94 protein-coding genes and 4 tRNA genes (1 of these 98 running past the window's edge) are annotated in these 115,343 nt (G+C 68.3%); 44 read left to right on the forward strand and 54 right to left on the reverse strand.

The window, feature by feature from the left end:
• The 5 genes from ACWEKR_RS20620 to ACWEKR_RS20640 all read right to left on the reverse strand — a co-directional run.
• On the reverse strand, positions 1-358 hold a 358-nt coding region (locus ACWEKR_RS20620; RefSeq protein WP_452355842.1), incomplete at its 3' end, for a deaminase.
• Positions 359-452: 94 nt separating this feature from the next.
• The gene (locus tag ACWEKR_RS20625) at positions 453-1,547 is read right to left on the reverse strand and encodes a hypothetical protein (RefSeq protein WP_452355843.1); all 1,095 of its coding nucleotides are present in this window, start codon (positions 1,545-1,547) and stop codon (positions 453-455) included.
• Between the two features lie 75 nt (positions 1,548-1,622).
• Positions 1,623-2,150, reverse strand: a complete 528-nt coding sequence (locus tag ACWEKR_RS20630; RefSeq protein ID WP_452355844.1) for a hypothetical protein — start codon at positions 2,148-2,150, stop codon at positions 1,623-1,625.
• A gap of 70 nt (positions 2,151-2,220) precedes the next feature.
• On the reverse strand, positions 2,221-2,430 hold the full coding sequence (locus ACWEKR_RS20635) for a hypothetical protein (protein WP_452355845.1): 210 nt from the start codon (positions 2,428-2,430) through the stop codon (positions 2,221-2,223).
• A 255-nt stretch (positions 2,431-2,685) separates the two neighbouring features.
• Entirely contained in the window at positions 2,686-3,087 is a 402-nt protein-coding gene (locus ACWEKR_RS20640) for a DNA-directed RNA polymerase subunit beta (protein ID WP_452355846.1), read from the reverse strand.
• A gap of 319 nt (positions 3,088-3,406) precedes the next feature.
• Here ACWEKR_RS20640 and ACWEKR_RS20645 point away from each other — a divergent pair, with 319 nt between their 5' ends.
• Complete coding sequence (locus ACWEKR_RS20645) at positions 3,407-4,681, forward strand: helix-turn-helix domain-containing protein (RefSeq protein WP_452355847.1); 1,275 nt, start codon at positions 3,407-3,409, stop codon at positions 4,679-4,681.
• Positions 4,682-4,693: 12 nt separating this feature from the next.
• A complete protein-coding gene (locus ACWEKR_RS20650) occupies positions 4,694-5,164 on the forward strand; it encodes an SAM-dependent methyltransferase (protein WP_452355848.1) in 471 nt (156 codons plus the stop codon).
• A 79-nt stretch (positions 5,165-5,243) separates the two neighbouring features.
• Here the strand turns inward: ACWEKR_RS20650 and ACWEKR_RS20655 are convergent, their stop codons facing one another.
• The 4 genes from ACWEKR_RS20655 to ACWEKR_RS20670 form a co-directional block, all read right to left on the reverse strand.
• Entirely contained in the window at positions 5,244-5,699 is a 456-nt protein-coding gene (locus ACWEKR_RS20655; protein ID WP_452355849.1) for a deaminase, read from the reverse strand.
• A gap of 88 nt (positions 5,700-5,787) precedes the next feature.
• Positions 5,788-5,875 (reverse strand) — tRNA-Ser (locus ACWEKR_RS20660).
• A gap of 56 nt (positions 5,876-5,931) precedes the next feature.
• The gene (locus ACWEKR_RS20665) at positions 5,932-6,366 is read right to left on the reverse strand and encodes a nucleoside deaminase (RefSeq protein WP_452355972.1); all 435 of its coding nucleotides are present in this window, start codon (positions 6,364-6,366) and stop codon (positions 5,932-5,934) included.
• Positions 6,367-6,409: 43 nt separating this feature from the next.
• A complete protein-coding gene (locus tag ACWEKR_RS20670) occupies positions 6,410-6,949 on the reverse strand; it encodes a tRNA adenosine deaminase-associated protein (RefSeq protein WP_159844604.1) in 540 nt (179 codons plus the stop codon).
• 58 nt (positions 6,950-7,007) lie between these two features.
• On the opposite strand from ACWEKR_RS20670, the gene ACWEKR_RS20675 reads away from it, so the two are divergent.
• A complete protein-coding gene (locus tag ACWEKR_RS20675; RefSeq protein ID WP_452355850.1) occupies positions 7,008-7,958 on the forward strand; it encodes a prephenate dehydrogenase in 951 nt (316 codons plus the stop codon).
• Positions 7,959-8,013: 55 nt separating this feature from the next.
• Here ACWEKR_RS20675 and ACWEKR_RS20680 read toward each other — a convergent pair whose 3' ends face one another.
• Genes ACWEKR_RS20680 through ACWEKR_RS20690 form a run of 3 tightly spaced genes read right to left on the reverse strand, consistent with a single transcriptional unit; the run spans position 8,014 to position 12,456 of the window.
• Positions 8,014-8,628: a putative glycolipid-binding domain-containing protein gene (locus tag ACWEKR_RS20680; RefSeq protein ID WP_195084967.1), complete on the reverse strand. Its 615-nt coding sequence runs from the start codon at positions 8,626-8,628 to the stop codon at positions 8,014-8,016.
• 52 nt (positions 8,629-8,680) lie between these two features.
• Positions 8,681-10,642: an ABC transporter ATP-binding protein gene (locus ACWEKR_RS20685; protein ID WP_452355851.1), complete on the reverse strand. Its 1,962-nt coding sequence runs from the start codon at positions 10,640-10,642 to the stop codon at positions 8,681-8,683.
• Positions 10,639-12,456, reverse strand: coding sequence for an ABC transporter ATP-binding protein (locus tag ACWEKR_RS20690; protein WP_452355852.1), 1,818 nt, complete (start codon positions 12,454-12,456; stop codon positions 10,639-10,641). The genes ACWEKR_RS20685 and ACWEKR_RS20690 overlap by 4 nt, the downstream gene beginning before the upstream one ends.
• Positions 12,457-12,682: 226 nt before the next feature.
• Here ACWEKR_RS20690 and ACWEKR_RS20695 point away from each other — a divergent pair, with 226 nt between their 5' ends.
• The gene (locus tag ACWEKR_RS20695; protein ID WP_195084968.1) at positions 12,683-12,961 is read left to right on the forward strand and encodes a putative quinol monooxygenase; all 279 of its coding nucleotides are present in this window, start codon (positions 12,683-12,685) and stop codon (positions 12,959-12,961) included.
• On the opposite strand, the gene fadD32 (ACWEKR_RS20700) is transcribed toward ACWEKR_RS20695, so the two are convergent.
• The gene (fadD32, locus tag ACWEKR_RS20700; RefSeq protein WP_452355853.1) at positions 12,958-14,886 is read right to left on the reverse strand and encodes a long-chain-fatty-acid--AMP ligase FadD32; all 1,929 of its coding nucleotides are present in this window, start codon (positions 14,884-14,886) and stop codon (positions 12,958-12,960) included. The genes ACWEKR_RS20695 and fadD32 (ACWEKR_RS20700) overlap by 4 nt on opposite strands.
• Before the next feature lie 108 nt (positions 14,887-14,994).
• A complete protein-coding gene (locus ACWEKR_RS20705) occupies positions 14,995-16,245 on the reverse strand; it encodes a KasA/KasB family beta-ketoacyl-ACP synthase (protein ID WP_452355854.1) in 1,251 nt (416 codons plus the stop codon).
• Positions 16,246-16,580: 335 nt separating this feature from the next.
• Between ACWEKR_RS20705 and ACWEKR_RS20710 the strand changes: the two genes are divergently transcribed.
• The 6 genes from ACWEKR_RS20710 (at position 16,581) to ACWEKR_RS20735 (ending at position 21,967) form a co-directional block, all read left to right on the forward strand.
• On the forward strand, positions 16,581-17,714 hold the full coding sequence (locus ACWEKR_RS20710) for a DNA cytosine methyltransferase (RefSeq protein ID WP_452355973.1): 1,134 nt from the start codon (positions 16,581-16,583) through the stop codon (positions 17,712-17,714).
• Complete coding sequence (locus tag ACWEKR_RS20715; protein ID WP_452355855.1) at positions 17,711-18,136, forward strand: very short patch repair endonuclease; 426 nt, start codon at positions 17,711-17,713, stop codon at positions 18,134-18,136. Before ACWEKR_RS20710 ends, ACWEKR_RS20715 begins: the two co-directional genes overlap by 4 nt.
• Before the next feature lie 218 nt (positions 18,137-18,354).
• Positions 18,355-19,077, forward strand: coding sequence for a DUF998 domain-containing protein (locus tag ACWEKR_RS20720; protein ID WP_452355856.1), 723 nt, complete (start codon positions 18,355-18,357; stop codon positions 19,075-19,077).
• On the forward strand, positions 19,070-19,462 hold the full coding sequence (locus tag ACWEKR_RS20725) for a RidA family protein (RefSeq protein WP_452355857.1): 393 nt from the start codon (positions 19,070-19,072) through the stop codon (positions 19,460-19,462). The genes ACWEKR_RS20720 and ACWEKR_RS20725 overlap by 8 nt, the downstream gene beginning before the upstream one ends.
• 64 nt (positions 19,463-19,526) lie before the next feature.
• Positions 19,527-20,243 carry a maleylpyruvate isomerase family mycothiol-dependent enzyme gene (locus ACWEKR_RS20730; RefSeq protein WP_452355858.1) on the forward strand — a complete coding sequence of 239 codons (717 nt, stop codon included), beginning with the start codon at positions 19,527-19,529 and terminating at the stop codon, positions 20,241-20,243.
• 263 nt (positions 20,244-20,506) lie between these two features.
• On the forward strand, positions 20,507-21,967 hold the full coding sequence (locus ACWEKR_RS20735) for an NAD-dependent succinate-semialdehyde dehydrogenase (protein ID WP_452355859.1): 1,461 nt from the start codon (positions 20,507-20,509) through the stop codon (positions 21,965-21,967).
• Positions 21,968-22,098: 131 nt separating this feature from the next.
• Here ACWEKR_RS20735 and ACWEKR_RS20740 read toward each other — a convergent pair.
• The 3 genes from ACWEKR_RS20740 to ACWEKR_RS20750 form a co-directional block, all read right to left on the reverse strand.
• Positions 22,099-22,171: transfer RNA gene (locus tag ACWEKR_RS20740), tRNA-Arg, on the reverse strand.
• 34 nt (positions 22,172-22,205) lie between these two features.
• Positions 22,206-22,295: transfer RNA gene (locus ACWEKR_RS20745), tRNA-Ser, on the reverse strand.
• 88 nt (positions 22,296-22,383) lie between these two features.
• The gene (locus tag ACWEKR_RS20750; protein ID WP_452355860.1) at positions 22,384-23,088 is read right to left on the reverse strand and encodes a dienelactone hydrolase family protein; all 705 of its coding nucleotides are present in this window, start codon (positions 23,086-23,088) and stop codon (positions 22,384-22,386) included.
• Between the two features lie 117 nt (positions 23,089-23,205).
• Between ACWEKR_RS20750 and hisC the strand changes: the two genes are divergently transcribed.
• The gene (gene hisC / locus ACWEKR_RS20755; protein WP_159844643.1) at positions 23,206-24,279 is read left to right on the forward strand and encodes a histidinol-phosphate transaminase; all 1,074 of its coding nucleotides are present in this window, start codon (positions 23,206-23,208) and stop codon (positions 24,277-24,279) included.
• Here the strand turns inward: hisC and ACWEKR_RS20760 are convergent.
• Complete coding sequence (locus ACWEKR_RS20760) at positions 24,276-25,349, reverse strand: alpha/beta hydrolase (protein ID WP_452355861.1); 1,074 nt, start codon at positions 25,347-25,349, stop codon at positions 24,276-24,278. The genes hisC and ACWEKR_RS20760 overlap by 4 nt on opposite strands.
• Before the next feature lie 70 nt (positions 25,350-25,419).
• Positions 25,420-26,451 (reverse strand): HoxN/HupN/NixA family nickel/cobalt transporter, encoded by a 1,032-nt coding sequence (locus ACWEKR_RS20765; protein ID WP_452355974.1) that lies wholly within the window; start codon positions 26,449-26,451, stop codon positions 25,420-25,422.
• Positions 26,452-26,965: 514 nt separating this feature from the next.
• Here ACWEKR_RS20765 and ACWEKR_RS20770 point away from each other — a divergent pair.
• Positions 26,966-28,039 carry a nitric oxide synthase oxygenase gene (locus ACWEKR_RS20770; protein WP_195085161.1) on the forward strand — a complete coding sequence of 358 codons (1,074 nt, stop codon included), beginning with the start codon at positions 26,966-26,968 and terminating at the stop codon, positions 28,037-28,039.
• Between the two features lie 290 nt (positions 28,040-28,329).
• On the opposite strand, the gene ACWEKR_RS20775 is transcribed toward ACWEKR_RS20770, so the two are convergent.
• From ACWEKR_RS20775 to ACWEKR_RS20785, 3 genes are all read right to left on the reverse strand, one after another.
• Positions 28,330-28,414: transfer RNA gene (locus ACWEKR_RS20775), tRNA-Ser, on the reverse strand.
• A gap of 24 nt (positions 28,415-28,438) precedes the next feature.
• Complete coding sequence (locus ACWEKR_RS20780; RefSeq protein ID WP_452355975.1) at positions 28,439-28,849, reverse strand: MarR family winged helix-turn-helix transcriptional regulator; 411 nt, start codon at positions 28,847-28,849, stop codon at positions 28,439-28,441.
• A 131-nt stretch (positions 28,850-28,980) separates the two neighbouring features.
• The gene (locus ACWEKR_RS20785; protein WP_452355862.1) at positions 28,981-30,159 is read right to left on the reverse strand and encodes a lactate 2-monooxygenase; all 1,179 of its coding nucleotides are present in this window, start codon (positions 30,157-30,159) and stop codon (positions 28,981-28,983) included.
• 146 nt (positions 30,160-30,305) lie between these two features.
• On the opposite strand from ACWEKR_RS20785, the gene ACWEKR_RS20790 reads away from it, so the two are divergent.
• Positions 30,306-31,310: an NAD(P)H-quinone oxidoreductase gene (locus tag ACWEKR_RS20790; protein WP_452355863.1), complete on the forward strand. Its 1,005-nt coding sequence runs from the start codon at positions 30,306-30,308 to the stop codon at positions 31,308-31,310.
• A gap of 7 nt (positions 31,311-31,317) precedes the next feature.
• Here ACWEKR_RS20790 and ACWEKR_RS20795 read toward each other — a convergent pair whose 3' ends face one another.
• Positions 31,318-32,520 (reverse strand): cysteine desulfurase-like protein, encoded by a 1,203-nt coding sequence (locus ACWEKR_RS20795; protein WP_195084981.1) that lies wholly within the window; start codon positions 32,518-32,520, stop codon positions 31,318-31,320.
• A 252-nt stretch (positions 32,521-32,772) separates the two neighbouring features.
• On the opposite strand from ACWEKR_RS20795, the gene ACWEKR_RS20800 reads away from it, so the two are divergent.
• The 7 genes from ACWEKR_RS20800 (at position 32,773) to ACWEKR_RS20830 (ending at position 39,386) form a co-directional block, all read left to right on the forward strand.
• Positions 32,773-33,375, forward strand: a complete 603-nt coding sequence (locus ACWEKR_RS20800; protein ID WP_452355864.1) for a bacterial proteasome activator family protein — start codon at positions 32,773-32,775, stop codon at positions 33,373-33,375.
• Between the two features lie 213 nt (positions 33,376-33,588).
• Positions 33,589-34,467 carry a galactan export ABC transporter permease subunit Wzm/RfbD gene (gene wzm, locus ACWEKR_RS20805; protein WP_452355865.1) on the forward strand — a complete coding sequence of 293 codons (879 nt, stop codon included), beginning with the start codon at positions 33,589-33,591 and terminating at the stop codon, positions 34,465-34,467.
• Positions 34,468-34,477: 10 nt separating this feature from the next.
• Entirely contained in the window at positions 34,478-35,314 is an 837-nt protein-coding gene (gene wzt, locus ACWEKR_RS20810; protein WP_063019080.1) for a galactan export ABC transporter ATP-binding subunit Wzt/RfbE, read from the forward strand.
• 70 nt (positions 35,315-35,384) lie between these two features.
• Complete coding sequence (glfT1, locus tag ACWEKR_RS20815; RefSeq protein ID WP_452355866.1) at positions 35,385-36,320, forward strand: galactofuranosyltransferase GlfT1; 936 nt, start codon at positions 35,385-35,387, stop codon at positions 36,318-36,320.
• Positions 36,321-36,583: 263 nt separating this feature from the next.
• Positions 36,584-37,630, forward strand: coding sequence for a ribosome small subunit-dependent GTPase A (gene rsgA / locus ACWEKR_RS20820; RefSeq protein ID WP_195084984.1), 1,047 nt, complete (start codon positions 36,584-36,586; stop codon positions 37,628-37,630).
• 57 nt (positions 37,631-37,687) lie between these two features.
• Positions 37,688-38,392: a hypothetical protein gene (locus ACWEKR_RS20825; protein ID WP_452355867.1), complete on the forward strand. Its 705-nt coding sequence runs from the start codon at positions 37,688-37,690 to the stop codon at positions 38,390-38,392.
• Positions 38,393-38,534: 142 nt separating this feature from the next.
• Complete coding sequence (locus ACWEKR_RS20830) at positions 38,535-39,386, forward strand: SDR family oxidoreductase (RefSeq protein ID WP_159844676.1); 852 nt, start codon at positions 38,535-38,537, stop codon at positions 39,384-39,386.
• Between the two features lie 112 nt (positions 39,387-39,498).
• Here the strand turns inward: ACWEKR_RS20830 and ACWEKR_RS20835 are convergent, their stop codons facing one another.
• On the reverse strand, positions 39,499-41,415 hold the full coding sequence (locus tag ACWEKR_RS20835; RefSeq protein WP_452355868.1) for a glycosyltransferase: 1,917 nt from the start codon (positions 41,413-41,415) through the stop codon (positions 39,499-39,501).
• Positions 41,416-41,549: 134 nt separating this feature from the next.
• Positions 41,550-42,086, reverse strand: a complete 537-nt coding sequence (locus tag ACWEKR_RS20840; protein ID WP_452355869.1) for a GtrA family protein — start codon at positions 42,084-42,086, stop codon at positions 41,550-41,552.
• Positions 42,087-42,230: 144 nt separating this feature from the next.
• On the opposite strand from ACWEKR_RS20840, the gene ACWEKR_RS20845 reads away from it, so the two are divergent.
• Both ACWEKR_RS20845 and ACWEKR_RS20850 read left to right on the forward strand, forming a co-directional pair.
• A complete protein-coding gene (locus ACWEKR_RS20845; RefSeq protein WP_159844685.1) occupies positions 42,231-43,205 on the forward strand; it encodes a glycosyltransferase in 975 nt (324 codons plus the stop codon).
• A complete protein-coding gene (locus ACWEKR_RS20850; protein WP_452355870.1) occupies positions 43,202-44,791 on the forward strand; it encodes a DUF2142 domain-containing protein in 1,590 nt (529 codons plus the stop codon). The genes ACWEKR_RS20845 and ACWEKR_RS20850 overlap by 4 nt, the downstream gene beginning before the upstream one ends.
• Positions 44,792-44,848: 57 nt before the next feature.
• On the opposite strand, the gene rfbB is transcribed toward ACWEKR_RS20850, so the two are convergent.
• Positions 44,849-45,865 carry a dTDP-glucose 4,6-dehydratase gene (rfbB, locus tag ACWEKR_RS20855; protein ID WP_452355871.1) on the reverse strand — a complete coding sequence of 339 codons (1,017 nt, stop codon included), beginning with the start codon at positions 45,863-45,865 and terminating at the stop codon, positions 44,849-44,851.
• A 305-nt stretch (positions 45,866-46,170) separates the two neighbouring features.
• Between rfbB and ACWEKR_RS20860 the strand changes: the two genes are divergently transcribed.
• Positions 46,171-46,881, forward strand: coding sequence for a hypothetical protein (locus tag ACWEKR_RS20860; RefSeq protein WP_452355872.1), 711 nt, complete (start codon positions 46,171-46,173; stop codon positions 46,879-46,881).
• 290 nt (positions 46,882-47,171) lie between these two features.
• Here the strand turns inward: ACWEKR_RS20860 and ACWEKR_RS20865 are convergent, their stop codons facing one another.
• Positions 47,172-48,161, reverse strand: a complete 990-nt coding sequence (locus ACWEKR_RS20865) for an alpha/beta hydrolase (protein WP_452355873.1) — start codon at positions 48,159-48,161, stop codon at positions 47,172-47,174.
• Positions 48,162-48,389: 228 nt separating this feature from the next.
• Here ACWEKR_RS20865 and rfbA point away from each other — a divergent pair, with 228 nt between their 5' ends.
• Together rfbA and ACWEKR_RS20875 are read left to right on the forward strand one after the other, a co-directional pair.
• On the forward strand, positions 48,390-49,262 hold the full coding sequence (gene rfbA / locus ACWEKR_RS20870) for a glucose-1-phosphate thymidylyltransferase RfbA (protein ID WP_159844696.1): 873 nt from the start codon (positions 48,390-48,392) through the stop codon (positions 49,260-49,262).
• Positions 49,263-49,264: 2 nt separating this feature from the next.
• Positions 49,265-49,813, forward strand: a complete 549-nt coding sequence (locus ACWEKR_RS20875; protein WP_159844862.1) for a dTDP-4-dehydrorhamnose 3,5-epimerase family protein — start codon at positions 49,265-49,267, stop codon at positions 49,811-49,813.
• Positions 49,814-50,199: 386 nt separating this feature from the next.
• Here ACWEKR_RS20875 and ACWEKR_RS20880 read toward each other — a convergent pair whose 3' ends face one another.
• Entirely contained in the window at positions 50,200-51,666 is a 1,467-nt protein-coding gene (locus ACWEKR_RS20880; protein ID WP_452355874.1) for an MFS transporter, read from the reverse strand.
• An 85-nt stretch (positions 51,667-51,751) separates the two neighbouring features.
• Between ACWEKR_RS20880 and ACWEKR_RS20885 the strand changes: the two genes are divergently transcribed.
• Positions 51,752-52,180: a MarR family winged helix-turn-helix transcriptional regulator gene (locus tag ACWEKR_RS20885; protein ID WP_159844702.1), complete on the forward strand. Its 429-nt coding sequence runs from the start codon at positions 51,752-51,754 to the stop codon at positions 52,178-52,180.
• A 23-nt stretch (positions 52,181-52,203) separates the two neighbouring features.
• Here the strand turns inward: ACWEKR_RS20885 and ACWEKR_RS20890 are convergent, their stop codons facing one another.
• Positions 52,204-53,046 carry a helix-turn-helix domain-containing protein gene (locus tag ACWEKR_RS20890; RefSeq protein ID WP_452355875.1) on the reverse strand — a complete coding sequence of 281 codons (843 nt, stop codon included), beginning with the start codon at positions 53,044-53,046 and terminating at the stop codon, positions 52,204-52,206.
• A gap of 237 nt (positions 53,047-53,283) precedes the next feature.
• Positions 53,284-53,862, reverse strand: a complete 579-nt coding sequence (locus ACWEKR_RS20895; protein ID WP_452355876.1) for a DUF4282 domain-containing protein — start codon at positions 53,860-53,862, stop codon at positions 53,284-53,286.
• Between the two features lie 507 nt (positions 53,863-54,369).
• On the opposite strand from ACWEKR_RS20895, the gene ACWEKR_RS20900 reads away from it, so the two are divergent.
• From ACWEKR_RS20900 to ACWEKR_RS20910, 3 genes are all read left to right on the forward strand, one after another.
• Positions 54,370-54,888, forward strand: coding sequence for a hypothetical protein (locus tag ACWEKR_RS20900; protein ID WP_236567061.1), 519 nt, complete (start codon positions 54,370-54,372; stop codon positions 54,886-54,888).
• 198 nt (positions 54,889-55,086) lie between these two features.
• A complete protein-coding gene (locus tag ACWEKR_RS20905) occupies positions 55,087-57,273 on the forward strand; it encodes a molybdopterin-dependent oxidoreductase (protein WP_452355877.1) in 2,187 nt (728 codons plus the stop codon).
• A 232-nt stretch (positions 57,274-57,505) separates the two neighbouring features.
• Positions 57,506-58,138 carry a pyridoxamine 5'-phosphate oxidase family protein gene (locus tag ACWEKR_RS20910; protein ID WP_452355976.1) on the forward strand — a complete coding sequence of 211 codons (633 nt, stop codon included), beginning with the start codon at positions 57,506-57,508 and terminating at the stop codon, positions 58,136-58,138.
• Here ACWEKR_RS20910 and ACWEKR_RS20915 read toward each other — a convergent pair.
• Complete coding sequence (locus ACWEKR_RS20915; RefSeq protein ID WP_452355878.1) at positions 58,125-58,646, reverse strand: SAM-dependent methyltransferase; 522 nt, start codon at positions 58,644-58,646, stop codon at positions 58,125-58,127. The genes ACWEKR_RS20910 and ACWEKR_RS20915 overlap by 14 nt on opposite strands.
• A gap of 261 nt (positions 58,647-58,907) precedes the next feature.
• On the opposite strand from ACWEKR_RS20915, the gene ACWEKR_RS20920 reads away from it, so the two are divergent.
• Positions 58,908-59,645, forward strand: a complete 738-nt coding sequence (locus ACWEKR_RS20920) for a hypothetical protein (RefSeq protein WP_452355879.1) — start codon at positions 58,908-58,910, stop codon at positions 59,643-59,645.
• A 159-nt stretch (positions 59,646-59,804) separates the two neighbouring features.
• Here ACWEKR_RS20920 and ACWEKR_RS20925 read toward each other — a convergent pair whose 3' ends face one another.
• Both ACWEKR_RS20925 and ACWEKR_RS20930 read right to left on the reverse strand, forming a co-directional pair.
• Complete coding sequence (locus tag ACWEKR_RS20925; protein WP_452355880.1) at positions 59,805-60,431, reverse strand: hypothetical protein; 627 nt, start codon at positions 60,429-60,431, stop codon at positions 59,805-59,807.
• 172 nt (positions 60,432-60,603) lie between these two features.
• Positions 60,604-61,059 (reverse strand): GtrA family protein, encoded by a 456-nt coding sequence (locus tag ACWEKR_RS20930; protein ID WP_236567062.1) that lies wholly within the window; start codon positions 61,057-61,059, stop codon positions 60,604-60,606.
• 118 nt (positions 61,060-61,177) lie between these two features.
• Between ACWEKR_RS20930 and ACWEKR_RS20935 the strand changes: the two genes are divergently transcribed.
• The 5 genes from ACWEKR_RS20935 (at position 61,178) to ACWEKR_RS20955 (ending at position 70,958) form a co-directional block, all read left to right on the forward strand.
• Positions 61,178-62,665 (forward strand): FAD-binding oxidoreductase, encoded by a 1,488-nt coding sequence (locus ACWEKR_RS20935; protein ID WP_236567063.1) that lies wholly within the window; start codon positions 61,178-61,180, stop codon positions 62,663-62,665.
• Complete coding sequence (locus ACWEKR_RS20940; RefSeq protein ID WP_159844725.1) at positions 62,662-63,423, forward strand: decaprenylphospho-beta-D-erythro-pentofuranosid-2-ulose 2-reductase; 762 nt, start codon at positions 62,662-62,664, stop codon at positions 63,421-63,423. Before ACWEKR_RS20935 ends, ACWEKR_RS20940 begins: the two co-directional genes overlap by 4 nt.
• Before the next feature lie 210 nt (positions 63,424-63,633).
• Positions 63,634-65,592, forward strand: coding sequence for a galactan 5-O-arabinofuranosyltransferase (locus ACWEKR_RS20945; protein WP_452355977.1), 1,959 nt, complete (start codon positions 63,634-63,636; stop codon positions 65,590-65,592).
• Between the two features lie 102 nt (positions 65,593-65,694).
• A complete protein-coding gene (locus ACWEKR_RS20950) occupies positions 65,695-67,599 on the forward strand; it encodes a glycosyl transferase (protein ID WP_452355881.1) in 1,905 nt (634 codons plus the stop codon).
• 11 nt (positions 67,600-67,610) lie between these two features.
• Entirely contained in the window at positions 67,611-70,958 is a 3,348-nt protein-coding gene (locus ACWEKR_RS20955) for an arabinosyltransferase domain-containing protein (RefSeq protein ID WP_452355882.1), read from the forward strand.
• Positions 70,959-71,152: 194 nt separating this feature from the next.
• On the opposite strand, the gene ACWEKR_RS20960 is transcribed toward ACWEKR_RS20955, so the two are convergent.
• Positions 71,153-72,085 carry an NADP-dependent oxidoreductase gene (locus ACWEKR_RS20960; RefSeq protein WP_452355883.1) on the reverse strand — a complete coding sequence of 311 codons (933 nt, stop codon included), beginning with the start codon at positions 72,083-72,085 and terminating at the stop codon, positions 71,153-71,155.
• A 97-nt stretch (positions 72,086-72,182) separates the two neighbouring features.
• Here ACWEKR_RS20960 and ACWEKR_RS20965 point away from each other — a divergent pair, with 97 nt between their 5' ends.
• Complete coding sequence (locus ACWEKR_RS20965) at positions 72,183-72,584, forward strand: winged helix-turn-helix transcriptional regulator (RefSeq protein ID WP_195085002.1); 402 nt, start codon at positions 72,183-72,185, stop codon at positions 72,582-72,584.
• An 85-nt stretch (positions 72,585-72,669) separates the two neighbouring features.
• Entirely contained in the window at positions 72,670-72,828 is a 159-nt protein-coding gene (locus ACWEKR_RS20970; protein WP_169334478.1) for a hypothetical protein, read from the forward strand.
• A 185-nt stretch (positions 72,829-73,013) separates the two neighbouring features.
• Here ACWEKR_RS20970 and ACWEKR_RS20975 read toward each other — a convergent pair whose 3' ends face one another.
• A complete protein-coding gene (locus ACWEKR_RS20975) occupies positions 73,014-76,379 on the reverse strand; it encodes an arabinosyltransferase domain-containing protein (RefSeq protein WP_452355884.1) in 3,366 nt (1,121 codons plus the stop codon).
• A gap of 225 nt (positions 76,380-76,604) precedes the next feature.
• On the opposite strand from ACWEKR_RS20975, the gene ACWEKR_RS20980 reads away from it, so the two are divergent.
• Entirely contained in the window at positions 76,605-77,102 is a 498-nt protein-coding gene (locus tag ACWEKR_RS20980) for a peptidylprolyl isomerase (protein WP_452355885.1), read from the forward strand.
• 69 nt (positions 77,103-77,171) lie between these two features.
• On the opposite strand, the gene ACWEKR_RS20985 is transcribed toward ACWEKR_RS20980, so the two are convergent.
• The 16 genes from ACWEKR_RS20985 to ACWEKR_RS21060 all read right to left on the reverse strand — a co-directional run bounded on the left by ACWEKR_RS20985 (position 77,172) and on the right by ACWEKR_RS21060 (position 103,259).
• On the reverse strand, positions 77,172-78,716 hold the full coding sequence (locus ACWEKR_RS20985; protein ID WP_452355886.1) for an acyl-CoA carboxylase subunit beta: 1,545 nt from the start codon (positions 78,714-78,716) through the stop codon (positions 77,172-77,174).
• Positions 78,713-83,968 carry a polyketide synthase Pks13 gene (gene pks13 / locus ACWEKR_RS20990; RefSeq protein ID WP_452355887.1) on the reverse strand — a complete coding sequence of 1,752 codons (5,256 nt, stop codon included), beginning with the start codon at positions 83,966-83,968 and terminating at the stop codon, positions 78,713-78,715. The genes ACWEKR_RS20985 and pks13 overlap by 4 nt, the downstream gene beginning before the upstream one ends.
• A gap of 111 nt (positions 83,969-84,079) precedes the next feature.
• On the reverse strand, positions 84,080-85,993 hold the full coding sequence (gene fadD32 / locus ACWEKR_RS20995) for a long-chain-fatty-acid--AMP ligase FadD32 (protein WP_452355888.1): 1,914 nt from the start codon (positions 85,991-85,993) through the stop codon (positions 84,080-84,082).
• A gap of 190 nt (positions 85,994-86,183) precedes the next feature.
• Positions 86,184-87,227: an LLM class F420-dependent oxidoreductase gene (locus ACWEKR_RS21000; protein ID WP_159844753.1), complete on the reverse strand. Its 1,044-nt coding sequence runs from the start codon at positions 87,225-87,227 to the stop codon at positions 86,184-86,186.
• A 170-nt stretch (positions 87,228-87,397) separates the two neighbouring features.
• On the reverse strand, positions 87,398-88,333 hold the full coding sequence (locus ACWEKR_RS21005; RefSeq protein ID WP_452355978.1) for a cutinase family protein: 936 nt from the start codon (positions 88,331-88,333) through the stop codon (positions 87,398-87,400).
• 47 nt (positions 88,334-88,380) lie between these two features.
• Complete coding sequence (locus ACWEKR_RS21010; RefSeq protein WP_236567065.1) at positions 88,381-88,875, reverse strand: DUF732 domain-containing protein; 495 nt, start codon at positions 88,873-88,875, stop codon at positions 88,381-88,383.
• Between the two features lie 147 nt (positions 88,876-89,022).
• The gene (locus tag ACWEKR_RS21015) at positions 89,023-90,819 is read right to left on the reverse strand and encodes an alpha/beta hydrolase-fold protein (RefSeq protein ID WP_452355889.1); all 1,797 of its coding nucleotides are present in this window, start codon (positions 90,817-90,819) and stop codon (positions 89,023-89,025) included.
• 222 nt (positions 90,820-91,041) lie between these two features.
• Positions 91,042-92,082: an alpha/beta hydrolase gene (locus tag ACWEKR_RS21020; RefSeq protein ID WP_452355890.1), complete on the reverse strand. Its 1,041-nt coding sequence runs from the start codon at positions 92,080-92,082 to the stop codon at positions 91,042-91,044.
• Positions 92,083-92,965: 883 nt separating this feature from the next.
• Positions 92,966-94,027, reverse strand: a complete 1,062-nt coding sequence (locus tag ACWEKR_RS21025) for an alpha/beta hydrolase (protein ID WP_452355891.1) — start codon at positions 94,025-94,027, stop codon at positions 92,966-92,968.
• 304 nt (positions 94,028-94,331) lie between these two features.
• On the reverse strand, positions 94,332-95,399 hold the full coding sequence (locus tag ACWEKR_RS21030) for an alpha/beta hydrolase (protein ID WP_452355892.1): 1,068 nt from the start codon (positions 95,397-95,399) through the stop codon (positions 94,332-94,334).
• 229 nt (positions 95,400-95,628) lie between these two features.
• Positions 95,629-97,560 carry a flagellar motor control protein ZomB gene (gene zomB / locus ACWEKR_RS21035; RefSeq protein ID WP_452355893.1) on the reverse strand — a complete coding sequence of 644 codons (1,932 nt, stop codon included), beginning with the start codon at positions 97,558-97,560 and terminating at the stop codon, positions 95,629-95,631.
• Positions 97,561-97,564: 4 nt separating this feature from the next.
• Positions 97,565-98,491, reverse strand: coding sequence for a decaprenyl-phosphate phosphoribosyltransferase (locus ACWEKR_RS21040; RefSeq protein WP_195085012.1), 927 nt, complete (start codon positions 98,489-98,491; stop codon positions 97,565-97,567).
• Between the two features lies 1 nt (position 98,492).
• Positions 98,493-99,041 (reverse strand): phosphatase PAP2 family protein, encoded by a 549-nt coding sequence (locus tag ACWEKR_RS21045; RefSeq protein WP_452355979.1) that lies wholly within the window; start codon positions 99,039-99,041, stop codon positions 98,493-98,495.
• A gap of 89 nt (positions 99,042-99,130) precedes the next feature.
• Positions 99,131-101,065, reverse strand: coding sequence for a glycosyltransferase (locus ACWEKR_RS21050; protein ID WP_452355894.1), 1,935 nt, complete (start codon positions 101,063-101,065; stop codon positions 99,131-99,133).
• Between the two features lie 7 nt (positions 101,066-101,072).
• Complete coding sequence (gene glf, locus ACWEKR_RS21055) at positions 101,073-102,299, reverse strand: UDP-galactopyranose mutase (protein WP_452355895.1); 1,227 nt, start codon at positions 102,297-102,299, stop codon at positions 101,073-101,075.
• A 237-nt stretch (positions 102,300-102,536) separates the two neighbouring features.
• A complete protein-coding gene (locus ACWEKR_RS21060) occupies positions 102,537-103,259 on the reverse strand; it encodes an SDR family NAD(P)-dependent oxidoreductase (protein WP_452355896.1) in 723 nt (240 codons plus the stop codon).
• Between the two features lie 108 nt (positions 103,260-103,367).
• On the opposite strand from ACWEKR_RS21060, the gene ACWEKR_RS21065 reads away from it, so the two are divergent.
• The gene (locus tag ACWEKR_RS21065) at positions 103,368-104,003 is read left to right on the forward strand and encodes a TetR/AcrR family transcriptional regulator (RefSeq protein WP_452355897.1); all 636 of its coding nucleotides are present in this window, start codon (positions 103,368-103,370) and stop codon (positions 104,001-104,003) included.
• Between the two features lie 286 nt (positions 104,004-104,289).
• Here the strand turns inward: ACWEKR_RS21065 and ACWEKR_RS21070 are convergent, their stop codons facing one another.
• Positions 104,290-105,048 (reverse strand): MerR family transcriptional regulator, encoded by a 759-nt coding sequence (locus ACWEKR_RS21070; protein ID WP_452355898.1) that lies wholly within the window; start codon positions 105,046-105,048, stop codon positions 104,290-104,292.
• 456 nt (positions 105,049-105,504) lie between these two features.
• On the reverse strand, positions 105,505-107,340 hold the full coding sequence (locus ACWEKR_RS21075; protein ID WP_452355899.1) for a SpoIID/LytB domain-containing protein: 1,836 nt from the start codon (positions 107,338-107,340) through the stop codon (positions 105,505-105,507).
• A gap of 253 nt (positions 107,341-107,593) precedes the next feature.
• Here ACWEKR_RS21075 and ACWEKR_RS21080 point away from each other — a divergent pair, with 253 nt between their 5' ends.
• Complete coding sequence (locus ACWEKR_RS21080; RefSeq protein ID WP_452355900.1) at positions 107,594-110,134, forward strand: N-acetylmuramoyl-L-alanine amidase; 2,541 nt, start codon at positions 107,594-107,596, stop codon at positions 110,132-110,134.
• 114 nt (positions 110,135-110,248) lie between these two features.
• Here ACWEKR_RS21080 and ACWEKR_RS21085 read toward each other — a convergent pair whose 3' ends face one another.
• Positions 110,249-111,088: an HAD family hydrolase gene (locus ACWEKR_RS21085; protein ID WP_195085174.1), complete on the reverse strand. Its 840-nt coding sequence runs from the start codon at positions 111,086-111,088 to the stop codon at positions 110,249-110,251.
• A 154-nt stretch (positions 111,089-111,242) separates the two neighbouring features.
• Between ACWEKR_RS21085 and ACWEKR_RS21090 the strand changes: the two genes are divergently transcribed.
• The 4 genes in view from ACWEKR_RS21090 to ACWEKR_RS21105 are tightly spaced (at most 13 nt apart) and all read left to right on the forward strand, a layout consistent with a single transcriptional unit that may run on beyond the window.
• A complete protein-coding gene (locus tag ACWEKR_RS21090) occupies positions 111,243-112,220 on the forward strand; it encodes an ABC transporter permease (RefSeq protein ID WP_452355901.1) in 978 nt (325 codons plus the stop codon).
• Entirely contained in the window at positions 112,217-113,137 is a 921-nt protein-coding gene (locus ACWEKR_RS21095; protein ID WP_452355902.1) for an ABC transporter permease, read from the forward strand. The genes ACWEKR_RS21090 and ACWEKR_RS21095 overlap by 4 nt, the downstream gene beginning before the upstream one ends.
• Positions 113,134-115,011, forward strand: a complete 1,878-nt coding sequence (locus tag ACWEKR_RS21100) for an ABC transporter ATP-binding protein (protein WP_452355903.1) — start codon at positions 113,134-113,136, stop codon at positions 115,009-115,011. The genes ACWEKR_RS21095 and ACWEKR_RS21100 overlap by 4 nt, the downstream gene beginning before the upstream one ends.
• Positions 115,012-115,024: 13 nt before the next feature.
• Positions 115,025-115,343, forward strand: the start of a protein-coding gene (locus tag ACWEKR_RS21105) for an ABC transporter family substrate-binding protein (protein ID WP_452355904.1). It continues 1,367 nt past the right edge of the window; the window shows 319 of its 1,686 coding nt (coding positions 1-319); its start codon is at positions 115,025-115,027; its stop codon lies off the right edge, out of view.

Consider the following 115,343-nt stretch of genomic DNA (forward strand, 5'->3'; position numbering starts at 1 on the left):
CCACACAGTTCACCACGAACGTCGACGGCTCGCGCCACGCGATGACCACCACCGGGATACCGGCCCGCAGGACCCGATCCGTGCACGGCAACCGGTCCTTCGCCCCACGTTCCGAGCAAGGTTCCAGCGTGCTGTACAGCGTGGCCCGCCCCAGCCGCGGATCCGCCGCGTCCAGCTTGCCCAGCGCGGCTTCCTCGGCATGTTCCTTCGGGTCCGATTCACGGGAGTAACCGGTCGCGATCGCCACACCGTCGGCGACGATCACCGCACCCACCGAGAACGCGCCCTCGGCCACCGGGCACAGACGCGCCAACTCGATCGCCCGGTTCATCCAGTAGCGATGGTCCGGCTCGGTCACCACACCGCCCTCCTTCGGCTGCAGACGCACTCGACACTGCCAGCAGCGTCCGCACACACTCTGACATCACGGCTGCGGATCTGGCGCAGACGATTCACCGGCCGCGCTCGATTCCCCGGCTGCGTTCTCGGCTGTGCCAGTAACCACGCTGCGCCTGCGGTGACGTGCTCGGAGGTTCCTTCACCGCCGCCGACGGCGGTTGCGCTTGGCCGAGTCCTAGAAGCTGTATTACCTCCGGCGGGATCCCTCGCCCCTGCAACCGCGCCAACTCTTCCGCGCGTTCCTTCTCCGCCGCTTGGCGTGCCTTGAACGCGGCCGCTCGATCGTTCTCGGCTGCCGCGCGCTCCACGCCGGCAGCCTCCGCTCCTTCTCGCGCCGACTGTTGCCCGGTGTCGACAGCTTCGCGTTCCTGGTACTGGTTGCGCACTGGGAATTCCTGCGCAACCCGTTCGGCAGCCGCCCGTTCAACCCGTGCACTCGGTGTTTCGCCTGCCCGCCTGGCTAGCTCGGCCTGTTCGTGCGCTTGTCGCTCGCGCTCGACTCGCTCGGGGGCTTCCGTACGGCCACGCGTAGCACCGTCGCGGAATCTCAGCATTTTCCGGAACTCCTCGGCTCGCTGACGCGCCCGCGCCAGCTCCGCAATTTTGTCCCGCCGCTTTCGTAGCTCCTGCGCTTTCTCCTCTCGCGCTTTCTCTGCTACACCTGGTAGCTCGAGCTGCTTACCTCGCTCCGGCAGTTCGAGCTGTTTACTTCGCTCCAAATCCACGCCCAATGCCCAAATTGTTCGGGCTTCGGCTCGCGAGATTTCCAGATGGGTGAATCTGTCGCGGAAGTCCTGCTTCAAACCGTTGATAAGTATCTGACAGTCTTTCGAGACCGTCTCGCCTTCCACTGACCGCAGCGTGTGTTCCTGCACAACACCAGTCTCTAGAAGGACCCGTATTACCTTGAGCTGCTTCTCATCCTTGGGTCCTTCGATTCTGCCGGATTTGTCCTCGATGGAGAAGGTTTTGCCTTGTTCCTCCCTGACATGGTCGAACTGAATCCGACCTTCCGGAGTCTTGTATACGCGGGAGCTGGGGAGGTATCCGTGCTCACGGTCCTTGAAATATACTTCGATACCGTTCTCGAATACTCTTCCGCGCTCGTGGGGCTTGTAGCGCTCTCGGTCTCTTTCGTATTCGTCCAACCGATCCCCCCCAGAAGCGTGGAGCGATACCGAGAAATTCTTGACCGTAGCCGTTACGAAGCATTCAAAGACAGTTCAGCGTCTGCGATAGCCCTCATGGAGCGATGCGTACTCTCGAATATCGGCAGCCATTTTGGAAAACATCCCTCCATGCTCCCCGAGGCTGTATTCGGTCATGCGCCCGATTAAACCCCATACGGTCTCGACGTCTTCCTCGTCGCCCGTATCCATCTCCAATGCGGGATTCACGTCGTCGTAAAACGAATATTCGCGACCGAACCATTCCTCATCGATAAATCTAGCCCCCGCGAATCTTTCGAAGCACTCGCCGATGAAACAAACGAACGCGTCAACCATGTCGGCGTCATCGGGTGACGCCGCAGCGGCAGCCCTGGTCGGGAACAGTTCGGCCACAATGGGGTCAAGCCGTTTGACCTCCGGCGAGCCTTCCGGCCACGGCTCCGAAGGGAGACCGCTTATGCCGGCATGGCTCATGAACTTCCGCGCTTGCGCCTTGCGCCGGTCGGGATCGACCCACTTCCCCCACGCTGTCTGCTCGACAGGCACCCCCAGATCCATGGTCAACTGCTCGTCATTCCCCATGCCTGGCTCCTTCTCGTCATGGTCCGAACAGGTCAGTGTCGCGCGTGAACCGTCACCGGGCAAGGGAACATCATCGCTCGACATACAGCCGTTCACACGGCAATCTGGGCCAACTCTCAGCACTATCAGCCAGCACATTCACCGCGTCGACGTAGTGCCGTTGCCGATGCTCTTGCACGAACAGCACAGCGGCGGTGCGGCAGGCCGCGAAGTCGAACCGTGCGCCGTGCAGGAACACCGACAGGTGCACGTCCGGTTCGCTCGGCAGCGGAGAAGTCATCGCAAGCCCCGCTCCCGGAACCACCGATAGTCCTCGCGAATCACGATCTCCGCCGCGACCCGAGTCGAACACTGCAACGGGTCACAACCCTCGTGCATGTTCAGAGCCTTATCCGCAGCGTTGCGGCTCATCAACGGCAGTGCCGGGTTGCTGTGCGAGGTCAGTCGCGCATTCAGCCTTTCTAACGCTGCCTTTACGTCGAATCTGCGCGACTTGCCGCCCTGGAATAGATGCAGGACAGGCCGTTTAGGCTCGTCATTGTCCGACATATGCCAGCACCCGCCGACGATGCGCCCGCTTCACAGCCGCGATATCGCGTATTGCCCGCACTATTAGCCACCCGGAAGGGCGTACATGGCTGTCGGGGCGCACAATCCACGCGCGAAACGCGGTCCCACGATCGGCTGGACTCGGCAACCCAATCGTTCCTCCGTCGCGGAGGATGGACACGTTGAACCGGAACATCTCAGCGAACAACGGCACCTCGTCCGGCAGGTCCGGTCGAATGATGAACGTCCACCGCTTCGACCGTGGATGCGACAGGATCGGCCCCAACTTGTAACCCTGGTTCTGCATCCACACCTTCACGTCGTGCCCCAATACGGCGGGCGTGGTGATCGCCCACACCGAGCCGCAACGGGCCACGATCCGGCCCACGTGGGGAGGGTCGACTCTCGCGGGTATATCGCACACGTTGCGGTAATAGTGGCATCGAGACATCGGTGTGTCCCCGAACGCTTCTCGGCGCATGACGCTCCCCTGCTCACACTCGTCGGAATAGGTGCGCCCGGCCCCGGCAACCCCTGATCGGTACCCGGGACGGAAACGGACTGCGGTAGAGGGCTCGCGGTTGCGCACTCCCTGTCGGACGCATACTCAGATGACCACGGAACATGCACCGAGGAACAAGGATCGGCGTCCACAGCACATCCACAACTAGCCGTATGCGGGGCCGTGACCAGCTAGATTCGGCGGTATGGACGGTCACGCCGCTATCGTCGGTGCGCAGCTGCGAGCGGCCCGCGAAGCCGCTGGAGTATCCCTGGCCGCCCTGTCTGCTCAGATCCACTACAGCAAGTCGGTGCTTGCCTACTACGAGACCGGAGAACGCACACCGACGCCCGATGTCATAGCGTGCTACGAGAAGCATTTCGGTCGCATCCAAGACCCCGTAGCGGCCTTGCTCACCCTCGGAAAGGCTGATGTGGAACGGCGCTCTTTCCTACGTGTCGGATACTCCACCGCACTCAGCGCATCCGTCCTGCTGCCCGGCTCGCTCGACCACGCGGCCATCCTTCCGCGTAAAGAATCCCGAGTGCGCTACGTGGGGGAAGCCGACGTAGCCGCAGTACGAGACGTGATGCTCGTGTTCTCCCAGATAGATCAGCGACTCGGCGGCGGGCATGGACGCACAGCCGTCGTCCAATATCTGACCAACGAGGTAACCGGCTATTTGAAGGGGTCCTTCGCCAGCGAGACCGCGCGTCGCCAAATGTTCTCCGCAGCGGCGGAAATGGCGTACCTCGTCGGTTGGATGGCGTTCGACAACGACGAGCACGCAGCCGCACAACGCTACTTCGCCACATCGACCCAGCTCGCCGCCGAGGCGGAAGACGCGCCGCTGACCGGGCACGTTATGCGCGCCATGGCCCACCAGGCTGTCGACCTGGGACACCCCGAACAGGCCCTACAGCTGGCCGAAGCATCCATCAGCGGCGCTCGCTACCGGTCGGCCTGCCCCCGCGAGCGCGCACTGCTGAAGGTCGTATACGCGAAAGCATTGAGCGCGGCAGGTCGACCAGCCGAGTCAGCGAAAGCGCTCCTCCAGGCCGAACAAGATCTCGCGGCAGTCTCCGACTCGGATCGCGAACCCACTCGGGTGTTCTTCTTCTCCGAAGCCAGCCTTGCCCACGAAACCGCGTGCGCGCTACGGGACGCGGGCAACCTCGCAGGAGCCGCTGACCAATTCCAGCTCAGCGTCCGTAAACGCAAGGCCACCGCGTTCACACGAACCCACGCGGTGACTCTTGGCTATCTCGGCACGGTGCAGGCCCGCACCGGCGAAATCGAGCAGGCCTGCGCGACATGGCGTTCAGCACTCGACGCGATGGGCGGGGTGCAGTCCGGGCGCACCCGGAACGTGGCCCGCGACATACGCTCGACGCTGGCACCGTACCGCGGCCAGCCCATTCCCGGTGTCCGCGAGACCGCCGACCAAGCAGCCGAGTATCTAGCAGCACACCAGAAGTAGGACAGAGGACATATGGCTGACGAAGTGTTCGAGGTAGTGCCGGTCGCCCACGTCGTAGGTGGCCGACGTGAACCAACCGATGATCACTGGGGCGGCACCGAGGCGATCATTCGCGTCGACGATCCCCGGTTCACCGACGAGTCGGTGCAGGGGTTGGAGGAGTTCAGCCACCTGGAGATCGTGTTCCGGTTCCACCTCACCGACCCGACGGACCTGCACTTCGGTGCGCGCAGCGCACGCGACAATCCGGAATGGCCGGAGGTCGGCATCTTTGGACACAGGAACATGCGGCGCATCAACTGGCTCGGCGTCTCGCGCTGTCGACTGCTCCGAGTGGACGGCCTGGATCTCCATGTCGCCGAACTCGACGCTGTCGACGGCACCCCCGTGCTGGACATCAAACCCTGGTTCGCGGAGTTCGGCCCTCGCGGAGAAGTCCGGCAAGCTGCGTGGTCCACGGAAATGCTCAAAAACTACTTCTAGGGCGTAGGCAAAGCGCTCGGAAGAACATGTGTTCGCGTCGGTGCGCTGGTTGCAGTACTGGGATTACGACTGAGCCCGCTCAGGACAGGTCGAGGTGGCGATTCATCGACATCGCCGCCTCGGCCAGTTCCGGAAGCTCCACCACCGTGACCCCGGCCTGCCGCAACCTCTCCACGCCCACACAGTTCACCACGAACGTCGACGGCTCGCGCCACGCGATGACCACCACCGGGATACCGGCCCGCAGGACCCGATCCGTGCACGGCAACCGGCCCTTCGTCCCACGTTCCGAGCAGGGTTCCAGCGTGCTGTACAGCGTGGCCCGCCCCAGCCGCGGATCCGCCGCGTCCAGCTTGCCCAGCGCGGCTTCCTCGGCATGGTCCTTCGGGTCCGATTCACGGGAGTAACCGGTCGCGATCGCCACACCGTCGGCGACGATCACCGCACCCACCGAGAACGCGCCCTCGGCCACCGGGCACAGACGCGCCAACTCGATGGCCCGGTTCATCCAATAGCGATGGTCGGGCTCGGTCACCGTATCGCCCTCCTTCGGCAGCTGACGCACTCGTCCTTCGACCGATCGAAAAAGCCCCTCACCTGCGCGAACAGATGAGGGGCTGAAGCGGTGGCGGAGGGATTTGAACCCTCGGAGGGGGGTTACCCCTCACACGCTTTCGAGGCGTGCTCCTTAGGCCGCTCGGACACGCCACCGCCGACAACCATACCGGACCGTCGCCGGATCACTAAATCGCCTGCTGACCTGCGGCTCAGCGCTGGGTGCGGAAGAAGTCGTCGAGCAGCGCCGCGCACTCGTCTGCGAGCACGCCGCCGCGCACCTGAGGCCGGTGATTGAGACGACGGTCGCGCACCACATCCCACAGCGACCCGACGGCGCCCGTCTTCGGCTCCCAGGCGCCGAAGACCAGGCGGCCGACCCGCGCGAGCACCAGCGCGCCCGCGCACATGGTGCACGGCTCCAGCGTGACGGCGAGGGTGGCGCCCTCCAGCCGCCAGCCGTCGCCGTGGACCGCGGCGGCCCGGCGCAGCGCCAGGATCTCCGCGTGCGCGGTCGGATCGCCGAGCGCCTCGCGGGCGTTCGCGGCCCGCGCGAGTTCCTTTCCGGCGGAGTCGAATACCACCGCGCCGACCGGCACGTCACCAGTTCCGGCGGCCGCGGCGGCTCCGATGGCGGCGCGCACCATGTCGGCGTCCGACGGGATCGGGTCGTCCGGGAGAACGCCCACGTCAGCGCGGCAGCTTGTCCAGTACCGCGGCGAATTCTCCGGCGAAGCCGAGGCGCTGGGCGATCATGCCGAGCTGCTCGTCCGGATAGAGGTCGGTCTCGGCGAGGATGACGCTCAGCACCGGTTCGGGCAGGCCCAGATCGGCGAGCACGCCCAGGTCACCCTCTTCCCATGGCTCCACGTCGTCCAGTTCGTCCGGATCGATATCGGGGATTTCCACGTTGAGGGCCTCCAGGACGTCCGCGGCGATGTCGTAATCGATCGCCGCCGTGGCGTCCGAGACGAGCATCCGGGTTCCGCTCGGCGCGGGCCGGAGCACGATGAAGAACTCGTCGTCGACGTCGAGCAACCCGAACACCGCTCCGGAGCTGCGCAAAGCTTTCAGCTCACTCTCCGCGGCGGACAAATCGGTGAGGGCGTCCCGGCTCAGCGGACTGCACCGCCATTTGCCTTCTTCGCGGACAACCGCCACTGCGAACCCTTCCACGTCGTCGTAATCGTCCGACGCCGCCCTGTTCGTGCCCGAGCGCTGTGCTGCCATGGCCGCAACGGTAGTCGGCTCGAGGGGAAATGTTGAAGTCGTATGCGAATCTGTTCCGGTGACTTCGGCGAAGAAAGCTCCGGTATGCGTCCTCGGGACCGGTTTGATCGGTGGGTCGCTATTACGCGCAGCCGTCGCCGCGGACTACGACGGCTGGGGCTACAACCGGTCGGCGGCGGGCGCGCGGGCCGCGCGCGCCGACGGTTTCGACGTCACCGAAGACCTGCCCGCCGCCTTGCGCCGCGCGGCCGCGACCGATGCGCTGATCGTCGTCGCGGTGCCGATGCCCGCGGTGGACCACATGCTCTCGGCGATCGCGGGCTACGCGCCGGAATGCGCCATCACGGATGTGGTGAGCGTGAAGGGGCCGGTCGCGGCGGCCGTGCGCGAGCACGGTCTCGCCCAGCGGTACGTCGGCGGCCATCCGATGGCCGGTACGTCCGAATCAGGCTGGGCGGCCACGGATCCGGATTTGTTCCGCGACGCGGTGTGGGCGGTCGGCGTCGACCAGGGCACGCGAGCCGACCCGTGGGCCCGCGTGGTGCGGCTGGCGCTGGACTGTGGCTCGGTGGTGGTACCGGTGGTGGCCGCGGAACACGATCGCGCCGTAGCCCGCGTCTCCCACCTGCCGCATGTGCTCGCCGAGGCACTGGCTCTGGTGGGCGCCGCCGGAGGCGATCTCGCGCTGGGGCTCGCGGCCGGGTCGTTCCGAGACGGCACCCGCGTCGCCGGTACCGCGCCCGATCTGGTTCGCGCGATCTGTGAACCGAATTCAGCGGCGCTACTGGAAGCTCTGGACGACGCACTCACCGTGCTCGGCGCGGCGCGCGACAACCTGCGCGACAAGCGATCCCTCGCGGATCTGGTCGAAGCCGGGCACGACGCGCGCCGGCGCTACGAGTCCGCGCGGCGCTGGGAGATCACCGGCATCCGGCCCGGCGACCACGACTGGCTGGCAGACCTGCGGGCGGCAGGCGAGCGCGGCGGGGTCATCACCCGGCTGGACTGACCGTGCGAGAACCGTCCACTCGCCCGACCCGCCGGAGCCGGCCCGGCCGCTGCTCTCAGATGCGTTCGGCCAGGCCCGGGTAGTCCAGCACGAATCCGTCGGCGTCCACCGTGACGGTCGCGCTGGACACCGGCGACAGCACGCTGATGCCGTCGGCGGCGCTGCTGTAGATCAGCGTGGCCTCTTGGACGAGGAGATCGGGCAGACGCACGTACACCACCGGGACCTGCCTGTCCTCGACCGCGTGCTGCAGGTCGTAGCGGCGGATCGGCAAGGTGTTGAAGAACGGGCTGAGCACCACGTCCACGTCCAGCGCCCCGGCGAAGGTGGAGCGCACATGGTTGCCGCCGGCGTCGACGAGCCAGTAGTCCTCCTCGTCGCGGGCGATCGAGGCATGCCGCTCACCGGCGGCCGTCGTGGTGCGCACCGACAACCGCTTCGTCACGCCGTTCTCGTCGGTGACCAGGTCGTACGACGCGCTGAACGCGGGGTGGTCGGCGCTCGCGCCGCCGATCATGCGCCCGGCGGCGCGGATGCGGTTGCCGTTGAGTTGCACCCGCACCGACTCCATGCGCGTCGCGTCGTGGGCGCGCCAGGTGAGGATCGCCGGCCACCGGGATTCCTGCGGGCTCGCGGCGGCGCTCTCGGGGTCGGAGGCTGGGGTCGTCACGTATCTACCGTAAGCGACACCCGGCCCCGGCCCGTACAACAACCGCCGCTCATCACACCAGCGACTCCCGCCATGCCGCGTGCAGGCCTGCGAACCTCCCGGTCCCCGCGATCAGGGCATCCGGTGTGCCGTCCTCGACGATCCGGCCGGACTCGAGCACCAGTACCCGGTGCGCGATGGCCACCGTCGACAGCCGGTGCGCGATGATCACCGCCGTACGCCCGCGCAGCACGGTCTCCAGCGCCCGCTGCACCAGCCGTTCGCTCGGTATGTCGAGGCTCGACGTGGCCTCGTCCAGCACGATCACGGCGGGATCGGCCAAGAACACCCGCGCGAACGCGACCAGCTGCCGCTGCCCCGCCGAGAGCCTCCCGCCGCGCTTGCGCACGTCGGTGGCGAAGCCCTCGGGCAGCGCCCGCACGAAGTCGTACAGACCGACGGCGCGCGCCGCCGCGAACACCTCGGCGTCGGTGGCCTCGGGCCTGCCCAAACGGATGTTGTCGGCCACCGACCCGGAGAACAGGTACGACTCCTGGGTGACCATCACCACATTGCGGCGCAGGTCGACGTCGGAGAGGTCGCGCAGGTCGATGCCGTCCAGGGTGACGGCGCCGCCGGACGGGTCGTAGAACCGCGTCAGCAGTTTGGCCAGCGTCGACTTGCCCGCGCCGGTCGCACCGACCAGCGCGATCACCTGCCCCGCCGGGATGTCCAGGGTGAACTCCGGCAGCACCGGTCGCGTCCGGCGATCGGGTTTGTCCGGTTCGGTGGACGCCCCTGCCGGGGCATCAGCTGCCGGCGTCGGCGCACGGTCGGCGTCCGCGGCGGGCGTGCTCGAGTAGCCGAACCACACCTTCTCCATCCGCACCGCGCCGGACGCCTTGGCCAGCGCCACCGGCCGCGCCGGCTCGGGCACCGACGGCTCCTCCTCCAGCACGCCGGAGATCTTCTCCAGCGCGGCCGCCGCGGATTGGTAGGCGTTGAACACTTGCGCCAGTTCGTCCAGCGGCCCGTAGAACTCGTTGAGGTACAGCAAGTAGGCAGCGAGCACGCCGACCGCGAGATCGCCCTCGATCACCCGCCAGGCGCCGACCACGATGATGATGACGGTGGTCAGGTTGCCGAGCAGTTTGGTCAAACCCGCGTAGTCACCCATGCCGCGCATGGCCGTGGTGGTCGCCCGGCGGTATTCCGCGTCCTCGATCGCCAGCACCGACTCGTTGCGCTGCTCCCGGCGGAACGCCTGCACCGCCCGCATGCCGCCCATCGACTCGACGAACTGCACGACCACCTTGGCGATCGCGGCGCGCGTACGCCGGTAGCCCGCACGCTGCCTGCGCTGCGCCCAGCGGGTGACCAGCACCAGCGGTACGAATCCGGTCAGCACGATCGCGGCGAGCGCCTGATCCAGGTAGATCAGCAGCGCGGCGATGGTGACCACCGACAAGATCGCGCTCAGCGCCTGGTTGAGCGCGCTCTCCAGCAGCTCCTGCAGCGTCTCGATGTCGCCGGTGAGCCGCGCCACCACCTTGCCCGAGGTGTACTTCTCGTGGAAGGCGACGCTGAGCCGCTGTGTGTGCGCGAACGCGCGGACGCGCAGGTCGAACAGCACGCTCTGGCTCAGTTTGCCGGACACCCGCAGGAAGGAGTACGTACTGATCACGCTGATCAGGACCGAGCCGAGGTAACCCGCCACGGTCCACGCCAGCGGCGCCCAGTTCCCCTCGACACCGCGCGCGATGCCCGTGTCCAGACCGTGCGCGACGAACAGCGGCGCCGACACCTTGGCGACGTTGTCCAGCACGATGAGCACCAGCGCGAGCGCGGTGAGCTTGCGGTAGGGCTTGACCAGGTCGAGCAGTAGCCGCCGGGAGCGTCCGGCCAGCACCAGATTCCCGGTCTCGGTGACCTCCTTGTCCTCGCCCGCGATGCCCCGCCAGTCGGCCGCCTGTTCCCCTGGCTCCGGAAGTGCCTCCGGCGCCTCGCCTTTCGTTTCGGTGGTCGTGATGCTCACAGCTGCTCACCTCCCATCAGTTCGCGGTAGCTTCTGCTGGTACGCAGCAATTGGTCGTGGGTTCCCTCCGCGACGATCCGGCCGTCGGCGAGCACCGCCACCCGGTCGGCCAGCGCCGCCGTGGACGGACGATGCGCGACCAGCAGCGTCGTCGCGTCGGCCAGCACGGTGCGCAGACGGGCCTGCACCCGCTCCTCGGTCTCCACGTCGAGCGCGGACAGCGGGTCGTCGAGCACCATGATCCGGCTGCCCTCGCCACCGCCCGCGCCGGTGAGCACCGCGCGGGCCAGCGCGAGTCGCTGCCGCTGGCCACCGGACAGGCTCAGGCCCTGTTCGCCGATCCTGGTGTCCAAGCCCCAAGGCAGATCGTCGACGAACTCGGTGGCCTGCGCGACCTCGAGAGCCCGGCGCACATCGGCGTCCGTGGCGGCCGGGTCGCCGAGCGCGACGTTCTCCCGCACGCTCGCGGAGAACAACACCGGGTCCTCGAACGCCACCGAGACCAGCGACCGCAGGTCGGCGACGCGCATCGTCGCGGTATCGATGCCATCGATGGTGATCGCGCCGCCGGACACGTCGTACAAGCGCGGAATCAAGTTCAGCAGTGCTGTCTTACCGCTTCCCGTCGCGCCGACCAGCGCCACGGTCTCGCCGGGACGAACCCGCAGCGACACCTCCCGCAGCACATCTTTTCCGGCGTCGGGGAAGGCGAATCGCACCGCGTCCAAACGCAGTTCGCCGCGGATGCGCTCGGGCAGGGCCACCGGATCGGCCGGGTCGGTGATGTCGACGGGGGTGTCGATGATCTCCCAGTACCGGTCGGCCGCGGTGCGCGCGTCGTTCAACTCGGCGAGCAAGAAGCCGGTCCAGATGATCGGCCACTGCAGGAAAGTCGCCAGCGTGATGCCCGCGATCAAGGTGCCGAGCGTCATCGTGCCGTGCGCCACCGCGTACCCGCCGTAGCCGAGCGCGAACGCGATGGCCAGCTGCGGCAGGCTCACCATGCTCGACCACAATGTCGCGTCGAGGCGCGCCTTCAGCAACTCGGTCTGCCGCAGCTCCTGCGCCTGGGCGGTGAACCGGCGTCCGAAGAAGGCGCCCCGTCCGAACGCCTTGAGCACCCGTACGCCCTGCGCGGACTCCTCGGCGGTGGTCGCCAGGTCACCGGACTGGTCCTGGGAACGTCGGGAGGCCACCGCGTACCGGCGCTCGAACCGGATGCAGCCGATGACCAGCGGAATCGAGATCACCGCGAAGATGGCGCCGATCTGCGGGCTCAGCGCGATCAGCACGAGCAGACCGACCGGAATGATCACACCGTGGATGAGCAGGAACGGCCCCGCGAACGAGACGAACCGGCGCATGGTGGCCAGGTCGTCGATCGCCCGCGAGAGCAGCTGACCCGACTCCCACGCGTCGTGCCTGCCGATCGACAGCGCCTGCAGCTTCCGGAAGATCTTGGCCCGCAACGTGATCTCGAATCGGGTCGCGGGCGCTGCGATCAGCCAGCGGCGTCCCCACACGCCACCGGCTTCCAGCAGGCCCAGCGCCAGCACCGCGGCCACCGGCCACAGCGCGCCCCCGAGATCGCGGTGGGCGACCGGGCCATCGATGATCCGGGCGATCATCAGCGGAATGACGACGGCCGTCAGGCCGGACAGCAGCGCGAGGCCGCTGGCGGCGAGCAGCATCCCGATGTGCGGACGCAGGTACGGCCAGAATCGGCGCAGCGAATGCAGGCGGCCCGTGGCGGCGGGCCGCTCTGCTCTGTCGGCCTCCGGTTCGGCCGGCGAAACGTCCAGTGCGACAGACAAGACTCCCCCTCGAGGTATGTGACTGGCGGCGGAGAACGGGACCCACGGTGATGTTCGCAGCGGGGTCCGACATTCCAGAGTCGCACCGGAACATGCTTCGACCAACCGATTTTCCGGCCGCCGCCGGACATCCGCGCTCGTCGCGACGACGGGTTCCACGCTCATTCGCCAAGTCGACAACCTCGAGCGAACTCGAGGTCAAGCGGTGCGGATCTAAGATCCCCCCATGCTGATCGTCGCCGGATATCTACGGGTCACCGATCGCGACCGCTACCTCGACAGCTGCCGGGAAGTCGTCGCGCTGGCCCGCGCCGCCGAAGGCTGCCTGGACTTCAGCCTCGGCGCGGACCTGATCGAACCCGATCGGGTGAACGTCTACGAGCGCTGGGCGACCCGTGCCGCGGTGGAACGCTTCCGCGGCACGGGCACCTCGGGCGACCTCGACGCCCAGATCATGGGCGCCGACGTCCGGGAATTCGAGTACGAGACCGAGACCCGGCTCTAGCCGACGACCGCGGTCTCGGACTCCCACTCCTGCGGCGCGTCCGGGAACGCCTGCTGCTGGTGGCCGCCGCGCAGCGTGCCTTCCAGGTAGGCCGCCCGACAGGCGCGGCGGGCGATCTTGCCGCTGGACGTGCGCGGAATCGAACCCGCGGGCACCAGCAGCACATCCCGGACCATGACGCCGTGCCGCTGCGCGATCGCGGCGCGCACCGTGTCGGCCACCGACTCCGACTCGACCTTGCCGCCACCGGTATTGCGCTCGGCGACGATGACCAACTGCTCCGAGGCGTCCTCGGCGTCGAGGGTCAGGCCGGAGCGGCTGCCCCGTTCGAAGACCAGTGCGGGTAGTTCGTTGGCCGGCACCGAGAACGCCGCGACGAATCCGGGACGCAGCGCCGTACTGGATTCCTGGGCCGAGAACTCCAGGTCCTGCGGATAGTGGTTGCGCCCGTCGATGATGACCAAGTCCTTGACCCGGCCGGTGATGTACAACTCGCCGTCGAGGTAGGCCCCGAAATCGCCGGTACGCATCCAGTTGGCGTCCGGCGGCGTGCCCTCCGCGTGACTGCCCTCGGGCAGCCGCTCGGCCAATTCGGCGCGAAAGGTGGCCTCGGTCTCCTCCGGGCGGCCCCAGTATCCGATGCCCATGTTCTCGCCGTGCAGCCAGATTTCCCCGACCTCGCCATCACTTCGCTCGGTGCCGTGTTCGGGATCGACGATCACCGCCCACTGCGACCGCGCGACGTATCCGCAGGACACCTGGGCGATGGCGTTGTCGGCATCCGCGGCGACCTCGACCATCCGCCCGGCGTTCAACTCGGTCCGGTCGACGTGGACGACCTTCGCCTTGTCCTGCGCCCGGGTAGCGGAAACGAACACTGTCGCCTCGGCCATTCCGTAGCAGGGCTTGATCGCCGTCTCCGGCAACCCGTACGGCACGAACGCCTCGTTGAACTTCTTCATCGACGACACCGACACCGGCTCGCTGCCGTTGATCAATCCGATCACATTGGACAGATCCAATTCCTCGCCCGGTTTCGGCTTGCCACGCGCCGCGGCGTGCTCGAACGCGAAATTGGGCGCGGCCGCGAAAGTCCCGGCGCCGTCGGAGGCGGCGGCCAGTTCCTTTATCCAGCGGTACGGGCGGCGTACGAAGGCGCTCGGCGACATGATGGTGATGAACCCGCCGCCGACGGTCGGCAGGATCACGGCCAGCAGACCCATGTCGTGGAACAGCGGGAGCCAGGTGACGCCCCGCGAATTCTCGGTGACGCCGATGGCGTCGATCATCTGCAGCAGGTTGGTGCCGACCGCGCGGTGGGTGATCTCCACACCCGCGGGCGTCCGGGTGGAGCCCGAGGTGTACTGCAGGTAGGCGACGCTGTCGATGTTGATGTCCGGACGCACCCACGAGGCGCCGACACCGTCCGGAATCGCCTCCACCGCGATGATGCGCGGACGCTGCGGCGGCGGCAGGTGCCGGAAGAATTTCCGCACGCCGCTCGCGGCGGAACCGACCGTGAGGATCGCGGCGGGCGTGCAGTCACCGAGCACCGCGTGCAAGCGGTCGGTGTGACCCTGTTCCTCCGGATCGAACAGCGGAACGGCGATATTGCCCGCGTACACGGCGGCGAACAGCGCGACCACGTAGTCGAGCCCTTGCGGGGCGAGGATCGCCACCCGGTCGCCCGGCTGCGTGACCTGTTGCAGCCGCGCCGCCACCGCGCGCAGACGCACACCGAATTGCCGCCAGGTGAGTTCCAGGTATTCGCCGTCCCTTTCCCGCGAGTAGTCGATGAAGCGGTAGGCGAGGTCGTCGCCGTTCTCCCTGCTGTGCTTGTCGACGAAGTCGATCAGGGTCTTGTCCCCCCGAATTCTGATATTGCCCTGATCGTCCAGGTAGTCGTCGAAGGTTTCGTCGATCATCGCCTTATCCTTTTCCAGCGCACAGACACTCGGGCCGTGCAATGACACCGAACACAGGTCGATAACGAAGCGTCGGGAAGGCTAGCAGGTGTCCCGGCCACCTGACGGTCAGTACCGGCCGAAAGCGAGCGCGACGTTGTGGCCGCCGAATCCGAACGAGTTGTTCAGGGCGTAATCGATCCGGCCGGGCCGGGGGCTGCCGTGCACCACGTCGAGATCGATTTCCGGGTCCTGATTGTCCAGATTCAACGTGGGCGGCACTATTTCGTCGCGCACGGTGAGCACGGTCAGCACGGATTCGAGCGCGCCGACCGCGCCGATGGAATGACCGAGGGCCGATTTGGGCGCGTAGACGGACGCGTGAGCGCCCACCGCCTGGCCGATCGCGCGCGCCTCCGCCGTGTCCCCGATCGGGGTGGCGGTCGCGTGTGCGTTGACGTGCGTGACGTCGGCCTTGGCCAGACCGGCCGTGCGCATCGCCCGCGTCATCGCGCGCGCCGCGCCGGTGCCCTCCGGGTCCGGCGCCACCAGGTGGAAGCCGTCCGAAGTGATGCCGGCCCCCATCAGCCGGGCATGGATGGTCGCGCCGCGCGCTTTCGCGTGCTCCTCGGTCTCCAGCACCAGCAGCGCGCCCGCCTCACCGAAGACGAAACCGTCGCGGTCGGCGTCGAACGGGCGCGAGGCGCTCTTCGGCGTGTCGTTGCGGGTGCTCATCGCGCGCATCATGGAGAACGCCGCGATCGCCAGCGCCTGGATGGAGCCCTCCACCCCGCCGGTGACCACCATGTCGGCATCGCCCATGACGATCGTCCGCCACGCGTTGGCGATCGCCTCCGCCCCGGAGGAGCAGGCCGACACCGGCGTCGTCACCCCGGCCTTGGCGCCGAGTTCCAAGGCGACGCAGGCCGCTGCGCCGTTCGGCATCACGGCCTGGACGGTGTACGGCGACACCTTGCGGTAGCCGCCGTTGTGCAGCTTGTCCCGAGCGTGGATCATCGCTTCCGCGCCTCCGAGCCCGGTGCCGATGGACACCGCCAGACGGTGCTTGTCCACCTCGGGGCTGCCCGCGTTGCGCCAGACCTCACGCCCGAGCACGACGGCCAACTGCTCGACATAGGCGAGCCTGCGGGACTCCGCCGCATCCAGATACGCCGTGGGCGGAACTTTCAGATGCCCGCCGATGCGGACCGGCAGCTCGAAATCGTCGATGAAATCGTCGTCCAGGACGTCGATACCGCTGTCGCCGTTGAGCAAGCCCTTCCACGTGGAATCCACGTCACCCGCGAGAGACGTGGTCGCCGCGAGGCTTGTGACCACCACGGAGGGAAATCGTCCGTTTTTCGTGGAAGGCATCTGCATGTTTCGCTCACTTTCCCTAGCGTCGCTCTGGAACTTCGTCGAGCAAAAGCAATGCGCGAGCGCGCCACCAGGATCGTGGGCGGCCCGCACTGATGGCACTGGAGCGCAGGCGGAACGGCCGGTCATCACGTCCGTGTGCGACCACCCTTGTGCATTATTGGAAAAGCGCACCGATCGCACGGCGTGACACGCGGACCGTACCAGGTGCCGGTGGCGATGGTCGCGTGTTGGGGGATCGCCCCGGACGACTCGAGTAACCTGCTCCCCGGGCACGGGGCGCGCGGGCGGCGTCCGGTGTGGACGCGAGAAAGGGAAGGTCGTTGACGGGCGCGCGGATGGTCGGGCTGTTCGCCGGGATCGGCGGGCTCGAACTCGGCCTCGGCAGGCACGGCTGGCATACCGAACTGCTGTGCGAGATCGAGCCCGGGGCACAAGGCGTGCTCGCCGCCCGTTTTCCGGACGTGCCGCTGCATTCCGACATCACCAGGCTGCGGGCCATCCCGGCGGGAACGGAACTGGTCGCGGCGGGATTTCCGTGTCAGGACCTCTCGCAGGCAGGCCGCACCGCCGGCATCACCGGCACGCGCTCCGGTCTGGTCGACGAAGTGTTCCGGCTGGTGCGTCGCAAGCGCGGCCCGCGCTGGCTGGTGATCGAGAACGTGCCGTTCATGCTGCAACTGGGGCGTGGCGCGGCCATGCGGCACATCACCGGCGCGCTCGACGAACTCGGCTACACCTGGGCCTACCGTGTGGTGGACGCCCGCGCCTTCGGGCTGCCGCAACGCAGGCAGCGGGTGGTGATGCTGGCCTCGCGTACCGAGGACCCGCGCGGGGTGTTGTTCGGCGAGGACGCCGGTCCCCGCACGGTCGGCGATCCCGGGATCGACCCGTGCGGCTTCTACTGGACCGAGGGGGTGCGCGGACTCGGCTGGGCGGTGAACGCGGTGCCGACGCTGAAGGGCGGCTCCGCGCTCGGCATCGCGAGCCCGCCCGCGGTGCGGCTGCCGTCCGGGGAGATCGTCACGCCCGGCATCGTCGACGCCGAACGTCTCCAGGGCTTCGACGCCGGCTGGACAGCGCCCGCGACCGAACTGCCGGGCATCAGGAAGGGCCACCGCTGGAAGCTGGTCGGTAACGCGGTGAGCGTGCGGATGGCGTCCTGGGTGGGCTCGCGGCTGGCCGCTCCGCTCGAGCCGGTCTCCGGTGGTCAGCCGCTGGCGCCGGGCACCCCGTGGCCGGTCGCCGCGTGGGGGCATGCCGGTGTGGCCTATCGCGTGCCGGTCTCGACCTGGCCGGTGCACGAACCGTACGAGGATCTGGCCGGCTTCCTCACCGACGCGCGGTTGCTCTCCGCGCGCGCGACGGCCGGCTTCCTCCGCCGCACCACCATGGGCAGCCTGCGTTTCCCGCCCGGCTTCCTGGCCGATGTGGAAAGTCATCTGGACCGGATGGGCGGCTGGGCGGCATGAACCGGCCGGCTACCGACGCGGCCACCAGCGCGCGGATGGCGCGCCAACGGCGCACCGGAACCGATCCCGAGCTCGCGCTGCGCCGGGAACTCCATCGCCGCGGGTTGCGCTACTTCGTCGACCGCGCACCCATCCGGGGTCAGCGCAGGCGCGCCGACCTGGTCTTCCCGCGCCGCCGCGTCGCGGTCTACGTCGACGGCTGCTTCTGGCACCGCTGCCCGCAGCACGCCACCGACCCGAAGAACAACGCCGAATGGTGGGCGGCCAAACTGGCGGGCAACGTGGCCCGCGACCGGGCCACCGACGCGGCGCTCACCGCGGCGGGGTGGCGCGTGGTCCGCGTCTGGGAGCACGAGGATCCCGTCAGCGCGGCCGACCGCGTCCAGGCGACGTTGTCAGCGGTGCCGGACCCGCACCAGTGAACGCGGAGCGTGTGCGGCCAGATAACCGGACATCACCATCACCGTGATGACCGCTAATCCGGCGGCGGCAGTCGCGAAACCGAGCATGGGAACCTCCTCGAGTTGCAGCTGTCGTCCAGCGTGCCGGGCGTAGCTGACAAGACCCTGTGTGCCGGATGGTAGTGACGTGTGCGGCCTGCCGCTGTCCGGCGCGCTCTAGAAATCAGCACAATGGGGACGTGACGGGTGGCTCGGAGAACGCCGTTCGGCGCGTACGACCGGTATCGGTGCTGGTCGCCGCGGCGATCGCATTCGCGGGGCTGTGCTATTCGTCCTGGGTGCTGCAGTTCCTGCTGCCCATCGACCTCGACCCGGTCGACACCTTCCTCAGCGAACTGGACGCCGAGGGAAAGCCGTACCGCGAAGTTTTCGCGACCGCGGACCTGATCGTCGGGGCCGTGCTCATGCCCGCGGCCATCACGGGCCTGCTGTCGTTCCCGCGGCGCCGACCGACCGACGTGGGCTGGATCGCGCTGTTCTGCTTCGGCGCGGCGACCATCGCCGACGTCGCCCTACCGCTGCGTGACTGCACGCCCGGCGAGAGCGGATGCGGCGGCCCGAGCCGACTGTTCCCGCAACTGCATCAGCCGCACGCGCTGACGAGCACGCTGGCGGTCACCGGCATCGCGGTCGCCGCCTTCGCCTTCAGCCTCGCCGCGTTCCGCTATCGACGCTGGCGGGTACTGCGCGAATTCGGGCTCGTCGTGCTGGTGACCGGTGCGCTGGCGACGGTGTGGATGCTGGTGGCCGACAACCTGCCGGGGAACTACGCCCTCGGCATCGCCCAGCGCATCCAGGTCGGATCCATGTCCCTGTGGTTGATCACCCTGGCCGTCGCGGTCATCGTGGAGGACCGGCAGCCGCCGCCCAGAGGGCCGTGCGATGCTTTCGCGCATGAGTGATCGCGTGAACATCTCCTCGGGTTCGGAATTCGAAGATATCGTCGGCTATTCGCGGGCGGTCCGGCTCGGCAACGTCATCGCGGTCAGCGGGACCACGGCCTCGGCCCCCGGCGGCACCGCCGTGGGCGGCGACGATATCGGCGAGCAGACCAGAGAGACCCTGCGGCGCATCGGCTCCGCCCTGGAAGAGGCGGGCGCGAATCTGGCCGACGTCGTGCGCACCCGCATCTTCGTCACCGACATCACCCGCTGGCCCGAAGTCGCCAAGGCGCACGCCGAGGTGTTCGGGGAGATCCGTCCCGCGACGGCGATGTACGAGATCAAAGGTTTGATCACCCCGGCCTTGCTGGTCGAGATCGAGGCCGATGCGATCGTCGGAGGGTAGGCAAGGTTTGGGACCCGGCCCGTCGTTCGCGGCGGACGGGCCGAGCCTCGCTAGGGTCGAAACCGTGACCACCGCCTCGCAGACCCCCGTGCAGCTCGACACCGTCGCCGAGGCGACCACTCGCCTGCTCGACACCATTCGCGGACTCGACGAGAGCGCCGTCAGCGAGCCCTCCTTGCTCCCCGGCTGGACCCGCGGCCACGTCCTCGCACATCTCGCTCGCAACGCCGACAGCCTGGTGAACCTCCTGCTGTGGGCGCACACCGGCGTGGAGATCCCGCAGTACGCCAGCGCTTTCTTGCGCGACGCCGACATCGAGGCGGGCGCGCCCCGCCCGCTCGCCGAGCACCTCGCCGACAACGAGGCCGCCGCCACCCGTTTCCTCGGGCTCGCCCGCTCCCTCACCGACGACGCGTGGCAAGCACAGGTCCGCACCCGCCAGGGCCGCCCCATCCCCGCGACCGAAGTCCTGTGGATGCGTCTGCAAGAGGTCGAAATTCACCACGTAGACCTCGCCGCGGCCTCCACCCCCGCCAACTGGCCCGCCCCTTTCGTCGCCCGCATCCTCCCCCAAGCGACCGCCGACCTCGCCCGCCTCACGGCCGACACCACACTCGCCTTCACCATCCAGGCCACCGACACCGACTACACCGCCACCATCGGCCCTTCCCCTGCCCACACCATCTCCGGCCCCGCCTCCTCCCTCGCCGCCTGGCTCCTCGGCCGCAGCCCCGGCACGGGCCTCACCGGCGACCTCCCGCCCCTCCCCGCCTGGAAGTGACCCGCGAGTGGCACCGGGGCCGGAGACCAGCGTTCCTGTGACAGCACCCGGCACCCACACCCTCCGCGTCCGTGCCACCGACACCACCGGAACCACCCAGCCCGCTCAGCGCCGCCCACCGATGCCGGTCGGCGCGACCGGCCGGCATTCCCGCACGGTCAGCGTGCGATGAGATGTTTCGTGCGCCGTGGGCGGGTAGCCACCCCTTGACACCCGACCGACACCGACCGAGTCGGATTCCGTCGTAGGAGGAGTGGTGACCGATGACATCGACCAACGTCCAGCCTAAGAGCGCCTCTGGTCCCGACGCCGAACCGTTCGAGACGGTCGACGCCTATACCGGCGAAACCCTGGCCGAACTGTCCTATCTGTCGACCGAGCAACTCGATGCCCTGCTCGAACGCGCGGACGACGCCTATCGGTCCTGGCGCGCGAAACCGGTCGAGCAGCGTGCGCGGGTGGTGTCCGCCGCGGCGGATCTGATGCGCGAACGCAAGGACGACCTCGCCCGGCTGATCACGCGCGAAATGGGCAAACGCATTTCCGAGAGCGAATTCGAAGTCGACCTCGCGGCGAGCATTCTGCAGTATTACGGCGAGAACGGACCGCGCATTCTGGAGCCCACCGCACTGCCGGTCGAGGAGGGCGAAGCCCAGCTCGTCAACCCACCGCTGGGGGTGCTGCTCGGCATCCAGCCGTGGAACTTCCCGCTCTATCAGGTGGTGCGGTTCGCGGCGCCGAATCTGGTGCTGGGCAACACGATTCTGCTCAAGCACGCCAAGATCTGCGCGCTCACCGCGCTCGAACTGCAGAAGATCTTCACCGACGCCGGCGCGCCCGAAGGGGTCTACACCAACGTCTTCCTGCGGATCTCGGACGTCGAGCACGTCATCGCCCAGCCCGCTGTCCAGGGCGTATCCCTCACCGGCAGCGACGCCGCCGGTGCGTCGGTGGCCGAGATCGCCGGGCGGCACGTGAAGAAATGCGTACTCGAACTCGGCGGCAGCGACCCCTTCATCGTGCTCGACGCCGACGATCTGGACGCCACGATCGATGCGGCGACCGCAGGGCGGCTGGCGAATACCGGTCAAAGTTGTGTCGCCGCAAAGCGTTTCATCGTACCTGACGAACTGTACGACCGCTTCGTGGCCGGTCTGGCCGAGCGGTTCGGCGCGTTGCGCCCGGGCGACCCGTCGGATCCGGAGACCACACTCGGACCGCTCTCCTCTCCGAAGGCCGCCAAGGACCTGCTGGAACAGGTTCAGGATGCCCGCGAGAAGGGCGCCACGGTGGTCACCGGCGGCGGCCGCCCCGACGTACCGGCGCCGGGACGCCGGGACGTGTTCGTCGACGCGACGGTGCTGACCGATGTCACCCCAGATATGCGCGCCTATTCCGAGGAGCTGTTCGGGCCGGTCGCGGTGGTGTACCGCGTCGGCGACGAACGCGAGGCGATCGAGTTGGCGAACACCTCGAAGTACGGGCTCGGCGCCACCGTGTACAGCAGTGACCCGGACCGCGCGCGAGCGGTGGCCGAGCAGATCGCCAGCGGCATGGTGTGGATCAACCATCCGACGTCCTTGGAGTCCGATCTGCCCTTCGGCGGGATCAAGAAGTCCGGTTTCGGTCGCGAACTGTCCGAACTCGGCATGTTCGAGTTCGCCAATCGCAAACTGATTCGCTCCCTGCCCCGCAAGACCGAATCCGCCGGTGTCGCGGGCTGACCGTCTGGCTCGGACCCGACCGAGCCGGCCCTCCGGATGGACGCACTGTTCGAGTGACATTGTCGTCGAATGGTGTCGTCAGAGATGCGAGAAGGCCCCTCCGCTGCTACCGGAGGGGCCTTCTACCTGCGTGCGCCCGAAGGGATTCGAACCCCTAACCTTCTGATCCGTAGTCAGATGCTCTATCCGTTGAGCTACGGGCGCATGTGTTCTTCAGTTGTACCCGGTTTCCCGGGTGTGGCGGAGGCGAGAGGATTTGAACCTCCGGTCCCCGTGAAGGGACAACTCATTAGCAGTGAGTCCCATTCGGCCGCTCTGGCACGCCTCCTGGAGCCTTCTCTTCGAGGGCACCGGTCCTTTCGAACCGCCGAGCAGAAAGGTTACAGGAGCTACCGTCCAGATCACAAAACGGCTGGTCAACGCAGGTTACTGTCGAACCAATCGAAGATTCTGGTCTGCGAATCGACCGTATCTCCGTCGTCGGCCTCGGAGGTGTCGGCACGGTGGTGCAGGCCGGGGTAGGTGACCACCAGGCTGGCGACCGCGGCGCGGGCGGTCGCGTCACGTAGCTCGTCGACCTGAGCGGGCGGGGTAGCCGGGTCGTCCGCGCCGAACAGACCGAGCCAGGGCGCCTGCAAGTGGGGAGCGGCGCGCACGAGGGCGTCGGCCTGGTCGGTGAGCGGCTCGGTGATGCCGTGCGCCGCGACGCTCACCGCGGCGCCGATCGGACGATTGGTCGCGACCAGGAAGGCGGCGGTGCCCGCGGAATCGAAGCCGAGCACGCCGATGGTGTCGGGGAACACCCCGCGCCGGGTGAGCCAGTCGAAGCAGGCGTCGAAGTCCTCGAACAGCTCGTCACCGAAGACCCCCGCGCCGAGGTCCTCGTCCTCCCGATGGAAGAGTTTGGGCGCGATCACGGTCCATCCCTCGCCGGCCAGCGCGTTCATCAGGTCGCGTAACGCGCCGGTGAACTCGCGCGACTCATGCAGCACCACGATCCCGCCGCGGGCGTTTCCTTCCGGCTCCACCACGGTGATGGGCACCTGCCCACCGCCGGTCGGCCGCTCGTCTTCCTGGTCGCTACCCCGCAGCGGGGCCATATCGTCGTAGGTGCCCGACATGAAACCAGCGTAGGGCGAGTTCCCGATCTGCGGTAGAAATTGCACGTGGGGGCCTATAACCCAGAGAATTTCCGGTACGCCGACCGGGTTGGAGACGGCGCGGATTAGGGTTGGAGTGTGACAGCGCAGATCCGGCCGGACCTCGAATCGATCCCGGCGTACACCCCCGGCCGCAGCAATCCAGGCGCGGTCAAATTGGCCAGCAACGAGACGACCGTCGGGCCGCTGCCCGCCGCCGCCAAGGCCATCGCCGAGGCGGCCGAGTTGGCCAACCGGTATCCGGACAATCAGGTCACCGAGCTGCGGACGGCGCTGGCCGAATTCCTCGGAGTCGGCTACGACAATGTCGCGGTCGGCTGCGGCAGCGTGGCGCTCTGCCAGGAACTGGTACAGATCACCTGCTCGTCCCCGTCCGACGAGGTGCTGTTCGCGTGGCGCTCGTTCGAGGCCTACCCGATCGTCACCAAGGTGGGCAACGCCACCGCCGTGCAGGTCCCGCTCACGCCGGGTCAGGTGCACGATTTGGACGCGCTGGCCGCCGCCGTCACGGAGCGGACCAAGTTGGTCTTCGTCTGCAACCCGAACAACCCGACCGGGACCGCCGTCGGGAAGACCGAGCTGGTCCGGTTCCTGGACGCGGTGCCGTCGCACGTGCTGGTGGTGCTGGACGAGGCGTACTACGAGTACGTGCGGCTGGCCGACCACCCCGACGGCGTCGAGATCGGCCGCACCAGGCCCAATGTGGTTGTGCTGCGCACCTTCTCCAAGGCATACGGCCTGGCCGGCCTGCGGGTGGGTTACGCGGTGGGCGCCCCGGCGGTGATCACGGCGCTGCTGAAGGTGCATATCCCGTTCAGCGTGAACCGGCTCGCGCAGGCGGCGGCGATAGCGTCGCTGGAGTCGCGCCACGAATTGCTGGATCGCACCGACCTTCTGGTCACCGAACGCGAACGGGTGCGCGACGCGCTGGTGGCGCTGGGGTACCCGGTGCCGCCGAGCGAGGCGAACTTCGTCTGGCTGCCGCTGGGGGCGCGCAGCGCCGAATTCGGCGAGGCCAGCGCGGCGGCCGGGGTGCTGGTGCGTCCGTACGGAACCGACGGGGTGCGCGTCACCATCGGCGACCCGCACGAGAACGATCTCTTCCTGAGCTTCGCCGGTGAGCCGGAGGTGCTCGCCCGGTTCCTGGGTTAGCGGACTCCGATCGCGGGCGCGATCGTCGGCCAGGACAGCGCGAGCTCGTCCTCCCAGTACGGCCAGGAGTGCGTGCCGGTGGCCCGGAAGTGGGCGGTGATCGGGATGCCGAGCGACCGCAGCCGATCGGTGAGCCGCCGGGTGCAGGCGTTGGTGGCGGCCTCCAGCGGCCCGCCGAACGTGATGGCGCTGGGCAGGTCGACGTTCGGCGTGCCGGGCACGTCGTGCACGCCGGGCAGGCCGCTGCCCACCGACAGGTAGATCGTCTTGCCGCGCAAGGCGTCCGCGTGCAGGGTGACGTCGTGCGCCAGCCAGTCCGGGTCGTCCTGTTTGCCGAACATGTTGTCCGGCTCGCCCATGTAGGTGGCCACCACGGCGCGCGCCTGCGCCTGGCCGATGTCGGTACCCATCGAGAAGCAGCCGCTGTGCGCCGCGATCGCGCGGTAGAGCGTCGGCTGCCGGAACGCCAGCATCATCGCCGCCTCCGCACCCATGGAGACGCCCATGACCGCGTTGGTGCCGTTGCCGTCGAACTTCGCGTCGATCAGCGGGGGCAGCTCCTTGGTCAGGAACGTCTCCCACTTGTTGGTCCCGAGCACCGGGTCGGGCTGCTGCCAGTCGGTGTAGAAGCTGGCCGGGCCGCCGACGGTGAGCACGACGTTGACGTCCTTGTCCGCGTAGAAGCGGTCGGCGTGCCCGAGTTCGGTCCAGTTGTTGCTGTCGGGGCTGGCGCTGCGGCCGTCGAGCATGTACACCGTGGGCCGAGGGCGCGACTGATCGCGCGGCAGCAGCACCTGCACCTCGACCACCCGGCTCATCGCGGGGGAGGCGACGTACACACGCAGCCATCGATCATTGATCGGTTCGATGCGCTCGATCCGAGGTGTGGACGGTTGCTTACTGGTGGGCTCGGCCGGGCCTGGGCCGTCGGCGGAACCGGTATTCACCGGCGGCGGTTTGCCGGGCGCCGCCGTGACCTGCGGGGCACCGAAGGACACCGCACCGGAGACGAGTGCGGCACTGATCAAGGCGCTGGAAAGCCAACGCCGCACCCCGCGGCGACACAGCATGCGAACCATCCTGCCAGAGACGTCGAGGGTGGGCCGAAGCCCGTTGTCCGGTCGAGGAGTACAACCGCGCTCACCGTGCGGCCAGACCGTCCTGCCAGCGCCGCTCCACACCGGCGAAACGCCACACCGCGAGGGCGACCGCCCAGGTGAGCACGAACAGCCCGACGATGATGAAGCCGAGATCGCCCAAATCCAGATTCCCGATCCAGGCGAGGACGCCCGATTCCACTTCGAGCCTCTCGGCGAAGATCGAGATGATCTCCTGCCCGCCGATCAGCAGTGCCACCGCGACCGACAGCCCCGTGATCACCAGGTTGTAGTAGATCTTGCGCACCGGCCTGGCGAAGGCCCAGTCGTAGGCGAAACTCATGAACGAGCCGTCCAGCGAGTCGAACAGCGCCATGCCCGCCGAGAACAGCACGGGCAGCACCAGGATGGAATACCAGGGCAGCCCGGTGGCCGCCGCACCGCCCGCGATCACCAGCAGCCCGACCTCGGTGACCGTGTCGAAGCCGAGGCCGAACAGCACGCCAACCGGATACATGTGCCCGGGCCTGCGGACGAGGCCGATCACCGGCCGCAGCACCCGGTTGAGCAGGCCCCGGCTGTCCAGCTGCCTTTCCAACTGCGCCTCGTCGTACTCGCCGCGGCGCATCTGCCGGAACACCCGCCAGATCCCCACCAAGGACGCCAGATTCAGCAGGCCGATCAGGATCAGGAACGCGCCGGAGACGCTGGTGCCCCACAGGCCGGTCCAGCGTTGCAGAGCCGAATCCTCGTCCTCCAAGCCGGCCGCCAGGGCTCGTACGCCGAACGCGAGCAACGCCACGAGCACGAACACCACCGTGGAGTGGCCCAGCGCGAACCAGAAGCCGACCGTCTGAGCCCTCTTCTTCCCGCTCTCCGCCACCAGTTTTCGCGTGGTGTTGTCGATCGCGGCGATATGGTCGGCGTCGAACGCGTGCCGCATACCGAGCGTGTACGCCGTCACTCCGAGGCCCACGCCGAACACCGAACCCTCGATCACATAGTGATTCGGCGCGACGAACAGCAGGAGCGTCCCCCAGCCGAGGACGTGCAGGGCGACGACGGTGACGGCCATACCGATGACACTGCGCACGAGCGAACCCCTCACCCCCGAAAAGCAGACCTGGTCAACGATACTGGACACCGCTTGTCCCGGTTCGCGTCTCCGGCTGATCCAGCAAATCCAGCAAATCTTGGCACACCATCAGCACACCGGTCGTACGCTGAGCGCCGGGCCTTTTCCGGGTATCGAACTAGGACGGGCATGACCGGGTATTCGCACCGTCGGCGTCGAGGTCACCGCGCCGCGCTTCGCCGCGCGATGCGGACCGGACGCCCGGTTCGCAGCCGCGACCGTCCTTCCGTCATCCCGGCGAGGCGTGCGCGGAGGCTATTTCGTGGCATCGACCCCGTGCGCCTTCGCGGACCCCCGCGACGCCGGCGGTACCGGCGCGAATTCTCTGCTCGATTCTTCTGTTCCACCGCAGGATCCATGCCCGACGGAGAAAACCGTGAATCCAGTGTCACCCGCCTACTCGCTCGAACACGAATCGAACACGACGCCTTGCCTTCCCGATCTGGAACGCCGAATGCGGGAGTGCGACGAGTTCTTCCGGCTGCCGGAACTGGCGCACCTGAGCGCGCGGCGCAGGCGCAGCGCGCTGGAACAGCTCGAAATGACCGGCACCTATCTCCAGACCGCCGAGGAGATCCTGATCGGAGCCAAACTCGCGTGGCGTAATCACGCCCGCTGCGTGGGCCGCAAACACTGGCGCTCGTTGAAATTGCTCGACGCCCGGCGGGTGCGCACGGCGCGCGATCTGGCCGAGGTCTGCTGGCAGCACCTGCACATGGCCACCAACGGCGGCGCCATCCAGTCGATGATCACCGTGGGGCCGCCGCGGCAGCCGGACGGACGCGAGTTCCGCATCGTCAGTCCGCAGATCATCCGCTACGCGGGCTATCGCAACGGGGACGGCACGGTGACCGGTGACGCCGCCAACGTCGAGCTCACCGAATTCGCCATGAAACTCGGGTGGCACGGCGCCGGAACCCCGTTCGACATTCTTCCGCTGCTGATCAGCACACCGGACGAGCCGATCCGCTGGTTCGACATCCCGCCCGAGCTCGCGCGCGAGGTGGAGCTCGAACACCCGGAGTTCGAGTGGTTCGCCGGTCTGGGCCTGCGCTGGCACGCGTTGCCCGCCGTGTCCGACATGAACCTCGAGGTCGGCGGCATGACCTATCCGTTCGCGCCGTTCAACGGCTGGTACCTGGGCGCGGAGATCGGCGCGCGCAATCTCAGCGACGCCAACCGCTACAACATGCTTCCGCTGATCGCCGAGATGATGTGCTTGGACACCAGGGCCGAACGCAACCTGTGGCGCGATCAGGCGCTGGTGGAACTCAACCGCGCGGTGCTCTACAGCTTCCGCAAATCGGGCGTGTACATCGTCGACCACCACACGGTCGCCAAACAGTTCTGCGATCACGTCCAACGCGAGGAAGCCGCCGGCCGCCCTTGCCCCACCGACTGGTCCTGGATCAACCCACCGATCTCCTCCGGGCTGACCCCCACTTTCCACCGCTACTACGACCCGCCCGACCTGGACATCCGCCCGAACTTCGTCCGCAGGGAGTTCGCTGCGGACCTGGGGTTGTAACCAGCGCGACAGCCGAATCGGACCGACGGGGTCGCGCCGAACCATGCTCAGCGCGACCATCAGCCCGAGGCCCAACCATCAGCCCGAAGCCCGACCGTCGGCAGAAGGCCCGGCCATCGGCGAGACCCGCCATCAACGGAAGCCGTGCCATCGGCAAGAGGCCCAACCACGAACGGGGGTCCGGGGGCGAAGCCCGCCGGGCGGGGTGCGGGGGTCGCACCCCCGCAGAATATTGCGGAACGAGCCCCGGCGAATGCTCTCCATGAGCATGCGTCGCCCAGCGAGTGGAGCGGAGACGGAGGGATTTGAACCCCCGGTCGCTCTCGCGACGCTCGCTTTCAAGGCGAGTGCATTCGGCCGCTCTGCCACGTCTCCAGGGACACGATCGTAGCGGACGAGTCAGCCGGGGTGCTTGCCGATTTCCTCGTCGACGCGTCCGAAGACGTCGCCGATCACGTCGAGCTGGGCCGGGGCGAGCAGATCGATGAAATGGCGGCGGACGGCTTCCACGTGGCCGGGGGCGGCGGCTTGCAGTCGGCGCAAGCCCTCGTCGGTGAGTTCGGCCAGCACGCCGCGGCCGTCCTCCAGGCAGGTGTTGCGGCGCACCATCTGCTGCGCCTCCAGCCGCCGGATCTGATGGGTCAGTTTGCTGCGCGAGGACAGCACGCCGTCGGCCAGCTCGCTCATCCGCAGCGAGCGGTCGGGCGCCTCGGAGAGCAGGACCAGGATGCGGTATTCGGCGACGGTCAGGTCGCTGTCCCGTTGCAATTGACGATTCAGCGCCGTCATCAAGCGCTGGTGGCCGTCCATGTAGGCGCGCCACGCGCGCTGCTGCGCCGGGGTGAGCCAGCGTGGCTCGGCCAGGACGCGACCGCTCGGTTCGGGATGCACGGTGGCCATTCTATGCGTGGCGAACTGCGGAAATGGGCATCTCTCGCAGGTCAGCGCACCGTGGACAGCAGTGCGCGGTTCACCTCGGCCGGACTGGTGCACCCGGAGAGGCCGAGCGCGGAGTCGAAATCGGCCAGCAGCGCCCGCAACGCGTGCCGAACGCCCGCGGCCCCCGCCAAGCCGAGACCGTAGGCCCACGGCCGCCCGTACAGCACCGCTTTCGCACCCAAGGCCAGCGCGACGAGCACGTCCGAACCGGTGCGCAGCCCGGAGTCGAACAGCACATCGGCGCGGTCGCCGACGGTGGCGACCACCGCCGGGAGCGCGTCCAGCGCCGCGATCGAGCCGTCCACTTGGCGGCCGCCGTGATTGCTCACCACCACGGCGTCCGCGCCGGCGTCCACCACCTGGCGCGCGTCGTCGGGATGCAGGATGCCTTTCACCGCGATCGGAAGGTCGGTCCACTCGCGCAGCCGGGCGAGATCGGCAGGCCGCAGCGTGTGATTGCCGAACAGCCCCACCCAGGTGAGGATGGCCGTCCGCATCGCTTCCTCGCTCTCCTCCGGCGCGGCGGGCAGCTTGGCCCGGAACACCGGATCGGACAGATAGTTGGCGATGCCCTTGCCGTGCAGGAACGGCAGGTGGGCCTGTTCCAGGTCGCGCGGCCGCCAGCCGAGGGTGGGAGTGTCCACGGTGACCACGATCGCCGAGGCTCCGGCTCGCTCGGCACGCCGGACGAAGGAACAGGCCAGTTCGTCGTCGGCGGGCCAGTACAGCTGGTACCACCACGCACCGGCCGCCGCGCCGACGTCTTCGATGGTCGAGGACGCCGCGGTGGACAGCACGGTCCCGATGCCGAGCTCCGCGGTCACTTCGGCCGCGATCACCTCGCCGCCCTCGTGCAGCAGTTCGAGGACGCCGATCGGCGCGGTGAGCACGGGCGCCGCCAGCTTCGTGCCGAGCGCCTCGACGGACAGATCGCGTGCGCCGGGGCCGGTGGAGCCACGCAGCATCCGCGGCAGGATGCGGTACCGATCGAAGGCGGATCGATTGGCCGCGGCGGTGCGTTCGGCGGACGCGCTGCCCGCGACATACGCGAAAGCGGCCGGATCCAGTCTCTGCTGTGCGAGCGACTCCAAACCCGCGGCGGTCATCGGCCACTCGGGTGTCGAACCACCCAGCCCAGCCAAGTAGATCTCGTTCTGGAAATCGATGAAGCCGCCACTCACCACCGGAACGGTAGTCCGTGACGCCGATCACCGCAGGCCGCTTGCCGGATTGCGTTTGCGCGAGTGTTTCCGTCCGTGTTCCGGTCGGGCGCTCCGACGCGGGGGGCAGCGCGCAGCCGTCGGTGCGCGCGGAGCACTATGGCACGGTGCGCGCGATTGATCTGAAAGGTTCCGGCGGCCCCGAGGTCATGTCCCTCGTCGAGGTGCACGACCCGAAGCCCGGGCATGGCGAAGTGCTGATCCAGGTGGCCGCGGCGGGCGTCAACCGGGCCGATCTGTTGCAGCGTCAGGGCTACTACCCGCCCCCTCCCGGAGCCAGCCCGCTGCTCGGCCTCGAATGCTCCGGTGTGATCGCCGAGATCGGTGACGGAGTGCGCGAGTGGGCGGTCGGCGATCGTGTCTGCGCCTTGCTGTCCGGCGGCGGTTACGCCGAACGGGTCGTGGTGCCCGCGACTCAGGTGCTGCCGGTCCCGGACGGCCTCGATCTGGGCGCGGCGGCGGGGCTGCCCGAAGCGGCGGCGACGGTGTGGTCGAACCTGGTGATGACCGCCCACCTGCGGTCCGGCCAGCTGCTGTTGATCCACGGTGGCGGCAGCGGGATCGGCACGCACGCCATCCAGGTTGCCAAGGCGCTCGGCGCGCGCGTCGCGGTGACCGCCGGGTCGGCGGAGAAGCTGGCGCGCTGCGCGGAGCTCGGTGCGGACGTGCTGATCAATTACAAGGAGGACGACTTCGTCGCCGCCGTGCGCGCCGAGCGATCGGGGGCGGGCAGCCCCGGCGCGGATGTCATCCTCGACAACATGGGTGCGGTCTACCTGGGACGCAACGTGGACGCGCTGGCCGACCACGGCCGCCTCGTGGTGATCGGCATGCAGGGTGGCGTGACCGCCGAACTGAATGTGGGTGTCCTCTTGCGCAAGTGGGGCACCGTCCACGCCACCAACGTGCGCGCGCGGCCCGCGACCGGCGTCGGCAGCAAGGCGGAAATCGTGGCGGAGGTGCGTCGGCAGCTGTGGCCGCTGATCGCCGACGGCACAGTCGCGCCCGTCATCGCGGCCGAATTGCCGATCGAGGAGGCCGCCGAAGCGCACCGGCTGCTGGACTCCGGCGAGGTGTTCGGCAAGGTGGTGCTGCGGGTGGCGGAGCTGTGAGCGCCGCTCACTCCAGCGCCAGCAGGGCCCTGCCCAGCTGCTCGATCTCGAACTTGGTGGTGTAGGGCGCGAGACCGATGGTCACCGCGCCGCCCTCGTCGTTGACGCCGAGCGCGTCCAGCAGCCTGCTGCCGCCGTGCACGCCGCTCACCGTGCCGATCCGGTTGTCGGCGAGCTTGGCCGCGACCTTCTCCGCCTGCATGCCCGCGAGCGTGAAGCTGACCGTGGGGATGCGGGTGGAGGCGCGGCCGATCACGGTGAGGCCGGGAATCGCGTCCAGCATGCTCATCAAGTGCTCGAACAGCTGGTCGTGGTAGTCCTGCAGCGAGGTGATCGACATCTCCAGTCGCTCGCGCCGGGTGCCGTGCGCCCGCTCGTCGAGTCCGGCCAGGAAGTCGATGGAGGTGGTCAGGCCCGCGAGCAGCGCGTATTGATGCCCACCGACCTCGAGCCGTTCGGCGCCCTTCGCGTAGGGGTTCAACGACATGGACGGGATCCGGTCCAGGAACGCCGGGTCACGGAAGACCAGCGCGCCGATCTGCGGACCACCCCATGCCGGCGCGCTCAGCGCGACGACGTCGGCGTTCAGTTCATCGATGTCGATCAGCGCGTAAGGCGCGGCGCCGAACGCGTCGGCCACCAGCAGGCCGCCCACCTCGTGCACCCGGTCCGCGGCCACCCGCACGGCGGGCGCCGAACCGACGATCGGCGAAGCCGCGGTCAACGCGACCAGTCGCGCGGTGGGGCCGATCAGCTCCTCGAACTGCCAGGACGGCATCTCGCAGGTCTCGATCTCCACCTCGGCCCAGCGCACGTGCGCGCCGTAGCGGTTGGCGATGCGCAGCCACGGCGCGACGTTCGCCTCGTCGTCCAGCCGGGAGAGCACGATGCCGGTGCCGAGGCCGAGCCGCGAGCTCAGCGATTCGGCGAGCCAGGCAAGCAGGACCGCGCGGTCGGGGCCGAGGACGACGCCCGCCGGGTCACCGCCGACGAGGTCGGCGACGGCCTCACGGGCCGCGTCCAGAATCGCCGCGCTGCGCACCGCCGCGCCGTTACGGCCGATATGTGAGAAGGAGGAAGTCCGAAAACCCGTCGAAACAGCGCGGGACACCGCGTCCGGAACCAGCATGCCCGATTGCGGGTCCAGATGGATCCAGCCGTCGCCCAGGGACGGTATCAGGCCCCGAACCCTCGCGACGTCGTAAGTCATGCTGGCCACTCTAAGGGCAGCGGACGAGCCTGTGTAACCGCGTTCCCCTCCACATCGTGGCGGGAGCACAGCGACCTGGGACTCAGCATGGCGACCGACTTTCGAGAAATCCGAACCACACGACCCGAACAGAATAGAACGCCAGGCCCGCGCGGCGGCGCGGACCGGCGGCGCGCGCCGGAGCGGGCCGCGACGCCCGGCCCCGGAGCACCGGCTTAGCGCGTTCGGGCCGGACACGACATGATAGGGACCATGACGCACTCGGACGAGGCACCGGACCACATCGTCGTTGTCGGACCCGACGGCAGGCCGTTGGCCATACCCGCGGCGGCCGGATCGGAGGCGCCCTTCACCGCACAGGTGGTGACCGACGATAACAAGGACGAGTCGGATGACCGGGACGACTCCGGCGAATCGCTCGCCGACATGGTCGAGCAGCCCGCGAAGGTCATGCGGATCGGCACCATGATCAAGCAGTTGCTCGAGGAGGTGCGCGCGGCTCCGCTGGACGAGGCCAGCCGCAATCGCCTCAAGGAGATCCACACGTCCTCGGTGCGGGAACTGGAGCAAGGGCTCGCCCCCGAACTGCGGGAGGAACTCGAACGGCTCACCCTGCCGTTCACCGACGAAGGGGTGCCGTCCGACGCCGAACTGCGGATCGCGCAGGCGCAGCTGGTCGGCTGGCTGGAGGGCCTGTTCCACGGCATCCAGACCGCGCTGTTCGCCCAGCAGATGGCGGCGCGCGCCCAGCTCGAACAGATGCGCCAGGGCGCGTTGCCGCCCGGCATCCACGCCGCCGACCCGCGCGGCGGCCAGGCGAGTCACGTCACCGGCGGTTCCGGCCAATACCTGTGAGCGTGTGCCACGCGGTGGCGCGAAGCCGCAAGGGTAGTCTCGTGCACCGTGCCCGCCGCTGCCGCTCGCTCCGACTCGGTCAACGACCCGAGTGCGGTGCGTCCTGAAGAGAGCTCAGTTGGTTCCGATGACCAAGCGCGTTCAGATGACAGCTCGCCGTCCGAATCGGCCGAGCACACGGCGCCGTCCGGCGACGACTCGCAGGAGCGTCCGGTGAGCGCGGCCACGCCCGAGGCGCAGACCCTGCACGCCGGGGCCACCGTCGCGAAGATCGCGCCGGACTCCCAGACGTTCCGCCGTGCGTTCCAGGACTTCGCCGGTGGCTTCGCGCAGCGTGAACTGTGGCTGTCGCTGGGCTGGCAGGACATCAAGCAGCGCTACCGCCGCTCGGTGCTCGGCCCGTTCTGGATCACCATCGCCACCGGCTTGCAGGCCGTGGCGATGGGCGTGCTGTACGCGGCGCTGCTCGGCCAGCCGCTGCGCGAGTATCTGCCCTACGTGACGGTGGGGCTGATCATCTGGAACGTGATCAGCGCGAGCATCCTGGAGGGCTCGGAGGTCTTCATCGCCAACGAGGGCCTGATCAAACAGCTTCCCTCGGCGCTGAGCGTGCACGTCTACCGGCTGGTGTGGCGGCAGCTGCTGTTCTTCGCCCACAACATGGTGATCTACCTGGTGATGCTCGCCGCGTTCGGCGTGTGGCGCCATCTCGGGGTGGCCAGCCTGATGGCGATCCCGGCCATCGCGCTGATCTTCCTCAACTCCATGTGGGTATCGATCGTGTTCGGCATCTTCAGCACGCGTTACCGCGATATCGCGCCGATTCTCGGCAGCACCACGCTGATGCTGTTCGTGCTGACGCCGGTCATGTGGACGACGAAGACCTTGCAATCGCAGATCACCGGCGACCGCGCGAAACTGGCCGAACTCGTGCCGACGTTCCACTATCTCGAAATCGTCCGGGCGCCACTGCTCGGCGAACCGCAAGAACTGCGGCACTGGCTGGTCGTCGGCGCGATCACCCTGGTGGGTTGGATCGTCGCGATCCTGGCCATGAAGCAGTACCGTTCGCGCGTACCGTACTGGGTATAGGAGCGCCCCGATGAGTCGTGTGAGTATCGAGACCCAGGAAGCCTGGGTCGAATTCCCGATCTTCGACGCCAAATCGCGGTCGCTGAAAAAGGCGTTCCTCGGCAAGGCGGGCGGCGCGATCGGACGCAATCAGTCCGACGTCGTCGTGGTCGAGGCCCTGCGGGACATCAACTTGTCGCTGAAAGAGGGCGACCGCGTCGGCCTGGTCGGGCACAACGGCGCGGGCAAATCGACGTTACTGCGCCTGCTTTCGGGCATCTACGAACCCTCGCGCGGCAGTGCCCGCATCCGTGGGCGGGTGGCGCCGGTGTTCGATCTCGGCGTCGGCATGGATCCGGAGATCTCCGGCTACGAGAACATCATCATTCGCGGCCTGTTCCTCGGGCAGACGCGCAAGCAGATGCTGTCGAAGATCGACGAGATCGCGGATTTCACCGAACTCGGCGAGTACCTGTCCATGCCGCTGCGCACCTATTCCACCGGTATGCGCGTGCGCCTGGCGATGGGCGTGGTCACCTCGATCGATCCCGAAATCCTGCTGCTCGACGAGGGCATCGGCGCCGTCGACGCGGAATTCATGAAGAAGGCCCGGCTGCGGTTGCAGTCCTTGGTCGCACGGTCCGGCATCCTGGTTTTCGCCAGCCATTCCAACGAATTCCTCGCGCAACTGTGCGATACCGCGCTGTGGATCGACCACGGCCAGATCCGGTTGCGGGGGGGCATCGAAGAGGTGGTGCGGGCCTACGAGGGGCCGGAGGCGGGGAATCACGTCGCGACCGTGCTGCGCGAGATGGAAGCCGAACGGGCCGGAACAGACCAGCGAGAATTGGAGCGGAATCAAGCATGAGCGGTCAGGCCCGGAGGCGGCGGCGAAGCGTGACCACGGAAGGTCCCGCTCGCGCGGGAAAGGCCGCAGCATGAGTGAGCCGACCGGGACCGAACTCGCTGGAACGGACGCCGGTGCGCGGCAGCGGATCGTGGCCGTCGTCGTCACGCACAAGCGCCGCGAACTGCTCGCGGAGTCGCTGAAGGTCGTCACGTCCCAGTCCCGGCCGGTGGATCACCTGATCGTGGTCGACAACGGCAACGAGCCGGAGGTCGCCGATCTGGTGCGCGATCAGCCGGTGGAGTCCACCTACCTGGGTTCGGCGCACAACCTCGGCGGCGCGGGCGGATTCGCGCTCGGCATGCTGCACGCGTTGAGCATGGGCGCGGACTGGGTGTGGCTCGCCGACGACGACGGCAGGCCCGAAGGCCCCGACGTGCTGTCCACGCTGCTGGACTGCGCGAACCGGCACGGCTTGGTCGAGGTCTCACCCGTGGTCTGCGACATCGATGAACCCGACCGCCTCGCCTTTCCGCTGCGCCGCGGCGTGGTCTGGCGCCGGCTGCGCTCGGAACTCGGCGACGACGATTTCCTGCCCGGCATCGCCTCGCTGTTCAACGGCGCGCTGATCTCCGCGCGGGCGGTCGACGTGATCGGGGTGCCGGACCTGCGCCTGTTCGTGCGCGGTGACGAGGTCGAGGTGCATCGCAGGCTGGTGCGCTCCGGGCTGCCGTTCGGCACCTGCCTGCAGACGGCGTACCTGCATCCCAACGGCGCGGCCGAGTTCAAGCCGATCCTCGGCGGCCGGATGCACACGCAGTACCCGGACGATCCGGTGAAGCGCTACTTCACCTACCGCAACCGGGGCTACCTGATGTCCCAGCCGGGCATGCGGAAACTGCTTCCGCAGGAATGGGTCCGCTTCTCCTGGTTCTTTCTCGTCACTCGCCGCGATCCGGCCGGCCTGCGCGAATGGTTCCACCTTCGCTCCCTCGGCCGCCACGAACAGTTCGGCAAACCCGACTGAGTCCGGCGGGCCCGCGCGTCGGGTCGGGGATCCGAGAGGCGCTTCCCGATCGGATCGGAAATTCGGTTGCGCCCAGCGGGGTCGGGTGCAAAAGTGAGCGGAGCCGCGAGAGAGGTAAGGAGGTGTGGACCGTGACGAGGAACGTTCGGGTTGTCGTGTCCTGGCGAGCTGACTTCCGTCGTGCCGCCACACGAAACTCCCCCTCATTCTCCGCTCGCTGAACCCTTCTCGGGTTCGGCGCCCGACGAAGGATTCCTTCCACCATGGTCGACCACGACCTTCTCGTCCCTTACGGCTGGACCGAAGCCGTTTCCACCAGCTACGCCGCGCTGATCGAGGAAGACTGCGTGCCGGCGCGGGTGATTCGCATGGATCGCAGTGAATGCGACGCGATCACGCCGAACGGGCTCGCCCGCGTCCGCTGCCCGCGCCCGGATTCCGAAGTCAGCGGGTTGTGCACCGGCGACTGGGTGACGGTCGACGCCACCTCGTCGGTGCGGCGGCTACTTCCGCGCCGGTCCGCGATCGTGCGCTCGTCGGTGTCCGGCCGGTCGCAGGGCCAGGTGCTCGCCGCCAACGTCGACACCGTGCTGATCTGCACCGCCGCCGACGGCGATGTGGACCTCGGCCGCATCGAACGCATGCTGGCGCTGGCCTGGGAGAGCAATGCCCAGCCGATCGTGCTGCTCACCAAGGCCGACGCGGCCGACGACATCCCGCTCGACGAGGTACGCGCCGTCGCACCGGGCGCTGCCGTGCTCGAGGTGAGCGCGAACACCGGTCTGGGGCTGGACGTGCTCACGGCGATGCTCGACGGCACCGTCGCGCTGCTCGGACCCTCCGGTGCTGGGAAGTCGACCCTCGCCAACGCGCTGCTCGGCGCGGAGGTCTTCGCCACCAACTCCGTGCGCGACACGGACAAGAAAGGCAGGCACACCACGGTGCACCGGGAACTGCGCCCGTTGCCGGGCGGCGGCACCCTGATCGATACGCCAGGGCTGCGCGGCGTCGGATTGTGGGATGCGGGCGAAGGAATCGAGAAGACCTTCAGCGACATCGAATCCCTTGCCGCGCAGTGTCGTTTCGGCGATTGCGCGCACCACGGCGAGCCGGGGTGCGCGGTGCGGGAGGCGATCGACAGCGGCGAGCTGACCCAGCGCAGGCTCGACAGCTACGACAAGCTGGCCCGGGAGAACGAATGGATGCGGGCGCGCACCGACAAGCGACTGCAGGCCGAGCGACAGCGGGCCTGGCGAGGCATCGTCAAACAACAGCGCCGGATGTACCAGGAGCGGAACTCGGGCCGCTGATCGAGCGAGGGGCACGGTAGGGTGCCCCTCGCATCGTTCGCTATCTGGGAGGGATAGATGAGTCAACCCGGCGGGTACCCGCCACCCGGTCAGCAGCCCGGCCCCTGGCCCGGGCAGCCGACGTTCGGTCAGCAGCCGCCAGTCGGCCAGTACCCGCCTCCGCAGGCGCCCGCGCAGTACGCGCCGCCCGCGGGGCAGCATCCGAGCCAACCGCACCTCGCCCAACCCCAGCCGCCGTATGGGCAGCCGGCGCCGCAATTCGCCCAGCCCGCACCGCAATACGGTCAGCCGCAGCCGTACGGCGGGCCACAGCAGTTCGGGCAGCCGCAACCGTATGGGCAACCGCAGCAGTTCGGTCAGCCAGGCTATGGTCAGCCTGCCGATCCGCCGGGCATCACCATCGACGCCTCGTACTCGCTGTGGACGTTCGTGCTCGCGCTCACCAAGCCGAAGATCCTGGTCAACGGCCAGCGGGTGCCCAACACCCGCTGGGGCGCGAACCACATCCCGGTCGGGCCCGGCCAGTACCACGTCCGGGTCACCACCCCGTGGTTGTTCGACATGGGTCAGGCGAACGTCACCGTGCCGATCGCCGAGGGACAGGCGACCCGGTTCTACTACAAGCCGCCGGTGGTGATCTTCCTCAACGGCGCGATCGGACCGGTTCCGCAGAAGGCTCCGGGCATGGTGTTCCTGTACATCGTCTGGGCCTTGGTCGCAGTGATGTTCCTGCTGAACATCGTTTTCATCGCCTCGATCTGATTCGAGAGGGCACCGGCGGCCGGTGCCCTCTCTTCGCATTACCTATGCAACTAGTTGCATAGCGAGCGGGTTTACGCTTAGTCTGCAAGCGCGCGTACAGCTGCGGGCTGCCGCCTGCGGCGGAAACGAAGGAGCAGGTCAGATGACGGAACCCGGATCCAAGCCGCTAGCGGGACGAACGATGATCATGTCCGGCGGCAGCCGCGGCATCGGGCTGGAAATCGCCAAGCGGGCCGCGGCCGACGGCGCCAACATCACGCTGATCGCGAAGACCGACCAGCCGCATCCCAAGCTGCCGGGCACCATCCACACCGCCGCCGCGGAGCTCGAGCAGGCGGGCGGGCAGGTGCTGCCGTTCGTGGGCGACGTCCGCATCGACGAGTCGGTGGCCGAGGCGGTGCGCCAGACGGTCGAGCGTTTCGGCGGCATCGACATCGTGGTGAACAACGCCTCCGCGATCGACCTGTCCCCCACGGACGCACTGCCGATGAAGAAGTACGACCTGATGCAGGACATCAACTGCCGGGGCAGCTTCTTGCTGTCCAAGCTGAGCATCCCGCACCTGCGCGAATCGGCGAAGGCCGGGCGCAACCCGCACATCCTCACCCTGTCCCCGCCGCTGAATCTGGACCCGAAGTGGGCTGGCATGGCGCTGGGCTACACCATCGCCAAGTACGGCATGTCGCTGACCACGCTCGGGCTGGCCGAGGAACTCAAAGGCGACGGCATCGGCGTCAACTCGCTGTGGCCGCGCACCACCATCGCCACGGCGGCGGTCAAGAACCTGCTCGGCGGCGAGGAGATGGTCTCCACCTCCCGCACCCCCGACATCTACGCCGACGCCGCCTACCTGGTGCTCACCTCGCCCGGTAAGGAGACCAGCGGCAACTTCTTCATCGATGACGAGGTCCTCGCCGCCCACGGCATCACCGACCTGGACAAGTACCGCGTCACCCCGGGCGACGGCGAACTGACCACCGACCTGTTTCTCTGACGCTCGCTTCTGCGCCGAGATGTCCTATGTGAGAGGGCATTTCGCAGAAGACACCAGCGCCCCCGAGACCGGTCGGACACCGACCCGGCTTCGGGGGCGCTTCGGCCACCGCTCAGGAGCGAGGAGCGGCGGACCTGTCGATCCCGTACAACCGCTCCCAGTTCTCCCGGCTGGTCAATTCCGGCATGGCGGCGCGGTACTGCGCCTGCACGGCGGGCAGTTCCCGGCGCAAGCGACGCAGCACGCGCACCATCCGGCGCAGCAGTTGCAGCGCGCGAGCCTTGTCGCGCCTGCGCACCCGGACGCCGGACTGCGAGGCATCGGTGACCACCACGTGGTCGAACAGCGAGACATGCCACCAGTAGGCGTCTTCCCTGGTGACGCCGATGATGCCGTGCTGGGTGCGGCCCAGCCACTGAGTGATCGCGCGCTTGATCAGCACCAGCTTCGCGCGGCTGGGTTCGCCACCGGCACGGCGCAAGGTGATGTCCGCGGAGCGGACCGGCGGCGTCGCGGCCGGGTGCTTGATCGTCTCGGGATAGTCGGCGCGGCTGGTGCGCGCGGCGGCCAATGCTTCGATACCGCCGTCGCGCAGCACCTTCGGGCCCTTCAAGAAGTCCTCGATGCCCTGCAGGGTGGTGTGCACCAGGCCGTACTGCATCGCGACCAACTGCTCGGACATCTCCCGGAACAGCCTGCCCGCGATCTCCTTACCGTTCAGTTCCGTGTGCAGCGAGCCGACGATCAGCGAGTTGCGGGTGCTGAAGTAGCGCGCCCAATCGTCGTAGTCCTTCCAGTAGAAGTCCGCGTGCCAGACCGCGGCGTTGGGCAGCGTGACGGTGACGAACCCGTGCTCGCGCGCCCGGATGCCGTATTCGACGTCGTCCCACTGGAAGAAGATCGGGATCGGCAGGCCGATCTTCGCGACCACCTCGGCCGGGATCAGGCAGGTCCACCAGGCGTTGTAGCCGGCGTCCACCCGGCGCTCCTGGTTCTTCTTCAGCATGCTGGTGTTGCGCAGCGCCTTCGCCACCTTCTGGCCGTGCCGCAGCCGGTTCAGATGCACTTCCTCGGCGCCGACGTTGAGGTAGTCGGGGTTGAGCAGGAACAGCATCTGCGCGCCGACCAAGGTCGGCTCGACCGTCAGGTTGGCGAACGCATTGAGCCGCAACACCGTCTCCGGCTCGCACAAGATGTCGTCGTCCATCAGGATGACGTCGGCGTGCTCGTTGACCGCGGACACCTCGTAGAGCCCCCGGGTGAAGCCGCCGGCGCCGCCGAGATTCGGCTGGCGCAGATAACGCAACTTCTCGCCGAAGACCGGCACGACCTCTTGGTAGCGCGGCCGGTTCTCCACCAGATCGGTGCCCTGGTCGACCACGTACACCGCGTCGATCGCGGCGAGCACGGTGGGATCGGAGGACAGTGCGGCGACCGTCTCGGCGCAGTCCTCGGCACGGTTGAAGGTGCAGATCGCGATGGCGACCGGACGAACACGTTCCGGTGCGACGGCGGTCCAGCTCAGTTCCGCGATCCCCAGCGCGCCGCCGATGGCGTCGAACTCCAGCCACAGCGCGCCGCCGTCGACGTACTGGTCGAGCGGTGCGCTCAGCGTGACCGAACCGCTCGCGTCGACCCGCGCCGTATCGATGATCCTGCGGTGACCCGCGATGTCCGAGGCCACCAGCCGGATCTTGGCCTTGGCGACCACCTCGAGCATCATGGTGACCCGTACCTCGGTGACCGTGGTCCAGCGCTGCCAGTAGCTGGCGGCGAACCGGCCGAAGTAGGTGTTGGTGTGCGCGGTCGCGCCTTTGTCCAAACGCAGGGTCTGGCGTTCCCGGTGCGCGCCACCTTTCACGACGGCGTATAACTCGTCGCTCACCTTCGCCGACGGACCGGTGAAGATGCCGCGCTGGAGCACTAACCGGTCCGGCGCCCGATGGTCGGCACGCAGCGCGGCAGGCGCCTCAGCGGCCGTCGAGCGATCGTTTGTTTCGGTAACGGCCTCGATAGCCGACTGATCCATGAAATCCTCGAAATTCTCATTGTGCCGGACGGGACAGACACGCCCCTCGATGCCTGAACGGCGGGGGTGAGGATATCAACCGCCGTGTGCGGTTGCCCGCCGTACAGCCACGCCGACGTGTGCTCGAACCATTGCTAAACGTTCGCCGATTCGTTGTCGGTGGCGCTGTCGTCGCCCGCTCGCGCTCCGGTGAAGACGAATTTGTCGTAAGCCCAGTACCGGAAAACCACGGCCACGATCTGCCCGATCACCGTACCGGAGAGGTTGTCGGAGAGGGGGCTCGACAGCTCGAGCACGTAGCGGGAAAAGCCGAGACAGCCCAGTTGCAGGCCGATCGCCACCACGTTGAACACGGCGTACAGGAGGTACTCGCGGCCGGGATTGTCGGTCCGCTTGTGCGCGAATGTCCACCATTTGTTGCCGAAATAGGTCACGACCGTCGCCACCGCGATCGCGATGATCTTGGCCGGTAATGGGTAGTGATACAGCACGCCCTCGCCACCCCAGAAGACCAGGAGGTTGTACGTGCCCGCGTCGACCAGGAAGCCGATCGCGCCGACCACCAGGAAAGCCCCGCCTCTGCGCAGCGCGGTGAACACCTTGCGAACGACCGTTCCGGTCTGCTGCGTCACTGGCTCGCCCGCGGGCGCGGTGGACTCACTGGATGGCACGGCCCGACGGTACCGCAGGCGCGCAGAACCGTCCGCGAGGGGAAATTCCGCTCCCGCACGCGGTGAGGTCGGCCACGCGCCGGCTGTGAGTTCCCTGTACCCTCCCCGTGTTCCCACATTCACCGATCGCGAGGATTGACCCGGGTGGACTCCACCGAGCTCCGTATTGCCGCCGTGGTTCCGTGTCACAACGAAGAGGCGTCGGTCGCCAAGGTCGTGGCCGACCTGCAGGCCGCCGTGCCGGGAATCGTCGTCTACGTCTACGACAATCTGAGCACGGACAAGACGGCCGAGCGGGCCCGCGAAGCCGGAGCGATCGTCCGGCACGAGCACACCAAGGGCAAGGGCAACGTGGTGCGCCGCGCCTTCGCCGACATCGAGGCCGACGTGTACCTGATGATCGACGGTGACGACACCTATGAGGCGTCGGCCGCGCCGCTGATGATCAAGACGCTGCTGGACGGCCCCTACGACCACGTGCTCGGCGTGCGCAAGCAGGACGAGGGCGCCTCGGCCTACCGCGCGGGACACGAGACCGGCAACAAGGTGCTCAACGGCGTGGTCGGGAAGGTGTTCGGCGAGAACGTCGAGGACATGCTCTCCGGTTTCCGGGTGTTCTCCCGTCGCTTCGTGAAAAGCTTCCCCGCGGTGTCGCGTGAGTTCGAGATCGAGACCGAGCTCACCGTGCATTCCCTGCACCTGCGGGTGCCGCAGACCGCGGTGCCGGTCGGCTTCCGCGACCGCCCGGCGGGCAGTGAGAGCAAGCTGCGCACCTACCACGACGGATTCAAGATCCTCGCCCTGATCGTCGGCCTGGCCCGGCACGAACGACCGGTCGCGTTCTACGGCCTGTTCGGCACGCTGGCCTGGCTGGTCTCGATCGTCCTGACCATTCCGATCGTCGTCGAGTTCTACAACACCCACGCGGTGCCGCGCTTCCCGACGCTGTTCCTCGGTTTCACGCTGCTGTTGCTCGGCAGCCTCGCGTGGACCGCGGGCTTGATCCTCGACGGCATCCGGCGCTCTCGGCACGAGGCCGCGCGCCTGGTCTACCTGCGGTACACCGCGGTGGGCGCGGACGACCCGCGGACCACCGGCGACGGCGGAGCCCGGCGTTGACGACCTCGGCGGATCCGACCGCCACGCCGGACAAGGATGTGGAAGACCGCGCGGACACCGCCCCCCTACCCGCGACCGACACCGCGCCGCTCCCTGCGGTGGACGCCGAGGCGGCCACCGGCGCGGACAGGTCCGCGAAAGGGGTCGCGGGCCGACTGGTGACCCGGCTGGGCGGGGCGACCATCGCCTTCACTCTGCTGGCCACGATCTTCGGCGCGCTGTTCACCGTCCTCACCCCGCCGTTCTGGGGACATGACGAGATCACCCAGTTCGGTCGCGCCTACCAGGTCGCACACGGGGGCTTTCTGCCGCAGCGGATCCACGACGATCGCGGCATCGCCTACGGCGGCGACGTCCCGTCCAGCATCACGAAGCTGATGGGCTACGCGCTGCAGGACTACACGACCAACCCCGACGAGCCCGACCCCATGGTGGCCGATCCGGGCCGCTACGACCAGCTGACGAGCGCCGCGGTCTCCGACGCCACCGAACCGGTCTGGTTCACCAACACCGCCGCGTACTCGCCGGTCCCCTACCTCCCGGCCGCGATCGGCATCCGGCTCGGTGAACTCTTCGGCCTCGACGTGGGCGGCCTGCTCCTGCTCACCCGGCTCGCCGGACTGGTGGCCTATCTCTCGGTGGTCGGGTTCGGTCTGTACGCCTTGCGCGCGCACCGGGTGCAGTGGCTGGCGTTCACCGTCGCCGTGCTGCCGATCGCGGTGTTCCAGGCGGGCACGGTCACCGCCGACACCATGACCAACGCACTGGCCATCCTGGTCTCCGCGCTGCTGGTGAAGGCTGTGTTCCTCGGCGAGCGCCTGGGCCGGGCGGAGATCGCGGCGCTGCTGGCCGCGACGATCCTGCTGCCGGTGAGCAAGCCCACCTACGTGCTGCTCGCACTTCTGGTGGCCCTGGTGCCCGCGGACCGGTTCGGGTTCAGCGGCTGGCGGCGCGCGATCCCGCCTGCCTTCGCAGCGGCCGGTGGACTCGCCTTCGCGGCGTGGATGAAGATCGCCGCGCCGACCGGCGACGGGATGGGCTTGATGCGGCCGCCGCACCAGTGGCACTCGGTGCGTCCCGGCGATCAGCTCAGCGGCATTCTGCGCGATCCGCCGGAGTTCGCGCAGGTGTTCGGCGAGAGCATCGCGCTACGCGACCAGCGCTGGTTCAGTCAGTTCTTCGGCGAACTCGGCTTCGCCTACGTCGATGTGCCCGCGCTGTCGATGCTGGCCTGTCTGCTGGCGTTCGCGGTGAGCCTCGGCGTCGCCGAACGGATGACCGCCCCGGCCTTCCGCCGCACCCTGATCTTCGCGCTCACCATGGCCGCCAGCGTCGCCATGATCTACGTGACGCTCTACATGTCCTTCACGCCGGTCGACTACTACATCATCGACGGCGTGCAGGGCCGCTACTTCGTGCCGCTGGCGATCGTGACGCTCGCGGTGCTGCTGCGCTGGATGCCGCTGCGGCTCACCGACTCCGCCGGGAGGACCCCGACGGTCGGCCCGGCCGTCACCGTGCTGGTGGCGGCGAGTGTGGCCTTGGTCGCGGCGGCGGCGAAGTACTACACCATCGTGTGGGGTTGAGCGGTCGAGGAGTTCGGTCACGGCGCCCCGGGGCTTTCCCCGGGGCGCCGTTGCGTTTCAGTCGCTTGCCGCGCTGAGCGTCCGCTCTCCGGCCGCGTGGTAGGCGCGCTCGGTGCTGTCTTTGTATGGACGCCACCAGGATTCGTTGTCCCGATACCACTGGATGGTGGCGGCCAGGCCGGCGCGGAAGTCCGCGTAGCGGGGCTGCCAGCCGAGTTCGGAACGCAGCAACGTCGCGTCGATCGCGTAACGCTGGTCATGACCGGGGCGGTCGGTCACGTGGTCGAAATCGTCGGGATCGCGGCCGAACTCCGCGAGGATCATCCGCACCACGGACTTGTTGTCGAGCTGGCCGTCGGCGCCGATCAGGTAGGTCTGCCCGATCCGGCCGCGGCGCAGGATCTCCCACACGGCGCGATTGTGATCGTCGACGTGAATCCAGTCGCGCACCTGGTGCCCCGCCCCGTAGAGCCGGGGACGCACGCCATCGATCAAGTTGGTGATCTGGCGCGGAATGAATTTCTCCACGTGCTGGTACGGACCGTAATTGTTACTGCAGTTGGAGATGGTGGCGCGCACGCCGAACGAGCGGGTCCAAGCCCGCACCAGCAGGTCGCTGGAGGCCTTCGTGGCCGAGTACGGGCTGGACGGGTTGTACGGGGTGGTCTCGGTGAACGCCGGGTCGTCCGGCGTCAGATCGCCGTAGACCTCGTCGGTCGACACATGGTGGTAGCGCACGTCGTGCCTGCGCACAGCCTGCAGCAACGAATAGGTGCCGACGATATTGGTCTGCACGAACGGCCACGGCTCGGCGAGGGAGTTGTCGTTGTGCGACTCCGCGGCGAAGTGCACCACCGCGTCCACGCCGCCGACCAGCCGGTCGACCAGGTCGAAGTCGGCGACGTCACCGTGCACGAAGTCGACGCGGTCGGACACCGGATCGAGCGAGGCCCGGTTCCCCGCGTAGGTCAGGGCATCGAGGACGACGACGGTCGTATCCGGATGGTCGGACACGGTCTGCAGGACGAAGTTCGCGCCGATGAACCCGGCGCCGCCGGTGACGAGCAATCGCACCCCCTGACTGTACGTGGCGCCGCGGCGCACCGGCGACGGACTCGAATCCGCTGCGACCGAGGCTCACTCCAGGTTTTTGATCTGTGACCTTCGTCTCATTGACTTCCCAATGAAAAGAACTCTGGGATTGGTTTCTCTCGGAAAAGCCCGGTCAGCGCCCACATTTCCGCGACCCCACCGAGCCGTGGGTCGCAGTGGTGAACAAAATTTGAATAAACAGTCACAACGGGTTCACCACGCGTTAGCTGGTCTAGATTTTGCTCGTCTAGTCCCCTCCGAACGTTCCAATCGAGGTTCGAAACAAAATGCTGATGAGGAAATTCGCCGCGACGTCGGCACTGCTGATCGCCGCTCTCGGCGTCACCGCCGGCACCGTGAACGCGGCTCCGGCCTCCGAGGCCGATGGCGCGGTGAACTTCACCGCCCACGCGACCGACACCCAGTCCATCATCACGACCGATGCCGGTTCCATGGTCGTCGAGGATGGCACCTTCAAGGTCAAGGCCGCCAACGGTGACGTGCTCACCGGCATGCCGCTGACCTTCCGGGTGGACGACTTCGAGTTCCCGATCGCTGCCGAGATCGCGGACCGTACCGCCACCCTGACCCCGCAGTTCGACATGGCGCACGCGACCTACAAGCCGGTCGCCCTCCCCTTCGAGGACAAGGCGCCGTGGAAGACCGAGTACGACCGTGAGCAGGCCGCCTTCAACCGCATGAAGGACACCATCTCGACCGGCGCCACCATCGGCACCCTGGTCGGCGGCCTCAGCGGCGCGGCGGTCGGTTGCGTGCTCGGCGGCATCGCCGGCGCGACCGTCGCCTCGGCGGCCATCATCGGCCTGTTCGGCGCGTTCATCCCGGCCGCGGCCATCGGCTGCCTCGGCGGCATCATCGCCGTCGGCGCGCTCGGCACCCTCGCGGGCCAGCTGCTGGTCACCGCTCCGGTCGCGATCGGTGCTGCGATCCAGTACTTCAGCACCATCAACCAGCCGTTCAACGCCCCCGCGAAGTAATCCAGCGGCCGAACGCGCAAATCGAACAACGCCGAAGCCCCGCCCGCGCGCAAGCGCGGGCGGGGCTTCGGTTATTCCGGGAGCGGACGGCAAGGTGAACGATTACCGAACAAAATGCAAAATGCGAAGATCACAAACTCGTGACCTGGCCTATCAAGGACAGATAACTTCGGTTCGGAAATAGTCCGGAGGCCGTGCGAAAACCCTGCGGCCGCGAGCTGCCCACACACAGACGCGAGCCCCGTCCCGTCTGGTACGGGGCGGGGCTCGCCTGGGCAGGGCCCGACCGGTTACGCCGTCCGAGCCCGCTGGTCCTCGGCTATACAGGCCCGCACGAACCGCGAGACCCGCGCCAGCGCCGCCCTGCTCTCCGGCAGGTTCGGCGCGATGCTCATGAAGGCGTGGACCTGGCCGCGCCACAGTTCCAGCGCGTTCGGCACGCCTGCCGCCGAGAGCCGCTGCGCCATCAGTTCGGAGTCGAAGCGCAGCACCTCGTCCTCGGCGGCGACCAACAGCACGGGCGGCAGCGCGGACAGCACCGCGTTGACCGGCGACAGCGCCGGATCGAGCACGCCGTCGACCTCCGCGCCGATGCGCACCACCGCTTCCAGCGCCGACAACGGGATATACGGATCCCGCGCGACGTTCACATAGTCCCGCTTCGCCCCGTAGTCCAGGTCCAGCAGCGGGCTCAAGCCGACCAACCCGGCAGGCACGGGCAAGCCGGACTCCACGGCCAGCAGCGCGGTCGCGAAAGTCAGGTAGCCACCCGCCGAGTCACCCGCGAAGATGATCCGCGCCGGATCGGCGCCATGGCGCAGCAGCCAGCGGTAGGCGGCCAGGCAGTCCTGGACCGAATCGGTGATCCGCGTGCCGGGCAGTTGGCGGTACTCGACATTGATCACGGGCAGGCCGGTGCGACGAGCCAGGCTCGCGGCGATCGGGCGGTGACTGCGGGTGCTGCAGATCGCGAAGCCGCCGCCGTGCATGTAGAGCACCGCGCCGTGGCGCAGCGCACGCGCCGCACCGGCCGGGCGGATGATCTCCAGGCGGAGACGATGCAGTGACACCTGCTCCCGATCGATGCCTTGCGGACGGGGACGCAACCGTGCCAGCCCGTCGACGGTGGCGGCGCCGACCGGAATGGTCGCCTTGGTCACGGGGAAGGTTCGCAGCACCGGCCGCACCACGCCCATACAGGTGGCAAGCAGCAGGCGCGATTGCGCGCTGGGGCCCTTCGGATTCATCACCACGCCGGGCTCGCCGTCTCTGGTCGCCATCGCGCACCTACCTCACAACTGGCGCGCCGAATCACGACCGGACCGAGGTCGCCCAGGCGAGCTGTCGGCGCTGACATCTCACGCAGTGTCTTTTCAGAACACCATGCGCATCGTGACCTACGCAACAGAATCGCTCCAACCCCGCCGCGGCGAAACAGCCGTGACCGAATCGAGGGCTACTCGGAACCTCATCGAATCCCGGAGCCGAGAAACTGGCAGACTCCAGGCATGCGCGGAATCATTCTGGCGGGCGGCACCGGCTCCCGGTTGCACCCGATCACGCGCGGGGTGAGCAAGCAGCTGGTCCCGGTCTACGACAAACCCATGGTCTACTACCCCCTTTCCACGCTGATGCTCGCGGGGATCAGGGACATCCTGGTGATCACGACGCCCGAGGACGCCGCGGCGTTCCGGCGGCTGCTCGGCGACGGCACGCAGTTCGGGCTGTCCCTCGACTACGTGGTCCAGCCCGAGCCGGACGGCCTGGCCAGGGCCTTCGTCCTGGGCGCCGATCACATCGGCGGCGATTGCGCCGCACTGGTGCTCGGCGACAACATCTTTCACGGCCCCGGTCTCGGCACCAGCCTCAATCGCTTCCACGGGATCGACGGCGGCGCGGTGTTCGCGTACTGGGTCTCCGACCCGACCGCCTACGGCGTGGTGGAGTTCACCGAAGGACGCGCGGTGTCCATCGAGGAGAAGCCCAAGGTTCCCCGCTCGAACTACGCCATTCCGGGGCTGTACTTCTACGACAACGACGTGGTGGAGATCGCCCGGTCGCTGCGGCCGTCCGCACGCGGCGAATACGAGATCACCGACATCAATCGCGCCTATCTGGAACAGGATCGGCTGAGCGTGGACGTGCTCGCCCGCGGCACCGCGTGGCTGGACACCGGTACCTTCGATTCCCTGCTCGACGCGGCCAATTACGTGCGCACCATCGAGGAGCGGCAGGGCCTCAAGATCGGCGTTCCCGAGGAGGTGGCTTGGCGGATGGGCTTCATCGACGACGAGCAGCTGCGCCGGCTCGCCGAACCGATGGTCCGCTCGGGGTACGGCCGCTATCTGCTCGATCTGCTCGACCGCGGACGGGACTGGTGAGCATGGAGTTCCGGGAGCTCGCGGTGCCGGGCGCGTGGGTGGTCACCCCGCGCCAGCACGGCGACGATCGCGGCATGTTCCTCGAGGGGTTCAAGGCCTCGGAGTTCGAGAAGGCGACCGGGCGACCGTTCGACCTGCGGCAGGTCAACTGCTCGGTGTCGGCCGCCGGGGTGCTGCGCGGCATCCACTACACCGAGGACCCACCGGGCCAGGCCAAATACGTGACCTGCGTGCGCGGCGCGTTCCTCGACGTGGTGGTCGACCTGCGTCCCGGCTCACCGACCTACGGGCGCTGGGACAGTGTGCTGCTCGACGACGTCGACCGGCGCTCGGTGTTCCTGTCCGAGGGTCTGGGCCACGCGATCCTCTCCCTGGAGGACGGATCGACGGTCACCTACCTGTGCTCTCTGGAGTACCAGCCGGAGTTCGACCACGACATCGACGCGTTCGATCCCACGCTGGGCATCGAGTGGCCGCGGCTGGGGCGCGACGGCAAGGAACTCACCTTCGTCCGTTCCGCGAAAGACACTGCGGCTCCGCCGTTCTCCTGATCGGAGCAGAGCCGCCGGGCAATACCCCCGGACCGGGTGACGAGGACACAGCGCGACGCGGTCCGCACGAGCCCGCGCCGGGCGAGCGACGGCGGCGCAGCCCGCGTGAGGGCGTCACCGCACCCAGGCCTTTCGACGATGACGAGCGAGGCGGCAGCACGAGGACGCACCTGGACATCCAGCCCGCGGCGGGCAGAGCGAAGGCGACGCAGCGGAAGAAGTCGATAGCCAGGGCGGACTTCGTGCCGGGCTGAGCGAAGGCAGGGCAGCCATACGAAGTGACCTGGGCCGGGCCGACTCCCGGCCGAGTAAGGATTGACCGGACCACGTACGGCCTCGCGCCGCCACCCGGTGCGGGTGACGGCGCGAGGCGGACGGTGCGGCGGTCAGCCGACGAGTTCCAATTCTTTCGGCGCTTCCGCCACCCGCTCCTGGCCGCGGAACCGCGGCACGAAAGCCAGCAAGGCGACCAGCGCGCCGACGATGGACACGCCCGCGGCGAATTCCAGACCAGGGCGGTAGGTGTCGAGCATTCCCGCGGCGGAGATGTCGGCGTGCGCGCCGGAGGAGATGATCGCCGTGGTCACCGCGAGCACGATGGCCGCGCCGACCTGCATGGACGTCTGCAGCACGCCTGCGGCGAGGCCCTGCTCGTCGTCATCGATACCGTTGGTGGCCTGAATGTTGATGGCCGGGAAGCCGACCCACCCGATGCCGATGAGCAGCACGGCGGGCAGCAGCATCGTCAGGTAGGAGGGGGCGGTATCCAGCCGCAGGAACAGCAGGTATCCGATGGCCATCACGACCATGGTCACCGCGATCACCGGCCCGGTGCCGAAGCGATCCACCAACTTGTCGGAGAAGAAGGCCGACAGCACCACCAGCAGACCGACCGGCAGCAGCGCCATGGCCAGCTGCAGCGGAGACCAGCCGAGAGTGTCCTGCATGTAGAGCGTGACGATGAACTGCCAGCTGAAGTAGGAACCCGCCACCGCGACGATCGCGAGACTGGCGCGGACCAGCGAGGTCTTGCGCAGGATGCCCAGACGCACCAACGGGTAGCGCACCCGCTTCTCCGTCGCGACGAACCCGGCGAACAGCGCGACGACCGCGAGGAACGAGCCGATGGTGCGCGCCGAGGCCCAGCCGGCTTCCGGCGCGGCCACCACGGTGTAGACCAGCAGCAGCATGGCGGCGGTGGACAGCAACGCTCCCAGCAGATCGTGTCCGCCTTCCTCGGCGGGCTTGTCCTTGGGCACCAGCACGAACGCGGCGGCCAGCGCGGCGAGCGCGATCGGCACCGGGAGCAGGAATGTCCAGCGCCAGCCCACACCGGTCATCAGGCCGCCGAACAACAGGCCCATGGAGTAGCCGCCCGCGCCGAACACCGTGTAGATGGACAGCGCCTTGTTCCTGGCCGGGCCCTCGGCGAAGTTGGTGGTGATGATGGACAGGCCGGTCGGCGCGGTGAACGCGGCAGCGAGGCCCTTGACGAAGCGGGTGAGGATCAACAGCGGACCCGAGCTGACCAGGCCACCGGCCAACGAGGCGACCGCGAAGACCGCGAGCGCGATCAGGAAGACCTTGCGCCGCCCGAGCAGGTCGGCGGTGCGGCCGCCGAGCAGCAGCAGACCGCCGTAGCCGAGCACGTAGCCGCTGACCAGCCATTGCAGGGTGGAGGTGGACAGATCGAGTTCCGCGCCGATGGACGGCAACGCGACACCGATCATCGACACGTCGAGACCGTCGAGGAACAACACGATGCAGAGCGTGATCAGCATGCCCCAAAGCCGGGCTGACCATCTGGTCGGATCGGTCGCCTGAGCGGCCGAGAGCGTTGCTGGTGAAGTCATGCGAGGGACATTACATGCGCGTGCATTAAATGCCAACACATTTAATGCGATTGCATAGATGTCCCGGGCCCACTAAGATGGGGCCATGTCGAAGCCGACCACCGTCAGCACATCCCGGCGCGCCCTCGCGCCGGCCGGGCTGGTCGGCGAGTGGCGCGAGCTGCTCGACCGGCACGCGGCGGTGAGTTGCGCGCTCGAGAAAGCGCTCCAGAACGGTCACGGGATCGGGCTCAGCGAATTCGAGACGCTGGACCGGCTGGTCGACGCGAACTGCGGCGACTACCGCATGAGCGATCTGGCCAACGACATCTACCTCAGCCAGAGCGCGCTCTCGCGAGCCGTGGCGCGGCTGGAGCGCGACGGCCTGGTGCAGCGCACCATGTGCGCGGAAGACCGCCGCGCCGTGTTCGTCTGCCTCACCGAGAAGGGCCGTTCGGTCTACGAGCAAGCCTTGCCCACTCACCGCGCGGTACTGAGCGACACCTGGGACCTGCCCGGGCCGCCGAGGTGCTGATCAGCGCCGGATAGGTGTCCCGGTCAGAGCGATTTCCGGACTTCCTCGATGCGCACGCGCGGATCGACCGCCGCCGCCTCGATGCTCGCGAATGCGGTTCGGAATCGCGCGATCTCGGGCTCCTTGTCCACGTAGACCGGTCCCGTGAACGCCTCCAGGTAGACCACCGGCGGTTCGGGCGGCTCACCGGAACGCACATCCGGGAACTCCAGCAGAACGAACCGACCCGAGGTCATGCCGTCGTGATAGCCGCAATCCCCGGGCACCAACCGGATCCGGACGTTGGGCAACTCGACCATCCGCAGCAGGTGATCGAGTTGCCCGGCGGCCACCTCCGGATCACCGATGCGTCGGCGCAGCACCGCCTCATCGATCAGCGCGTCCAGCTCCAGCGGCGCGTTCGGGCGGGTGACCAGCGCCTGCCTGGCTTGACGCAGGCGCACCCTGCGGTCGATTTCGTCGGCGGACAGCTCCGGGTGGGCCGCCGCGCACACCGCCCGGGTGTAGCCCTCGGTTTGCAGCAGCCCTGGGACCAGCTCGTTCTCGTAGGTGAGCAGCCGGCAGGCCGCTTCTTCCAGCCCGATGTAGACGTCGAAGCCCTCCTGGATCACGTCGCCGTAGGCGGTCCACCAGCCCTTGGCCTTCGTGTCGCGCGCCAAGGCGCGCAGCGGTTCGAGCAGGTCGGGCGGCGCGCCGTAGACCTTGCACATCGCCTCGACATCGAGACCACGCAGCGAGGTCTGACCGGTCTCGATCCGCCAGATCTTCGCCTCCGACCACTCCAGCTGCTGCGCGGCCACCCGAGTGGTCATCCCGGCCCGGTTGCGTAGGTCACGCAAGTGCCTGCCGAGCTGCCGTCGCGGCATGGTCGATCCAGTCGTTCCTTGCGGTAAAGCCATGCTTCCCCCCTGTTTCACCGTGCACCGCCCCGCGAATCGTGTCCGTCAGCGGTCCGGAGCGCCAATCCCGGACACCCGAGGTGGATGTGCCGGGTATCCGAACAGCATTGTTCACAGCGAAACTCGCAGCGGTCACGGCGCGTGTCTCAGCCAAGCCGATGGCTACTGCGAGTCAAACCACTTCCGCACGTTGCGTTTTCGCTTCTACCTGCGCGGGTTGCGCTTGCGAGAACGCCAGAACTGGACCGCGCGAACGTCTTCGGACAGCTGGTTGACCGGCTCGGCCACGTCCGACAACGCCTGGAACAGGTCGTCGGCCAGCTCACTGATGTGCTCCACCCTTGTCGCCAGCCGCGAGGCGTTGACCAGGAACTCGAGCATCAGACGTACGGCGGCCGCGATGGTCAGGCCGAGCGGGACGCCCAGCAACGCGGCGAGCACTCCGAGTACCGCGGACACCCGCCATGCCGAGACCGTCAGCGTGATGGGCACAGCGACGGCGAAGACCAACCCCAGGATGTAGGCCAGCGGCAAGAGCGTGCGGGTGGCCGGGCGATGGAACTGCACGTCGACCAAGGCACGCGCGGCCGCGGCGCTCCACTGCGCGAAGGCACGCGGACTGCGGAACGGCTCGGCGGGCTGTTCTTCGTCGGAGGCGGCCCCGGCGAAGCGCTCGGCCGCCGGTTCCTTCCAGGTGAGCCGGCGCGACTGGGCCTCGTACTCCCCCGGGTCCGCCACCGCGCGGTCCGGGTCCGCGCCGGTGCTGTGGGATTCGTCACTCATGCCGGGTCCTCCTCCGCATGCGCGGGCCCTCCGTGGTCACGCCGGCCGCCGCCGCGCCCGACGCTCATGCCGTGTGTCGGCATGAACGGAGACCCTGCGTGGTCACGCTGCGCTGCCGCCTGCGGGCCTGACCGCTCATGCTGTGTGCGTTGCGGCATGAGCGAGGACCCTGCGTGGTCACGCTGCGCTGCCGCCTCCGGGCCTGACCGCTCATGCCGAGGATCCTTCCTGCCCGAGGCGAGCGAATCCAGCCGGAAACGCGGGCCACCGGTATGTTCTCGCACCCGCGACCCCCTTAGGGGCCATCCACAGCGACCTCACAGCTCCGGCGCAGCCAGTGGACAGGTCCGGGACCGAAAGTGGCTGCGTGGCAACCATGGCGAGCCACCTCGGGGTGCCCGGCGATACACGGATGAACCCCTCGGAAATGAGACGTAGGCGACACTCCGGAAATTTTCTGGGATAACGCGTAACGCTCGAGGCAGCGCCCGCCGATACGACCCATGAATGCAGGACCCAGAGATCTACCGGGGAATGGAGAAGACAGTGCGCACCACGTTTCCGACTTCCGTCCAGGCGGCCGAGCTGACCGCCGCTGCGCAGGAGTACGACCAGCGCGGGTGGACGGTCGCCGAAACGGCCAACGGTCTGAGCCTGGTCACCGACGACGACCTGTCCGGCATCGAGGTCACCGGCGAACTGGCCGGCGAGGTCCGCCGCTTCCTGCGCGCGAACAACCTGTCCGGCGCGGTGATCGAGATTCCCGGCCCGGAACGTCGCGAGATCCACCTGGTCACCGGCGTCCGCAAGGCCGCGATGGCGCTGCAGGCGTTGCGCGAGGCCGGAGCCACCGTGTACACCGACGGCGCGGGCATCCCGCTGCCGCCCACCCAGCTCTCGGCCGGTTCGGCCTGCTGGGGCGTCGCTCCCGCCGAGGCCCGCTGGGTGCCGCCGGTCGTCGCGATCGCCGCGGCCGTGCGCGCCGCCACCACGTCGCGTCGCGCCAAGCTGACCATCGCCTGCTGAACACCCTGATCCAGTTCACCTGCTGATCGCAGGCCGGGGCCGCGCTACCCGGCCTGTTTGCGACCGGTATCCGTCCCGGTGCTCCGGCTCCCCACCCCGGAGCGCCACCGGGTACCGGTCGTTCGGCATTGCTGATCGCGAGCGCGCGGATGTCGAGCGTTCTCTTTTCAGTTTCACGACCGGACGCCAAGATGGGGTATGGCCCCGATCACCCAATCGCGCAATCTGCTGCGGACCTGCCCACTGTGTGAGGCGGTCTGCGGCCTGGAAATCACCCTGGATCCAGACGACCACGTGACCTCCGTCCGCGGCGACCGCGAGGATCCCTTCAGCAAAGGCTTCATCTGCCCCAAGGGGGCTAGCTTCGGCCATCTCGACGAGGACCCGGACCGGGTCACCGAACCGCTGATCCGTGATCGCGCGACCGATACCTGGCGCACCGCGACCTGGGACGAAGCTTTCGACTACATCGCCGAGCGGTTTCCCGCCGTCGTGGCCGCGCACGGGAACCAGTCGGCCGCCGCCTACTTGGGCAATCCCAACGCCCACACCGTGGCGGGCACACTGTACGTGCCCATCCTGCTGCGAGCATTGGGCACCAGGAACATCTATTCGGCCAGCACCGCGGATCAGATGCCCAAGCAGGTGGCCAGTGGGCTGATGTTCGGTGACCCGCTGACCGTGCCGGTGCCCGACCTGGACCGCACCGATTATCTGCTGATGCTCGGTGCGAACCCGCTGGAGTCGAACGGATCGCTGTGCACCGCACCCGATTTTCCGGGCCGATTGAAGGCGCTACGGAGCAGGGGCGGTCGCTTCGTAGTGGTCGATCCCCGGGTCACGCGCACCGCGAAGCTGGCCGACGAGCACCTGTTCATCCGGCCGGGCAGCGATGCCTACCTGCTGTTCGGCATCGTGCACACGCTTTTCGCCGAGCAGTTGACCGACCTGCGCGTCGAGGTGACCGGGCTGGAGGAATTGCGCACGGCCGCCGCCGCGTTCGACCCGGAAACGGTCGCGGCCCGCACGGGCGTCCCGGCGTCCACGATCGTGCGGCTCGCCCGCGAGCTCGCGGCGGCCCCGACCGCGGCGGTGTACGCCCGCATCGGCACCTGCACCGCCGAATTCGGCACGATCACCCAGTGGCTCGTCGAGGCGATCAACGCGCTGACCGGAAACCTCGACTCCCCCGGCGGCGCGATGTTCGCCACCGCCGCGGCCGGCGGCATCCCGCGTACCAAGCCGTTCCGCACGGGGCGGTGGGCCAGCCGGGTTCGCGAACTGCCCGAGGCGATGGGCGAACTGCCCGTCGCGACGCTCGCCGACGAGATCGTCACACCGGGGCAAGGCCAGATCCGCGCGCTGATCACAGTCGCCGGGAACCCGGTGCTGTCCGCGCCGAGCGGGGCGCGCCTGGACGAAGCGTTCGCCCGGCTCGACTTCATGGTGAGCGTGGACCGCTATGTGAACGAGACCACCAGGCACGCGGACGTCATCTTGCCGCCGCCGCGCCCGACCCAGTCTGCGCACTACGATTTCGCGCTGTTGCAGTTCGCCGTGCGCAACTACGCCCGCTACTCGCGGCCGCTGGTGCCGCTGGGTGACCGGCCGTCGGAGCCTGCCGTGCTGGCGCGTCTGGCCGCCGCGCTGACCGGCAGGCCGCACCGCGGCTCGGATGGTATCGATGCGCTCACCGCTGTGGATGAATTCGTGATCGCGGGCCTGCTGCAGAAGGCCGGGCTCGCGGAACGGCGCGGCGACCTGATCGGGGAGACCAGCACCGAGCAGCGCATCGACCTGATGCTGCGCCTCGGGCCGCACGGCGAATGGAACGGCGGCACACTCAACTTGCAAGTGCTGCTGGACAACCCGCACGGGGTCGACCTCGGCCCACTGCAACCGCGCCTGCCGGGCGTGCTGCGCACGGCGACCGGACGAGTGGACCTGGCCCCGCAGCCACTGCTCGACGACGTGGCAAGGATGCGGGCGCGTCTGTCCGATGCCGCGCCGGAGATGGTCTTGATCGGGCGGCGACAGCTGCGGTCCAACAACAGCTGGATGCACAACATCGCGACGCTGGTGAGCGGATCGAATCGCTGCACCCTGCACATCAATCCGGCCGACGTGGCGCGACTCGGGCTCGGCGACCGAGCGGTGGTGAAGTCGGCAGCCGGGACGCTGACGGTCCCGCTGGAGCCGACCGAGGCCATCATGCCCGGAGTGGTGAGCCTGCCGCACGGCTGGGGCCATGTCGACAGCACGCAGGCCGTGGCCCGTGAGCACGCGGGCGTCAACGCCAATGTGCTCACCGATGATTCGGTGGTCGACGCGCCCTCCGGCAATGCCGTGTTCAACGGGGTTCCGGTCACCCTGATCCCCGCCTGAGGGCACCGCACATCAATTGGCAAATCCCGACCGGCCGGAAATAATCCCGGCCGGTCGGCTCTTAGCTAATCTATGTAATTCCTTGCGCGGCATGAGAATCGTGGGCATCATCTACGTGGATTTCGACGTTTTACCGTGCGCTTCTCATCTAAAATTGGCGCGATCTCGGTGCGACCGCGGTTCAACGTCGAGCCTGGTGGACCCCGGATTCCGGCGACCAGAGGGGGCGGCGATGCCCGGCACACAAAACGGCAGCGACGGTGAGCGTGAGCTGCAGGAACGGTGCGGAACACAAGATCGAGCCCAGCGCTTCTACGACGATCAGGTGCTCGATAGGCTCAATCCGACGATGATCGAATTCATCGGCCGGATGGATATGGCATTCATCGCAACGGCGGACAAACGCGGCGAATGCGACTCGACTTTCCGGGCCGGGTCACCCGGTTTTCTGCACGTCATCGATGAGCGCAGGATCGCGTACCCGGAATATCGTGGCAACGGCGTGATGGCCAGTCTGGGCAACATCCTGGAGAACCCGCACGTCGGGATCCTGCTCATCGATTTCGTGCGGGACCTCATCGGACTGCACATCAACGGTTCGGCACACATCGTCTCCGACCCCGCCCTCCGCAGCGTCGTGCCCGACCTGCCCGTCAACCACAAGGGCCGCGCCGCCGAACACTGGGTGGTGGTCGACGTGGAAGAGGCGTACATCCACTGCCGCAAGCACATCCCGCACCTGGTGCCCGCCCCGCGCGAACAGCGCGAGTGGGGCACCGACAACGTCCGCGCCAAGGGCGGCGACTACTTCGGCGCGAAGGCGGAGAAGACCGAACTGGCCGGTTCGCTGTTCACCGGTTCTTGAGAGTCGGTATCCGCCCAGCCCGCCCAGCATCAGCCGCTCCTCCTGCGAGCGCGGGCGCGGAGCGGGACCGTGAGGCCACCAGTCGCCCAGTTCGACCAGACCGGGTTCGACCAGTTCCAGACCGTCGAACAAGGAGCCGATCCGTCCCCGTGCGGAACCAGCCCGAACCCAGCCCGTGGACGAAGCGGTTCTCGAGTTCGCGGGCGAACCGATGGGCGACGGGATTGTCGGCCGGGTCCAGGTAGTGGTCGAGCGCGATATGTGAACTGGGCGGCAGGATCTCGGTGTACTCGCGGACGATCCGGGCGGGGTCGAGTTCCTCGGGCACATGGTGCACGACACTGGACAGGATGACCGCGAGCGGCCGATCTCGCTCGAGGTACTCGGCGACCTCGGAGGGGACGTTTCGCGGTCGCGCGCTGTAGTCATGGACGCGCAGCCCACCCTTTCGCGACCGATGCGACGCTCCAGCACCGCCATGGCGATGAAGTAGTTCGCCATGAACCACAGGACGGCGACCCGGCGACGACGCTCGCGACCATCACCCGCGCACCTCGAACGGCTGTCCATAAGGACGGGGTTGAACCGGACGGATTGCCCCGTCGTGACGGACGGCGAGTTGAACCGGCCCTGGCGAATCCACCCGATACCTGGTCGCGACAGCTGCTCACGCCGGCTCCTCACCCACTCCCGGTGCTGGGAGCCCACGGCACAGGTTGGGGTGGGAGGCTGGATCCCGGAATTCGACGGTCGGCAGAAGGGTGGCTTGATGGAAATCGATTTGCCCGAGGGGACAGCCGATCCCACGCCCTCCCCCTCCCCCGGACCGTCACCTACTCCGCCCAAGCCGAAGCCCAAGGGCTGGCAGGTGCCGCTCGAACCGCCACCTCGAGTATCGAAGGCGCTGGCCGACTACATAATCGCTGCCCGATCTGTCTTCCAGGATCTGGCCGACACACTGGGCACCCCGAAGTACGCGGTACCCCCGCCCAAAAGCCCGCCCGTGGCTCCGCCCTCGCTACCGTCCAACGAGACCACCAGACTGACCGGGTTCGCCGCCGCGACATATTCGACCTTCCAGGGTCGCCTGCAAGGTCATTCGGCGGCGTGGCACGGCACCGACGGCACCGCGCTCACCACCGCCCAACAAGCCGCCACCATAGGTGCAACGGCCCTGCAACAAATCAAGGATCTGGTCTATCGATTGCAGGACACATTGAACGCGGCCAACCTCGATCGGGCGGTGCCCGCCTCCTACACCGAACGTCCGTCCACCGGCAGTCTCGCGTCGTATGCCGAATACAAGCTCGCCATCACCATCGAGCGAACGCTCCAGCAAGCCATAGAAGTCTTCAGTCGCGCGCAGATGGATTTGGGCGTCGAGGTGGCGCTCACGCCGCTCGTGCCAGTCATTCCGCTTGTTCCCGAGGGGATGGTGCCGCCCGGGCCCGTCCCCATGCCCCAGCCACAGCCGTATTCGCGGGATCCGGGCGTGATGGAGGTATGAACTGGTAACGCGATCGAAGTGCGATCAGCTCCATACAGCCCGGTGCGTCCGCGCCGATGTCGCGAGTGGCACACCCCCGGGGCATCGCGTCGGGTTCGCCGCAGCCATGTGCCACTCGTCACCGCTGGAGTGCGAGAGTCACCGGGCAGACGAGGTCGGTCAATGCCACCGATGCACGGCTGCCAGTCGCCTGACCTCGGCTTCGATCGAGTCCCTGGACATGACGTCGTGCAACCAGCGATCAACGAGCGTCGGCAACTGACGCATCGTCGCGGCAGCGGGCGAGTCCTCGTCGTACTCCGCCATCGGGGTAGGCCAACGTTCGGCTCCCACGATCGGGTGCACGAGATCCTCTGATATCCGGCTTGCGAAGATTGCGGCACGAAGCGTGAGAGCAGTCTCTCTCGGGATCGGATTATCGGCGATACGGACCATGAATTCGGTCGCCTGCGCGGGAAGAACTGGGCGGCCTGGCGCCGATGATGAGGCCAACCGCGCCAATTCACCGCTTACCGATTTCGGGAGCACTCGTTCTCCCGCCCAGCAGCCCTCCCGAATGAATCGGCCGTAGAGCATTACAGGAACAGTGAAGCTGTCGAACGTTCCGTCATCGAGATGGGCCCCGCTCAACCGAAGCAGCAGTCCATCCACGAAGTCGCGTTCGATCGGCGACTGCCTGCGAAAATCGTCGACGGCGGTGAGCGGTATATGGCCCGCCATCGCCCACCCCCACACGATCTCTCGATCGGTGCCGATCACCGCCCACAGCCGATCGATGACCGCCACTCATCCTTGACCACGTGCGCAACCTCTCCAGTCGTAGTGATCCCGGCTGGCCGCTCGAAATCGACGACGCGCTCGGATCCGAACTCACCTGCTGAACGCGACGTCGTCATCAGATCCGTCGTACCGCTACAGCTCGCCACCGCTGCGCGGCATGGGTCGGATTCGTGCGAGGTCAGCGGATCTTGAAGATCACCAAGCGCTGGACGACGAAGTTGATGACGGTGGCCGTGCCCTGGGCGATGACGAAGGCCAGGGGCTGGCGCCACCACTCGCCGGGGAGGGTGAAGTAGAGCAGGTTGTTGATGCCGACCTGCACCGCGAAAGTCACCGCGTAGAGCGCGACGACCGCCAGGAAGCGGAGGCGGCTGGGTGCGGCCTGGAAGGTCCAGCGGCGATTGATCAGGTAGGCGGTCGTGGTGCCCGCCACGAAGCCGATGGACTTGGCGACGCCGACCGGGAGACCGACCAGGTTGAGCAGCAGGCTGTAGAGCCCGTAGTCGACGACGGCCGAGAACCCGCCGGTGAGGGTGAACCGGATGATCTGAGTCTTGAGGTCGACCTCAGTGCCGCCTGGCTCGTCGACCAGGGGCAACTCCGCCGGAAGCGGCAGATGGGGTTCGGCTTGCACGCCGACGAGCGTAGCGTCGAATCGGCGAACGCAGTGATTCGGTTCTAAACCGACGAGTTCGTCACTACCCAGGGGTAGAGCGACCCCGCTCCCATCTGCCGTCATACCTGTAGCCTCTATGCCGATGTCCACGAAAGCTCCGACCGCCACCAAGACAACCGGGAACGACAAAGGCGCCGGCGTCGCGAACGACGGCCCGGCCGCGGGCAGCGCGTTCACTCTTCCGACGCGCACCCGTACGTTGACCGGGTGGGGTCGCACCGCACCCACCTCTTCCGAAGTGCTCTCGACCAGCGATCCCGAACTGATCGCCAAGGCAGTCGCCATGGTCGCCGAGGACAACGACGGCAAGCCCGCCCACCTGCGGCGCGGCGTGATCGCCCGCGGCCTCGGCCGCTCCTACGGCGACCACGCGCAGAACGCGGGCGGCCTGGTCGTCGACATGACCGCGCTGAACAACATCCACCGCATCGACCGCGACACCCGCATCGTGGACGTGGACGGCGGGGTCAGCCTGGACCAGCTCATGAAGGCCGCGCTGCCGTTCGGGCTCTGGGTCCCGGTGCTGCCCGGCACCCGCCAGGTGACCATCGGCGGCGCGATCGCCTCCGACATCCACGGCAAGAACCATCACAGCGAGGGCAGCTTCGGCAACCACGTGCGCTCGATCGATCTGCTCACCGCCGACGGGCAGGTGCAGCACATCACGCCGAAGCGCAACGCCAAGCTGTTCTGGGCGACTGTCGGCGGCAACGGGCTCACCGGCATCATCCTGCGCGCGACCATCGAGATGGTGCCCACCGAGACCGCCTACTTCCTCAACGACGGCGTGAAGACCACGACGCTCGACGAGACCATCGCCGCGCACAGCGACGGCAGCGAGGCGAACTACACCTATTCGAGCGCCTGGTTCGACGTGATCAGCCCGCTGCCCAAGCTGGGCCGGGCCACCATCACCCGGGGCAGGCTGGCCAAGCTCGACGAGCTGCCCAAGCGGCTGCGCAACAAGCCGCTGAAGTTCGACGCGCCGCAGCTGATGACCGTCCCGGACATCTTCCCGAACTGGACGATGAACAAGCTCACGCTGATGTCCATCGGCGAGGCGTACTACCGGATGGGCGGCAACTACACCGGCAAGGTGCAGAACCTGACGCAGTTCTATCACCCGCTGGACATGATCGCGGAGTGGAACCGCGGCTACGGCTCCAACGGCTTCCTCCAGTACCAGTTCGTGGTGCCCACCGAGGCGGTGGAGGAATTCAAGCGGATCATCGTCGACATCCAGGCGTCCGGGCACTACTCGGCGCTGAACGTGTTCAAGCTGTTCGGCCCGGGCAACCAGGCGCCGCTGAGCTTCCCGATGCCGGGCTGGAACATCTGCGTCGACTTCCCGATCAAGCCGGGCCTCAACGAGCTGGTCGGCGAGCTGGACCGGCGGGTGCTCGAGTTCGGTGGGCGGTTGTACACCGCGAAGGACTCGCGGACCACCGCCGAGACCTTTCACAAGATGTATCCCCGGATCGACGAGTGGATCAAGGTCCGTCGTAGCGTCGATCCCACAGGCGTATTCATGTCCGATATGGCGAGAAGGCTGGAGCTGCAGTGATCAATGCCGTTGGCAACCCCCAGTCGATTCTGCTGCTGGGAGGCACCTCGGAGATCGGCTTGGCGATCTGCGCGGAGTACCTGAAGAAGGGCCCCGCGCGCGTCACCCTCGCGGCATTGCCCGGTGACCCGTTGCGCGAGGGCGCGGTCGCCCAGATGAAGGCGGCGGGCGCGAGCCAGGTCGACGTCATCGACTTCGACGCGCTCGACACCGAGAGCCACCCCAAGGTCATCGACGCCGCCTGGGACGCGGGCGACGTGGACGTCGCGATCGTCGCCTTCGCCCTCGACGGCGATCCCGAGGAGCTGTGGCAGAACCAGGGCAAGGCGGTGCGGGTCGCCCAGATCAACTACACCGCCGCGGTCTCCGTCGGCGTGCTGGTCGGCGAGAAGATGAAGGCGCAGGGCTTCGGGCGGATCATCGCGATGTCCTCGGTCGCCGGTGAGCGGGTGCGGCGCTCGAACTTCGTCTACGGGTCGACCAAGGCGGGTCTGGACGGGTTCTACCTCGGGCTCGGCGAAGCGCTGCGGCCGCACGGCCCGCGCGTGCTGGTGATCCGGCCCGGCATGGTGCGCACCCAGTTCTCGGCGCACGTCAAAGAGGCTCCGCTCACTGTCGACAAGGAAGACGTCGCCGCGCTGGCGGTCGCGGCCTCGCAGCGGGGGAAGGAACTGGTCTGGGCGCCGGGAGCCTTCCGCTACGTGATGATGGTGCTGCGGCACGTCCCGCGCGCCATCTTCCGCAGACTGCCGATCTGACTTCGGCGAACGAGCTCGGTGCCCGCGTGATCGGTGATCGCGCGGGCACCTATCGTCTGACGGAGTGGACCCTGTGAACCCCGGAGGCGCCATGCGAGTAATCCAGTGCGACGAGCGCGGAGCGGTCCGTTGAGCACGGCGACGGCGACGGACGAAGCGCCGCCGCGGCCCGCCGATCCGGCCCCGGCGCGGGGTCGGCAGTCGCTCGCGGTGCGGCAGATCGTCTCGGGTATCGGCGAGGCGGCGCTCGCGGCGATCGTCGCCGCCGTGGTGGCCGCCGTCGGGCTCGTCGCGTTCTCGCTGGTGCAGTGGCCCGCCTTCAACTCCTCCAACGTGACGCGCGCGCTCACCACCGTGGGGCAGGTCGGCGCGGCGGTCCTGCTCGCCGTCGCGATCGCGCTGCTGCGCCTGCACAAGTGGCCCTGGGTCGCGAAACTGCTGTCCTGGGTCGGTCTTTCGACGTTCGTCACGTTCACGCTCGGCATGCCGCTGGCGGCGACGAAGCTGTATCTGTTCGGCGTCTCCGTGGATCAGGAGTTCCGCACCGAGTTCCTCACCAGGCTCACCGATTCCGCCGCGCTGCGCGATATGACGTACGCGGATCTGCCGTCGTTCTATCCCGCCGGCTGGTTCTGGATCGGCGGGCGAATGGGGAATCTGCTCGGGCTGGACGGCTGGGAAGTATTCAAGCCGTACGCGATCGGCTTCCTGGCGGTGGCCGCGGTCGTCGCGCTGGTGCTCTGGTCGCAGCTGATCCGCGCGGACTGGGCGGTGGGCGTCACGGCGGCGAGCACGGCGGTCACCCTGGCTTACGCCGCGCCCGAGGCGTACAGCGCCGTCATCGTGCTGCTGCTGCCGCCCGCACTGGTGCTCGCATGGGGCGCGCTCTACCGTCCGCTGGAGGACGTGCGGAAGGCGGCGGGCGCCGAGCAGCGCACCGCAGGCGGGTGGGGCGCGGTCGTCGGGGCCGGGCTGTTCCTCGGCTGGGCGGCCACGTTCTACACCCTCTACTTCCTGGTGGCTGCCTTCGCGGTCGCCTTGATGGGTCTGCTGGCAGCTTTCCTGGCGGTGCGGGCGCGGCGCGGCGGCGACCATCCGCGGCGCGCTCACACGGCGACGGACGCGAGCCGCCCCGCTTGGCGCGCGGCGGTGCCACCGCTGGTCCGGCTCGTGGTGATCGCGGTCATCGCCGGGCTGGTCGCGCTCATCGTGTGGGCGCCATACCTGGCGAAGGCGCTGCGCGGCACGACCGCGAGCTCCGGAACCGCCTTGCACTACCTGCCGGAGTCGGGAGCGGAGCTGCCCCTGCCGATGTTCCAGTTCTCGCTGCTGGGAGCCCTGTGCCTGCTGGGCACGATCTGGCTGGTGCTACGCGGCGCGTCGTCGCGGCGCGCGCAGGCACTGGGCATCGGGGTGGCGGCGATCTACCTGTGGACGCTGCTGTCCATGGTGGCGACCGCCGCGGGCACCACGCTGCTGTCGTTCCGGCTGGAGCCGGTGCTGCTGGTGCTGCTGTCGGTCGCGGGAGCGTTCGGGTTCGTGGAGGGGGCGCGGGCGATCTACCAGGCGTTGAACGAGCCCGCCCGGTTCCGGCTCGTGGCGATCGTCGTCGCGACGATCGGTGCGCTGGCGTTCGCCCAGGACATCCCGCATGTCCTGACGCCGGAAATCACCACCGCGTACACGGACACCGACGGTGACGGAAATCGGGCCGACAAACGGGCCGCCTCGGCGGTGTCGCACTACCGCAAGGTGGACGAGGCGCTCATCGCGCAGACCGGGCGGCCGCGCTCGGAGACGGTGGTGCTCACCGCCGACACCAGCTTCCTTTCCTTCTATCCCTATTTCGGCTTCCAGGCGCTCACCTCGCACTACGCAAACCCGCTCGCCGATTTCGCGGGCCGCGCGGAAACCATCAAGAGCTGGAGCAAACTGAAGACGTCGCAGGAGTTGCTCGACGCGCTGGCGGCAAGCCCGTGGCGCGCGCCGGACGCGTTCCTGTTCCGGCGCAACGGCGACGCCTACACCTTGCGGCTGGCCGAGGACGTCTATCCGAACGACCCGAACGTGGCGCGCTACTCGGTCACCTTCCCCGAGGAACTGTTCGACGACCCGCGTTTCACCACCACGAACATCGGTCCGTTCGCGCTGGTCACCGTCCACCGCTGACATCGCGGCGGTTGAACTCGCGCGAAGTGGATACCCCTCTCGTTTGTCGGTCCACGCGCGGCGTGGTGGGTACGGAGGGCGCTGTCGAGGAGTGATGCGCGGGTGACACGAGCACAGGACGTCGAGACCGGCTCGGGGACGGAATCGACGTCGGTCGCGGTCGCGACGGAGGAAGCGACGGCGGCGGGGGTGCTCGCTGGTCCCGCGCGTGCCCGGTGGCTTCCCCGGTTCCGGGCCGGTGGCGCCGATCTGCTCGCCGGAGTCGGTTACCTGACGCTGGCCGCGGTGGTGCTGTCGGGTCAGTGGCGCGACACCGACAGCGGATACCTGGTCAAGAGCGGTCAGGACCAGACGATGTGGGAATGGTTCTTCGCCGTCACCGCGCACTCGGTGGAGACCATGCGCAACCCGCTCGGCACCGACCTGCAGAACTTCCCCGCCGGGGTGAACATGATGGCCAACACGGCCATGTTCGGCGTCGGCGTGCCGCTGACGCCGGTCACCCTGCTGTTCGGGCCCACCGTCACCTTCGTGCTCGTGCTCACCGCCGGTCTGGGCGGGACGGCATTCGCCTGGTATCGCCTGTTCGCCCGCGAGCTCGTCCGGTCCCGGGCCGCGGCGGTACTCGGCGGCCTGTTCTGTGGTTTCGCGCCCGGGATGATCTCGCACGCCAACGCGCACCCGAACTTCGTCGTGCTGCTGTTGCTTCCGATCATCGCGGGACGACTGATCCGGATGGCGCGGCGAGCGGCCGCGGCGGAACCGGAACGGCCGCGCGGGCGGGCGCGCGACGCCGTCGTGCTCGGCCTGCTGGTCGCCATGCAGATCGCGCTCGGCGAGGAACCGCTGTTGATCTTCGCTCTCGCATTCGCGCTGTTCGCGTCGGTCTACTATTTGCACACGCCGCGCGTCGCACTGCGCGTGACGCGTGCGCTCGCCCCCACCCTCGTGCTGGCCGCGGTGATCACACTGGCGCTGGCCGAGATCCCGCTGTGGTGGCAATTCTTCGGACCGCAGAGCTACCGGTCGATCGACCACGGCCCGATGGGCAACGACCTGCGAGCGCTGGTGCAATTCCCGTCCGAATCGCTGGGCGGCGTGTTCGCTCCCGGGCAGAACGTGGCGATCAACCCGACCGAGCAGAACGCGTACTTCGGCTGGCCGCTGCTGCTCTTGGTGGTGTGCACCGTGGGACTGCTGGGGCGCGACCGGGTGGTGCGGGCCGCGGGCGCGGTGATCGCGGTCTTCGGAGTGCTGTCGCTGGGCGCGGTCGCCACGATCGGCAAGCGGCCGACCGGCGTCGAACTGCCGTGGCGCTGGGCCGAACACGTTCCGCTGCTGAACACGGTGCTGGAGAGCCGACTCAGCATGGCCGCGATCCCGGCCATCGCGGTCGTGCTCGCTTCGGCCACCGAACGCGCGGTGACGACCTGGACGCAGTCGGCGGTGGACTGGAAGCCGCTCGCGTGGTTCGGCGCGGTCGCGTGTGCCCTGCTGCCGCTGATCCCGACCATCCTGCCGGTCGTCGAGCGGACGCCGACACCGGATTTCTTCGCCGACGGCGCCGTCCGCCGCTACGTCGGCGACGGTTCGGTGGTCCTGGTGCCGCCACCCCGGCCGCCCGACGCGCGGGCGCTGCGCTGGCAGGCCGAGGCCGGATTCTCCTTCCCGCTGGCCGGTGGTTACTTCGTGGGGCCGACCGGTGCGACCAAGAAAGGGATCTACGGCCCCGAGGCCCGCCCGACCGCCACGCTGCTGGTGCAGGCGCAGGACACGGGGGTGGTTCCGTCGATCGACGCGGGCGTGCGCGCTCGCGGGCTGGACGACTTGCGATTCTGGCGCGCCGACGTCCTGGTGCTGCCCGCGACGAAGAACGGCGAGGTGCTGCGGGAAACCGTCACGCAGCTGTTGGGATTCACGCCGACGCGGGTCGAGGACGTCTGGTTGTGGGACGTTCATACGCTGCGCTCGTCGGGGGCAGTCGGGATCACACCGGACGGTAGCTAGCATCAACCACCGTGCGACCGGACCGATCTTCTCGAGCGTTCACCCGTATCCGCTTGATCGCCCTCCTCTCCGGGCTTCTCGGATTCCTGCTGGCCTTGCTGACCCCGATCCTGCCGGTGCGGCAGGATCGAGCGAGCCTGGACTGGCCCCAGTCCGGCGCCGCGAGCGTGGCCGCGCCGCTGGTGTCCTACGAGCCGCTGCGGTTGCGTGCGACGCTGCCCTGCGCGCTGGCGCGCGAGCTCGCAGCCGGGGGCACGGTGCTGTCCACCGTCCCGGTCGCGTCGGGCCAGGCGACGACCAAGGGGCTGGTGGTCTCGGTCGCCGACGGCGCGCTCTCGGTGGTGCTGCGGGACATTCCGTTGCTGTCCGCGCCACTGGCCGAGGTCGGGTCCTGCGCGACGATCGGCATCGAGTCCGGCGCCGCCGCGACGACCGTGGAACTCACCGGCGTGAACCGCGAGGACGGCACGCCGTTCCGGACCACGATCGGCCGGGACATCCGGCCGCAGCTGGTCGGCGTGTTCACCGACCTGGGCGCCGATCGGCTCGCCGGAGCGCAGGTGCACGCGGACATCGACTCGCGTTTCTCCTCCACGCCGACGCCGCTGAAGCTGGCCGCCATGATCGCCGCCGCCGTGTTCACGCTGATCGCGCTCGTCGCACTACATCTGCTGGACACCGCAGACGGGCGCACACCGCGACGTTTCCTGCCCGCGCACTGGTGGCGGGTCACCCCCGCGGACGGCGTCGTGCTCGGCACGTTGGCGCTGTGGCATGTCATCGGGGCGAACACCTCCGACGACGGCTACATCCTGAACATGGCGCGCGCCTCCGAGCACGCGGGGTACATGGCGAACTACTACCGCTGGTTCGCGGTCCCGGAGGCTCCGTTCGGGTGGTCCTACGAGGTGCTGGCGTGGATGGCCCGGATCTCCGACGCCAGCCTGTGGATGCGTCTGCCCACACTGCTGGCCGGGGTCGTCTGCTGGCTGGTGATCAGCCGGGAGGTGTTGCCGCGCCTCGGCGCACGGGTGCGGCGCAACAAGGTGGCGCTGTGGACGGCGGGGCTGGTGTTCCTCGCGTTCTGGCTGCCCTACGACAACGGTCTGCGCCCCGAGCCGCTGATCGCGGCGGGCGCGCTGCTCACCTGGTGCTCGATCGAACGCGCCATCGCGACCGGACGGCTGCTGCCCGCCGCGGCGGCCGTGCTCATCGCCGCCTTCTCACTCGCGGCGGGCCCCACCGGCCTGATCTGCATCGCGGCGCTGATCGCAGGGTCACGACCGGTGCTGCTGATCATCGTCAAACGCGCGCGCGGGGCGGTCCCGGTCCGAACCGGGCCCGACGCGGACGCGGCCGCCGCCGGTTCCCCGGAAGCCGCGGCCGCGGTGAACGCTCCCGCGAAGGTGCGCGAACCGTCCCGGGCGGGCGCGGTATTCCGGTTCGCCGCGCTGCTCGCCCCCGGCCTGGCCGCGGGCACGCTGGTGCTGGTGGTGATCTTCGCCGACCAGACCCTCGCGACCGTGCTGGAAGCGACCCGGGTCCGCACCATCGTCGGCCCGAACGTCGCGTGGTTCGACGAGCGCACCCGGTGGGACTCGCTGCTCATGCTCTCGCCGGACGGATCGCTCGCGCGGCGGTTCGGCGTCCTGGTGATGTTGCTGTGCCTGCTCGTCTGTGTGCTGCAAGTGCTGCGGAAAGGCCGGATCCCCGGCACCTCGCGCGGACCGTCGGTGCGCATTCTCGGCATCGTGTTCGCGTCGCTGTTCCTGATGATGTTCACCCCCACCAAGTGGACGCACCACTTCGGCGTGTACGCCGGATTGGCCGGATCGCTTGCCGCGCTCGCGGCGGTCGCGGTGGGCACCACGGGAATCCGCTCGACGCGTAATCGCGCGCTGTTCGCCGCCGCCGTGCTGTTCCTGCTCGCCGTGACCTTCACCGGCTCCAACGGGTGGTGGTACGTGTCCAGTTACGGTGTCCCGTGGTGGGACAAGGCGCCGCTGATCGCGGGGAAGGGACTGTCCACGCTGTTCCTCGGACTCAGTGGCGTGGCGCTGCTGGTCGCCATCTGGCAGCACTACCGGGAGCCGTATCGGCGCGACAGCGCCGCGGGGCCACGTCGATTCGATCGGTGGGCGTCGGCGCCGCTGACCGTGGCGGCGGCGCTGCTGGTGATCTTCGAGGTCGCCTCGCTCGCCAAGGCCGCGGCCACGCAGTACCCCGCGTACTCCATCACCAAGTCGAACGTGCAATCCGTCGGCGGGGACTCGTGCGCGCTGGCGAACGAGGTGCTGGTGGAGACCGACACCGCCGATTCACTGCTGCAACCCTTCACCGGGTCGGTCGCGGACGGATTGGCCGCGAAGAACAAGGGATTCACGCCGAACGGAGTGGCGCGCGACCTGACCGCCGACGCCGAGGAGACGGTCACCGGCGGCGCGAACTCGGTCGACAAGGACTCCGAGAACAAGACCACCAAGACGACCGGCGCGGGCACCGGAGGCGGCACCACCGAACAGGCGGGCGCCAACGGCAGCACCGTCGCGCTGCCGTTCGGCCTCGACCCGGCGAAGACCCCGGTGCTGGGCAGCTACCAGGAGGGCGAGCAGCGGCAGGCCGAGCTCACCACGCAGTGGTACCGGCTCGACCTGACCGACAGCATGCGCCACGACCCCGCCTACCAGGTGCTCGCGATCACCGCGGCGGGCCGGATCCGGTCGGTGGACGACGACGGTGTGCTCACCTACGGACAGGAACTGCACCTGGAGTACGGCGTCCGCGGCCCGGACGGCGAAGTGCGCACCCTCGGCTCGATCGATCCGCTGGACATCGGCCCCGCACCGTCCTGGCGCAACCTGCGGGTGCCGCTGGACCGGCTGCCCGGCGAAGTGAACGCGGTGCGACTGGTCGCGGTGGACAACGACATCACGCCCAAGCAGTGGCTGGCCGTCACCCCGCCCCGGCTGCCCAAGCTCGCCACGCTGAATTCCGTCGTCGGATCCACGGACCCGGTGCTGCTCGACTGGCACGTCGGCCTGGCTTTCCCGTGCCAGCGGCCGTTCGACCACAAGGACGGCGTCGCCGAGATCCCGCGCTGGCGCATCCTGCCAGACCGGGTCGGCTCCGACGCCTCCAACGCCTGGCAGGATGACATCGGCGGCGGTCCCCTCGGCTGGACCGGCCTGCTGCTGAAGTCCCAGACCGTCCCCGCCTACCTCGACCACGACTGGTCCCGCGATTGGGGCTCCCTCGAGCGCTTCACGCCATATGACCCCACCGCGGTTCCGGCCACCATCCACATCACTCCCCAAACCCGCACGGGCCTCGACACCGACGATCCCATCCGCGTCCGGTGACCTCGCCGTGGGGCGCAGCGGTGCGAGGATGTGCCGACACCGAGAACACCTGTGCACGACCGCAACGCGTCTCGGCGTGGTTCCTGGCGGGCGAACCGCGGGCGCGGAACGTCGGAAAGTTCCACCACCCGCTGTCCACGAGCGGCATACGGTGGGGCCGCTCGCGCTTCTCGACAGCGGTGTGTCCTCGCGGGCTATGGGGTGAGAACGAGGCGGCCGCGGAGACCGCCGGCGGCCAGGCGTTTGTGGGCGGCTTCGACGGAGGTGAGGGGAAGGGTTTCGGCTACGCGGAGGGTGAGTTCGCCCGCGTCGACGTGGGCGACGAGTCGGTCGAGTTGTCGCCGGTCGGCGCGGACGAGGACCGTGTGTACGGTGATGCCGCGCAACGGGATCGGCGTGTTCGGGACGCTGACCGATACGAACCGCCCGCCGCCGCGCACCGCCGCGAGCGTCGCGGGGCCGAGCGCGGCCGCGTCCAAGGCGGCGTCGACTCCGCCGGGGACGAGGGCGCGGACGGCGTCCGGCAGGGACGCCTGCCGCGGAACGAAATCGGTGGCGCCCAATGCGCGGACCGTGTCCTCGTCAGCGGGCGAGGCCGACGCGATCACCCGGATACCACGCGCCGCCGCGAGTTCGACGGCGAAGCCGCCGACCGCGCCCGCCGCGCCGGTCACCAGCAGGGTGTCGGTGGACGCGAGGCCCAGCGCGTCGAGGGCCTGCACCGCGGTGAGGCCGTTGAGCGGGATGGTGGCCGCTCGCACCGGGGACACGGAAACCGGAGCGGGCGCGACGTTCCCGGATTCGAGGACCACATAGTCGGCCTGCGCGCCGAACGAGACGTCGAGCCGATCGCTGATGCCGATCACCGCCTGCCCCACCGTGAACTCCGTGACGCCCGCGCCGAGCGCGTCCACCGTGCCCGCGACGTCCCAGCCGACGCCCCACTGGTCGCGCGGCGCGGCGAACGGCGTGCCGCCGACGCCCGCGCGCACCATCAGGTCGACCGGATTCACCGTCGCCGCCGCGACCGTGATGCGAATCGTGCCCGGACCTGGTTGCGGCTTCGGCACTTCCACGATCTCCACCACGGCTTCCGGTCCCGGCCGGCGGACAACTACTGCTCGCATGACATTCCTCCCTTTCGGCTGCGCCCAATCTACGAAGAACTACTATCTACTGGGTAGTAGTTACCCGAAGGTGCGTTAGAGGTGGCGAGGTATCCAGATGGCGACGAAGACCGCGGCGCAACACCGTGAGCTGGCCAAACAGCATTACGACGCCTACATCGCCGAGTGTCCGACCCGGCAACTGCTGGACCGGATCAGCGACAAATGGGTGAGCCTGATCCTGGCCGCGCTAGCCGACGGCCCCCGACGCTACGCCGAACTGAACCGGATCATCGCGGGCGTGAGCCCCAAGATGCTCACCCAGACACTGCGCGGACTCGAACGCGACGGCTTGCTGAAACGGCGCGTCACAGCGGAAGTGCCGGTCCGAGTCGATTACGAACTCACCCCGCTCGGTCACAGCCTCCAGCCGGTCATGAGCGCCGTCAAAGCGTGGGCGGAGGCGCGCATGGACGACGTCCTCGCCGCGCGGGCGCACTATGACAGCACCCGGCAGTAAACCGGTTGTCCGGTATGGAAATGTGCTCCCACCTGTGGTTAAACATCGGAAGACGAATCAGGTCGATGGCCTTAATCTGATTGCCATGACAACGGCATTCGATGATATGGATCTGCGCGATCTTGTCGGACTGCTCAGCGAAGAGGAACAACGGGAGCTGCGGCCTGCGGTGCTGCGCGTGCTCGGCCGCCTCCCTTCGCAAGAGGTGCTCCGGCGCGAGCTCGGTCTTCGATTGAAGGTCTGAGCGCCCGGTTTCGCACCGGCGAAAACGGCAGGGCCGCCGCGCAGGATTCGCCTGCGCGGCGGCCCTCTGTCTGGGTGGCTATCCCCTGGCCGACTCGCGGACGCCGAGAAGGCGAGTGCGACGGCCCGGGCCGCCACGCAGGATCAGCGCCTACGCGGCGGCCCGGGTTCCGATGGTCGACCTGATCAGAACACCCGCATGCTGCCCGGGGACCAGAAGCCGGAGCGGGTTGCGGTGCCGGTGACCAGCTCGGCCGGGACGGCGTTGCGGTCGTACTGGTCGTAGCGCTCCAGGGAGCCCCAGTCCCGCGCCCAGTCGTCCTTCAGGTAGGTGGGCACGGTGGTCGACTTCGCCAGCATCTGCGCGAAGCCGAGCGGACCGCCGAACTCCTCGGCCTGCCAGGTGTTCGTCGAGCTGATGGCCAGCGGACGGTCCGGCAGGATGCGGTAGCCGGGCACCTCGGCCACGCCGTTGCGGTGGTCGAACGGACGCTGGCACGGGAACTGCAGGCCCACCGCCCAGTCCAGCAGGATCGGCTGCTGGGAGCCGAGCAGGCTGTTGAGCGTCTGCAGCTTCGGCATCCGCGGCGGCGTGAACGCCAGCCACTGGTCCCCGATCAGGATCGGGTCGTTGGCGACGATGCGCACCGCGTCGGCGTCGGGCGCGATCTCGTCCAGCGGCACCCGCAGATTGCGCCAGGACGGGAACGGGCCGATGTCGCGCGGCAGGTAGGTGCCGAGCTTCTGCACGCTGCCGTCGGGCTGCCGCTTGCCGTAGTCGACGGTCAGCGACTGGCCGTACTTCATCGCGCCGGTGTCGTCGAAGGAAAGGATGCGACCGGCGGCCGAGATCACCACCAGCGGCTTGTCCGCCGAACGGGCCGGCAGCTGATACCAGCTCGAGGTGACGTTCGCCGGCTGCTGCACACCGTTCTGATAGCTGCCGAGGATCGGCGTGGTCGCCGGGTCCAGGCCGAACGGAAGGGCGACGGTGGAGCCGTTGACGCCGCGCGCGCCCTGACCGCCGCCGGTGCCCGCGCTCTGCCCCTCCGCGAACGCCGCGCCGACCGACTGGGTCGAGGTGTTACCGGTGCCCGGCTTCACCTCGACGCTGTCGGCGGACAGGTCGTTGGGCACGCCGTTCGGATCGAAACCGACCGGGTCGACGCCGGCCAAGGGGTCGGACGGATCGGTCGGCGGGTGCGCCGGATCCACGATCGGCTCCAGCTTGCCGCCGTTCGGGTCCGGCTCGACCAGCACGTCGTTGGCCAGGCCGCAGGTGCTGCCGCCGAGCGCGTCGACGTTCGACCGGGCCAGCGAGTACGCCGGGTACTGCGAGACCGCGCCCTTCACCAGCGACAGCACCTCGAGCGCGACCATCAGCGCGGCGACCACGGTCAGCGGGATCGCGGCGAACCGGCGGATCCGCCTGCCGCGCGCCGTCTTCGCCGACGGTTGCGGCTCGGTGTAATCCTCCCGCAGCGCGTACCAGCCGACCAGCGCCAGCGCCAACCCGAACAGGACGAGCATGAGCGTGTTCGACTGGTAGCCGTGCAGCGAGATCCGCTTGTCGAACCACGGCACGCCGAAGCTGGACACGTACCAGTAGCCGTTGATGCCCGAGAACGCGACCGCGAGCACGAACAGCAACCCGGCCAGGAAGATCGCCCGGTTCTTGCGGGCCCGCAGGGCGCTCGCCGAGACCGCGACGGCCGTGACCGCCGCCAGCGAACCCGCGATGCCCGCGTACGCGCCGAAGTGGTGGGTCCACTTCGTCGGGTTGAACATCATGAAGAAGATCGTGCCGAAGACCACGCCCATCAGCCGCCAGGTCGGTCCGCTGGCGATGCCGGGCACCCGCCTGCGCCGCAGCAGCACGAGCATGGTGGTGAACAGGCACAGCAGCATCACCAGGAAGGCGAAGCGGCGCGAGAGCGAACCGTCGACGGTCTCCACGAACAGGTAGTAGTAACGCAGGTAGTCCTCGTACCAGGCCAGGTTCGGCCCGGTCACCTGACGCACCCGGTTGGCCTCCTGGATGCCCGCGAAGGTCTGGTCGGTGTAGACGGCAGTCAGCACGAGCACGCCCGCCGCGGCGATCGGGGCGAGCAGCGGCAGCGTCGAACCCCACCGCCCGGCGCCGAGCGCGGCGAACTGCCGGTGCTTGCGCACCACGATGCGCACCATCGGGCGGATACCAGCCAGCAGCGCCGCCACACACATCAGGCCGGTGGGCGCCGCGGCCAAGGTGAACGCCGCGACCAGGATGGACACCGCGGCAGGCAGCAGCCGTCCGGTCGCGATGGCCCGCTCGATCGACACCCAGGTCAGCAGCGCCCCGAGGGCGACGATCGGCTCGGAACGCAGGCCGTTGTCGAACGGCAGCCAGAACGCAAGGAACACCAGTCCGCCGGTCCACAGCGCCACTTTGCTGGTGCGCACTCCGCGGCCCAGGCGGGGCACCACCTCGCGGCTGATCACCAGCCAGCACAGGATCGCGCAGGCCAGCGCGGGCAACCGGACCCAAGGACTGGCGGTGGAGATCTCCGAGAAGACCTGGATCACGTAGTAGTACCAGCCGAACGGCGCCTCCGGCACGCCGTACCAGCGGAAGTAGTTGGCCATGTAGCCCGCGTGCGGAGCGACCCGCACCATGCTGAGGATGTAGCCGTCGTCGGAGGTGTTCGCGCCCGCGAAGTGCCACAGCAGCAGCGTGCCGACCACCGCGCCGTCGGCCCAGGTCGGCTTCAGCCAGTTCGCGGGCAGGAACCGGCGGTGCCCCCGCCCGTCACTGCTGTCGAGCCGCGCCAGCGCCGCGAGGGCGATCAGTGTGCACAGCACCGCCGCGACCATCGCGATCAGCTTGATCGCGGTCGGGCTGGAGGAGAAGCGGGTGTCCACCGTCATGTCGAACGACAACCCCGCGGGCGCCGCGCCCTTGAGGTCGGAGAACACGCCGACCACCTGGGGCCGCAGGTCACCGCTCAGCTGCCCCTCCACCGGCACGGTGGCCGACTCGGTCACCCCGGGCGCCGCGCCCTCGACCGGCCGCTCCACCTGCCTGGTGAGCCCGTTGAACACCGCGTAGGTGCGTTCGCTGTCGGAGCTGATACTCAGCGACGTGCACTCGCCCATCCGGCTGCGGTCGGCCGACACCACCACCGCATTGCGGTCGATGACGTCCACCGAGGTTTCCGACACCCGCACGAACATGGCCTCCAGCGCGGCCCGATCGCCTTGCGGCGGCGCGGTGGCCAGCAGCATGCCGCCGCGCTCGGGCAACTGGGCGATCGTCTCGCACGGGATCGTCGCCGTCAGATCGATCGGGACCTGCGACATCAGCGGCGCCTGCACATTGCCGAGCGTCCCGCTCTGCGGCCACTTCAGCACCGCGGTGGTCTGCGCGACCGGCAGGAAGGGGGTCGCCAGCGCGAACAGCGCGCCGAGCAACCCGGCGACCAGTGCGATGAGCCGGGCAGTCCGGAAATCGTTCGGGGTCACCACCGGGGCGGCGGGGGGTTTCGTCAGAACAGCGGTTGCGGCGTCGGGCACGGTTGGCAATGCTAGCTGGCCCCCCCGCCTGTCCGGGTCTTTAGGCCGTGCTAGTCGGGCATCGCGGGATTTGCGTTCAGGTCCCGCGTCAGGTGCCGCTCAGCTTCTGGGCGTTCCCGGCGAGTTGCCCATGTGCTGACGAAGAAGGTCATCCATATCCGACCCCGGGCACTCAAAAGCACCCGTATGACGCGACAGCCTACGAAGGGATGGAAAGGTGGGTGTATGACCAAGGTGAATCTCTCGACGAACTATGGATCGATCGTGCTCGAACTGGACGATCAGAAAGCGCCGAACACGGTGCGCAACTTCGTGGACTACGTGAACGCGGGCCACTACAACGGCACGATCTTCCACCGCGTCATCCCCGGCTTCATGATCCAGGGCGGCGGCTTCGAGCCCGGGCTGCGCCAGAAGGGCACGAAGGACCCGATCCAGAACGAAGCGAACAACGGCCTGAAGAACGACAAGTACACCGTCGCGATGGCCCGCACCAACGACCCGCACTCGGCCACCGCGCAGTTCTTCATCAACGTCGCCGACAACGCCTTCCTCAACCACTCCGCGCCCAACCCGGCCGGCTGGGGTTACGCCGTCTTCGGCAAGGTGACCGAAGGCACCGACGTGGTCGACAAGATCGCGGGTGTCGCCACCTCCTCGGCCGGCATGCATCAGGACGTTCCGGTCGATGACGTCGTCATCGAATCCGTCAGCCTCGCCTGACAGTTCGGCGCGCACGACGCGAATCGGGCCGCGCCCCAAGGGGGCGCGGCCCGATCCTGTTCCCGGGTGCTACAGCGGCAGCAGGTGATGCTTGCGCGGACTGCGGGGAAGAGCCTTGTCCCGCAACAACTGCAGCGCGCGACGGATCTCCAGCCGGGTCGCCGCCGGCTCGATGACCGCGTCGACGTAGCCGCGCTCGGCGGCCACCCACGGCGTCGCCACGGTGGCGTTGTAGAAGTCGATCATCTGCTGGCGAATCGCGGCGCGCTGGTCCTCGGGCGCGGCGTCGATCTGCTTGGCTCCGATCAAGCTGACCGCGCTCTCGGCGCCCATGACGGCGATGCGCGCGGTGGGCCAGGCCAGGTTCACGTCGGCACCCAGCTGCTTGGAGCCCATCACGGCATAACCGCCGCCGTAGGACTTGCGGATCACCACGGTGACCTTCGGCACCGACGCCTCGACGTAGGAGAACAGGAACCGTCCACCGCGCTTGATGACGCCGATCTTCTCCTGCTCCACACCGGGCAGGAAGCCGGGCGTGTCGACGACGAACACCAGCGGGATCTCGAACGCGTCGCACAGGCGCACGAAATGCGCGGCCTTGTCCGAGGCGCGGGCGTCCAACGCGCCCGCGTACACCATCGGCTGGTTGGCGACCACGCCGACACTGCGCCCGTCCACCCGGGCGAAGCCGGTGATGACGTTGCGGCCCGCCGACGCGCCGAACTCGTGGAACGCGCCGTCGTCGAAGATGCGCAGCAGGATCTCGTGCATGTCGTACCCGGCGTTGTCGGCGTCCGGGACGATCGAATTCAGTTCCAGGTCGCTGTCGGTGATCTCCGGCTCCAGACCGGGGTTCACGATCGGCGAGGGCTCCTGGCAACTGGTCGGCAGGTAGCTCAGGTAATCGCGCACCCATTCGAACGCGGCCGCCTCGTCCTTGGCCACGTGGTGGATGTTGCCGTATTCCGCCTGACTGCGCGCCCCGCCGAGTTCCTCGAGACTCACGTCCTCGCCGGTGACCTCGCGGATCACCTTCGGGCCGGTGACGAACATGTACGCCTCTTCGGTCGCCACCACCACGTCGGTGTTGATCGGGGCGTAGACGGCGCCGCCCGCGCACTTGCCGAGGATCATCGAGATCTGCGGCACCAGGCCGGACAGCGGCTCCTGGCGCCGGCCCAGCTCGGCGTACCAGGCCAGCGAGGTCACCGCCTCCTGCACGCGCGCGCCACCGGAGTCGTTGATGCCGACCACCGGGCAGCCGACCTTGGCCGCGTACTCCAGGATCCCGGCGACCTTGCGGCCGAACATCTCACCGACCGAACCGCCGTAGACGGTCTGGTCGTGCGAGAACACCGCGACGGGCCTGCCATCGACCAGGCCGTGCCCGGTGACGACGCCGTCGCCGTAGAGCGCGGCGGAATCACCCGGCTTGCGGACCAGCGCACCGATCTCCACGAAGGTTCCCGGATCCAGCAGCATGTTGATCCGGTCGCGGGCGCTGGGGATGCCTTTCTTCGCCCGCTTGGCCACCCCCGCTTCACCCGCCGGCTCCTGCGCTAATTCCAGCCGCTTGCGCAGGTCGGCGAGTTTTTCGGCAGTCGTGCTCACTTGGCCCCTTTCGCCTCGATCGCGGCGAGCTTCGCGGCCAGGTCGGCTCCGATCTTCCCGATCCGCGGTTCGTCGATGATCTGCAGGTGGTCGCCGGCGATGTGGACGACCTCCAGATTCGGAATGTATTCGTCCCAGCCGCCGTTCGGCACCCGGTCGGCGAAACGTGGCTCGAGCTCGATCATTCCGTCGTGATAGCGATCGGCGAGGTAGAGCACGGCGTTGCCGTCGTAGTGCGAGGGGCGGGTCCGGGCGAGATGGCGGCTGTCGATCCACGAGGTGCGCTGGTGTTCGAGCACACCACCGGGAATCTTGGTGCCGCTGATCTTGATCAGGTCGCTGATCATCTTGAACTGCTCGTCGTCGGAGGCCGCGGCGAGCGTCTCCAGCTGTTCCCGATCCAGTTCCCCGTCGACGCCATAGGTCTTCTTGGCGAAGGCCTGATAACGCTCGATCCGGCGCACCCGCTCCTCGGGGCTGTTGTCCTCGCCCTGCGTCGGGATGGCCAGGTCGATCAGGCCGACCATGCGCACGTCCGCGCCTTCGGCGCGCAGCAACTGCGCGGTCTGGATGGCCAGTACCGCGCCCAGCGACCAGCCGTACAGCACGAACGGGCCGTCACCCTGCATTTTGCGCAGCTCGGGCAGGTACTGGCGAGCCCGCTCCTCGATCGAGCCGTCGACCCGTTCGAAGCCGTACATCGGCGTCTCGGCGGGCAGCCGCTTCAACAGCGGCTCGTACACCAGCGTGTTGCCACCCGAGGGATGGAACACGAACACCGGCACGGCGTTCGACCCCTCAGCGCGCGGCCGCAGCGGACGGACGAAGCCGTCCACGTCCGCGCCGCTGTCCTGCAGAGTGCGGACGATGTCGGCGAGCTGCTCGATGGTCTCGCAGTCGAGCACGTCGTCCACGGTGACCTCGGCCTTGACCCGCTCGGTCAGGCGCGCGGCCAGCTTCTCCGCGGTGTCCTCGTCGAGGATCGGCAGCGTGTTGAAGATCCCTCCGGCCGACTTACCGGTGACCACCGCCCAGGTGGCGAAGGTCAGGCGCTCGGCGGCGTCCCGCGGCGGGACGTCGTCCTCGTCGGCCGACGACTGCGCACCGCCGAAGACGGCCGCGGGCGTGGCCGGTGCGGTCTGGGCGACCGGTTCCGCGGCGGGCTCGGCGGCAGTGGTTTCCGGCGCGGCGTCCGGCTTCGTGGGCGCGACGCCCGCGACAGCGGCGACCGGGTCGCCTCCGGTGGCCAGGGCCTGGCGAGCGGTGGCGATGAAATCGGCGTCGACAGCCAGTTCACCCGTGCCGCCCGCCGCCTTGTCGGCGGCCTGCTGATCGGCCATCGCCTGCACCTCGTCGCGGTGCTCGATCGCGTACCGCAGCACCTTGCCGACCTCGTGCAGGCTGGCGTCCCGGACGGCCTGCACCTGCAGCTGCGGGATGTCGAACTCGTATTCGACCCGGTTCTTGATGCGCATCGCCATAAGCGAGTCCAAACCGAGTTCCATCAGCGGGATCTCCATCGGAAGATCCTCGACCGCGTAACCCATGGATTCCGCGACGATCAGCGCGAGCCGCTCCTCGACGGTCTGCGTGCCGTCGGGATCCCACCGGTCACCGAAGGTTTCCACGACCTCGAGATCGGCATCGCTGCGCGGCTGCGCGGCCGCCGCCGGGACGGGCTCGGCCGCAGCGGGTTCCGGCAGCAGGGCGCCGGAGGTCACCACGGCATCGAACACGAGGCGGAAAACGGTGCCTTCCTTCGCATGGACCTGCACCGAAGCGCCGCCGGGATGCGGGGTGAGCGTGGTGGTGAGCGTGCCCGCCGCCGGGATCGGCGCGTGCGGGATCGCCGCGCCCAGCGACACGTCGCGCAGCACCTGCGCCGCCGCGGCGCGCACCAGTCCGGCGAGATCGGTCACCGACGACGCCTGCACCTCCCAGACGTGCCTGCCGTCCGGCAGTGCGACGTGCGCACCGGGAACCCGGCCGTTGCCGCCCGCGGCCAGCCGCACCTTCGGCCAGTACTCCTTGCGAACGAACGTCGTGCGCGGAACGTCGGCGTAGTCGCCCGGGCCGAGCAGCGAGAACAGATCGACCTTGTGGCCGTGCACGTAGAGCTGTGCGAGCGCGGCGATCACACCCGCGGACTCGTCCTCCTTGCGCTTGAGCGTCGGGATGAGCTGCGCGTCGTGCACGCCCGCGGCGAAGGTGGTGCCCAGCACCTGCATCAACGCGACGGAATTCGGCGCCAGCTCCAGGAATGTGGTGTGGCCCGCGTCCACCGCGAGCTTCACCGCGTTGGTGAAGTACACGCTGTGGCGCATGTTCTTGACCCAGTAGTCCTCGTCGTGGATCGGGTCGCTGCCCGCACGGAAGAACTCTTCGGCGTGCACCGTCGAGTACAGGCCGGTCTTCAGCTTGGTGGGCTCGATACCGGCCAATTCCGCGGCCAGCTCGCCGAGCAGCGGATCCATTTGCGAGGTGTGGCCCGCGCCGCGGGTCTGTAGCACGCGGGCGAACTTGCCCGCCGCCTCCACCTGCGCGACGATCGCCGCCACCTGATCCTGCGGGCCGCCGATCACCGTGTTGGTCGGCGCCGCGTACACCGCGACCTCCACGTCCGGGTAGTCCGGCAGCAGGTTCGCGACGTCCTCGGCGCTGTACTCGATGAGCGCCATATTGCGCACGTCGTCGTCGCTGATCATCTGCTCGCCCTCGCCCATCAGGCGAGAACGGGCGCAGATCACGCGCACCGCGTCCTCGAGCGAGAGGCCACCGGCGATGTACGCGCCCGCGACCTCACCCATCGAATGGCCCACCACCGCTTCGGGTTCCGCGCCGTGCGCGCGCAGCAGCGCGGCCAGGCCGACCTGGATGGTGAAGATGCCGACCTGCGAGGTGCCGACGTTGTAGTCCTGGCTGTCGTCCAGGAACAGCTCGCGCACCGAGTATCCGGCCTCGTCCTGCACCAGTTCGTCGACCTCGTCGACGGCGGCTGCGAAGATCGAATTCTCCAGGTAGAGCTGCTTGCCCATCTTGCGGTGCTGCGCGCCGAAACCGGCGAGCACCCACATCGGACCCATGGCCGCGGGCGCGTCGGCGGTGAAGACGCCCGGACCGGGCTTGCCCGCCGCGATGGCGCGCAGCCCGGCGATCGCCTCCTCGTGCGTCTTGGCCAGCACCACACCGCGCGAACGCCAATGGCTGCGCTTGGCCAGTGCCCGCGCCACATCGGCGAGCGGCGTCTTCGCGCCAGCCTCGGACTCCAGCCAGTCGGCCAGTTCGGCGGCGGCCCGGCGGCGCCGGGAGGGCAGGTAACCCGACACGGGCAGAATCTGCGGCAGCGGCTCGGTGCGCTCGGCGGTCCACTCGACGGCGGGCGCGGCGGCTTCGGCCGCCACCTCGGCCGCGGCGGCCAGGGCATCGGAGGCCGCGGCGGCATCGGCGGTCTCGTCCAGCGCTTCCTCGTCGAACTGGGTCTCGAGCTCGGAGAACGGAGCCTGGCTGTCGGCCGCGTCGGCGGCGGTCGGCGTGTACTCCTGGACGACGATGTGCGCGTTCGTGCCGCCGAAACCGAAGCCGGAGATGCCGATGGTGGCCTTGCCGCTGTAGCGGGGGAACTCCGTCGGCTCGTCGACGATCTTCAGGTGCGCCTGGTCCCACGGGATGTACGGGTTCGGCCCGGCGTAGTTGATGTTCGGCGGAATGACGTTGTGCTGCAACGACATGACCACCTTCGCCAGGCTCGCCGCACCGGCGCCGGACTCCAGGTGACCGAAGTTGGTCTTGGCAGAACCGAGCAGCGCCGGCTTGTCGGCTTCCCGACCGCGGCCGACCACCCGGCCGAGCGCGTCCGCCTCGATCGGGTCGCCGATCAGGGTGCCGGTGCCGTGCGCCTCGATGTAGTCCACCGACGACGGCGCGATGCCCGCGTCCCGGTAGGCGCGGCGCAGCACCTCGGCCTGCGCGTCGGGGTTCGGGGCGAGCAGGCCGTTGGACCGGCCGTCGTTGTTGACCGCCGAGCCCTTGATCACGGCGTAGATCGTGTCGCCGTCGCGCTCGGCGTCCGCCAGGCGCTTCAGCACCACCAGACCGCCGCCCTCGGACCGGACCATGCCGTCGGCGTCACTGGAGAACGCCTTGATGTGCCCGTCCTTGGCGACGCCGCCGTTGGCGTCGAAACCGAGCGTGGCCATCGGCGCGAGCAGCATGTTCACGCCGCCGGCCAGTGCCAGGTCGGCATCGCCGTTGCGCAGCGCCTGCACCGCCTCGTGCACCGCGACCAGCGTCGAGGAGCACGCGGTGTCGACGGCCACCGACGGACCGCGGAAGTCGAAGAAATAGGAGACCCGGTTCGGGATGATCGACGTGACGCTGCCCATGATCGCGTAGGCCTCGGCCGACACCGGCACGTTCGGGTCGCGCTCGCTACCCAGCCCGAGCGCCGCGAGCAGCATGAAGTCGTTGCCCGACGAGCCGATGAACACGCCGACCGGCTCGCCCTTGAGCTCGCTGGCCGGAATCCTGGCGTGCTCCAATGCCTCCCAGGTCAGCTCCATCATCAGGCGCTGCTGCGGATCGACCCGCTCGACCTCGACCGGCGACATGGCGAAGAACTCGGCGTCGAAGCCCTTGACGACGTCCTGATCCAGGTAGCCGCCCTTGGTGTTGGCGTTCTCGATCGCCTCGGCCAGCTGGGGCTCCTCCAGGAACTCCGACCACCGTCCTTCGGGCCGTTCCCGGATGCCGTCACCGCGGCCGATCAGGAACTCCCACGTCGACTCGGGGGTGTCACCGGCGCCGGGCAGCCGGGTCGACAGACCGACGATCGCGATGTCGTGCGCCTCACCCGGCCGGTAGCCCGCGGTGTAGAACGCGTCGTCGGCGGAATCCTCCGGCACGTCCGGCTCGCCGTTGATGATCCGCTCGGCCAGCGCGGCGATGGTCGGATGCTGGTACACGATCGTCGCGTTCAGCATCACGCCGGTCAGTTCCTCGATGTCCCCACCGAGGGCGATGGCGTCACGCGAGGCGAGCCCGAACTCCTCCATCGGCCGGTCCACGGTGATCTGCTCGATCGGTTGCCCGGTCGCCTCGGAGACCCAGCGCCGCAGCCACTCACGCAGCTCCGCCACCGACATGTCGGTCTGCGCGCCGCCCTTCGCGGATTCGGCCGGGGCCGCCGCGTCGGCGACGGTCTCCGCGGGCGGGGTGTCGGTCGTCTGGGTGGGCGTGCCCTCGTTGTCAGCCATCAATTCCTCAAGCTACCTGTCTGCGTACCGGGCGTACCGTGAAATGACGCCCGGCGCGTGGGAAGGTCGGCGCCGAGCGTCGATGGTCGGTCCGAGGCCGCCCCTGAGCAATTACTCTTCCGGTGCATCGGGGAAAGCCTGCTGGGTGTAACCACCCCGCAGCGTTCCCTCCAGATAGGCCGCCCGGCAGGCGCGGCGGGCGATCTTGCCACTGGAGGTGCGCGGGATCGACCCCGCGGGCACCAGCAGCACGTCTCGAACGGTCACGCCGTGGCGCTGCGAGATCGCCGCGCGCACCGCGTCGGCGATGGGCAGCGGATCGGCCTTGCCCGCACCCGGGCCCCGCTCACCCACGATGACCAGCTGCTCGGACGCGTCGTCGGCGTCGAACTGCAAGCCGGAGTGGCTGCCCTGCTCGAACACCTCGGCCGGGAGCTGGTTGGCGGGCACCGAGAACGCCGCCACGAAGCCCGGCCGCAGCGCGGTGCTGGCTTCCTGCGCGGAGAACTCCAGGTCCTGCGGGTAGTGGTTGCGGCCGTCCACGATCACCAGGTCCTTGACCCGGCCGGTGATGTAGAGCTCGCCCTCGAAGTAGACGCCGTAGTCGCCGGTGCGCATCCAGTTCGCGTCCGCTGCGGTGCCCTCGGCGTGGCTGCCCTCGGGGAGGCGCTCGGTGACCTTGTTCTGGAACGTCGCCGCGGTCTCGTCGGGACGACCCCAGTAGCCGATGCCCATGTTGTTGCCGTGCAGCCAGATCTCGCCGACGTGCCCGTCGGGCACCTCGCGGCCGCCGCCGGATTCCACGGACTCCGGATCGATGATCGTCGCCCACTGCGACAGCGCGACGTAACCGCAGGAAACCTGCGCGATCGCGTCCTCATGGCTCTGGTCGACCTTCACCATGCGTCCCGCGTTGAGCTCCTTGCGGTCGACGTAGGTGACCTTCGCCTCGTCCTCGGCCTTGGTGGCGGAGACGAACAGCGTGGCCTCGGCCATGCCGTAGCACGGCTTGATGGCGGTCTTGGGCAGGCCGTAGGGCGCGAACGCCTCGTTGAACTTCTTCATCGACGAGGTGGTCACCGGCTCGCTGCCGTTGATCAGGCCGATGACGTTCGACAGGTCCAGCGACTCGCCGTTCTTCGGCAGACCGCGCGCGGCGGCGTGCTCGAACGCGAAGTTCGGTGCCGCGGCGAAGGTTCCGGCGCCGTCGGAGACCGCGGCCAGCTCCTTGATCCAGCGGTACGGACGGCGCACGAACGCGCTCGGCGACATGATGGTGATGTACTTGCCACCCACCGCGGGCAGGATCACCGTCAGCAGGCCCATGTCGTGGAACAGCGGCAGCCAGGTGACGCCGCGCGAGTTCCAGTCCAGGTTGATCGCGTCGACCATCTGCAGCAGGTTGGTGCCCACCGCGCGGTGGGTGATCTCCACACCGGCGGGCACCCGGGTGGAGCCCGAGGTGTACTGCAGGTAGGCGATGTCGTCGATCGCGATGTCCGGGCGTACCCAGCTCTCGCCGACGCTGTCGGGAATCGCGTCCACGGCGATGATGCGCGGGCGCTGGGCGGCGGGCAGCGAGCGGAAGAACTGCCGGACCCCGGCCGCGGAGGAACTCGCGGTCAGGATGGCCGAGGGCTCACAGTCGCCGAGCACCGCGTGCAGGCGATCGGTGTGGCCGGGCTCGTCCGGGTCGAACAGCGGCACCGAGATGGTGCCCGCGTAGATCGCGGCGAAGAAGGAGATCACGTAGTCCAAGCCCTGCGGCGCGAGGATCGCGACCCGGTCGCCCGGGTTGGTCACCTGCTGCAGTCGAGCGGCCACCGCGCGCAGCCGAATACCGAACTCACGCCACGTCAACTCCTGCGCCTCGCCGTCGCGCTCGCGCGAGTAGTCGATGTAGCGATACGCCAGGGTGTTCGCGTCGTTCCGGGTGTGCTTCTCGACGTGATCAACCAGGGTGTGATCCTCGGGAATACGGATGTTCCCGGTTTCGTCCAGGTAGTCGTCGAAAGTCTCTTCCATTCCTTCTTCTCCTCCGAGGCACACGCAGCAAGACGGCGAGATCGCCGCTATTACCTGTGAGGCCCCGACTCGCTTTCGCCCGCGGGTGCTCCAAGTGCAGAGCCAGCCTGCAGATTTTGTGCGGTCTGCGCGGTGACCGCTTATCGGCTAGATGTACTCAAACCAGAGTCATGTTACAGAGAAGACCGGCTCACTCGTCCCGCAGCAGGGGAATAACGGGGGCGAACGCGTCCATCTGGGTGGGGAACACGCCGACGTAGGACATCGAGGTGAGTTCCCGCACACGGCGGATCTGCTCGGCGATCTCCTCGAATGTCCCGATCGCCACGTAGGGCGAATTCAGGATGTCCTCGACGGACAGCTGAACGTCGACCTCCAGATTCGGGTGCAGTCCCCGGTCCAACGCCGACAGCGCCATCTCCGCGGTCTTCTCGCGATCGTCGGTGATCACGACGGCGGTGATGGCCCAGTTCAGCTCGATGTCGGCGAACCGGTCTCCGGCGGCCTCCTTGATCAGATTCACCTTTTCCACGGCCTTCTCGATGGTGATGCCGGAGAGGAGGCCCTTGCCGTTCTTGGTGGTCACCGGAACGACGGAGATGATGTCGGCGTGCTTGGCGGCCAGGCGCAGCATCTTCGGACCGCCGCCGCCGGTACAGATCGGCGGGCGCGGGCCCTGCCGCGGCCGCGGGGTGCCTTTGATGCCGCGGACCTGGTAGTGCTTGCCTTCGAAGGTGCACTCCTGGCCGCGCAGCAGCACGTCGAGAATGGTCAGCGCTTCGTCCAGCTTCTCCAGCCGGACACCGGGCGACTCGTAGGCGATGCCCGCGTTGTCGAACTCCTCCTTGATCCAGCCCGCGCCGAGACCGACTTCGAGCCTGCCCTTGGACAGCACGTCGATGGTCGCCAGGTCCTTGGCCAGGACGACGGGGTGGCGGAAACCGTTCGCCAGCACCGACGTGCCGAGCCGGATCCGCTCGGTGGCCTGCGTCAACGCGCCGAGCGCGGCGATCGGCCCGATCTGCTCACCGAGGTGATCGGGCACGACGAAGGTGTCGAAGCCGTACTCCTCGGCTTGCTGAGCGGTCTGCACGAACTTGCGCGCACCACCCTCCTGCTTGTTTCCCTCGCCGGCCGCCGCGAAGCGGAACGGACGCAACGGAGTGCCCAGCGCGGACAACGCAGCATCCGCGTCACGGCTCGCCGTGGTGGCCGGTGCGGCGGCTTCTGTCATGAACTCATGCTCCTGGCTGTAAGGGAGGTACGGGCGCGACGCCCGCCCTGGGTCTGCGCTGCGGCGGTGCCCGGCGTCGCGATCACCAGCGCACTTTACAGCGTGCTACCCAACTCGAGTTGCGCTTGTCACGCCAACGGGGTGCGGGGTATCTCACGGGCTGTGAATTTTCACGAATGGGCCGGATGCGGCGCAGCCTCGATCAGGCCCGCCGCCCAGTCGGCCGTCCACTGCGTCGCGGTGGTGCCGTCGCCGTCGACGACGAAAGTGTTGTAGAGGGTGTGCACCGGGTTCCCCGCCGTCCGGACCAGCGTGTTCACACTCCCCACGATGTTCCACGGACTCAGTGCCTCCCGTGGTGCGTCGCAGATGAGATCGCCGGGTGCGCACATGGTGTAGGTGCGGTCGGCCAGCGCGCCGAACCCCCCTTGACGGGGACCGGTCATCGTGATGCCGGGCACGTTCAACCCCTTCAGCGCGACTTCGGCACCCACACCGGGCGGCGGTGGACCGATCTGGATCGCCTGACCCGGGCCGTTCTCGCCGGTGCGGCGCCCGTCGGCGATCAACGTCACGCCGAGCACCAGATCGGCGGGCACGGGACCCTCGCCCGCGCCGATCTGCGCCGCGACGTCCCCCACGATCACCGCGCCCTGGGAGAAGCCGGCCAGTACGTAGGTGGTCAGCGGGCACTCCCGGTGCCGTGCGGCCATGGCCTCGACCATCCGCGCCGTGCCCTCGGACCGGCTGTTGTTGTAGGACTGCTGGCCATCCGGCGGGATCGCGATCGGATTGGAGAACTGCGCGACGTACGGAACGGTGTACACGTCCACGCGCTCGCTCGGGAACCGCTGGGCGATCGGGCCGGACACGTTCAGCATCAGCGACACCGGGTTCGCGGTGGGATTGTGCGGATCGTCGAAACTGTTCGACTCCCACGTACCGGGCACCGCGATCATCTGCACGTCCGGGCAACTGGCCGGCTGGGAAGTCGGCCGCTCCGGCGGTTTCGGTCCCGGCCCTGGCGGGCGCAGACGCCCCGCGAGCAGGTACCACAGCAGCAGGACGACCAGCACGATCAGCAAGCCGACACCGATCACGACCAGACATCCCGCCGGCCGGAACCGGCGGGAGGTCGAACGAACGCGCGAACTCACTGGCAGTACGTGGCGCGAGCGGTGGAGATGTAGATCTGCCCGGCCTTCTCCACCGGCATCTTCGCCGGATCGAAGGACGGATCGGAACCTGCCATGGCGTTGACGAACGTCATCAGATCCTGATCGGACGCACCCGCGGCGGTGCCTTGGCAGACGTACGCGCCGATGCTCAGCGCGATGTCCGGGCTGGACGGGGTGACGCCCTGCTTGGCCAGCTCGTCGAGGAACTTCTTGTCCTTGTCGGTGAGCTTCGAGGTGTCCGCGGGCGGGACGGCTTCGGTCGGCACCGGCTGCGGACGCTCGGGCGCCACCGTCGTCGTGGGCTGCTCCGGGGCGGGAGCGGGCTGACCGGTGTCGGCGGGCGTCGATGCGACCGGCGACGTCGTCGTCGCCGTAGTCGTGGTGCGGGCGGGCGTCGGCGTGCTCGTCGCGGTCGAATCATTGTCGCCGCACGCGGCGAGCAGGCCGGTCGCGGCTATCGCCACAACCACGCCGAATACCTTTCCACGGGTCCGATGCATGAATTCTTGTCCTCGATCTGTCGCTGAGCGGGGGTCGGGTCGCCCCCCAGGCTAGCTGGGTCTGATTTGCAGCGCCTGCGGCCGGTGCCGTCAAGAGTCGGGCGCTGCGCCTCTTCGTCACAAGCTGTGCACCTCAGGTTTGCCGTCGCGGAGGGTGATGAAACCGCCCTGGAAGTTCTGCTGGACGCCGTCGGAGATGGGGAACTCGTCGCCGGTGGGGTAGCCGAGTTTGCCGTTCTCATAACCCGTCTCGCGCCAGGCGTCCAGTATCGGGCCGTTGCGCACGGCCCAGGCACCCGAGACCGGGCTCCAGTAGATGTTGCCGCCTTCGAATCGGCTGTAGCGGCCCAGGTCCTTCAGCGGCTGCTCCTGGGCGACGGGGAAGCCGAGCGGGCTGTTCTCGAAGCCCAGCTCGGCATATTTGCCCAGGATCAGGCCCTGGACGCGGTGCACGCCGGTGGCCTGGCTGTAGTAGAACGGACCGTTCTCGAAGCCTTGCACGGCGCCGTCGCGGCTCGGCGTCTTGACCTCCGGTCCGATCGGGTAGCCGGCGGGTCCGCGTTCGAACCCCTGCTTGCCCCACTCGTCGAGGATCGCGCCGCGGACCATATGCACGCCGGTCTGCGGCGTCCAGTACAGCGAGCCGTTCTGGAAGGCCTGGAACCTGCCACGGCCGTCCTCCAGCGCCCGCTCCTCCCCCGTCGGCAGCCCCAGCGGACCGGTGGGACCGGCCGCGGCCTGATAGCCCGCGCCGAAGAAGCCGACCGGGTACGCCCCGCTGCTCGGCGTGTAGAACACCCGGCCGCCCTTGAAATCCTGCGCGGTGCCCCCCGCCACCGCGTACTCCCCGGTGAGGCATTCGCCGAGCCAGCTCGCCGCGGCGGCCACCGGGCCGATCGCGCCGCCCGGCTGGCAGGCGGGCTTGCCCTGGTCGACGCCCAGCGCGGAGGCGGCCTGAGTCCAGGACTGACGCATCTCGAAATCCCAGTACGGCCAGGAATGGGTGCCGGACGGGCGATAGTTCACCTGCGCCGGAATGGCCAGCTTGGCCAGCTTGGTCACGAAATTCTGCGAGGTGAGCCGGGACAGGATCTCCAGCCCCATGCCCGCGACGTTCGTGCTCACCCCGGGGATGCCGAGGGCTTGGTCGTAGGGCCCGATCGCGCCGCTGCCGCTGGAGATGTAAAGGCTGACGCCCCGCAGCTTGTCGGCCAGCATGTACGGGTCGTGCGCCTCCCACTCCGGGCCTGTCTGCGGGCCCCACATGGCGGCGGCGTCGTAACCGCCCGCGTCGCGCATCGCGAACTCGATGGCTTGCGGCATGCCGAGCGTCGTCGTGGTCAGGAAGCCGGAGTACGAGGCGGCGTGCCGAACGAAGCCTGGATTGCGGGCGGCGAGGAGCATCGCGGCCGTGCCGCCCATCGAGAGCCCTTCCATGCCGCGCACCGGCGTCGCCCGCCAATGGCTCTCCAGCAGCGGCGGAAGCTCCTTGGTGAGGAAGGTCTCCCACTTGTAGGTGCGGCCGTTGTCCGGCTCGAGCCAATCGGTGTAGAAGCTGGACTGCCCGCCGACCGGCAGCACGACGGTGACGTTCTTGTCGGCGAAGAAATCGACCGCGCCCGCCTCCTTCGTCCAGCCGTTCTCGTCGTCGGTCGCGCGCAGACCGTCGAGCAGGAAGAGAACGGGGAACCGGGCTTCCGGGCGGGCGTTCCAGTCCCGGGCCAGCAGCAACTGCACCTGGATCGGCACCCCCATGGACGGCGAGGTCACCCAGAGGGCGACGCGACGGTCGCTCAGCCACTGCACCCTCTCCAGCGCGGGCGCGGCCGTGGCCACCGTGGGTTCCGCGCCCGCGGGCGCCTCGACGGACGCACTCACGGCTAGGGGGATCACCAGTGCGGTGGCGAGCAGCATGAGCCGCTCGCGTGCCGACCGAGCGACGAGACGCCCGCGTATGCCACAGCTACCGCGTGTAATCCCTGTCACAGAAGCTTTGTACTCCCGTTATAGCGACGTTTACGGGAGACACGCGCTTCTCAGCAAACTATGTTCGCCGGCGCGCGATCGCGCCTGGCCCCGAACGCAATTCAGGCCGCACCGAAGCGGTGCGGCCTGAATGCGAACGGGCGAATCAGATCACCAGGCGCCGGTGGCGTCCAGGATCATGTTGCGCGAGGCGAACAGCTGGCCCTCCCAGTACTTCCAGGAGTGCGTACCGGCGGCCGGGAAGTCGAACCGGGCCGGGATACCCAGCGAGTTCAGGCGGGCCTGGAACGCGCGGGTGTTCACCAGCGAGAGGGCCTCCAGCGCCATCGCGTTGCCGGTGTTGAACACGCCGACCGCCGAGTTCGGCTGGTCGAACTGACCCGGAAGACCGCTGGCGGCCGAGATGTACATCGGCAGGCCGCGCAGCTGCGGCGCGAACACGAACGGGTCCATCCGCAGCCACTGCGGGCTCCACGGCGCGGCCATGGAGTCGACGTTGTAGCGGCCGGCGTCCAGCATCGCGACGCGGATCGCTTCGCGCATGCCGGGCGCGGAGATGTTCAGGTAGCCCGAGTAGGAGGCGGCGAACTTGAACTGGTCGCGGTGGTAGGCCGCGAGAGCCAGCGCCGCGCTACCGCCCATGGACAGGCCGACGACCGCGTTGTTGGTGCGCGAGACGCCGTAGCCCTCCAGGAAGGCGGGCAGCTCCTTGGTGAGGAAGGTCTCCCACTTGTAGGTGGTCTTCTGGCCGTTCAGGTTCGACGGTGCGTACCAGTCGGTGTAGAAGCTGGACTGGCCGCCGACCGGCATCACCAGGGTGATGTTGTCGTTCCCGAACTGCTGCAGCGCGTTGGTCTCGAACGACCAGGCGTTGCGGTCGTCGCGGGCGCGCAGACCGTCGAGCAGGTAGAGCGCCGCGTTGCCACCGCGCGCGGCCCACTGCACCTGCACCTTGATCGGGCCCATGCTGGAGGGGACCATCAGGTCCTCGAAGCCACCCGCGGGCGCTCGCAACACCGGCGCGTGCGCCGACGGCGCCGCGGTGGCGAGCGTCGGGGTCGCCAGACCTGCGGCGATCGGAAGCGCCGTAACGGCGGCACCGACAGCCAGAATTCGACTACGCCACCCGCGAGCCGCGCCTCGCCGTCCCGACTGTGTTCTCTTCGGCGCGGCCGCCCTGCCGAAACGCATGAATCCTGCTCTCTTTCTGCTGTTGTGGTGCCACTCGCCGCCCTAGGGGCGAAGCGGCACCCGTGTTGCCAACGAGACGCGCGTCACGGACAGGGTCCCGACAATCCGACACCCGTGACGGCGCTACAACGATCTGGTCACACTTGCGCTCGCTGGACGATATTCGACGGCCCTCGCTTTAGCAAGATCCGTGGTCTTTCCACTGGCGAAATCCGTCCGTTCGCGCAAGGTAATGGTGCGGTGACCTTATCGCGTTCTCGCGGTGATGTCGTGTTGGAACGCAAGATATTTGCCCTCCTGGCGAGAACTGTCACCGCCCCGAGATCTTCGCAATCCCGGCATCCGCCCCGTCCTTGACGCGGCCCCGGAGCCATCTCCTGTGCACAAAGCGACTCCCGCTACCCGGTGACCGAACCGTGATCAGAACCGATATCTGCCGTGATAGCCGCCGAGAAGGCCCTGAGCAAACACTTACAGGCACCTTCGATTGCGCTATAGCAATCATCTAGCAAACATCACTGTACTTCGCACGGCGCGGCCCCGTGCTCACCCGACGCGCCCCTAAGGCACGCGCCCACTCCCCCTGGCTCGTTGCCTCAACCCCCTACTCCTCCTCGAAGGCCCACCCCCAAGCCCCACCAACTACACAAAACCCGAAGAAATGTCCCCGACCAAGTGCACGCCACAAAGCGCAAGATCCCCCGCACCGAACCCACCGGGGTGCAAGTCTTACGAGTGCCGTTCGCGGCCCGGCTCTTGTCAGATCGGACGAAGCGCATGCGCCGCGGGCGCGAGTCTCCGTCCGCTCCGACACAAGCCATGAAGCGGCCGGGAACACCCAGCGCCGCGGGCGCTGGGAAACAAACACAACCGCAAATCCGACTCAGCCGATGTTCGCCGACAGATCGGGGATCATTCGCATGGCCTCGTCGGCCCAGTTGTTCCAGGCGTGAATGCCGAACGGTGGAAACGAGTAGACGGCGTTACCGCCGCCAAGGGTCGCCATGCGGACCTGGAACGCGCGGGTGTTCGCCAGCGCCAGGGTCTCCAGACCCATGCCGTTGAGGGTGCCGAAGCTCGGCGGGTCGGAGGCCGAGGGCAGGCCGCTGGCCGCGGCGATCCACAGCCGGGTGCCGTTGCGGATGAGGTTGGGCGCGAAGACGAAGGGGTCCATCCGCAGCCATTGCGGGCTCCACGGTGGCGCCATCGAGTCGACGTTGTAGCCGCCCGCGTCCAGCATGGCCGCGCGGATCGCCTCGCGCATGCCCGGCGCCGAGTTGTTCAGATACCCGGAGAACGAGCCCGCGAAGCTGAACTGGTCCGGGTGATAGGCCGCCAGGGTGAGCGCCGCACTGCCGCCCATGGACAGGCCGAAGGCGCCGTTGCGATAGGGGTTGAATCCCAGCCGGTCGCGCAGCGCCCAACGCAGGTTGTTGGTCAGGAAGGTCTCCCACTGGTACCGGTAGCTCTTGCCCGGCCCGCCCGCGAACCCGTCGAGCCCGCCGGAACCGGTACTGGAGCCCGCGCCGGCCGGGACTCCGAAGAACTCGCTCGGCGCGATCCAGTCGGCGTAGAAGCTCGACATGCCGCCGACCGGCATGACCACGTTGATGTTCTGGCTCGCCAGGACTTGCGGGATGTTCGTCTCGATCTCCCAGCCGTTCAGCGTCTCCGGCGCCCGCATGCCGTCCAGCACGTACACGACGCGGTTGGTGTTGCCGTCCGCGGCGCGCAGGATCCGGGTCTTGATCGGGCCCATGCCGGAATCCACCCAGAAATCGAAGGCCGCGGGGTCGAATGCCGCCGACGCCGTGGCGCCGGGGCCGCCGATGGCCGTGCCGAGCGGCAACAGCATCGCTACGGCGACGCCCAGGACAGACCGTCGCAACCACGAACCGGATGTTCGAGACCTTCCGGGCCCGCGCTTCCCGCGCGCACTACGCATCACAGTGGACCTTTCCCTCGGGCGGCCGATACGGCAAACTTCTAGCGATCTCTACCGATCCGCATCGAGAGCCGAGTGTGCGGCGTCCATCGAGAAACGGACGAGTCGAACTCGATGCATGTTGAACAGGTATCAATCGACAACGAATGCCTTCATGTTGCTGGATGGTGATCCAGACCACAACTACCGAAGCCGTTTTCTCTTCTGATTCGTTGCCTAAGTACCCGCGGACGACCGCGTAAACGCCGAAAGACCGCTCTGCGCCGGTGGCGCGGAGCGGTCTTTCGTCGCTGCCCGCGGGTTACTACCCGATGTTCGCGGACAGATCCGGAATCATCCGGTAGACCTCATCGGCCCAATAGTTCCAGTTGTGCACGCCCACGGCCGGGAAGTCGTAGGTGACGTTGTTCGCGCCCAGCGTGAGCATGCGAACCTGGAACGCGCGGGTGTTGGCCAGCGCGAGCGCTTCCAGGCCCATCGCGTTGAGCGTGTTGAAGCTGATGCCGTCCGCCCCACTCGGCAGACCGCTGCCCGCGGAGACCCACAGGCGGGTGTTGTTCGCCTTCAGTCGCGGCGCGAAGACGAACGGGTCCATCCGCAGCCACTGCGGGCCCCACGGCGGCGCCATCGCGTCGATGTTGTAGCCACCCGCGTCCAGCATGGCCACGCGCAACGCCTCACGCATGCCCGGCGCGGAGATGTTCAGGTAGCCGGAGTACGAACCGGCATAACGGAACTGGTCGGGGTGGTAGGCCGCCAGGGTGAGCGCCGCGCTGCCGCCCATGGACAGGCCGAACACGCCGTTGCCGTTGGGGTTGAACCCGAGCCGGTCGCGCAGCGCCCAGCGCAAGTTGTTGGTGAGGAACGTTTCCCACTTGTAGGTGCTGGTCTTGCCCGGGCCGCCCGCGGAACCGGTCAGCAGGCCGGATCCCGAGTTCGCCGAACCGGTGGAGGACGAGCCCGCGCTGCCGAGGCCGAAGAAGTCGCTGGGGCCGTTCCAGTCGGCGTAGAAGCTGGAGGGTCCGCCGACCGGCATGACCACGTTGATGTTCCACTTGGTCAGCTCGCGCACGACCTCGGTGTCGATCTCCCAGCCGCTCAAGTCGGTGCGCGCCCGCATGCCGTCCAGCGCGTAGACCACGCGCCCGGTGTTGCCGTCGGCGGCGCGGAAGATGCGCGACTTGATCGGCCCCATTTCGGAATCGACCCAGAAGTCGAAGCCATCCGGATTGAACGCGGCGGAGGCCGGGGCGGCAGGACCTGCCACCGACACCCCGAGCGGTAGCAGAACAGCCAGCGAAACCAACATGGATCGCTTGAGCCAGGAACCTGCTCTTCGAGTTTTCAGACGACGCCCGATCACGCCTCGCATCAGTTTCAACCTTTCGTTTCACAAGCGACAGCGGCAAGCCGTCCACACGGTAACCCGCCGATGCCCACGACCGGTGGACGCCAGGCCGGGCATACGGTCGTAGCGTATATCGGTATCGACACGGTGGCGTTACCAAAAAGAGATAAAGCGAGGTACGCCACTTTATCTACCTCGCACAATGGGGCCCCTGGGCCCACCGTGTCCGATGGGCCCAGTGTGATTCCAGAGGTCAGCGTGGCGCGACCGGCTGCGGGAACGGATCGACCAGTCCGCACCGCTGGATCTCGTACTTCGGCACCCGATCGATGCGGTACTTCGCGAACCGCAGCGCGTTGCGCAGGTTGTGCCGGAAACGCTCGAAGGTGAGCGGATCGCGGTAGGAGATCATCAGCGCCTGGGTGTCGGGGCAGGACATCGCGGTGCGCGCCTGGGTGACCCACTTCTCGTCCAGATACCAGGGCATCCACGGCTTCCTGTCCACCATGCCGGTGTCCACGACGACCCAATCCGGGTACAGGCTCTTGTCGTGTCCGATCCGGCCGTCGGTGAGCCGATCGGTGTGCGCGGCCAACGGGTAGGCCAGGCCCATCGGATCGATCACGGGCACGTCCAGCGGAACGTTCATGCTCGTCATCCCGAGATTCAAGAAGTAGACCGTGTGCCCGGCGCCGCCGGCCGGAATCGGCTGAGGCGGTGGCGCGATGTACCAGAACATGAACGACGGGGAGTTGAGCAGCAGCCCACCGTTCGGACTGTTGGCGATGTCGTCGACCATCGCGCGGATACGCGGATAGTCCAGATAGTCCTCGGCCAGGATCGGATGGTCGTGCCCGGTGTTGAGCACGTAGTAGACGCGCTCGTCGACGATGCCGGTCGAGGTGATCTTGGTGCCGGTCTTGATCGCGGTGGTGTCGGCCGCGAACAGCGCCCAACCGGCGACCGCGACGAACGCCACGGCGATCGCCGCGAGGGACCAGTCGGCGGTGGTCGCCGCGCGCAGCCCGCCCTGCGGCGCCCGGATCGGAATGACCGCGACCGGCAGCAACAGCAGGAACAACTGCGGCAGCAGCATCCGGCCGTGCATGAAGTCGCCGCCGACCCGCAGCGCGTACACGGTCAGCAGAAACCCGCTGAGCAGGACCGTGGTGACCACCGCGCCCGGCGAGCGCAGCCAAACCCGGAGCCGGTACACCGACCAGCCGCGCGCCTCGTCACCGGCGGTGCGGCCCGGCCGCGTGCGTGCGGCGAGCACACCGGCGACCAGCAGCACCAGCAGCGGCGCCCACAGGAAGTACGGACCGACCAGGTCCCAGAGGTAAGTGAAGCCCTGCCCCCATTTGGCTCCGCCCGCGTCCTTCGCGACGGCGGTGTTCGGGTAGGGCAGACCGTAGTAGCCCATCCGCCAGATCTGGTACCCCAGCGGAACCAGCCCGGCCACCGCGACGATCACCGCGCGCAGCACGATCGGCCGCAGCCTGCTCTCCGGCATCGGGGCGAAGAAGATCATCAGCAGCGCCAGCGCGCCGACCAGGGTCATCTCGGGACGGATCAGCGGGGCGAGCCCGGCGAGGAAGACCAACCCGAGCAGGCCCGGCAAGCGCACCGACTTCGCCTGGCTCCAGCGCATCAACTGCCACCACAGCAGGCCGATCCAGCAGATCACCAGGCCGCTTTCCAGGCCCGAGGTGACGTAGTCGCGGGCCGGGGGAAGCGCGATGTAGACCAGCACGCCCGCGGGCAGCAGCAGCCCGGCGCCCGTCCCGCCCCACAGCCGCGCCGAACCGAGCATGGCGAAGACGATCGCCGCCAGCGACACCGTGATGGCGACGCCGAGCACCACGTACTCGAGCCGCGCCTGGGTCAGCCAGCTGAAGAACCAGACCAGGTAGGTCCACGCGGTGCTGGTGTTGGTTTCGACCCGCTCGCCCGCGTTGAAGACGGGTCCGTTGCCTGCCAGCAGATTGCGCACGGTGCGCAACACGATGAGACCGTCGTCGGCGATCCACCGGCGCTGCCAGCCGCCGACCCCGAACAGGACAACGGTGAGCGCGATCCCACCGACGAACGTGGCTTTGGACAGACGCGCGAACCGCGACGCGGAGCGGGCCTGCGCATCGGCAGGCCGCTCCGCCGCGTATTCCGTTTGCTCCGCTACCAACATCTCGTCAGGTGAGATAGACAGCGACACCTACCGCTCCGATCCAGGCGATTGCGAGGAACTGCAGGACGCGGTCCCCCAGCGCGATCTCTTCCGGCTCCCCGGCCTCGCCGCCGTCGACGTCGACCGCGTAACGCAGGATCGCGATCGTGAACGGGATCATCGAGATCCCGAACCAGTTGGTGTCCTTGATGCCGTCCTGCTGGAAGGCCCAGAGACCGTAGAACACCACGACCGCCGTCGCGGCCAGCGTCCAGATGAAACGCAGGTAGGTGGGGGTGTAGTACTCCAGGGACTTGCGGATCTTGGCGCCGGTGCCCAACGCGATCTGCAATTCCGCGTAGCGCTTGCCCGCCGCCATGAACAGCGAGCCGAAGGCCATGATCAGCAGGAACCACTGCGACAGCTCGATGTCTGCCGCCGCGCCACCGGCCACCGCGCGCAGCAGGAAGCCGGAGGACACGATGCAGATGTCCAGCACGGCCTGATGCTTGAGCCCGAAGCAGTAGGCCAGCTGGATACCGATGTAGACCGCCATCACCACGGCCAGCTGCCACGAGGCGAGGAACGATCCCGCGATCGACCCGGCCAGCAGCAGCGCCGACAGCAGGTAGGCCAGGTTCACCGGGACGACGCCCGCGGCGATCGGCCGGAACCGCTTGGTCGGGTGCGCCCGGTCGGCCTCCACGTCGAGCGCGTCGTTCACCAGGTAGATGCCCGAGGCCGCCATGCAGAACACCACGAAGGCGATGCCGACGTGCGCCAGCACGTCCACGTCGGTGGCCGTCCCCGCCGCCAGCGGCGCGGCGAGCACCAGGACGTTCTTGACCCATTGCCGCGGACGGACTGCCTTGAACAGACCGCCGGCCAGCGTCTTGGGCGGGCCCTTGACTACCGCCTCGGCCAGGTCGGCGCCGGTCGGCTCTTCACTCATGTCAACCAAGGCTCTTTCTTGTGCGGTCACTGTCGAGTCTCTTTTCGGCGGCGAGCAGGGCGGCGGCCGACGCGGCGCCGAGCGCGGAACCGGCGAGCACGTCGGTGGGGTAGTGCACCCCGAGGACCACCCGGGAAAGCAGCATCGGGGGGACGAGCACCGCAGGCAAGGGTAGCCCGGTCAATCTGCCGAGCAACACGGCCGCTGCCGTCGTCGAGGTCGCGTGCGAGGACGGGAAGCTGAGTTTGCTCGGCGTTCCCACGTTGACCTGCACCGACGGATCGTTCGGGCGGGGGCGGCGGACGATTCGCTTGATGACGATGGAGGCCGCGTGGGCGCCGACCGCGCCGACCGCGACCCCGGCCCACTGTCTGCGCCGCGGCTTGTCCACCAGCCAGCCCGCGGCGGCGATACCGACCCAGCCGAGCGCGTGCTCACCGAAGTGCGACAGGCCGCGCGCCGCGGACACCACGGCGGGTTTGCTGCCGAGGGTGGCCTGCACGGCGTTGATGACGGCGACCTCCGGCGGCGCCTGCTGCCCCGCCGTCACCGGTTGCGCGGACACGGGGCCGCCGTGCCCGTTGGCGCTGTGCAACGGCGGCTGCGCCACCGCGTCGTCGGCGGCGCTCGCTCCCAGACTCACTGCTGCCCATCCTTCGTTTCGATGCCGAAGACCTTCTCCCACGCCGCGGTGCTGGTCAGCTGCGGGTGGGCGGCGCGGTAGCGCTGCTGCATCTCCGGGAAGCGGGCGGCCAGCTCTTTGCGCAGGCGCATGGCCTCCTTGAACAGGCCCAGCGCTTGGCGCGGGTCGCGCTTGCGGTAGACGACGCCGCGCCCGTCGGCCGTCGTGACGGTGACGCCGTCGACCTGCGAGAGCAGGAACCAGCGCGCGTCCAGGGTCGGCACGTTCAATTGCGGGGTCTCGTGATGTTCGGGGTGCGCGGGGCGGAAGTTGTGCACCACGCCCCTGGCCAGCCGGACCACCTTGGCGATCGGGTTGGCAGGCTCGCCGACCGCGCCGACGCCGATGTGGCTGGCCAGCGGCAGTTCCGTGGACGAGGGCAGGATCACCGCGTCCGGATACTGCCTGCGCAGTTCGTGCACCGCGCCCAGCGCACTGGGCAGCAGCTGGAACAGCCGTTCGGGACCCGCGAGGAAGTCGCGGATGGCAAGGTTCTGGATCGCGACCGTCGAGTACTCGAGACACAGCAGGTGTTTCAGCGTGGCCTTGATCGTGTTCACCACCATGCCGCGCCCGTTGCCTGGCAGGTGCAGCGAGGCCACGACCAGGCGATTGCGCAGGTGGAAGTACGCCTGCCAGTCGATGGCGTCGTCCTTGTCGCTCCAAGCCATGTGCCACACCGCCGCGCCGGGCAGGGTGACCGTCGGGTACCCGGCCGCTCGGGCGCGCAGGCCGTACTCCGCGTCGTCCCACTTCAGGAACAGGGGCAGCGGCTGGCCCAGTTCCTCGGCGACGCGGCGCGGGATGACGCAGGTCCACCAGCCGTTGAAGTCGACGTCGATGCGCCGGTGCAGCAACTTCGAGTTGTCCCGGTCCTTCAGCGGGTACTTGGAGAAATCGTGGTCGTACTCGACGTTCGGCGCGGCGGTCCACATGAAGATGCCGCGATCGACGACCTCGCCCATGACGTGCAGGTGCGAGCGCTCCTGCAGGTTGAGCATCTGGCCGCCGACCAGCACCGGCGACTTGGCGAAGCGGGCGAAGGCCAGCGCGCGCAGGATCGAGTCGGGTTCGATCTCGATGTCGTCGTCCATGTAGACGATGTACTCGGCGTCGGTGGTCTTCAGCGCCTCGTACATCACCCGGCTGTAGCCGCCGGATCCACCGAGGTTCGGCTGGTCGTGGATGGACAGGCGGTCACCGAGCGCCGCCGACGATTCCGCGAAGCCGGGTTCGTCGACGACCTTCTTGGTGCCCTGGTCCGGGATGATGACGGCCTTGATCTTCTCCAGCACCAGCGGATCCGAGCCGAGGGCGGCGAGCGTCTTCACCGCGTCGGTGGGCCGGTTGAAGGTGGGCATGCCGACCGCGATGCTGCCCTCGCCGGGCGCCTCGACCGGCGCGTACCAGCCCCCGGACAGCAGCGTGACCGCCGTGTCGCTGGTTATGTCGAACCAGATCCAGCCGCCGTCCTCGAACGGGCCCAGATCGGTCTCGAACTCGACGACGACCGAGTCGGCGCCGGTCGCGACCGCGAATTCCTTGCCCTGCACGTGGATTCGCGAACCGTCGGCCTTCGAGCGGTACACGTCCACCCGGCCGTGGCCGGCCAGTTCCAAGCGCAGCACCACCGACGACAGGACGCTCCAGCGCCGCCAGTAGCTCGCGGGCAGCGCGTTGAAGTAGGTGCAGAACGAGACCTCGGACTCCGCGCCGATCGACAGCGAGGTGCGAGTGGTCGCGTGCGCACGCCTGGCGTTGGTCTCCGACTCCTCGACATAGAGCGTGCGCACGTCCAGCGGTTCACCCGGCCGGGGCAGGATGATGCGCTGCAACAGCGACTTCGCGCGGGTCTCGGTGGTCATATCTTCCAGAATGGATTGGGAGGTCATCGCGCTCCTAAGCCTCCTCGTCGACCAGCGGAGCGCCGTCCGCGAGATGCGGGCGCAGCACGTTGTCGAACATGCTCAGCGCGCTGCCGATCGCCATGTGCATATCGAGGTACTGATAGGTGCCGAGACGGCCGCCGAAGACGACCCTCGCGGTGGCGGTCTCCTGCTTGGCCAGCTCGCGGTAGGTCAGCAGTTTCGCCCGGTCCTCGGGGGTGTTGATCGGGTAGTACGGCTCGTCGCCGGTCTGCGCGAACCGGGAGTACTCCCGCATGATCACGGTCTTGTCGGTGGGGTAGTCGCGCTCGGGGTGGAAGTGGCGCGGCTCGATGATGCGGGTGTAGGGCACATCCGCGTCGTTGTAGTTCATCACCGAGGTGCCCTGGAAGTCGCCGACCGGCAGCACTTCGGTCTCGAAATCGATGGTGCGCCAGCCCAGCTCGCCCTCGCTGTAGTCGAAGTAGCGGTCCAGCGGGCCGGTGTAGACCACCGGCGCGTCCGGGCTCTCGGCGCGCAGCTGCTCGCGCACCGCGAACCAGTCGGTGTTCAGGCGCACCTCGATCAGGTCGGAGGCGGCCATGTTCTCCAGCCACTTCGTGTAGCCCTCGCGGGGCAGGCCCTCGTAGGTGTCGTTGAAGTAGCGGTTGTCGAAGGTGTAGCGGACCGGGAGACGGGTGATGTTGCCCGCGGGCAGTTCCTTCGGGTCGGTCTGCCACTGCTTGGCCGTGTAGTCGCGCACGAACGCCTCGTACAGCGGGCGGCCGATCAGCGAGATGGCCTTCTCCTCGAGATTCTGCGCGTCCTTGGTCTCGATCTCCGAGGCCTGCTCCGCGATCAGCGCGCGCGCCTCCTCCGGCGAGAAGTAACGGCCGAAGAACTGGGAGACCAGGCCGAGGCCCATCGGGAACTGGTAGGCCTGCCCTTTGTGCATCGCGAAGACGCGGTGCTGGTAGCCGGTGAACTCGGTGAACTGGGTGACGTAGTCCCACACCCGCTTGTTCGACGTGTGGAACAGGTGCGCGCCGTATTTGTGGATCTCGATCCCGGTCTCCGGATCCGGCTCGGAATAGGCGTTGCCACCGAGGTGGTGGCGCCGTTCGATCACCAGAACCCGTTTACCCAGCACGGTGGCGGCGCGTTCGGCAACGGTCAGCCCGAAGAATCCGGAGCCGACGACGATCAGATCGAACTGTGAGGCGGAATGGACGGAGTTACCCGGGGACGATGCGACGGTCACGGGAGCCCAGAGTATCGGAAGTCCCCGCCATGTCCGGGTGGAGTCGGACCTGTGCTCACCGGCACCGCTCGGCGTACCCGTTTTCATGTCCTCGACCTCGGCATTTCGCCGGAAGTTTGCCGTAATGGACTTCTCTGGCAACCGACCGGTTGTTTACTCCGGCGGCCGCAGGATCACGCCCGGTCCCGAGGTGTTCTGCGGGTCCGGCTGGGCGATCAGCGGTCTTTGCGCGTCTGCTCAGGCCGGGAAACCGACGTCGAGCTCGACCTTGTCCCTTTCGGTGTACAGCCGCCAGTAGTGCTCGCCCAGCTCGTCGCCGCTCACGCGGACGATCTCCAGGCCGTCGGGGACCACTTCCGGATGCTCGTCGACGATCTGCGCGGCCTTGCTGCCGTCGATCAGCGCGCCGATGTTGAGCAGCCCGACATAGACGCCGGTGCCGCGCAGTTCCAACTCGAGCTGGCGCAGGTAACCGCGCTGCGCGGCCAGCGCGATGCCGAAGTTGGCCAGGTAGGGCGCCACGAAACGCTCGGACGAGCCCGACGAGAACAGCAACGCGCCGTCTCCTCGCTCCACCATCTTCGGCGCGAGCGCCCTCGTCACCAGGATCGGCGAGCGCAGCTTCAGCGCGATCGGAGCGTCCAGGCAGGGGATGTCCACCGCCAGGGTCGATGGCAGCCGGTCGCTCATGTTGCCCGCCGCGCCGTGCATGGCCGCATCGATCGGCCCGAGCGTCGCCTCGATCTCCGCGATCACGCCGGTGAACTGCGCGGCGATGGTCACGTCCGCGGGGAAGGCGGCGGCTTCGATACCTTCCGCCGCCAGCTCGTCGGCATGCCGCCGCGCCTTCTCCGGGTCACGCCCGATGACGGCCACCCGGAACCCTTCGCGCCCGAATCGGCGTCCCGTGCCGACGCCGAGGCCGGGGCCGTACCCGAAGATCGCGATGGCTTTGGACATTGCCACTCCCGATTAAGTTGAGACATGGTTCAAGTTCAACGCTGACGATAACCTAACTTGAACCTATGCTCAACATATTGAGGCTTATCCGATTTGTAGGATCGGGCCGTGGACAAGCCGTTACGCAGCGATGCCCAGCGCAACCGGGACGCGCTCGTGACCGCTGCCCGCGCCGTCTTCGAGGAGCGCGGCCTCGACGCCCCGCTCAAGGAGATCGCGGCTCGCGCGGGAGTCGCCATCGGCACCCTCTACAACCGCTTCCCCACCCGCGACGACATCATCGCCGCCGCGGTCGAGGACCGGATCGAAGCGGGCAGCCGCATCGCCGAGGACGCGCTGGCCATCGACGACCCATGGGAATCGTTCGTCTACCTGGTGGAACAGGTCTGCGCGTTGCAGGCCGCCGATCGGCTGCTCAGCGAACTGGCCGTGCGGGCGGCGCCCAGCCGCGCCATCGCGCGGGCACAGGAGTACGGCCACGGCCTGATGCGCCGGATCATCACCCGCGCGCAGGAAGCCGGGGCCCTGCGCGCCGATTGGGTACTCGAGGACATCGCCTTCATCACCTGGTCACACACCAGAATCGTCGAGGCGACCAGTGACATCGCCCCCGAAGCCTGGCGGCGCCATCTCGGCCTGATACTCGACGGCCTGCGCGCGGAAGCGGCTCATCCGCTGCCGGTGCCCCCGATCACCGAAGATCAACTGATGCAGGCGCTCGGGCGCGGCGACCAGACCTCGTGAGCCGGGACGTGGCCTCGAGTCGCATCGAGCGAGCCCCGGACAGCGCGTCAGTGTGGCGGTCGCGACTGCGGGGCGGATGGGTGTTGGCCGAACTGCGGTTCCGGTGGCCGAACACCGAACTGCGATGCCGGCGATCGGTTGCCGGGCTCCTCTGCACCGACTACCGCTCCGTCCCGCCAGGAACCGACCCGAGCGCGAGAGTTGCACAAGGGAATGGGGGCTCTCGATGACCGAACGACCGGCGGCCGGTACGCGCGCATGCGTACCGGCCGCCGGATGATTTGCGCTACAGCCGCTGTTCGGCGTAGACCTTCATCGCGTCCCGCACGAATTCGGCGGTACCCGCGCCGTGCACGTCGTAGTTCCGCGCGAAACGCGGGTCGGCCACGTACATCTCGCCCAGGTTGACGAACGCCTCCTTCACTACCGGACGGCCTTGCCAGCCGATGCCGATCCAGTCGTAGTGGCGCTGGACGATGGCCTGCACCTGCTCGGCGTCGGGCGCGAGGCCCTCGGCCCGGGCCCGGCCGTAGTCGGCGGCGATGTCGAGATGGGTCTGCTGGAAGGCCTTCTTGTCCGCGTCGGACATCGAGCGCCACCAGCGGTCACCGCTCTCGTAGGCGTCCTTGCCCCAGCGTTCGATCACCTCGTCCTTGTACTTCGTGTGGTCGAAGCCGTCGAAAACTTCCGCAGCCACGAGTTGTTCACCTCTTTCCGTCTTGTTCAGCGTGGTTCGCACCGACTCGATCTGCCGCCGGATCCGATCCTGTTCCTGCCGTAGCAGTCCCAGGTGCGTGCGCAGCGCGGCGGCGGTGTCCTGCCCGCCCGCAAGGACTTCGGCGATGACCGGAAGGCCGAGGCCGAGTTCACGCAGCAGCAGGATGCGTTGCAATCGCACGAGGGAGGCCTGGTCGTAATAGCGGTAGCCGTTGGCCCCGATCCGGCTGGGCGGCAACAGCCCCAGCTGCCCGTAGTGGCGCAGCGTGCGACTGGTGGTACCGGCCGCCTTCGCCAGATCTTGAATGGACCATTCCCCGGTCCGCATGACCGCCCCCTCCCTCCTTGCTCTCGTCGGTGTAACCAGCTTGCAAGTTGACGCTACGTCAAGGTCAACGGCTTTAGAGGGGAAATTTCAGCCGACCGGATTACCGGCACCAGCGCGGCCCGGACGGGCGCCTGCCCGGCACGAGCCGGGCCTTCGGCGTGTCGGGCAGGGTGTCGTGGAGGGCGGTCGCGGTACCTGGCCTTCGTGGCGCGGTGAGTCGCCTGCTCGAGGGTTGCGGCACTTCGGTCGAGTTGCTCGGCGACAGACACCGCCTGCGATCGTCTCCGGCGCGGACGCCGCACTGCTCGGCTCACACGCACCGGCACCAACCCGAACCGGCACCTGTGCACCCACCCATGCGCAGCTCCGTCAATCGCAATATCTGTGGCGGAAGCCCACCACCAGACAGGCACCAGATAAAGCCGCAACGCGAGTAATGCGCACCATCCGGAGTGTTCACATCGTCGGTCGCGGCGGCCGACCAGGCTGAGCCACACCGTCAGATGCGGGAACCCCGGCCGGCGGGGCTACATTGCCCGGCGCACCGACACCAGGCAATCCCGCGAGATCGGACGGCCCCGCGCCCCCGGCCGGCGGGGCTACATTGCCCGGCGCGCCGGCACCAGGTAATCCCGCGACATCGAGCGGCCGCACGCCATCGGGCGCGGCGGCCCCTGGTCGAGTTGTACCGCCAAGTCCGGCAATACCGGGCGCAGTCGCCACGGCGGGCGCTGCGGCATCAGGCAAGTTCGTACCGACCGGCGCGCTTGCACCATCAGTCGTGGCGACTTCTGGGCGAGTCGCGCCCCCCGGCGCGATGACACCGCCGGGTGCACCGGCCCCGGGCGAGCTGGCACCACCGAGCGCACCTGCCTGATCGGTCGTGGGAACGCCACCGACCCGAGGCGCAGCGATTCCACCGGGTGCGGCAACGCCGGGCGGAGCCGCGCCGCCGGGTGACGTGCTGGGGGAAAAGGCCTGCGGCCCACTCGCTTCCGGAACCTCTTGCAGCATGCGGGAGTAGTCCACGACCTGCGCGCCGAGCGTGGGCGTCACGATGATGACGCCGTTGGTGTACATCCGGTAGGTGCCCGCGCGCTGCGGGAGGATCATCTCCGGTCCGAGCGGCGTACCGAGACCGCTCGCGGCACCGCCGATGCGGCGGTATTCGGCATCGACAGCCGATTCGGCGACCGCCGCCTGCGTGCGCGGATCCACGGGCGAACCGGGGGCGACCGCCGCCTGCGTGCGCGGATCCACGGGCGAACCGGGGCCGACCGCCGCCTGCGTGCGCGGATCCACCGTGGGCGCGATGGTAATCAACTCCTGCGGCGCGGGTCCCACATCCAAGGTGTGGATGTCGGTGGGCTCCGCTCCGCCGGGCGCGGCGGAATATTCCGTCCGCAGGATCCGGCCCTCGCGCAGCAGGATCGTCCCTCTCGTAGCGGCGACGGCTGCCGCGGTGCGTGGATCTTCCTGCGCGGTGCCGGAATACCGTTGGCAGGCGGTCGTATCGCAGGTCTGCGCGTACGGGTAGCGCTGTTCGGCGAGAGCGTAGGAGCGCGCCGCGATCGCCTGGGCGCGCAGCGCCTCGGCCGCGCCTTTGTCCGCCCAGTTAGGCTGTACCTCGGCCGGGACCACGCCGAGCAGATAGTCCTCGACGTCCACCTGGTTGACCACGCGGGCCGCGCCGTCCTCGAGAGCGACGCCCAGCGCGCCGCGATACGCCCAACCACCACACAAGGTGAGATGTTCCGACGCCGGCCGGTCCGGCCGGGGATCGACGGGACGGATCCAGGGGTCATCGGTCGCCGCCTGCCACAGCACCGCACCGTCGCAGCCGACTGTCACGACCACGTTCGCGCCGCCGCCCGGCAGCGCCGTCAGGTGCGCCACATGGCCGGGCGCCACCTCCCGGCCCGCCACCCGCAGACCGGCAGCCGCGAAGACGTCCAGTGCGGAGTCGTCCCGCGCCATGAGGCGAACCCGGACGGCCGTGGGCGCGATGGTGCCGAGCGTCGCGCCGCGGTAGTAATGCGCGAGGATGCGTTCGGCTCCCCATCCCGCTCGCGCCTGGTCGAAGGCGCCCAACTGGCTCATGCCGCGCCCGTGCCCTGGTCCGGCGAGGGGGCGATAGGGCGCATCGATCGGTCGGCCCGAGACCGCGAAGAGGCTGCCGACGATCAAGCCGACTCCGATCAGCATCACCGGGGCCGATCGGGCGCGGCGCGGCGGCCCCCCGCCCGTGCGCGCGCCGCGCGCCCGGCGCGGAAATATCGTTTTCACCAGCATTTTTCCGTCCCCCGCATCCGTGCTCGACGATGCATCCGTTCACTCCCACGGTTTCCAGGGCCGGTAGTAGTTATCCACCTTTTACATCGGTTTCCGAGACGGGCCAGCAATCAACCAGCTACATTCAGGCAATCACATAATCCTCAACCAGAGGTTTAGCCCTGTTGCAAATGTGGCTATTGTGACCATTGGTACATCAGGAAGTAACTCGGAATCACCCGTGATCACTGGTTCGACCTGATTGGAGACGCTCGTGCGGTACCGCAAACCGAAACGTTCCTACGTCCTCCCGGTGGTCACCACCCTCGCGGTAGCCGCCCCGCTCGGCACGCTCACCCTCGGCGATACGTCCGACTACCGCACCGCCACCGACAGCGAACCCGCCGCCGTACCGGCCGAACTGGCCGAGGTGGCGCTCACGCACGCTCCCGATATCGTGTTGCCGCTGCGCGAACTCACCGGGCTGACCCTGCCTGATCTGCATCTTTCCGATCTACGCATGCTGCATGGCGCCGCGTCCATTCCGATTCCCGGCGAATCTCTGCCACCGGACGCGCGGCCACCGGAAGGAATACGACTACCCAGCTCGAATTCCGGCCAAACCTCCGAACCGGAATTCGATTCGAATCGAACGCCCGAGCACCTGAATTCCGCTGCTCAGCCGATTTCCGGACGCGCCAGCGGCAGTGTGCGCTTCATCGCGGATCCCGCTCGCCTGCAGCCCGGCACCACGCCCGACACTCCCGCACTGTCTCCGGGCGCCGTGAGCCCCGAGCTGTTGAGCCAGGTCGGGGCCCAAGTGAAGGAACTCTCCAGCGACACCCCGTTCAGCATGGTCGCCCTCACCGCCCGCGAGCTCACGGACACTAAGGCCACGATCCGAGCCCGGCAACCCGACGGCACCTGGGGACCGTGGTACGACACCGAGCCGGTCGACACCCACCGCACCGACCGATCCGGCCCCGGCGCGACCGACGGCACCGAGCCGATCTATGTCGGCGACACGAACGCGGTCCAAGTCCTGGTCACCCGCAAGCAGACGGCAGCGGGCGCGATCCAGCCGGTGGCGCAACCCGCACCCGTCCCGGCCGACGCGGCGCGGCCGGCCCCGGACGACCCGGCTCGGCAGCCGGCCGCACGCTCCGACGACTCGGCTCGCCAAGTCGCGGACCTGACCGCCGTCCTCATCGATCCCGGCCGCGGCGCCACCGACGGCGAACTGCGCGACGTCGCCGCGGCGCTGCCCGGCGGCGGGCCCACCGTGATCACGCGCGCCCAGTGGGGGGCCGACGAATCCATCCGCTGCGACGAGCCGACCTACGACGACGGCCTCGGCGGCGTCACGGTGCACCACACCGCCGGCCGCAACGACTACAGCAGGTCCGAGTCGGCGGGCATCGTCCGCGCGATCTACACCTATCACGCGAAGACGTTGGGCTGGTGCGACATCGGCTACAACGCGTTGGTCGACAAATACGGCCAGGTCTTCGAGGGACGCTTCGGCGGCCTCGACCGTCCGGTGCAGGGCGCGCACGCGGGCGGGTTCAACGAGAACACCTCCGGCGTCGCGCTGATGGGCAACTACGAGTCCGAGCAACCGACGGAGGCGGCGATCGAGGCCATCGGCGCGTTCGTCGGCTGGCGCACCAAGGTGGCCGGCCTCGATCCCAAGGGCTCCACCACGATGGTCTCCGAGGGGACCTCCTACACCCCGTATGCCCAAGGTGAGTCGGTGCGGTTGCCGGTCGTCTTCGCGCACCGCGATGTCGGCAACACCACGTGCCCCGGCGACGCCGCGTACGCGCTGATGGATCGAATCCGCGATATCGCCGCAGGCGCTCCTGGCGCTCCTGGTGCGCCCAGCGGCGCCGACAGCCCGCCCCCGGCAACCGGCGAGGTCGACGTGTCGGCCCTCGCGGCACTGACCACCAAGCTGCTGAACATGGTGCAGGACAACATCATCGCGAAGCACTGGTCGCAGTCCGGCGGACCGAACGGCCCGCTCGGTGCGGTCCGGTCGGACGTGCTGCCCGCCGCGCAGGGCCAACAGTTCGCCAAGTTCTCCAACGGCTACGTCTACACCGCGCCGGACGGACAGGTCGTCGAGGTACTCGGCACGATCCTGGACCGCTTCCTACAGCTCGGCGCCGACACGGGTCTGCTCGGCCTCCCCCTGCACAACGCCTACCCGGTCCCGGACGGCCTGCGCGCCGACTTCGAGCACGGCTCACTGATTCTCAACCAGCTGACCGGCCTCGTCACGACGGTGTGGAAAACCTACAACGACACTTACCGAGAGGAGATGAGCCGGAACCCGGTCGCGGCCCAGGTAAGCGCCCCGATTCCGGCCGATGCCCCGGCTCCGGCCGCCCCGGCGAACGGGGCTCCTGCTGCGACGGCTCCAGGTCTCCCGGCCAACGGCGCTCCGGCCGCCGCAGCTCCGGGTCTCCCGGCGAACGGGGCTCCTGCCGCGACGGCTCCAGGTCTCCCGGCGAACGGGGCTTCGGCCGCCACAGCTCCAAACGCCCCGGCCAACGGCGCTCCAGACGGCGCGGCTCCGGCTGACGCGCAGAACGCGAACGGCGCTCCGGCCTCAGCCACCCTCGCACCGTCCGTCGGCACGACACCCGAGCCGAGAACCCCACTCGCCCAGACACCGGCACGGCCAGGCGCACCGGCCTTCACCGGACCATCGCAACCGGACCCGCAGCACCCGGCCGCCGTCCAACCACCACACGGTGCGGCCCCGGCCCAAGCCGCGTTCGCCGCTCCATCGCCATCACCTGAAGGCTGATCCAGGAAAGTGACTGTCGCCCGGAGCCCGCGCCCTCACGCGCGGGCTCCGAGTCGTTCCGGCACCTGCACGCGCTCGTGGAGCCCTCCCGGGCCGGAAGCGATTCGATACAGCTCACACCCACCAGCGTTCGAGGACGCGCGCGACTCCGTCGTCGGTGTTGGATTCGGCGATCTCGTCGGCGGCGGCCAGCGCCTCGGGATGGGCGTTGCGCATCGCGACGCCGTGACCGGCCATGGTGAGCATGGGGACGTCGTTGGGCATGTCGCCGAACGCGACGATGGTGGACTCGTCCACGCCGAGCCGCTGGGCGACCACCGCCAGCCCGGCGGCCTTGGTGATGCCGGGCGCGGACAGTTCGATGAGCCCGTGCTCGGTCGAGTAGGTGATGTCGGCGCGCTCGCCGATCAGCGGAGCGAGCACCGCGCGCATGTCCGAGCTGCGCGCGCCGGGCAACCGGATCAGCATCTTGATGGCGGGCGCGTCGATGACCTCCTCGCGGGCGACCGAGGTGTCGTCCGGGTTGAGCCAGGCGTGCTCGTACTGGGGCGAGCTGACGAATTGCGGCGTCACCGCATCGTGCGCGCTCTCCCCGACACGTTCGGCCGCGAGACCGCAGCCCGGCAACGCCCGCTCGGCGACGTCGGCGAGCCAGGCGAGCGTCGGCACGTCCAACGTCATGCTGACCAGCACCCGGTCGGCGGCGCTGTCGTAGATCACCGCGCCGTTGCCGCACACACACAGCGGCGCGTACCCCAGGCCTTGCACCACCGGATCGATCCAGCGCGGCGGACGACCCGTGGCCAGCACGAACGGCACGCCGTCGGCGATCAGGGCGCCGACCGCCGCCTTGGTCCGCGCGGTGACCCGCTCGTCGTGGTCGATGAGCGTGCCGTCCACATCGGTGGCGACCATCTTCGGCTTGGGCAGGTGCAGGGGCGTCACCCATTCCATCCTGCCGGACAACGCCGGTCTCGCGCCCGGGCCGGTGCCCGGTCGAGCCCCGGACATGCCCGGATGTCGGGTGGCACGCGCGCCGCCGACCACGTCCTTATGATCGGGGGCTAATACCGACGCTGGCTCGTCCAGCCGAAAGACCAGAGGACTGATGACCGGCTTCCTGCTACGACGCGCGCTCAACTATGTCGTGCTGTTGCTGCTGGCTTCGTTCCTGACGTTCAGTTTGGCGTCCCTGACGTTCCGTCCGCTGGACAGTCTCGAACAACGCAATCCGCGCCCGCCACAGGCAGTGATCGACGCCAAGGCCGAGGAGCTGCACCTCAACGACCCGATCCCGGAGCGCTATCTCACCTGGCTGGCGGGCATCCCGCACGGCGACTTCGGCACCACGCTGGCCGGTCAGCCGGTGAGCGAGGAGCTGCCGCGGCGGGTCGCGGTGAGCCTGCGCTTGCTGATCGTCGGTTCGCTGGTCGGCACGGTGCTCGGCGTGCTGATCGGCGCGGCGGGCGCGATCCGGCAATACAAGTTCAGCGACTACTTCACCACGGTGGTGTCGCTGCTGATCTTGAGCACGCCGGTGTTCCTGCTCGCGACGCTGCTCAAATACGGTGCGCTGGAGATCAATTCGCTCGCCGGATCGCAGATCTTCCTCTATACCGGTGAGACGTCGGCGAACAAGATCGAAGGGTTCGGGCCGCAGCTGCTCGATCGCATCCAGCACCTGATCCTGCCCACCACCGCACTGGCCCTCGGCGCCATGGCCGGCTACAGCCGCTACCAGCGCAACGCCATGCTCGATGTGCTGCAGAGCGATTTCATCCGCACCGCCCGTGCCAAGGGGCTCACGCGCAGCAAGGCGCTCTACAAGCACGGTCTGCGCACGGCGCTGATCCCGATGGCCACGCTGTTCGCCTACAGCCTCGGCGCTCTGATCACCGGTGCGACATTCACCGAGAAGATCTTCGGCTGGCACGGCGTCGGTGAGTGGCTGGTCGACTCGATCAACGCCCAGGACCTGTACGTCGTGGTGACGGTGACCGCGTTCGCCGGCCTGGTGGTGCTGGTGTCGGGTCTGCTGTCCGACATCGTGTACGCGATTCTCGACCCAAGGGTGCGTGTGGGATGACGGAAGCCGAAATCATCGTCCAGGGCGCCCCCGAGGTCACCGCGACCGGGCGGCGCAGGCTGGTGCTGCGGCGCTTCCTGCGCAACAAGCCGGCCGTCGCGGGCGGCCTGATCCTGATCGCGCTGTTCGTGGCGAGCTTCGCGCTGCCGCCGTTCCTGCCCTACGACTACCAGCAACTGGACTACACCGCCCTGCTCCAACCGCCGAGCCCGGAACATCCGTTCGGCACCACCCAGATCGGTCAGGACGTGCTCGCGCAGACCCTGCGTGGATTGCAGAAATCGCTGGTCATCGGCCTGTGTGTCGCGCTGTTGTCCACCACGATCGCGGCAACCGCCGGTTCGCTGGCCGGCCTGCTCGGCGGCTGGACCGACCGCGCGATCATGTGGCTGGTGGACCTGCTGCTGGTGGTCCCGAGTTTCATCGTCATCGCGCTGTTCGCGCCGCGCACCAAGGGCAGCGGCTCGATCCTGCTGCTGATCCTCCTGCTGTCCTGCTTCGGCTGGATGATCTCCGCGCGGATCGTGCGGGGCCTGACCCTGAGCCTGCGCGATCGCGAATTCGTCCGGGCCGCGCGGTACATGGGAGCGCCCACCCGCACGGTGATCCTCAGTCACGTCATCCCGAACATCGCCTCGATCCTGATCATCGATACCACCCTCACCGTCGGCTCGGCGATCATGGCGGAGACGGGCCTGAGCTTCCTCGGTTTCGGCGTACAGCCGCCGGACGTGTCGCTCGGGTCGCTGATCGCCGCGGGGACCAAATCAGCGTTGACTTATCCCTGGCTGTTCCTGTTCGCGGGTGGTCTGCTGATCATCACCGTGCTGTGCGCCAACCTCGTCGGTGACGGGTTGCGCGACGCGTTCGACCCCGGCGCCAAACGGGCACGGTCGAAGAAGAAGGCGAAAGCATGACGAGCGCGGGAACAACCGAGCAGACGATCGAGACGACCTCGACCGCGCCCCTGCTGGAGATCACCGATCTGCGGGTGTCCTTCCCCAGCGAGGAAGGCCGGATCGACGCGGTGCGCGGCGTCACCTACACGGTGTCCGATGGCGAAGTGCTCGCCATCGTCGGTGAATCCGGGTCCGGCAAGTCGGTGTCCTCGCTGGCGGTGATGGGACTGCTGCCGGAGCAGGCGCGGATCGCGGGCTCCATCCGGTTCCGCGGCCGCGAACTGCTCGGCCTCGGCGATCGCGACCTGTCCAAGCTGCGCGGCAGTTCCATCAGCATGGTGTTCCAGGACCCGCTGTCGGCGCTCACGCCGGTGTACCGGGTGGGTGATCAGATCGCCGAAGCCCTGCTGGCGCACGGCAAGATGGGCCGCGGCGAAGCCGCGAAACGCGCGGTGGAGTTGCTCGATCTGGTCGGCATCCCGGACCCGGAAGCACGGGCCAAGGCGTTTCCGCACGAGTTCTCCGGTGGCCAGCGCCAGCGTGTGGTCATCGCGATGGCGATCGCGAACGATCCGGCGCTGATCATCTGCGACGAGCCGACCACCGCGCTGGACGTGACGGTGCAGAAGCAGATCCTCAACCTGCTGCGCAAGGCGCGCGACATCACCGGCGCGGGCGTCATCATGATCACCCACGACATGGGCATCGCCGCGACGCTGGCCGACCGCGTGGCCGTCATGTACGCGGGCCGGATCGTCGAAACGGCCACCGCCACGGAGCTGTTCAACACACCGCGGATGCCCTACACCGTTGGTCTGCTCGGCTCGATTCCGCGGATGGACGGTCCGCCGCGGCGGCCGCTGATCCCGATCGTCGGCGCGCCGCCCGCCATGCACGCGCTCCCGCCGGGCTGCTCGTTCGCACCGCGCTGTCCGGTGTCGATCGACGAGTGCCGGGCGGCGGAACCTCCGCTGGAGGGCGTCGAACCCGGGCATGCGGCCGCCTGCATCCGCACCACCGAGGTCGGCACCGACGAGTTGTTCGAGGCCTATCGCCGCGAGATCGCCGAGCCGGACGCCGAGGCCGAGGTGGAGTCGGACGTGGTCTTGCGCGTCTCGGACCTGGTGAAGGTCTTCCCCCTCACCTCGGGCGTGCTGCTGCGCCGTCGCAAGGGCGAGATCAGGGCGGTCGACGGCATCAGTTTCGAGGTACGCCGCGGGCGCACGCTGGCACTGGTCGGCGAGTCCGGCTCCGGTAAGTCCACCACGCTCACCCAGATCCTCGATCTGGCCTCTCCGCAGGAGGGCACGATCGAGATCATGGGCAATGACGTCGCCTCGCTGAGCAAGGCGCGCAAGCGGGAGATCCGCCGGAAGATGCAGATCGTCTTCCAGGACCCCACCGCCTCGCTGGACCCGCGCCTGCCGATCTTCGACGCGCTCGCCGAACCGTTGCGCATCGACGGGCGTCCACGGGCCGAGATCGCCCGTCGCGTACCGCAACTGCTCGAGCAGGTCGGGCTGCGCCCCGAGCACGCCGACCGCTACCCCGCCGACTTCTCCGGCGGACAGAAGCAGCGCATCAGCATCGCCCGCGCCCTCGCGCTGGATCCGGAGCTGCTGGTGCTCGACGAGCCGGTCTCCTCGCTGGACGTCTCGATCCAGGCGGGCGTGCTGAACCTGTTGCGTGACCTGCAGACCGAGCGCGGCCTGTCGTATCTGTTCGTCTCGCACGACCTGTCCGTGGTGCGGAACCTGGCTCACGACATCGCCGTCATGTATCGCGGCAAGATCGTGGAATACGGTTCGGCGGAGCAGATATTCGCCGAGCCGCGCCACGAGTACACCAGGGCGCTGATCGACGCGGTGCCGGTTCCAGCAGTCAGCCGATAGTCAGGAGAGCGCGATGCGGATCCGTTTCGACCGATGGCGGTGGACCGCGGGCTTGGCGGCGGTCGCGCTGATCGCCGGGGGCTGCGCGACCGGCCCCGACGAGTCGGCCGCTGGACTGTCCGACGCGCTCGGCACCACCAGCGACATCAACCCCAAGCCTCGCGACGAGGTGCGCGAAGGCGGCAACCTGCGCCTGGCGGTCACCAGTTTCCCGGCGAACTGGAACACCCTGTCCAATGACGGTAACGACGGCGAGATCGCCGATATCGAGCGCCCGCTGATGCCGCGCGCTTTCGACGCCGACGCGGCGGGCAACCTGACCGTCGACCGGG

The organism is Nocardia sp. NPDC004573, assembly GCF_053602135.1.

Excerpts from the sequence above, each read along its gene's own strand:
- ACWEKR_RS20630 (WP_452355844.1), bottom strand. The coding sequence starts at position 2,150 with ATGGGGAATGACGAGCAGTTGACCATGGATCTGGGGGTGCCTGTCGAG.
- ACWEKR_RS20635 (WP_452355845.1), bottom strand. The coding sequence starts at position 2,430 with ATGACTTCTCCGCTGCCGAGCGAACCGGACGTGCACCTGTCGGTGTTC.
- ACWEKR_RS20645 (WP_452355847.1), top strand. The coding sequence starts at position 3,407 with ATGGACGGTCACGCCGCTATCGTCGGTGCGCAGCTGCGAGCGGCCCGC.
- ACWEKR_RS20650 (WP_452355848.1), top strand. The coding sequence starts at position 4,694 with ATGGCTGACGAAGTGTTCGAGGTAGTGCCGGTCGCCCACGTCGTAGGT.
- ACWEKR_RS20665 (WP_452355972.1), bottom strand. The coding sequence starts at position 6,366 with ATGGTGCGCGCCGCCATCGGAGCCGCCGCGGCCGCCGGAACTGGTGAC.
- ACWEKR_RS20670 (WP_159844604.1), bottom strand. The coding sequence starts at position 6,949 with ATGGCAGCACAGCGCTCGGGCACGAACAGGGCGGCGTCGGACGATTAC.
- ACWEKR_RS20695 (WP_195084968.1), top strand. The coding sequence starts at position 12,683 with ATGCTGATCGTCGCCGGATATCTACGGGTCACCGATCGCGACCGCTAC.
- fadD32 (WP_452355853.1), bottom strand. The coding sequence starts at position 14,886 with ATGATCGACGAAACCTTCGACGACTACCTGGACGATCAGGGCAATATC.
- ACWEKR_RS20705 (WP_452355854.1), bottom strand. The coding sequence starts at position 16,245 with ATGCAGATGCCTTCCACGAAAAACGGACGATTTCCCTCCGTGGTGGTC.
- ACWEKR_RS20710 (WP_452355973.1), top strand. The coding sequence starts at position 16,581 with ATGGTCGGGCTGTTCGCCGGGATCGGCGGGCTCGAACTCGGCCTCGGC.
- ACWEKR_RS20715 (WP_452355855.1), top strand. The coding sequence starts at position 17,711 with ATGAACCGGCCGGCTACCGACGCGGCCACCAGCGCGCGGATGGCGCGC.
- ACWEKR_RS20725 (WP_452355857.1), top strand. The coding sequence starts at position 19,070 with ATGAGTGATCGCGTGAACATCTCCTCGGGTTCGGAATTCGAAGATATC.
- ACWEKR_RS20735 (WP_452355859.1), top strand. The coding sequence starts at position 20,507 with ATGACATCGACCAACGTCCAGCCTAAGAGCGCCTCTGGTCCCGACGCC.
- ACWEKR_RS20750 (WP_452355860.1), bottom strand. The coding sequence starts at position 23,088 with ATGTCGGGCACCTACGACGATATGGCCCCGCTGCGGGGTAGCGACCAG.
- ACWEKR_RS20760 (WP_452355861.1), bottom strand. The coding sequence starts at position 25,349 with ATGCTGTGTCGCCGCGGGGTGCGGCGTTGGCTTTCCAGCGCCTTGATC.
- ACWEKR_RS20765 (WP_452355974.1), bottom strand. The coding sequence starts at position 26,451 with ATGGCCGTCACCGTCGTCGCCCTGCACGTCCTCGGCTGGGGGACGCTC.
- ACWEKR_RS20770 (WP_195085161.1), top strand. The coding sequence starts at position 26,966 with ATGCGGGAGTGCGACGAGTTCTTCCGGCTGCCGGAACTGGCGCACCTG.
- ACWEKR_RS20780 (WP_452355975.1), bottom strand. The coding sequence starts at position 28,849 with ATGGACGGCCACCAGCGCTTGATGACGGCGCTGAATCGTCAATTGCAA.
- ACWEKR_RS20795 (WP_195084981.1), bottom strand. The coding sequence starts at position 32,520 with ATGACTTACGACGTCGCGAGGGTTCGGGGCCTGATACCGTCCCTGGGC.
- ACWEKR_RS20800 (WP_452355864.1), top strand. The coding sequence starts at position 32,773 with ATGACGCACTCGGACGAGGCACCGGACCACATCGTCGTTGTCGGACCC.
- wzt (WP_063019080.1), top strand. The coding sequence starts at position 34,478 with ATGAGTCGTGTGAGTATCGAGACCCAGGAAGCCTGGGTCGAATTCCCG.
- glfT1 (WP_452355866.1), top strand. The coding sequence starts at position 35,385 with ATGAGTGAGCCGACCGGGACCGAACTCGCTGGAACGGACGCCGGTGCG.
- rsgA (WP_195084984.1), top strand. The coding sequence starts at position 36,584 with ATGGTCGACCACGACCTTCTCGTCCCTTACGGCTGGACCGAAGCCGTT.
- ACWEKR_RS20825 (WP_452355867.1), top strand. The coding sequence starts at position 37,688 with ATGAGTCAACCCGGCGGGTACCCGCCACCCGGTCAGCAGCCCGGCCCC.
- ACWEKR_RS20830 (WP_159844676.1), top strand. The coding sequence starts at position 38,535 with ATGACGGAACCCGGATCCAAGCCGCTAGCGGGACGAACGATGATCATG.
- ACWEKR_RS20835 (WP_452355868.1), bottom strand. The coding sequence starts at position 41,415 with ATGGATCAGTCGGCTATCGAGGCCGTTACCGAAACAAACGATCGCTCG.
- ACWEKR_RS20860 (WP_452355872.1), top strand. The coding sequence starts at position 46,171 with ATGCTGATGAGGAAATTCGCCGCGACGTCGGCACTGCTGATCGCCGCT.
- ACWEKR_RS20865 (WP_452355873.1), bottom strand. The coding sequence starts at position 48,161 with ATGGCGACCAGAGACGGCGAGCCCGGCGTGGTGATGAATCCGAAGGGC.
- rfbA (WP_159844696.1), top strand. The coding sequence starts at position 48,390 with ATGCGCGGAATCATTCTGGCGGGCGGCACCGGCTCCCGGTTGCACCCG.
- ACWEKR_RS20875 (WP_159844862.1), top strand. The coding sequence starts at position 49,265 with ATGGAGTTCCGGGAGCTCGCGGTGCCGGGCGCGTGGGTGGTCACCCCG.
- ACWEKR_RS20880 (WP_452355874.1), bottom strand. The coding sequence starts at position 51,666 with ATGACTTCACCAGCAACGCTCTCGGCCGCTCAGGCGACCGATCCGACC.
- ACWEKR_RS20885 (WP_159844702.1), top strand. The coding sequence starts at position 51,752 with ATGTCGAAGCCGACCACCGTCAGCACATCCCGGCGCGCCCTCGCGCCG.
- ACWEKR_RS20890 (WP_452355875.1), bottom strand. The coding sequence starts at position 53,046 with ATGCCGCGACGGCAGCTCGGCAGGCACTTGCGTGACCTACGCAACCGG.
- ACWEKR_RS20895 (WP_452355876.1), bottom strand. The coding sequence starts at position 53,862 with ATGAGTGACGAATCCCACAGCACCGGCGCGGACCCGGACCGCGCGGTG.
- ACWEKR_RS20900 (WP_236567061.1), top strand. The coding sequence starts at position 54,370 with ATGCAGGACCCAGAGATCTACCGGGGAATGGAGAAGACAGTGCGCACC.
- ACWEKR_RS20905 (WP_452355877.1), top strand. The coding sequence starts at position 55,087 with ATGGCCCCGATCACCCAATCGCGCAATCTGCTGCGGACCTGCCCACTG.
- ACWEKR_RS20910 (WP_452355976.1), top strand. The coding sequence starts at position 57,506 with ATGCCCGGCACACAAAACGGCAGCGACGGTGAGCGTGAGCTGCAGGAA.
- ACWEKR_RS20920 (WP_452355879.1), top strand. The coding sequence starts at position 58,908 with ATGGAAATCGATTTGCCCGAGGGGACAGCCGATCCCACGCCCTCCCCC.
- ACWEKR_RS20935 (WP_236567063.1), top strand. The coding sequence starts at position 61,178 with ATGCCGATGTCCACGAAAGCTCCGACCGCCACCAAGACAACCGGGAAC.
- ACWEKR_RS20960 (WP_452355883.1), bottom strand. The coding sequence starts at position 72,085 with ATGCGAGCAGTAGTTGTCCGCCGGCCGGGACCGGAAGCCGTGGTGGAG.
- ACWEKR_RS20965 (WP_195085002.1), top strand. The coding sequence starts at position 72,183 with ATGGCGACGAAGACCGCGGCGCAACACCGTGAGCTGGCCAAACAGCAT.
- ACWEKR_RS20970 (WP_169334478.1), top strand. The coding sequence starts at position 72,670 with ATGACAACGGCATTCGATGATATGGATCTGCGCGATCTTGTCGGACTG.
- ACWEKR_RS20980 (WP_452355885.1), top strand. The coding sequence starts at position 76,605 with ATGACCAAGGTGAATCTCTCGACGAACTATGGATCGATCGTGCTCGAA.
- pks13 (WP_452355887.1), bottom strand. The coding sequence starts at position 83,968 with ATGGCTGACAACGAGGGCACGCCCACCCAGACGACCGACACCCCGCCC.
- fadD32 (WP_452355888.1), bottom strand. The coding sequence starts at position 85,993 with ATGGAAGAGACTTTCGACGACTACCTGGACGAAACCGGGAACATCCGT.
- ACWEKR_RS21000 (WP_159844753.1), bottom strand. The coding sequence starts at position 87,227 with ATGACAGAAGCCGCCGCACCGGCCACCACGGCGAGCCGTGACGCGGAT.
- ACWEKR_RS21015 (WP_452355889.1), bottom strand. The coding sequence starts at position 90,819 with ATGCTGCTCGCCACCGCACTGGTGATCCCCCTAGCCGTGAGTGCGTCC.
- ACWEKR_RS21020 (WP_452355890.1), bottom strand. The coding sequence starts at position 92,082 with ATGCGTTTCGGCAGGGCGGCCGCGCCGAAGAGAACACAGTCGGGACGG.
- ACWEKR_RS21025 (WP_452355891.1), bottom strand. The coding sequence starts at position 94,027 with ATGCGTAGTGCGCGCGGGAAGCGCGGGCCCGGAAGGTCTCGAACATCC.
- ACWEKR_RS21030 (WP_452355892.1), bottom strand. The coding sequence starts at position 95,399 with ATGCGAGGCGTGATCGGGCGTCGTCTGAAAACTCGAAGAGCAGGTTCC.
- zomB (WP_452355893.1), bottom strand. The coding sequence starts at position 97,560 with ATGTTGGTAGCGGAGCAAACGGAATACGCGGCGGAGCGGCCTGCCGAT.
- ACWEKR_RS21040 (WP_195085012.1), bottom strand. The coding sequence starts at position 98,491 with ATGAGTGAAGAGCCGACCGGCGCCGACCTGGCCGAGGCGGTAGTCAAG.
- ACWEKR_RS21050 (WP_452355894.1), bottom strand. The coding sequence starts at position 101,065 with ATGACCTCCCAATCCATTCTGGAAGATATGACCACCGAGACCCGCGCG.
- ACWEKR_RS21060 (WP_452355896.1), bottom strand. The coding sequence starts at position 103,259 with ATGTCCAAAGCCATCGCGATCTTCGGGTACGGCCCCGGCCTCGGCGTC.
- ACWEKR_RS21070 (WP_452355898.1), bottom strand. The coding sequence starts at position 105,048 with ATGCGGACCGGGGAATGGTCCATTCAAGATCTGGCGAAGGCGGCCGGT.
- ACWEKR_RS21075 (WP_452355899.1), bottom strand. The coding sequence starts at position 107,340 with ATGCTGGTGAAAACGATATTTCCGCGCCGGGCGCGCGGCGCGCGCACG.
- ACWEKR_RS21085 (WP_195085174.1), bottom strand. The coding sequence starts at position 111,088 with ATGGAATGGGTGACGCCCCTGCACCTGCCCAAGCCGAAGATGGTCGCC.
- ACWEKR_RS21090 (WP_452355901.1), top strand. The coding sequence starts at position 111,243 with ATGACCGGCTTCCTGCTACGACGCGCGCTCAACTATGTCGTGCTGTTG.
- ACWEKR_RS21095 (WP_452355902.1), top strand. The coding sequence starts at position 112,217 with ATGACGGAAGCCGAAATCATCGTCCAGGGCGCCCCCGAGGTCACCGCG.
- ACWEKR_RS21100 (WP_452355903.1), top strand. The coding sequence starts at position 113,134 with ATGACGAGCGCGGGAACAACCGAGCAGACGATCGAGACGACCTCGACC.